This is a genomic window from Variovorax sp. VNK109 (assembly GCF_049445855.1).
Taxonomy (GTDB): domain Bacteria; phylum Pseudomonadota; class Gammaproteobacteria; order Burkholderiales; family Burkholderiaceae_C; genus JAGOCV01.
On record NZ_JBMSDV010000001.1, the window covers coordinates 1344137 to 1455708 of the forward strand.

110 protein-coding genes, 1 tRNA gene and 1 pseudogene (1 of these 112 cut by a window edge) are annotated in these 111572 nt (G+C 65.5%); 62 read left to right on the forward strand and 50 right to left on the reverse strand.

The genetic code is table 11. The features are described 5' to 3' along the window. Positions 1 to 914: the 5' portion of a glucan biosynthesis protein gene (locus tag ACO2Q9_RS06650; protein WP_423309524.1), read on the reverse strand. Its footprint begins 715 nt before the window's first position; 914 of the gene's 1629 nt are visible here — the first part of the coding sequence; its start codon is at positions 912 to 914; its stop codon lies beyond the left edge, outside the window. A 59-nt stretch (positions 915 to 973) separates the two neighbouring features. Here ACO2Q9_RS06650 and ACO2Q9_RS06655 point away from each other — a divergent pair, with 59 nt between their 5' ends. Continuing rightward, positions 974 to 2176: an MFS transporter gene (locus tag ACO2Q9_RS06655; RefSeq protein WP_423309526.1), complete on the forward strand. Its 1203-nt coding sequence runs from the start codon at positions 974 to 976 to the stop codon at positions 2174 to 2176. A 3-nt stretch (positions 2177 to 2179) separates the two neighbouring features. On the opposite strand, the gene ACO2Q9_RS06660 is transcribed toward ACO2Q9_RS06655, so the two are convergent. Further along, entirely contained in the window at positions 2180 to 4138 is a 1959-nt protein-coding gene (locus ACO2Q9_RS06660) for an MFS transporter (RefSeq protein WP_423309528.1), read from the reverse strand. 113 nt (positions 4139 to 4251) lie between these two features. Here ACO2Q9_RS06660 and ACO2Q9_RS06665 point away from each other — a divergent pair, with 113 nt between their 5' ends. After that, on the forward strand, positions 4252 to 4983 hold the full coding sequence (locus ACO2Q9_RS06665) for a helix-turn-helix domain-containing protein (RefSeq protein WP_423309530.1): 732 nt from the start codon (positions 4252 to 4254) through the stop codon (positions 4981 to 4983). Between the two features lie 42 nt (positions 4984 to 5025). On the opposite strand, the gene ACO2Q9_RS06670 is transcribed toward ACO2Q9_RS06665, so the two are convergent. After that, positions 5026 to 5988, reverse strand: a complete 963-nt coding sequence (locus ACO2Q9_RS06670; protein WP_423309532.1) for a LysR family transcriptional regulator — start codon at positions 5986 to 5988, stop codon at positions 5026 to 5028. A 132-nt stretch (positions 5989 to 6120) separates the two neighbouring features. Between ACO2Q9_RS06670 and ACO2Q9_RS06675 the strand changes: the two genes are divergently transcribed. From ACO2Q9_RS06675 to ACO2Q9_RS06725, 11 genes are all read left to right on the forward strand, one after another. Beyond that, on the forward strand, positions 6121 to 7236 hold the full coding sequence (locus ACO2Q9_RS06675; protein WP_423309534.1) for an aryl-sulfate sulfotransferase: 1116 nt from the start codon (positions 6121 to 6123) through the stop codon (positions 7234 to 7236). A gap of 67 nt (positions 7237 to 7303) precedes the next feature. After that, the gene (locus tag ACO2Q9_RS06680) at positions 7304 to 8293 is read left to right on the forward strand and encodes a Bug family tripartite tricarboxylate transporter substrate binding protein (RefSeq protein WP_423309536.1); all 990 of its coding nucleotides are present in this window, start codon (positions 7304 to 7306) and stop codon (positions 8291 to 8293) included. A gap of 81 nt (positions 8294 to 8374) precedes the next feature. Continuing rightward, positions 8375 to 9331 (forward strand): isopenicillin N synthase family dioxygenase, encoded by a 957-nt coding sequence (locus ACO2Q9_RS06685; RefSeq protein ID WP_423309538.1) that lies wholly within the window; start codon positions 8375 to 8377, stop codon positions 9329 to 9331. 106 nt (positions 9332 to 9437) lie between these two features. Continuing rightward, positions 9438 to 10127, forward strand: a complete 690-nt coding sequence (locus ACO2Q9_RS06690; protein ID WP_423309540.1) for a TetR/AcrR family transcriptional regulator — start codon at positions 9438 to 9440, stop codon at positions 10125 to 10127. A 125-nt stretch (positions 10128 to 10252) separates the two neighbouring features. Beyond that, entirely contained in the window at positions 10253 to 11293 is a 1041-nt protein-coding gene (locus ACO2Q9_RS06695) for an NAD-dependent epimerase/dehydratase family protein (protein ID WP_423309543.1), read from the forward strand. Next, a complete protein-coding gene (locus tag ACO2Q9_RS06700; protein ID WP_423309545.1) occupies positions 11293 to 12015 on the forward strand; it encodes a hypothetical protein in 723 nt (240 codons plus the stop codon). The genes ACO2Q9_RS06695 and ACO2Q9_RS06700 overlap by 1 nt, the downstream gene beginning before the upstream one ends. Then, positions 12012 to 12884: a fumarylacetoacetate hydrolase family protein gene (locus ACO2Q9_RS06705; protein WP_423309547.1), complete on the forward strand. Its 873-nt coding sequence runs from the start codon at positions 12012 to 12014 to the stop codon at positions 12882 to 12884. Before ACO2Q9_RS06700 ends, ACO2Q9_RS06705 begins: the two co-directional genes overlap by 4 nt. Further along, complete coding sequence (locus ACO2Q9_RS06710; protein ID WP_423309549.1) at positions 12881 to 13684, forward strand: ABC transporter permease; 804 nt, start codon at positions 12881 to 12883, stop codon at positions 13682 to 13684. The genes ACO2Q9_RS06705 and ACO2Q9_RS06710 overlap by 4 nt, the downstream gene beginning before the upstream one ends. Before the next feature lie 43 nt (positions 13685 to 13727). Beyond that, positions 13728 to 14717, forward strand: coding sequence for an ABC transporter substrate-binding protein (locus ACO2Q9_RS06715; protein WP_423309551.1), 990 nt, complete (start codon positions 13728 to 13730; stop codon positions 14715 to 14717). A gap of 41 nt (positions 14718 to 14758) precedes the next feature. Beyond that, positions 14759 to 15592, forward strand: a complete 834-nt coding sequence (locus tag ACO2Q9_RS06720; RefSeq protein WP_423309964.1) for an ABC transporter ATP-binding protein — start codon at positions 14759 to 14761, stop codon at positions 15590 to 15592. Next, a complete protein-coding gene (locus tag ACO2Q9_RS06725; protein WP_423309553.1) occupies positions 15585 to 17024 on the forward strand; it encodes a mandelate racemase in 1440 nt (479 codons plus the stop codon). The genes ACO2Q9_RS06720 and ACO2Q9_RS06725 overlap by 8 nt, the downstream gene beginning before the upstream one ends. 18 nt (positions 17025 to 17042) lie before the next feature. Here the strand turns inward: ACO2Q9_RS06725 and andR are convergent, their stop codons facing one another. After that, positions 17043 to 18053: an anthranilate 1,2-dioxygenase regulatory protein AndR gene (gene andR, locus ACO2Q9_RS06730; protein ID WP_423309555.1), complete on the reverse strand. Its 1011-nt coding sequence runs from the start codon at positions 18051 to 18053 to the stop codon at positions 17043 to 17045. 181 nt (positions 18054 to 18234) lie between these two features. On the opposite strand from andR, the gene andAc reads away from it, so the two are divergent. The 8 genes from andAc to ACO2Q9_RS06770 are packed head-to-tail and all read left to right on the forward strand — an operon-like array spanning position 18235 to position 25041. Then, complete coding sequence (gene andAc, locus ACO2Q9_RS06735) at positions 18235 to 19527, forward strand: anthranilate 1,2-dioxygenase large subunit AndAc (RefSeq protein ID WP_423309557.1); 1293 nt, start codon at positions 18235 to 18237, stop codon at positions 19525 to 19527. 41 nt (positions 19528 to 19568) lie between these two features. After that, the gene (gene andAd, locus ACO2Q9_RS06740; protein WP_423309966.1) at positions 19569 to 20051 is read left to right on the forward strand and encodes an anthranilate 1,2-dioxygenase small subunit AndAd; all 483 of its coding nucleotides are present in this window, start codon (positions 19569 to 19571) and stop codon (positions 20049 to 20051) included. 12 nt (positions 20052 to 20063) lie between these two features. Continuing rightward, on the forward strand, positions 20064 to 20429 hold the full coding sequence (locus ACO2Q9_RS06745) for a non-heme iron oxygenase ferredoxin subunit (protein WP_423309559.1): 366 nt from the start codon (positions 20064 to 20066) through the stop codon (positions 20427 to 20429). Positions 20430 to 20463: 34 nt separating this feature from the next. Then, positions 20464 to 21657 (forward strand): ABC transporter substrate-binding protein, encoded by a 1194-nt coding sequence (locus tag ACO2Q9_RS06750; RefSeq protein ID WP_423309561.1) that lies wholly within the window; start codon positions 20464 to 20466, stop codon positions 21655 to 21657. Between the two features lie 22 nt (positions 21658 to 21679). Continuing rightward, the gene (locus ACO2Q9_RS06755; RefSeq protein WP_423309563.1) at positions 21680 to 22600 is read left to right on the forward strand and encodes a branched-chain amino acid ABC transporter permease; all 921 of its coding nucleotides are present in this window, start codon (positions 21680 to 21682) and stop codon (positions 22598 to 22600) included. A 4-nt stretch (positions 22601 to 22604) separates the two neighbouring features. Next, positions 22605 to 23576: a branched-chain amino acid ABC transporter permease gene (locus ACO2Q9_RS06760; RefSeq protein ID WP_423309565.1), complete on the forward strand. Its 972-nt coding sequence runs from the start codon at positions 22605 to 22607 to the stop codon at positions 23574 to 23576. Next, on the forward strand, positions 23573 to 24325 hold the full coding sequence (locus ACO2Q9_RS06765) for an ABC transporter ATP-binding protein (protein WP_423309567.1): 753 nt from the start codon (positions 23573 to 23575) through the stop codon (positions 24323 to 24325). Before ACO2Q9_RS06760 ends, ACO2Q9_RS06765 begins: the two co-directional genes overlap by 4 nt. Beyond that, complete coding sequence (locus ACO2Q9_RS06770; RefSeq protein ID WP_423309569.1) at positions 24322 to 25041, forward strand: ABC transporter ATP-binding protein; 720 nt, start codon at positions 24322 to 24324, stop codon at positions 25039 to 25041. Before ACO2Q9_RS06765 ends, ACO2Q9_RS06770 begins: the two co-directional genes overlap by 4 nt. 16 nt (positions 25042 to 25057) lie before the next feature. On the opposite strand, the gene ACO2Q9_RS06775 is transcribed toward ACO2Q9_RS06770, so the two are convergent. Genes ACO2Q9_RS06775 through ACO2Q9_RS06785 form a run of 3 tightly spaced genes read right to left on the reverse strand, consistent with a single transcriptional unit; the run spans position 25058 to position 27504 of the window. Beyond that, a complete protein-coding gene (locus ACO2Q9_RS06775) occupies positions 25058 to 25492 on the reverse strand; it encodes a hypothetical protein (RefSeq protein WP_423309571.1) in 435 nt (144 codons plus the stop codon). Between the two features lie 39 nt (positions 25493 to 25531). Further along, complete coding sequence (locus ACO2Q9_RS06780) at positions 25532 to 26788, reverse strand: FIST signal transduction protein (RefSeq protein WP_423309573.1); 1257 nt, start codon at positions 26786 to 26788, stop codon at positions 25532 to 25534. Continuing rightward, positions 26785 to 27504 (reverse strand): PhaM family polyhydroxyalkanoate granule multifunctional regulatory protein, encoded by a 720-nt coding sequence (locus ACO2Q9_RS06785; protein WP_423309575.1) that lies wholly within the window; start codon positions 27502 to 27504, stop codon positions 26785 to 26787. The genes ACO2Q9_RS06780 and ACO2Q9_RS06785 overlap by 4 nt, the downstream gene beginning before the upstream one ends. Positions 27505 to 27614: 110 nt before the next feature. Between ACO2Q9_RS06785 and ACO2Q9_RS06790 the strand changes: the two genes are divergently transcribed. The 5 genes from ACO2Q9_RS06790 to ACO2Q9_RS06810 all read left to right on the forward strand — a co-directional run bounded on the left by ACO2Q9_RS06790 (position 27615) and on the right by ACO2Q9_RS06810 (position 32204). Next, positions 27615 to 27977 (forward strand): DUF2946 family protein, encoded by a 363-nt coding sequence (locus ACO2Q9_RS06790; RefSeq protein ID WP_423309577.1) that lies wholly within the window; start codon positions 27615 to 27617, stop codon positions 27975 to 27977. A 132-nt stretch (positions 27978 to 28109) separates the two neighbouring features. Beyond that, on the forward strand, positions 28110 to 30275 hold the full coding sequence (locus ACO2Q9_RS06795) for a TonB-dependent siderophore receptor (RefSeq protein ID WP_423309579.1): 2166 nt from the start codon (positions 28110 to 28112) through the stop codon (positions 30273 to 30275). Positions 30276 to 30285: 10 nt separating this feature from the next. Next, positions 30286 to 31113: a DJ-1/PfpI family protein gene (locus ACO2Q9_RS06800; protein WP_423309581.1), complete on the forward strand. Its 828-nt coding sequence runs from the start codon at positions 30286 to 30288 to the stop codon at positions 31111 to 31113. After that, positions 31110 to 31706 carry an SCO family protein gene (locus tag ACO2Q9_RS06805; protein WP_423309583.1) on the forward strand — a complete coding sequence of 199 codons (597 nt, stop codon included), beginning with the start codon at positions 31110 to 31112 and terminating at the stop codon, positions 31704 to 31706. The genes ACO2Q9_RS06800 and ACO2Q9_RS06805 overlap by 4 nt, the downstream gene beginning before the upstream one ends. A 24-nt stretch (positions 31707 to 31730) precedes the next feature. Further along, positions 31731 to 32204, forward strand: a complete 474-nt coding sequence (locus ACO2Q9_RS06810) for a copper chaperone PCu(A)C (RefSeq protein WP_423309585.1) — start codon at positions 31731 to 31733, stop codon at positions 32202 to 32204. A 19-nt stretch (positions 32205 to 32223) separates the two neighbouring features. Here ACO2Q9_RS06810 and ACO2Q9_RS06815 read toward each other — a convergent pair whose 3' ends face one another. From ACO2Q9_RS06815 to ACO2Q9_RS06835, 5 genes are all read right to left on the reverse strand, one after another. Further along, complete coding sequence (locus tag ACO2Q9_RS06815) at positions 32224 to 33639, reverse strand: PepSY-associated TM helix domain-containing protein (protein WP_423309587.1); 1416 nt, start codon at positions 33637 to 33639, stop codon at positions 32224 to 32226. Positions 33640 to 33652: 13 nt separating this feature from the next. Further along, positions 33653 to 35725, reverse strand: coding sequence for a TonB-dependent receptor family protein (locus tag ACO2Q9_RS06820; RefSeq protein WP_423309589.1), 2073 nt, complete (start codon positions 35723 to 35725; stop codon positions 33653 to 33655). Between the two features lie 86 nt (positions 35726 to 35811). Further along, positions 35812 to 36213 (reverse strand): hypothetical protein, encoded by a 402-nt coding sequence (locus tag ACO2Q9_RS06825; RefSeq protein WP_423309590.1) that lies wholly within the window; start codon positions 36211 to 36213, stop codon positions 35812 to 35814. Between the two features lie 38 nt (positions 36214 to 36251). After that, positions 36252 to 37067: an enoyl-CoA hydratase/isomerase family protein gene (locus ACO2Q9_RS06830; RefSeq protein ID WP_423309592.1), complete on the reverse strand. Its 816-nt coding sequence runs from the start codon at positions 37065 to 37067 to the stop codon at positions 36252 to 36254. 69 nt (positions 37068 to 37136) lie between these two features. After that, a complete protein-coding gene (locus tag ACO2Q9_RS06835) occupies positions 37137 to 37988 on the reverse strand; it encodes an amino acid ABC transporter substrate-binding protein (protein ID WP_423309594.1) in 852 nt (283 codons plus the stop codon). 114 nt (positions 37989 to 38102) lie between these two features. On the opposite strand from ACO2Q9_RS06835, the gene ACO2Q9_RS06840 reads away from it, so the two are divergent. The 3 genes from ACO2Q9_RS06840 to ACO2Q9_RS06850 are packed head-to-tail and all read left to right on the forward strand — an operon-like array spanning position 38103 to position 40334. Continuing rightward, a complete protein-coding gene (locus tag ACO2Q9_RS06840; protein WP_423309596.1) occupies positions 38103 to 38516 on the forward strand; it encodes a VOC family protein in 414 nt (137 codons plus the stop codon). Positions 38517 to 38532: 16 nt separating this feature from the next. Beyond that, a complete protein-coding gene (locus ACO2Q9_RS06845; RefSeq protein WP_423309598.1) occupies positions 38533 to 39129 on the forward strand; it encodes a MarC family protein in 597 nt (198 codons plus the stop codon). 29 nt (positions 39130 to 39158) lie between these two features. Continuing rightward, positions 39159 to 40334: a toxin-antitoxin system YwqK family antitoxin gene (locus ACO2Q9_RS06850; protein ID WP_423309600.1), complete on the forward strand. Its 1176-nt coding sequence runs from the start codon at positions 39159 to 39161 to the stop codon at positions 40332 to 40334. Between the two features lie 34 nt (positions 40335 to 40368). Here the strand turns inward: ACO2Q9_RS06850 and ACO2Q9_RS06855 are convergent, their stop codons facing one another. From ACO2Q9_RS06855 to ACO2Q9_RS06870, 4 genes are all read right to left on the reverse strand, one after another. Continuing rightward, a complete protein-coding gene (locus ACO2Q9_RS06855) occupies positions 40369 to 41253 on the reverse strand; it encodes an OmpA family protein (protein WP_423309602.1) in 885 nt (294 codons plus the stop codon). A 32-nt stretch (positions 41254 to 41285) separates the two neighbouring features. Then, the gene (locus ACO2Q9_RS06860; protein ID WP_423309604.1) at positions 41286 to 45293 is read right to left on the reverse strand and encodes a YadA-like family protein; all 4008 of its coding nucleotides are present in this window, start codon (positions 45291 to 45293) and stop codon (positions 41286 to 41288) included. A 214-nt stretch (positions 45294 to 45507) separates the two neighbouring features. Next, positions 45508 to 46398 (reverse strand): TraB/GumN family protein, encoded by an 891-nt coding sequence (locus ACO2Q9_RS06865; protein WP_423309606.1) that lies wholly within the window; start codon positions 46396 to 46398, stop codon positions 45508 to 45510. A gap of 225 nt (positions 46399 to 46623) precedes the next feature. After that, entirely contained in the window at positions 46624 to 47634 is a 1011-nt protein-coding gene (locus ACO2Q9_RS06870) for a fumarylacetoacetate hydrolase family protein (protein ID WP_423309608.1), read from the reverse strand. Between the two features lie 36 nt (positions 47635 to 47670). On the opposite strand from ACO2Q9_RS06870, the gene ACO2Q9_RS06875 reads away from it, so the two are divergent. The 3 genes from ACO2Q9_RS06875 to ACO2Q9_RS06885 all read left to right on the forward strand — a co-directional run bounded on the left by ACO2Q9_RS06875 (position 47671) and on the right by ACO2Q9_RS06885 (position 50001). Then, the gene (locus ACO2Q9_RS06875; RefSeq protein ID WP_423309610.1) at positions 47671 to 48477 is read left to right on the forward strand and encodes an IclR family transcriptional regulator; all 807 of its coding nucleotides are present in this window, start codon (positions 47671 to 47673) and stop codon (positions 48475 to 48477) included. After that, positions 48477 to 49589 carry a DUF3108 domain-containing protein gene (locus ACO2Q9_RS06880; protein ID WP_423309612.1) on the forward strand — a complete coding sequence of 371 codons (1113 nt, stop codon included), beginning with the start codon at positions 48477 to 48479 and terminating at the stop codon, positions 49587 to 49589. The genes ACO2Q9_RS06875 and ACO2Q9_RS06880 overlap by 1 nt, the downstream gene beginning before the upstream one ends. A gap of 130 nt (positions 49590 to 49719) precedes the next feature. Next, positions 49720 to 50001 carry a BTH_I0359 family protein gene (locus tag ACO2Q9_RS06885; protein WP_423309614.1) on the forward strand — a complete coding sequence of 94 codons (282 nt, stop codon included), beginning with the start codon at positions 49720 to 49722 and terminating at the stop codon, positions 49999 to 50001. Here the strand turns inward: ACO2Q9_RS06885 and ACO2Q9_RS06890 are convergent. Continuing rightward, positions 49988 to 51073, reverse strand: coding sequence for an AbrB family transcriptional regulator (locus ACO2Q9_RS06890; protein WP_423309616.1), 1086 nt, complete (start codon positions 51071 to 51073; stop codon positions 49988 to 49990). The genes ACO2Q9_RS06885 and ACO2Q9_RS06890 overlap by 14 nt on opposite strands. A gap of 93 nt (positions 51074 to 51166) precedes the next feature. Between ACO2Q9_RS06890 and ACO2Q9_RS06895 the strand changes: the two genes are divergently transcribed. The 6 genes from ACO2Q9_RS06895 (at position 51167) to ACO2Q9_RS06920 (ending at position 57271) form a co-directional block, all read left to right on the forward strand. Then, positions 51167 to 51628, forward strand: coding sequence for a hypothetical protein (locus tag ACO2Q9_RS06895; RefSeq protein WP_423309618.1), 462 nt, complete (start codon positions 51167 to 51169; stop codon positions 51626 to 51628). A gap of 9 nt (positions 51629 to 51637) precedes the next feature. Next, the gene (locus tag ACO2Q9_RS06900) at positions 51638 to 52468 is read left to right on the forward strand and encodes a ChaN family lipoprotein (protein WP_423309620.1); all 831 of its coding nucleotides are present in this window, start codon (positions 51638 to 51640) and stop codon (positions 52466 to 52468) included. Positions 52469 to 52532: 64 nt separating this feature from the next. Next, the gene (gene cls / locus ACO2Q9_RS06905; RefSeq protein WP_423309622.1) at positions 52533 to 53945 is read left to right on the forward strand and encodes a cardiolipin synthase; all 1413 of its coding nucleotides are present in this window, start codon (positions 52533 to 52535) and stop codon (positions 53943 to 53945) included. A gap of 15 nt (positions 53946 to 53960) precedes the next feature. After that, positions 53961 to 54809 carry a formyltetrahydrofolate deformylase gene (purU, locus tag ACO2Q9_RS06910; RefSeq protein ID WP_423309624.1) on the forward strand — a complete coding sequence of 283 codons (849 nt, stop codon included), beginning with the start codon at positions 53961 to 53963 and terminating at the stop codon, positions 54807 to 54809. A 3-nt stretch (positions 54810 to 54812) separates the two neighbouring features. Beyond that, positions 54813 to 55697, forward strand: coding sequence for a LysR substrate-binding domain-containing protein (locus ACO2Q9_RS06915; protein ID WP_423309626.1), 885 nt, complete (start codon positions 54813 to 54815; stop codon positions 55695 to 55697). Between the two features lie 62 nt (positions 55698 to 55759). Further along, complete coding sequence (locus ACO2Q9_RS06920) at positions 55760 to 57271, forward strand: FAD-linked oxidase C-terminal domain-containing protein (protein ID WP_423309628.1); 1512 nt, start codon at positions 55760 to 55762, stop codon at positions 57269 to 57271. 1 nt (position 57272) lies between these two features. Here ACO2Q9_RS06920 and ACO2Q9_RS06925 read toward each other — a convergent pair whose 3' ends face one another. The 10 genes from ACO2Q9_RS06925 to ACO2Q9_RS06970 form a co-directional block, all read right to left on the reverse strand. Continuing rightward, positions 57273 to 57803, reverse strand: coding sequence for a hypothetical protein (locus tag ACO2Q9_RS06925; RefSeq protein WP_423309630.1), 531 nt, complete (start codon positions 57801 to 57803; stop codon positions 57273 to 57275). Between the two features lie 36 nt (positions 57804 to 57839). Further along, positions 57840 to 58526, reverse strand: coding sequence for an aquaporin Z (gene aqpZ, locus ACO2Q9_RS06930; protein ID WP_423309632.1), 687 nt, complete (start codon positions 58524 to 58526; stop codon positions 57840 to 57842). Between the two features lie 373 nt (positions 58527 to 58899). Beyond that, positions 58900 to 61263 (reverse strand): CHASE2 domain-containing protein, encoded by a 2364-nt coding sequence (locus ACO2Q9_RS06935; RefSeq protein ID WP_423309634.1) that lies wholly within the window; start codon positions 61261 to 61263, stop codon positions 58900 to 58902. Further along, positions 61260 to 61946, reverse strand: a complete 687-nt coding sequence (locus ACO2Q9_RS06940) for a response regulator transcription factor (protein ID WP_423309636.1) — start codon at positions 61944 to 61946, stop codon at positions 61260 to 61262. The genes ACO2Q9_RS06935 and ACO2Q9_RS06940 overlap by 4 nt, the downstream gene beginning before the upstream one ends. Before the next feature lie 126 nt (positions 61947 to 62072). Further along, positions 62073 to 62525, reverse strand: coding sequence for a type IV pilin protein (locus ACO2Q9_RS06945; RefSeq protein ID WP_423309640.1), 453 nt, complete (start codon positions 62523 to 62525; stop codon positions 62073 to 62075). Next, positions 62522 to 64246 (reverse strand): PilC/PilY family type IV pilus protein, encoded by a 1725-nt coding sequence (locus ACO2Q9_RS06950; protein ID WP_423309645.1) that lies wholly within the window; start codon positions 64244 to 64246, stop codon positions 62522 to 62524. Before ACO2Q9_RS06950 ends, ACO2Q9_RS06945 begins: the two co-directional genes overlap by 4 nt. After that, on the reverse strand, positions 64243 to 65157 hold the full coding sequence (locus tag ACO2Q9_RS06955) for a PilW family protein (protein WP_423309649.1): 915 nt from the start codon (positions 65155 to 65157) through the stop codon (positions 64243 to 64245). Before ACO2Q9_RS06955 ends, ACO2Q9_RS06950 begins: the two co-directional genes overlap by 4 nt. Next, complete coding sequence (gene pilV / locus ACO2Q9_RS06960; protein ID WP_423309652.1) at positions 65154 to 65726, reverse strand: type IV pilus modification protein PilV; 573 nt, start codon at positions 65724 to 65726, stop codon at positions 65154 to 65156. The genes ACO2Q9_RS06955 and pilV overlap by 4 nt, the downstream gene beginning before the upstream one ends. Further along, positions 65720 to 66268 carry a GspH/FimT family pseudopilin gene (locus ACO2Q9_RS06965; protein WP_423309656.1) on the reverse strand — a complete coding sequence of 183 codons (549 nt, stop codon included), beginning with the start codon at positions 66266 to 66268 and terminating at the stop codon, positions 65720 to 65722. Before ACO2Q9_RS06965 ends, pilV begins: the two co-directional genes overlap by 7 nt. A gap of 137 nt (positions 66269 to 66405) precedes the next feature. Further along, complete coding sequence (locus tag ACO2Q9_RS06970; protein ID WP_423309659.1) at positions 66406 to 69387, reverse strand: L-glutamate gamma-semialdehyde dehydrogenase; 2982 nt, start codon at positions 69385 to 69387, stop codon at positions 66406 to 66408. Positions 69388 to 69481: 94 nt separating this feature from the next. Between ACO2Q9_RS06970 and ACO2Q9_RS06975 the strand changes: the two genes are divergently transcribed. Together ACO2Q9_RS06975 and ACO2Q9_RS06980 are read left to right on the forward strand one after the other, a co-directional pair. Next, positions 69482 to 69970 (forward strand): Lrp/AsnC ligand binding domain-containing protein, encoded by a 489-nt coding sequence (locus tag ACO2Q9_RS06975; RefSeq protein ID WP_423309661.1) that lies wholly within the window; start codon positions 69482 to 69484, stop codon positions 69968 to 69970. Positions 69971 to 70052: 82 nt separating this feature from the next. After that, entirely contained in the window at positions 70053 to 70622 is a 570-nt protein-coding gene (locus tag ACO2Q9_RS06980; RefSeq protein ID WP_423309665.1) for a DUF3617 family protein, read from the forward strand. 17 nt (positions 70623 to 70639) lie between these two features. Here the strand turns inward: ACO2Q9_RS06980 and ACO2Q9_RS06985 are convergent, their stop codons facing one another. Next, positions 70640 to 71350 (reverse strand): YggS family pyridoxal phosphate-dependent enzyme, encoded by a 711-nt coding sequence (locus ACO2Q9_RS06985; protein ID WP_423309668.1) that lies wholly within the window; start codon positions 71348 to 71350, stop codon positions 70640 to 70642. Between the two features lie 41 nt (positions 71351 to 71391). Here ACO2Q9_RS06985 and ACO2Q9_RS06990 point away from each other — a divergent pair, with 41 nt between their 5' ends. Genes ACO2Q9_RS06990 through ACO2Q9_RS07005 form a run of 4 tightly spaced genes read left to right on the forward strand, consistent with a single transcriptional unit; the run spans position 71392 to position 75177 of the window. Then, the gene (locus ACO2Q9_RS06990; RefSeq protein WP_423309670.1) at positions 71392 to 72435 is read left to right on the forward strand and encodes a type IV pilus twitching motility protein PilT; all 1044 of its coding nucleotides are present in this window, start codon (positions 71392 to 71394) and stop codon (positions 72433 to 72435) included. Between the two features lie 25 nt (positions 72436 to 72460). Further along, positions 72461 to 73099, forward strand: coding sequence for a cyclic nucleotide-binding domain-containing protein (locus tag ACO2Q9_RS06995; protein ID WP_423309672.1), 639 nt, complete (start codon positions 72461 to 72463; stop codon positions 73097 to 73099). 34 nt (positions 73100 to 73133) lie between these two features. After that, a complete protein-coding gene (locus tag ACO2Q9_RS07000; protein ID WP_423309674.1) occupies positions 73134 to 74270 on the forward strand; it encodes a PilT/PilU family type 4a pilus ATPase in 1137 nt (378 codons plus the stop codon). A 7-nt stretch (positions 74271 to 74277) separates the two neighbouring features. Further along, positions 74278 to 75177, forward strand: coding sequence for an NAD(P)-dependent oxidoreductase (locus ACO2Q9_RS07005; protein ID WP_423309676.1), 900 nt, complete (start codon positions 74278 to 74280; stop codon positions 75175 to 75177). Positions 75178 to 75192: 15 nt separating this feature from the next. On the opposite strand, the gene ACO2Q9_RS07010 is transcribed toward ACO2Q9_RS07005, so the two are convergent. The 3 genes from ACO2Q9_RS07010 to ACO2Q9_RS07020 all read right to left on the reverse strand — a co-directional run bounded on the left by ACO2Q9_RS07010 (position 75193) and on the right by ACO2Q9_RS07020 (position 76942). Further along, positions 75193 to 75879: a BON domain-containing protein gene (locus ACO2Q9_RS07010; protein ID WP_423309678.1), complete on the reverse strand. Its 687-nt coding sequence runs from the start codon at positions 75877 to 75879 to the stop codon at positions 75193 to 75195. Continuing rightward, complete coding sequence (locus ACO2Q9_RS07015) at positions 75876 to 76475, reverse strand: phosphoheptose isomerase (protein ID WP_423309680.1); 600 nt, start codon at positions 76473 to 76475, stop codon at positions 75876 to 75878. Before ACO2Q9_RS07015 ends, ACO2Q9_RS07010 begins: the two co-directional genes overlap by 4 nt. 95 nt (positions 76476 to 76570) lie before the next feature. Next, positions 76571 to 76942: a YraN family protein gene (locus tag ACO2Q9_RS07020; protein WP_423309682.1), complete on the reverse strand. Its 372-nt coding sequence runs from the start codon at positions 76940 to 76942 to the stop codon at positions 76571 to 76573. Positions 76943 to 76953: 11 nt separating this feature from the next. Between ACO2Q9_RS07020 and rsmI the strand changes: the two genes are divergently transcribed. Beyond that, on the forward strand, positions 76954 to 77883 hold the full coding sequence (rsmI, locus tag ACO2Q9_RS07025; protein ID WP_423309968.1) for a 16S rRNA (cytidine(1402)-2'-O)-methyltransferase: 930 nt from the start codon (positions 76954 to 76956) through the stop codon (positions 77881 to 77883). Between the two features lie 3 nt (positions 77884 to 77886). Here rsmI and ACO2Q9_RS07030 read toward each other — a convergent pair whose 3' ends face one another. Next, a complete protein-coding gene (locus tag ACO2Q9_RS07030; protein ID WP_423309684.1) occupies positions 77887 to 79158 on the reverse strand; it encodes a Zn-dependent hydrolase in 1272 nt (423 codons plus the stop codon). A gap of 140 nt (positions 79159 to 79298) precedes the next feature. On the opposite strand from ACO2Q9_RS07030, the gene ACO2Q9_RS07035 reads away from it, so the two are divergent. Further along, positions 79299 to 80633, forward strand: a complete 1335-nt coding sequence (locus ACO2Q9_RS07035) for an FAD-dependent oxidoreductase (RefSeq protein WP_423309686.1) — start codon at positions 79299 to 79301, stop codon at positions 80631 to 80633. Between the two features lie 35 nt (positions 80634 to 80668). Here the strand turns inward: ACO2Q9_RS07035 and ACO2Q9_RS07040 are convergent, their stop codons facing one another. Beyond that, positions 80669 to 81436: a helix-turn-helix transcriptional regulator gene (locus ACO2Q9_RS07040; RefSeq protein WP_423309688.1), complete on the reverse strand. Its 768-nt coding sequence runs from the start codon at positions 81434 to 81436 to the stop codon at positions 80669 to 80671. Between the two features lie 133 nt (positions 81437 to 81569). On the opposite strand from ACO2Q9_RS07040, the gene ACO2Q9_RS07045 reads away from it, so the two are divergent. The 3 genes from ACO2Q9_RS07045 to fghA are packed head-to-tail and all read left to right on the forward strand — an operon-like array spanning position 81570 to position 83863. Beyond that, positions 81570 to 81875, forward strand: a complete 306-nt coding sequence (locus tag ACO2Q9_RS07045) for a metal/formaldehyde-sensitive transcriptional repressor (RefSeq protein WP_423309690.1) — start codon at positions 81570 to 81572, stop codon at positions 81873 to 81875. A gap of 26 nt (positions 81876 to 81901) precedes the next feature. Beyond that, positions 81902 to 83011: an S-(hydroxymethyl)glutathione dehydrogenase/class III alcohol dehydrogenase gene (locus ACO2Q9_RS07050; protein WP_423309692.1), complete on the forward strand. Its 1110-nt coding sequence runs from the start codon at positions 81902 to 81904 to the stop codon at positions 83009 to 83011. A gap of 18 nt (positions 83012 to 83029) precedes the next feature. Further along, on the forward strand, positions 83030 to 83863 hold the full coding sequence (fghA, locus tag ACO2Q9_RS07055) for an S-formylglutathione hydrolase (protein WP_423309694.1): 834 nt from the start codon (positions 83030 to 83032) through the stop codon (positions 83861 to 83863). 12 nt (positions 83864 to 83875) lie between these two features. Here the strand turns inward: fghA and ACO2Q9_RS07060 are convergent, their stop codons facing one another. From ACO2Q9_RS07060 to ACO2Q9_RS07095, 8 genes are read right to left on the reverse strand one after another with little or no spacing between them, the layout of a single operon-like run. Next, positions 83876 to 84760 carry an amidohydrolase family protein gene (locus ACO2Q9_RS07060; protein ID WP_423309696.1) on the reverse strand — a complete coding sequence of 295 codons (885 nt, stop codon included), beginning with the start codon at positions 84758 to 84760 and terminating at the stop codon, positions 83876 to 83878. Continuing rightward, positions 84757 to 85671 carry a VOC family protein gene (locus ACO2Q9_RS07065; protein WP_423309698.1) on the reverse strand — a complete coding sequence of 305 codons (915 nt, stop codon included), beginning with the start codon at positions 85669 to 85671 and terminating at the stop codon, positions 84757 to 84759. Before ACO2Q9_RS07065 ends, ACO2Q9_RS07060 begins: the two co-directional genes overlap by 4 nt. Before the next feature lie 11 nt (positions 85672 to 85682). After that, the gene (locus ACO2Q9_RS07070; RefSeq protein ID WP_423309700.1) at positions 85683 to 86585 is read right to left on the reverse strand and encodes a fumarylacetoacetate hydrolase family protein; all 903 of its coding nucleotides are present in this window, start codon (positions 86583 to 86585) and stop codon (positions 85683 to 85685) included. Positions 86586 to 86606: 21 nt separating this feature from the next. Then, positions 86607 to 87002: a RidA family protein gene (locus ACO2Q9_RS07075; RefSeq protein WP_423309702.1), complete on the reverse strand. Its 396-nt coding sequence runs from the start codon at positions 87000 to 87002 to the stop codon at positions 86607 to 86609. Positions 87003 to 87019: 17 nt separating this feature from the next. Further along, entirely contained in the window at positions 87020 to 88075 is a 1056-nt protein-coding gene (locus ACO2Q9_RS07080; RefSeq protein WP_423309704.1) for an Ldh family oxidoreductase, read from the reverse strand. A 2-nt stretch (positions 88076 to 88077) separates the two neighbouring features. Continuing rightward, positions 88078 to 88500: a cupin domain-containing protein gene (locus ACO2Q9_RS07085; RefSeq protein ID WP_423309706.1), complete on the reverse strand. Its 423-nt coding sequence runs from the start codon at positions 88498 to 88500 to the stop codon at positions 88078 to 88080. Between the two features lie 41 nt (positions 88501 to 88541). Next, entirely contained in the window at positions 88542 to 89312 is a 771-nt protein-coding gene (locus tag ACO2Q9_RS07090) for an ABC transporter permease (protein WP_423309708.1), read from the reverse strand. Beyond that, on the reverse strand, positions 89309 to 90121 hold the full coding sequence (locus tag ACO2Q9_RS07095) for an ABC transporter ATP-binding protein (RefSeq protein ID WP_423309710.1): 813 nt from the start codon (positions 90119 to 90121) through the stop codon (positions 89309 to 89311). The genes ACO2Q9_RS07090 and ACO2Q9_RS07095 overlap by 4 nt, the downstream gene beginning before the upstream one ends. A 103-nt stretch (positions 90122 to 90224) precedes the next feature. Here ACO2Q9_RS07095 and ACO2Q9_RS07100 point away from each other — a divergent pair, with 103 nt between their 5' ends. The 4 genes from ACO2Q9_RS07100 (at position 90225) to ACO2Q9_RS07115 (ending at position 94370) form a co-directional block, all read left to right on the forward strand. Beyond that, positions 90225 to 90914, forward strand: a complete 690-nt coding sequence (locus tag ACO2Q9_RS07100; RefSeq protein WP_423309712.1) for a GntR family transcriptional regulator — start codon at positions 90225 to 90227, stop codon at positions 90912 to 90914. Positions 90915 to 90989: 75 nt separating this feature from the next. Next, positions 90990 to 92000 (forward strand): ABC transporter substrate-binding protein, encoded by a 1011-nt coding sequence (locus tag ACO2Q9_RS07105; protein ID WP_423309714.1) that lies wholly within the window; start codon positions 90990 to 90992, stop codon positions 91998 to 92000. A gap of 13 nt (positions 92001 to 92013) precedes the next feature. Further along, positions 92014 to 93642, forward strand: coding sequence for an FAD-dependent monooxygenase (locus ACO2Q9_RS07110; RefSeq protein ID WP_423309716.1), 1629 nt, complete (start codon positions 92014 to 92016; stop codon positions 93640 to 93642). Continuing rightward, positions 93639 to 94370, forward strand: a complete 732-nt coding sequence (locus tag ACO2Q9_RS07115; RefSeq protein WP_423309718.1) for an SDR family NAD(P)-dependent oxidoreductase — start codon at positions 93639 to 93641, stop codon at positions 94368 to 94370. Before ACO2Q9_RS07110 ends, ACO2Q9_RS07115 begins: the two co-directional genes overlap by 4 nt. A 9-nt stretch (positions 94371 to 94379) precedes the next feature. On the opposite strand, the gene ACO2Q9_RS07120 is transcribed toward ACO2Q9_RS07115, so the two are convergent. Next, the gene (locus ACO2Q9_RS07120; RefSeq protein WP_423309720.1) at positions 94380 to 95468 is read right to left on the reverse strand and encodes an MBL fold metallo-hydrolase; all 1089 of its coding nucleotides are present in this window, start codon (positions 95466 to 95468) and stop codon (positions 94380 to 94382) included. Between the two features lie 147 nt (positions 95469 to 95615). Here ACO2Q9_RS07120 and ACO2Q9_RS07125 point away from each other — a divergent pair, with 147 nt between their 5' ends. After that, the gene (locus tag ACO2Q9_RS07125; protein ID WP_423309722.1) at positions 95616 to 96320 is read left to right on the forward strand and encodes an SDR family oxidoreductase; all 705 of its coding nucleotides are present in this window, start codon (positions 95616 to 95618) and stop codon (positions 96318 to 96320) included. A 17-nt stretch (positions 96321 to 96337) separates the two neighbouring features. On the opposite strand, the gene ACO2Q9_RS07130 is transcribed toward ACO2Q9_RS07125, so the two are convergent. Genes ACO2Q9_RS07130 through ACO2Q9_RS07145 form a run of 4 tightly spaced genes read right to left on the reverse strand, consistent with a single transcriptional unit; the run spans position 96338 to position 99994 of the window. Further along, on the reverse strand, positions 96338 to 97015 hold the full coding sequence (locus ACO2Q9_RS07130) for an HAD family hydrolase (protein ID WP_423309724.1): 678 nt from the start codon (positions 97013 to 97015) through the stop codon (positions 96338 to 96340). Further along, positions 97012 to 97794: an ethanolamine ammonia-lyase subunit EutC gene (eutC, locus tag ACO2Q9_RS07135; RefSeq protein WP_423309726.1), complete on the reverse strand. Its 783-nt coding sequence runs from the start codon at positions 97792 to 97794 to the stop codon at positions 97012 to 97014. The genes ACO2Q9_RS07130 and eutC overlap by 4 nt, the downstream gene beginning before the upstream one ends. Continuing rightward, positions 97791 to 99182 (reverse strand): ethanolamine ammonia-lyase subunit EutB, encoded by a 1392-nt coding sequence (locus ACO2Q9_RS07140; protein WP_423309728.1) that lies wholly within the window; start codon positions 99180 to 99182, stop codon positions 97791 to 97793. The genes eutC and ACO2Q9_RS07140 overlap by 4 nt, the downstream gene beginning before the upstream one ends. After that, positions 99179 to 99994, reverse strand: a complete 816-nt coding sequence (locus ACO2Q9_RS07145) for a phosphodiesterase (RefSeq protein WP_423309730.1) — start codon at positions 99992 to 99994, stop codon at positions 99179 to 99181. The genes ACO2Q9_RS07140 and ACO2Q9_RS07145 overlap by 4 nt, the downstream gene beginning before the upstream one ends. A 162-nt stretch (positions 99995 to 100156) precedes the next feature. Between ACO2Q9_RS07145 and ACO2Q9_RS07150 the strand changes: the two genes are divergently transcribed. The 7 genes and pseudogenes from ACO2Q9_RS07150 to ACO2Q9_RS07180 all read left to right on the forward strand — a co-directional run bounded on the left by ACO2Q9_RS07150 (position 100157) and on the right by ACO2Q9_RS07180 (position 107158). Next, positions 100157 to 101458 carry an ABC transporter substrate-binding protein gene (locus ACO2Q9_RS07150; protein WP_423309732.1) on the forward strand — a complete coding sequence of 434 codons (1302 nt, stop codon included), beginning with the start codon at positions 100157 to 100159 and terminating at the stop codon, positions 101456 to 101458. Between the two features lie 7 nt (positions 101459 to 101465). After that, positions 101466 to 102401, forward strand: a complete 936-nt coding sequence (locus ACO2Q9_RS07155) for a carbohydrate ABC transporter permease (RefSeq protein WP_423309734.1) — start codon at positions 101466 to 101468, stop codon at positions 102399 to 102401. A gap of 8 nt (positions 102402 to 102409) precedes the next feature. Beyond that, positions 102410 to 103234, forward strand: a complete 825-nt coding sequence (locus ACO2Q9_RS07160; protein WP_423309738.1) for a carbohydrate ABC transporter permease — start codon at positions 102410 to 102412, stop codon at positions 103232 to 103234. Positions 103235 to 103261: 27 nt separating this feature from the next. Then, entirely contained in the window at positions 103262 to 104341 is a 1080-nt protein-coding gene (locus tag ACO2Q9_RS07165) for an ABC transporter ATP-binding protein (protein WP_423309740.1), read from the forward strand. A 61-nt stretch (positions 104342 to 104402) separates the two neighbouring features. After that, positions 104403 to 105218: a DeoR/GlpR family DNA-binding transcription regulator gene (locus tag ACO2Q9_RS07170; RefSeq protein ID WP_423309741.1), complete on the forward strand. Its 816-nt coding sequence runs from the start codon at positions 104403 to 104405 to the stop codon at positions 105216 to 105218. Between the two features lie 100 nt (positions 105219 to 105318). After that, positions 105319 to 106437 (forward strand): annotated as a pseudogene (locus tag ACO2Q9_RS07175) (PilT/PilU family type 4a pilus ATPase); the annotation flags it as partial. Between the two features lie 214 nt (positions 106438 to 106651). After that, a complete protein-coding gene (locus ACO2Q9_RS07180) occupies positions 106652 to 107158 on the forward strand; it encodes a cyclic nucleotide-binding domain-containing protein (RefSeq protein WP_423309744.1) in 507 nt (168 codons plus the stop codon). Positions 107159 to 107184: 26 nt separating this feature from the next. Here ACO2Q9_RS07180 and ACO2Q9_RS07185 read toward each other — a convergent pair whose 3' ends face one another. The 4 genes from ACO2Q9_RS07185 to ACO2Q9_RS07200 all read right to left on the reverse strand — a co-directional run bounded on the left by ACO2Q9_RS07185 (position 107185) and on the right by ACO2Q9_RS07200 (position 110106). Next, positions 107185 to 107976 (reverse strand): hypothetical protein, encoded by a 792-nt coding sequence (locus tag ACO2Q9_RS07185; RefSeq protein ID WP_423309747.1) that lies wholly within the window; start codon positions 107974 to 107976, stop codon positions 107185 to 107187. A gap of 95 nt (positions 107977 to 108071) precedes the next feature. Beyond that, positions 108072 to 109241: a helix-turn-helix transcriptional regulator gene (locus ACO2Q9_RS07190; protein WP_423309749.1), complete on the reverse strand. Its 1170-nt coding sequence runs from the start codon at positions 109239 to 109241 to the stop codon at positions 108072 to 108074. Between the two features lie 68 nt (positions 109242 to 109309). Then, positions 109310 to 109385, reverse strand: a tRNA-Arg gene (locus ACO2Q9_RS07195). Between the two features lie 46 nt (positions 109386 to 109431). Beyond that, on the reverse strand, positions 109432 to 110106 hold the full coding sequence (locus ACO2Q9_RS07200) for a TetR family transcriptional regulator (protein ID WP_423309752.1): 675 nt from the start codon (positions 110104 to 110106) through the stop codon (positions 109432 to 109434). Positions 110107 to 110332: 226 nt separating this feature from the next. Between ACO2Q9_RS07200 and ACO2Q9_RS07205 the strand changes: the two genes are divergently transcribed. Continuing rightward, positions 110333 to 111565, forward strand: coding sequence for an efflux RND transporter periplasmic adaptor subunit (locus tag ACO2Q9_RS07205; protein WP_423309754.1), 1233 nt, complete (start codon positions 110333 to 110335; stop codon positions 111563 to 111565). Positions 111566 to 111572 lie beyond the last annotated feature (7 nt).

Sequence of the window (111572 nt, forward strand, 5' to 3'; positions counted from 1 at the left end):
GAGTCGTGGATCTCCGGCCGCCAGTCGACGCCGCGGATCTTCACCGTCTCGGAGAACCAGTACATCGAGCTGGCCGGTGCGATGCCGAGCCGCGCAATGTCGCGCCGCAGGAAGAGCGACATCTCCACGTCGGTGACGACCTGCAGCCCGCGCCGCATGGTGAAGCGGAATGCGCCCGTCAGGCTCGGCCCGTCAAGCAGTGCATGGACGACCACGGTGTCGGGCTGCTGCGTGTTGGGCGGCTCGAACCAGAAGTGCGTGAAGTCCGGGAACTCCTCGGGCTTGTCGGCCAGCGCCACGTCGACAGCGATGCCACGCGCGGACAGGCCGTACTGGAACAGCTCGCCGATGGCCCTGAAGTACGACGCACCGAGGAAGGCACACCAGTCGTTCTTCTGCCAGGGCAGTTTCGCCTGGTCGCCGAGCCGGCTCTCCTGGAAGCGGAAGCCCGCGAAGCCCGAGCCTGGCGGCAACTCGTGAGCCGGGCTGTCGGCGGGCATGGTGAAGTAGTCGTCGTCATACACGATCTCGCGCGCGCGCAACGAGGCCCCGCCTTGCGTTGCGGCCTCGATCACGTGCATGCGAACCGGCACACGGAAGAAAGTGCCCAGATGGAAGAAGGTCACGGGGTACACGCCTGCGCCTTCGGAGAACAGCGCGTACTCCGGCTTGAAATTGATCTTGCCGTGCGCTTCGTAGTCGATGCGTTCGAGCACGGCAGCGGGCAGCGGTGGCGGCGGCTGGTAAGGCTTCGCCGCCAGCGCACGGGCGCGCTCGACCAGACCCTGCGCGGAGAAATCCTGCGCGTCACCGAAGGTGAGCCCGGTGGCGGCAAGGGCAGCGGGGGAAAGGCCGAGCGTGCCGAGCGCCGATGCGGCGCCTGCGGCCGCGATGAATTGGCGGCGACGGATCATGCGTTCGAATTCTTGTGAAGGCCTGATCATAGGAAAGTCGCGGACGTTATGCTCGCTTGATGATGAAACAAAAGGACAGCGGTCCTGCAGGCGGCAACTGGGTCCCGCTTGCCGTCACGCTGGCCATCCAGGCGATGGTGTCGATGGCAGCGCTCACCATGCCGGTGATGGCCCCTGTTGCCGCGCCGGCACTGGGCGTTTCGCCCACCTACACCGGTCTCTATCTCGCCATCGTCTATATCGGTGCTGTGCTTGCCAGCCTCGCGGCAGGCAGCGTGGTGAAACGCTTCGGCGCCATCCGAGCGAGCCAGTTCGGCCTGCTGCTGTGCGCCGCAGGACTTGCCTTGTGTGCGGTACCTTCGCTGCCGGTCGTCGCCGTCGGCGCTTTCCTCATCGGCCTGGGCTACGGCCCCATCACGCCGGCGAGCTCGCATCTGCTGGCGCTCACCACACCGGCGCACCGCATGTCGCTGGTGTTCTCGATCAAGCAGACCGGCGTGCCGGTGGGTGGCATGCTGGCCGGGGCGCTGGTGCCGGGTGCGATGCTGCTGATCGGCTGGCAGGGCGCGTTGCTGGCCGTGGCCGTTGCCAATGTGCTGTGCGCGCTGGTCTCCCAACCGCTGCGCGGTCAACTCGACGCAGACCGCCAGCCCGATCAGCCGGTGAAGCTCGGCAACCTGCTGCAGCCGCTGCGCCTCGTTTTCTCGCACCGGGCACTGGCGTTGCTGGCGCTGTGCTCGTTCGTGTTCTCCACGGTGCAGCAGTCGCTCACCGGTTATCTCGTCACCTACCTGCACGAGTCGCTCGCCTACGGGCTCGTGGCCGCGGGCCTCGCACTGTCGGTGTCGCAGATCGGCGGCGTGGCAGGACGCATCGCCTGGGGCTATGTGTCCGATCGCTGGATGAGCGCGCGCCCGACGCTTGCGATGCTGGCCGCGATCATGGCCGTGAGCGGCATCGCAACCGCGCTGCTCACCACGTCGATGCCGACCTTCCTGGTGCTCGCCGTCCTCGTGGTGTTCGGCGCATCGGGCATCGGCTGGAACGGTGTGTACCTCGCCGAAGTGGCGCGCCAGGCACCTCCCGGCATGGCGAGTGTGGCAACCGGCGGCACGCTTGCCGTGACGTTCTTCGGCGTGGTGCTCGGGCCGCCGGTGTTCGGCGCGATCTCCGGTGCGTGGGGCAGCTACCGCGCGGGCTTTGCGGCGCTGGCGGTGCCGACGCTGATCTGCTGCTTCGCGTTGTTGCGCGCGCGGCGATAAGACTTACGCAGCCAGCAAGCCGGATACCCGTTCGCGCAGATCGTTCGGCGATGCATCCGACGCCGGCACGGCGGGGCCGACGTTGAGCCCCACGCGGCTGAACATGCCGCGCCGGAACGGCCGCACCATCGCCACGCGCTGGCCGTTGCGCTCCTCGATGCGGCTGAAGAAAGAGCCCCACAGGTTGGTCAGTGCCATCGGGATCACCGGCACCTCGAGGCCGTCGGCCTTCGCGCGCTCGAGGATCTTCATGATGCCGCCCTTGAACTCCTGCAACTGGCCGTCGCGCGTGATCGCCCCCTCGGGAAAGATCGCGAGGATGTCGCCTTCGCGCAGCACCTGCGCCGCGCGTTCGAACGCGGCTTCGTATACCGCCGGGTCTTCCTTCTGCGGCGCAATGGGAATCGCCTTGGCGAGCCTGAACAGCGGGCCGAGCACGGGCTGTCTGAAGATACGGTGGTCCATGATGAAACGGATCGGCCTCGGGCTCGCGGCCATCAGCAGGATCGCGTCGATGAAGCTCACGTGATTGCACACCAGCACGGCCGCGCCTTCGACGGGAATGTGGTCGTCGCCCTTCACCTGGAAGCGGTAGATGAAGCGCGAGGCGATCCACGCGACGAAGCGCAGCAGGTACTCGGGCACCAGCATGAAGATGTAGAAGGCCACCACCGCGTTGGCCAGGCCGACGATGAGGAACATCTGCGGAATGCTGAAGCCGGCCTTGAGCAGCAGGCCCGCGATGACTGAACTCGCGATCATGAACAGGGCGTTGAGGATGTTGTTGGCCGCGATGATGCGCGCGCGGTGCGTGGGCTGCGCGCGCATCTGGATCAGCGCGTACATCGGCACGCTGTACAGGCCCGCGAACAGGCTGAGCAGCGCGAGGTCGGCCATCACGCGCCAGTGCGCGGGCGATGCGACGAACTGTGCAAGCGTGTAGATGCCGTTTGCTGTGGCGGTGGCCGTGGCCGGTGCAGCGAGGCCGCGCGACGCGAAGTACAGGTCGATCGCGAACACGCTCATGCCGATGGCGCCGAGCGGCACGAGGCCGATCTCCACATGACGGCGCGACAGCGTCTCGCACAGCAGCGAACCGATGCCGATGCCAACCGAGAACACCACCAGCAGCAACGACGCGACCTGCTCGTTGCCGTGCAGCACCTCCTTCGCGAAGCTGGGGAACTGGCTCAGGAACACCGCGCCGAAGAACCACATCCAGCTGATGCCCAGCAGCGAGCGGAACACCACGACGTTCCCGTGCGCGAGCTTGAGGTTGCGCCAGGTTTCGGTGAATGGGTTCCAGTTGATGGTGAGGCCGGGGTCGGTGGCGGGCGATGCAGGAATGAACTCCGACACCACGCGCCCTGCGATCGCGAGTCCGATGCAGGCGAAGCCGACATGGTGCGCGCCGATCTCCGGCACCGCGATGATCAGGCCGCCCGCCACATTGCCCAGCAGGATGGCGACGAAGGTGCCCATCTCCACCATGCCGTTGCCACCGGTGAGCTCGCGCTCATTCAGGTGATGCGGCAGGTAGGCGAACTTCACCGGCCCGAACAGCGTGGAGTGCAGACCCATGAGGAACGTACAGCCCAGCAGGATCGGCACGTTCTGGCCGAAGAAGCCCCACGCGGCCAGCGCCATGATGAGGATTTCCAGCCGCTTCACGAAACGGATCAGCACTTTCTTGTCGTACTTGTCCGCGAGTTGCCCGCTCGTTGCGGAGAACAGCAGGAACGGCAGGATGAACAGCGCGCCGATCGCCAGCCCCGCGAGCGACGGCGGCAGCCACTGCACCTGAAGCTGGTAGGTCACCAGCACGGTGAAAGCGAACTTGAACAGGTTGTCGTTCGCTGCGCCGGAAAACTGCGTCCAGAAGAACGGCGCGAAGCGCCGTTGCTTCAGCAGCGTGAACTGGTTGGGATGCCCGGTGGTGCCATCGCTGTCGTGTGTCGTCATGTCTTGTCCCTCGGTCTGGATTGGCGCACTGTAGTTTCGCCACTTTCTACCGGCATCGTAAATCGATACGATGCAGCCGTGATCTACCCTCAGTATCGGAATCCGAGACTTCCATGAGCACCACCGCCGATCTCGTCACCGCCCTCAAGAAGGAACTGAAGTCCGCGCAGATGACCTACGCCGATCTGGCCGCCGGGCTGAAGATGGCCGAGTCCAGCGTGAAGCGCATGTTCGCCAAGGGCGACATGCCGCTGTCGCGCATCGACGCGATCTGCCGCGTGCTCAAGCTCGACTTCGCCGACCTCGCCCGGCGCGTGGCCGACGCGCAGCCGCTGCTGCGCGAACTCACCCACGAGCAGGAGCGGGCCGTGGTCGCCGACAAGAAGCTGCTGCTGGTCGCCATCTCGGTACTCAGCCAGTGGACGCTGGAGCAGATCACCTCGACCTACCGCCTCTCCGAAGCAGAATGTGTGAAGTACCTCGCGCAACTCGACCGCATCGGCATCATCGAGTTGCGGCCGCTCAACCGCTACCGCCTCAAACTGGCCAAGACCTTCCGCTGGCGTCCGCACGGCCCGGTGATGGAGTTCTTCCGCGAGGAAGTGGTGCTGGACTATTTCCGGGGCGGCTTCGACGGTGAAGGAGAAGGGCTGCTGCTGGTGCACGGCTCGATCAGCCGTTCGCTGGCGCCGGCCTTCCTCGAACGCATCCAGCGCGTCGCGCAGGACTTCGCGCAGCAGCACCAGACCGACCAGAAACTCGCCGAGAAAGACCGCGAGGGCTACACGCTGCTGCTGGGCATGCGCAGCTGGGAGTTCGAAGCGCTGACGGCCTTGCGGCGCTGACCGTGCAGGTCAGCGAACGCCAGGACGTCGCTCGCCACAGCGTCAGTTCGCGAACGCCTGCAACCTCAGCGCGTGCTGCTGTTCGAAGCGCTTGCGGATGTCATTGACCGCCGTGTCCAGGGCCTCGAGGAAAAGCCCGGTCGCCACCGCTGTCGTGTAACCGGTGCGCTGGTACAGGCAGCTGTGCAGTTGCGCGCCCGCGTCCTCCAGCCCGGTCCACACGAGGCGGCCGTCCTCCACGTCCTGTGCCACGTTGTCGGGCACCAGGAAGCCGACCGCATCACCCCGCGCCACCAGCCGCCGCAGCATCGGCACCGAACTCGTCTCGACGAAGGGGCGGCCGGTGCGCTGCAGCCGAGCGTCGATGCGGTCGGCCAGGATGCGCAGTTCCATGTCGGGCGACATGAGCACCAGCGGGTAATCGAGGCAATCACGCATGCGCAGCAGTTTTTTCTTTGCGAGCAACGGGTGCCCCGGCGCCGTGACCACGCCCAGGTGCTGCGGATAGGTGCGCACCTCTTCCACGCCCGGCGACGGCGGACGGCGCAGGCAGAACGCCACGTCGATCTCGCCATTGGCGACCCAGCGCAGCAGGCTTTCGCCATTGCCGGAGCGCACGCTGAAGGTGATACCCGGATGGCTGTCGAGAACGGCTTCGATGACCCGCGGGATCAGGTGCTCGGCCGTCGCATGCGGCACACCCAGGTTGACGTGGCCGCGCCGCAGCGAGCGCAGGTCCTGCACCTGGGAGAGCGCGTTGTCGAAGTCGCGCTGGCTACGGCGCACGGCCGCCACCATGATCTCGCCGGCCGAGGTGAGTTTCATGCCGCGCGGCAACCGGTCGAACAGCGGCATGCCGACGATGGCCTCGAGGTTGAGGATCTGCTGGTTCACCGCCGCTGCCGTGAGGTGCAAGGTCTCGGCCGCCTTGCGTACCGAGCCGCGCCGCGCGACCTCGTCGAAACAGCGGAAGGACTGCGAAATCGCGTGGGATGCGGCTGCCATTCGGCGATTCTAGGTCAGCGTCAGTTTTTTTCTGACGCTCCATAAGAAACAATCAGCTATTCCTGACACTTACCGCCATCTAGAGTTCGCTCCATCAACAGCTTCCGGCAACGGACCCGAAGGAAGGAAATCATGGCTACCACCGTCGACCAAGTCACCCTGCGCCGCCGCGGCACAGGCCTGATCGCGCTCGATCCCGCGGCATCGGCCGGCGGCTACACGCTGATCGCACCGCAGACCGCCGGCGGCAACGTCTACCTCATCGACATCCAGGGCGTCGTGGTGCACCAGTGGAAGATGCCGCTGCGCCCGGGTCGTCACGCGGTCATCCTGCCCAACGGCAACATGGGCTACAACGGCAACCACGCCAACTCGCCCAGCCGCTATCCGGCCTGGTCCATGTGGCACGGCGGCGATTTCTCCGAAGTCACGCCGCAAGGCGACGTGGTCTGGCACTACGAGGACCCGGCGCACCACCACGACGCGCAGTGGCTGCCCAACGGCAATCTGCTGTACGCCGCCTGCGAGCCGGTGCCCGAAGGTTTCGCTGCACGCGTGCCCGGCGGTACGGCGCACGGCCCTGATGAAGTGATGTACGGCGACGTCATCCGCGAAGTCAACCGCCAGGGCGAACTCGTCTGGGAATGGAAGGCCGTCGAGCACCTGGACCCGCAGGACTTCCCCATCCACCCCGGCTTCGGCCGCTACCACTGGCCGCTCGTCAACGGCCTGGGCGTGATGGCCGACGGCACGGTGCTCATGAGCCTGCGCACCACGGCCGGCATCGTCGGCGTGGACAAGACCAGCGGCAAGGTGAAGCTGCATGTGCCGCCGGGCGTGGTGTCGCACCAGCATGCGCCGGTGCCGCTGGCCAACGGCAACATCCTCGCGTTCGACAACGGCAACTTCCGCGAAGGCAGCCACGTCGCGTTCTCACGCGTGGTGGAGATCGATCCGGCCAGCCATGAAGTCGTCTGGTCCTATGCCGACGAGATGGTCAACGCGTTCTACACCGCGTTCATGGGCAACGCCCAGCGCCTGTGGAACGGCAACACGCACATCACCGAATCGGCCACCGGCCGCCTGTTCGAGGTCAATCCCGAAGGCGAAGTGGTGTGGGAGTTCGTGATGCCGTGGTTCGACGAGTACCCCGACGCCGACGCCCGCAAGACCGGGCCCGGCCGCCTCAACAGCGTGTTCCAGACCTGGCGCTACACGGCAGGACAGCTGCCGTGGCTGAAGGCCTGACACCTGAACGCACAGAGACAAACACACCGTCCCCGAAACGTCCCATCATCATCTTCCGAGGTCCATCATGCAAACCATCCGCCGCCTGGCTTCCGTCCTGCTGTTCGCAGCGCCCCTGGCCATCCCGCTTCACGCCATCGCACAGGCCGCGTCGTGGCCCGCGCAACCCCTCATCGCCGTCGTGCCGTTCTCGCCCGGCGGCAGCGTGGACGTGGCCGCACGCATCACGATGCCGCGCCTGGCCGAGAAGCTCAGGCAGGCCGTGGTGGTGGAGAACACCGTCGGTGCGTCCGGCACCATCGCCGCGCAGCGCGTGATCAACGCGAAGGCCGACGGCTACACGATGCTGTTCGCGGTCAGCAGCCCGGTCACGGTGGCACCGCTGGTGTCCCCCAACACCTACAAGTTCGACGGCCTGCGCGACCTCGTGCCCGTTGCCGCCATCGCGTCGGCGCCTTTCGTGCTGGTCGGCCGGCCGACGCTGCAGGCAGCCAACACGGCCGAGCTGGTCAAGCTCATCCGCAGCCAGCCCGGCAAGCTCAACTTCGGCACGGACGGCGTGGGCACCGGCCTGCACGTGACCGCCGAAATGCTCAAGCAGCAAGCCTCGCTCGACATGGTGCATGTACCCTACAAGTCCGGCCCGCAGGTGCTGACCGAACTGGCCGGCGGCCAGATCGACCTGGCCGTGCTGCCGATGGCGCTGGTCCAGGCCTTCGTGCGCGACGGCAAGGTCAAGGCCTATGGCGTCACGTCGGCGCAACGCTGGCCCACACTGCCCGACGTGCCGTCGCTGGCGGAAACGCCGGACTTCAAGGCACTCGACGTGAACGCATGGGTGGGCGTGATGCTGCCCGCGCAGACAGACCGCGCCATCGTCGACCGCCTGGCACAGGCCATCAACGAGCTGGTGGCCGAGCCCGAGACCGTGAAGAGGCTGTCCGATGCGGGCTACAAGCCCATGCAGATGTCGGGCGCACCGTTCGCCGCCTACCTCGCGAAGGAAAAGAAGGATCTGGCTGCCGCCATTACGGCCGCGAAGATCCGCGTCGATTGACCGGACTGACGCACGTCAAGACATGGCGGGATCACGACGCCGGCGTGCACGGAACTTGCTGATGCGTGGACAATGAAAACCATGGACACACCGGATACGCCCGCAGGCATCCCGATCATCGACATCGCAGGTCTGGCCAGTGACACCGCAGGCGACCGCGCTGCGGTCACCCGGCAGATCGGCGCCGCCTGCCGCGGCACCGGCTTCTTCGTCATCACCGGTCACGGCGTGTCTGCGACGCAGATCGACGATGCCTTCGCTGTCGCGCACGAGGTGTTCGCGCTGTCCGCCCACGAAAAGCGCAAGCTCGCCATCGGCATCCATGGCCACAACCGGGGCTACGTGGGACTGGGCGTGGAGCGGCTGGACGAGAAGACCGCGCCCGACCTGAAGGAAGCGTTCAACCTGATCTGGACGGACGAGGTCACACGTCCCGCCAATGTGTGGCCGCCCATCGACGGCTGGCAGGCGCGCGCGCAAGGCTATCTGGACGCGGTACTCGCCGTCGGGCAGCGCCTGCACAAGGCTTTTGCCGCCGACCTGGGACTCGCCGAGGATTTCTTTGCCGACAAGGTGGACAAGCCGCTGGCCACCCTCCGCTTCCTGCGCTATCCCGTGGCGCTGGACCGAACCGTGGACGAGATGCCCGCCGATGGCCAGCCCGGCGCCGGCACGCACACCGACTACGGCAACGTCACCCTGCTCGCCACCGACGGCGTCGCCGGCCTGCAAGTGCGCCGCCGGGACGGCGCATGGCTGGATGCGCCCGCGATCCCCGGCGCCTTCATCTGCAACATCGGCGACTGCCTGATGCGCTGGACCAACGACGTCTACGTGTCCACGCCGCACCGCGTGGTGCAGCCCGCACGCGAGCGGTATTCCATCGCGTTCTTCCTCGACCCGAATCCGGACGCCATGGTGAGCGCCATCCCGACCTGCGTGGCACCCGGCGCCCTGCCGAAGTACCCGCCGATCACCACGGCGGCCTACCTGCAGGAGCGCTTCGCGGCAACCTACAGCACGAAGCAGGCGGCCTGAGCGCCCGCTTGAACGCCCTGCGTCCAGTCGCGCGGGTAACACCTTTTGTGTTGGCAGGGCACGGGTTCTGTGCCACAGTGCGTCTTCTAACAAGATGCTTAGAAGAATGCCTGTCACCATCTCCGCTCCCGCCGCACGCCCCACCGCCAGGAAGACCCCGAAAGCCGCCGCCAAAGCGCCCAAGGTCCGCGACGCCAGCGTCACCAAATCCCGCATCCTCGACTGCGCCATCCAGGAATTCGCCGACCACGGCTACGACGGCGCGCGCATCGAACGCATCGTCAAACAGGCCGACGTGAACGTGAGCCTGGCCTACCAGTATTTCGGCAGCAAGGAGAACCTCTTCATCGCGGTGATGGAACAGGCCTACGACCTGATGCGCGCGAACCACCGCGACTTCGACATCCGCGGGCTCGAACCGATGGAAGCGATGGAGTCACTCGTGCGCTGGACCTTCCAGATCTTCGTGAAGAACCCGCAGCTCATCGGCCTGCTCAACAGCGAAAACGTGCAGCGCGGCAGACACATCGCCAAGTCCACCTACATCCGCGGCCTGTACAACCCGCTGCTGGACACCATCGAGACGGTGCTCAAACGCGGCGCGAAGGAGAAGGTTTTCCGGGACGACGTGAAGGCGGAAGACCTCTTCATCTCGATGAACGGCATGGGCTACTTCTACCTGTCCAACCGTTTCACGCTGGGCGTGATCCTGGGCCGCGACCTGATGAAGCCGTCGGCCATCCGCCACCACGAAGAACACATCGTCCAGGTGCTGCTGGGCTACCTTCGCAGGTAAGCCGCGGGCCTGTTCATGGCTTGCCGCACTGCGGCACAAAGCGGTAAGGGAAATCACCAGTAGCGGCCCGAATACCCATCGATAGACTTCCAACTAATAATTTACTTAGTTGAAGGAGACAACAGATGGACATGAAAGCAATGGTCTCGCTGCCCGACCGCATCGAAGACGAAGAGCACCTCGAGGAGATGCTCGCCGCTCCCACACCGGAACTGGTCCACGATCTCGCACAGGTCGAAGGCGACATCATCGTCCTGGGCATCGCCGGCAAGGTCGGGCCCACGCTGGCGCGCATGGCCAAGCTGGCCGCACCCAACAAGCGCGTGATCGGCGTGGCCCGCTTCTCCGAGCCCGGCCTGGCCGAGCGCATCGAATCGTGGGGCGTCGAGACCATCAAGTGCGACCTGCTGGACGAGCAGGCCGTGTCGCGTCTGCCCAAGGTGGCGAACGTGGTTTACATGGCCGGCAAGAAGTTCGGCACCAACGACGATCCGTCGTTCGCGTGGGCGATGAACTCCTACGTGCCCTCGGTGGTGGCGCGCGAGTTCCGCGAGTCGCGCATCGTGGCGTTCTCCACGCTGTGCGTCTATCCGTTCGCGCCCATCGTCCAGCACGGCTGGGACGAATCGCACCCTGCCGGTCCGCTGGGCGACTACGCCAACTCCTGCGTGGGCCGCGAACGCGCCTTCGAATACGGCTCGCGCAAGTGGGGCACGCCAGGCCGCCTGATCCGGCTGAACTACGCCATCGACATGCGCTACGGCGTGCTGGTGGACATCGCCAACTGGGTTTACAACAACGAACCGGTGCCGATCGCCACCGGCCACGCCAGCGTCATCTGGCAGGGCGACACCAACGCGCAGGTGCTGCGCGCGCTGCGCTACTGCACCAACCCGACATCGCCGCTGAACATCGGCGGCCCCGAGCTGGCCAGCGTGCGCATGGTGGCCGAGGAATTCGGCCGCCGCTTCGGCAAGAAGCCGGTCTATGAGGGCACGGAACAGCCGGACGCATGGGTCAACAACACGCTGCAGGCGCAGCGCCTGTTCGGCTACCCCCGCGTGCCGCTGGCCCGCATGATCGACTGGGTGGCCGACTGGGTGCAGCGCGAGATGCCGCAACACGGCAAGCCCACCCGCTACGAAGTGCGTGCAGGGGCGTTCTGATGAATGCATCGCAGGGCCCGGCGGACGGGATGATGGCCTTCTGGGCCACCATCGCGCCCGAGTTCCAGGCAGCCTATTCGCGCTGGCACAACAACGAGCACATCCCCGAGCGGCTCGGCATCCCCGGCTTCCTGCGCGGGCGCCGCTACCGCTCGGCCACGGACGACAACCGCTTCCTGATGTACTACGACACCGCGAGCCTGGATGTGCTGACGAGCGCTGCGTACCTCGCCGCGCTCAACGCGCCGACCGAGCGTACGAAGGCCGCGCTGCGCTGGTTCGCGCAGCCCACGCGCAGCACGTACAAGCTGGTGGCGCACGCAGGCAGCACGGCGACGAAAGCTGCGCATGTGCTCGCCGTCACCTGCTTCGCACCACCCGAAGGTGAGGTGGACCGCAGCCAGCGGCAACAGCTTCTCGAGCGTCTGCGCAAGGCCTGCAATGCCGACCAGGCCACGGAGCTCCGGCTGGACAGCGCGGGCACCACGGTCAAGACCGGTGAAGCCGCCGTGCACGGCGCGAAGGCCAGCCTCACCGATGGCCTGCTCGTCATGCGCAGCGCCGATCTGCGGCTGATGGACGACGCCAGCGCCTGGGAGCAGGTACGGGCCGCCACGAAGCAATGGGCCGACGACGGTGGCGCGCAGTCCACCGACGGCACCCAGTTCTATTCACTCGAATTCGCGCTCGACAGCGAGCGGCACGAAGGAGCAGCAGCATGAAACTCGTGAGATTCGGCCCGGCCGGCAAGGAACGCCCGGGCATCCTCGACGCGAACGGACAGGTCCGCGACATTTCAAGCCTTGTGCCGGACATCGACGGCAAGGCCCTCTCGCCCGAGTCGCTGCGCGCCATGCGCGCGGTGTCGCTCGATGCCCTGCCGCTGGTGCCACAGGGCGTGCGCCTGGGTTGCCCGGTCGCGCAGGTCGGCAAGATCGTCGGCGTCGGCCTCAACTACAGCGACCACGCGAAGGAATGCGGCGCACCGATCCCGACCACGCCCATCCTCTTCCTCAAGCCGCCGACAGCCATCACCGGCCCCGACGACACCGTCGTACTGCCTGCGGGAAGCGAATGCAGCGACTGGGAAGTCGAGCTCGGCGTCGTCATCGGCACCGAAGCGCGCAACGTCAGCGAGGAAGATGCACTCGCGCACGTGGCTGGCTACTGCGTCGCCAACGACGTGTCCGAACGCCACGACCAGCTGCAGCTCGGCACGCAATGGACCAAGGGCAAGAGCCACGACACCTTCTGCCCCACCGGCCCCTGGCTCGTCACCCCCGACGAAGTGGGCGACGTGCAGGACCTGAAGATGTGGTGCGAAGTGAACGGCAAGCGCGTGCAGGACAGCAGCACCAACCTGATGATCTTCAACGTTGCGCAATGCATCGCCGACATCAGCCGCTACATGACCTTGCTGCCCGGCGACCTGATCATCACCGGCACGCCAGCCGGCGTGGGCCTCGGCCACAAGCCACCGGTCTACCTGCGCGCGGGCGACGTGATGACACTCGGCATCGAGAAGCTGGGCATGCAGCGCCAGGTGGTGACCGAGGCCATCGAAACCCCCAGAGTGACGGCCATCGCATGAAAACCAGACAACCCCTCGCCAGGCGCATCGCGCAATCGCCGGCCATGCGGCCGGTGATCCTGCTGGTCATCGTGCTCGCCCTCTGGGAGATCGCGACACGCCTGTTCAAGGTGCCCACCTACCTCGTGCCTTCGCCGGGCCAGGTGATCGAGCAACTCATCAAGCACTGGCCCAAGCTGCTCTCCGAGAGCGGCGTCACCACCGTCGCCGCGCTCGGCGGCTTCGTGCTGAGCGTGGTCATCGGCGTGCCGATGGCGCTGCTCATCGCGTATTCGAAGACCATCGAGAACTACCTGTACCCGCTGCTGGTGTTCTCGCAAAGCGTGCCCAAGATCGCCGTCGCGCCGCTGTTCGTGGTGTGGTTCGGCTTCGGCATCCTGCCCAAGGTGATCTCGGCCTTCCTGCTCGGATTCTTCCCGGTGGTGGTGGCCATGGTGACCGGCTTCAAGTCGGTCGAGCCCGACATGCTCGATCTCGCACGCTCCGTGAAGGCCGGCCGGCTCAAGACCTTCTGGTTCATCGCCCTGCCCTACAGCATGCCCTATCTCTTCGCGGGGCTGAAGGTGTGCATCACGCTCGTCGTGGTGGGTGCGGTGGTGGGCGAGTTCGTCGGCTCCAACTCGGGCATCGGCTACGTGCTGCAGGTGGCGAATGGCAATTTCGATCTGCCGCTGATGTTCGCTGCGCTGCTGGTGCTGTCGACCATCGGCGTGATCCTGTTCGCCATCGTCGACGTGGCCGAGCACTACCTCATCCCGTGGCATTCGTCGCGGCGGACCAGTTTCCAGGCAACCGCCTGACGCGGCGGAATCAACACAGCGTCATCACCACAAGGAGACAATCATGAGACTACTGACTGCACTGCTCGGCTCCGCCGCGCTCGCCCTTTCTCTGACAGCACCTGCCGTGGGCCAGACCCGCGACAAGGTCACGCTGATGCTCAACTGGTACGTGTACGGCGAACACGCACCCTTCTTCCTCGGCAAGGAAAAAGGTTACTTCGCGCAGGAAGGCATCGACCTGCAGATCCAGGAAGGCCGGGGCTCCGCCGCGACCATCCAGGCCGTGGGCGCAGGCACGGTGGAGTTCGGCTACGCCGACGTCGGTGTGATGATGCGCGCCACCGGCCGCGGTGCACCGGTCAAGGCCGTGGGCGTGATGATCCAGAGCACGCCGGCCGCCGTCATCAGCCCGGCCAGCCGCAACATCAAGACGCCGAAGGACCTGATCGGCAAGACCATCGCCATCACCCCGGGCGACGCGAACACACCGATCTGGCCGCTGTACCTGAGCAAGGTCGGCATCGAGGAAAAGCAGTTCAAGACCGTCTCGGGCGACGCACAGACCAAGCTGAACGCCGTGATCAACGGCCAGGCCGATGCATTGCTCGGCTTCATCACCGAACAGGGCGCACGCCTGCCGGACATCATGAAGCAGCCGGTCAACATCCTGCGCTTCGCCGATGCCGGCCTGACGCTGGTGAGCCTGGGCGTCGTGGCGCACAACGACACGCAGAAGAACAAGCCCGACATGGTCAAGCGCTTCATGCGCGCCGCCACGCGCTCCGCGGAAGAAGCCGAAAAGAACCCGAAGGAAGCGGTCGACGCGATGCTGCGCGCCTTCCCCTCCGCCGGCATGCCCGAGGCACAACTCGAAAGCCTGAAGCTCTCGCAGACGCTGTACCACACGCCGGAGACCAAGGGCATGCGCCCCCTGCGCGTGAGCCGCGTCACCATCGACGCGTCGCTCGACACGCTCGTCAAGTACGGTGGCATGGACCCGGCCACCCGCGGCAAGGCCGAAGACTATTTCACGCTGGAGTTCCTGCCTTGAGCCTTGCCATGCAGCAAATCATGCCCATGACCGACCAGCCGATGAACGCCGGGCAAGCTGCCGGTGCCGATGTCCTGCCCTTGCGCCCGCACGCTGCGGCGCAGGAAACGCACATCCGCATCGCAGGTGCGACCAAGGTCTACCAGACCGCGGACGGGCCGGTGGAGTCGCTCAAGCCCATCACGCTGGACATCGCGCGCGGCGAGTTCGTCGTCGTCGTCGGTCCGAGCGGATGCGGCAAGAGCACGCTGCTCAAGATGGCGGCAGGCCTGCTGTCCATCACCGAGGGCAGCATCTCCATCAGCGGGCGCGAGGTCACCGAACCGGCAGACGACGTGGGCATCGTGTTCCAGAGCCCGGTGCTCCTGCCCTGGCGCAACATCTTCCGCAACATCATGCTGCCGGTGGAGATGCGCGGGCTGGACACGTCGAAATACGAACCCCGCGCACGCCAGCTGATGCAGACCGCCGGCCTCGATGGCTTCGACAGGAAGCTGCCATGGCAGCTCTCGGGCGGCATGCAGCAGCGCGCCGCCATCTGCCGCGCCCTGGTGCACGACCCGTCGATCCTGTTGATGGACGAGCCCTTCGGCGCGCTCGATGCGATGACGCGCGAGCGCATGAACCTCGAGCTGCAACGCATCTGGTATTCGACGGGCAAGACGGTGCTGCTCATCACGCACAGCATCCCGGAAGCGGTGTTCCTCGCCGACCGGGTGGTGGTGATGTCCGAGCGACCCGGTCAGATCGCGGCGATCTACAACGTGGACCTGCCGCGTCCGCGCCCGCTCACGGTGATGGGCACGCCCGAGTTCGCCGCCATGACGCAGACCATCCGCGCCCACTTCTTCGCGCAGGGCAATGTGGATGCCTGAAGCTGGCGGCGCGCCGAAACTCCGCGTGCTGGCGGTGGACGTGTTCGAGCGTCCGTTCCGCCTGCGCATGCCGTTCCGCTTCGGCCTGCACACGCTCACGCAGGCACGGCAGGCGCTGGTGCGCGTGACGATCGAGCTCGAAGGCGGGCGCGTCGCCACCGGCTACTCCGCCGAAGTGCTGCTGCCCAAGTGGTTCGACAAGCGGCCCGAGTTCACGCCCGAGGACAACGAGAACCAGTTGCGCCAGTCGCTGCGCAACGCCGCGCGCGCCTACATGGACGAGCGTGGGAAGACGGCATTCGGCCTGTTCGCCGACACCTACCGCGCGCTGATGGAAGCCGGCGCGGCGGCCGACCTGCCACCCCTTGCCGCGGGCTACGGCGCTGCGCTCCTGGACCGCGCGATCTTCGACGCGATCTGCCGCGAATGGCGCGTCGGCTTCTGGGACGCGATGCGCCACAACCTGCCCGGCATGAAACGGCATGCTGTCGTGGCCGACCTCGACGGCTTCGACGTCCCGCTATTCCTGCGCGAGCTGCAGCCGGTGCGCACGTTACACGCACGGCACACCGTGGGCATGCTCGATCCGCTCGACACGTCGGACACACCAGCGCCCGATGCGCCGCAGGACGGGCTGCCCGTCACGCTGCAGGATGTCATCGACACCTATGGCAACACCTACTTCAAGCTCAAGCTGTGCGGCGAAGCGGACCGCGACATCGCACGGCTCGTGGACATAGCCCGCGTGCTCGACAGGCTGCCGTCGCCCTATGTGGCGACGCTGGACGGCAACGAGCAGTACGCCGACGCGCAGTCGCTCGTCGAGTTCTGCCGCCGCATGGAGGCCACACCCGCGTTGCGGCGACTGCAGGCATCGACGCTCTTCATCGAACAGCCCATAGCCCGCACCAGGGCGATGGACGTTCCCGTCGATGCCATCGCTGCGTTCAAGCCCCTGCTGCTCGACGAGTCCGACGGCACGCTGGAGACCTTCCCGCGCGGCAAGGCGCGTGGCTACCAGGGCGTGTCGTCGAAATCGTGCAAAGGCTTCTACAAGTCCCTCGTCAACCGCGCGCGCTGTGCGCAGTGGAACCTCGAGGCAGGCCGGCCGATGTATTTCATGTCGGCCGAAGACCTGATCATCCAGCCCGGCATCTCGCTGCAGCAGGACCTGGCGCTCGCATCGCTGCTGGGCATCGACCACATCGAGCGCAACGGCCATCACTATGTGGACCGGTTTGCGGCGACGCCGCAAGCTGAAGCACGCGCGCTCGCTGCAGCGCACCCCGATCTCTACAACGCATCGCCGGCACCGGCCCTGAAAATCCATCGGGGCTGCATCGACGTGGATTCGTGCGGGTTGGCTGAAGGCTTCGGCACCGCCGTGGTGCCCGAAACAAACCACGCGGCGGACTTGAGCTGGCAGGCCTGAAGAGGCCGGCTGCGCGTCTCAGTCGCGCAGCCCCAGCGTCGCAGACGGCGCTTCGCCGAACCGCTGCTGGTAGGCCTGCGAGAAACGACCCAGGTGCGCGAAGCCGCAGTCCAGCGCGATGGACGCCACGCGCGTGCCGGGTCTGGCATCGCGAAGCAACGCGTGTGCACGATCCAGCCGAACGTCACGCAGGTGCTGCATCGGACTGATCTCGCGGAAGCGCTTGAATGCGTCGAGCAAGGTGCGGGCGGGCACACCCGCCGCTTCGGCGATGTCGGCCAGGCGCAGCGGCTCTTCCGCATGTGATTCGATGAACGATTCCGCCCGGCGCACACAACCTGCGGCAGGTGCACGGCGCGTCGTATCGGTGTTGCGCAGCAGCGGTGCATCGTCCGTCCACGTCTGGCCTTCGAGCAGCAGCAGCACCAGCAGGCGCTCAAGTTCGGTGGCGATGACGGGGTTGCGCTGCGCGGCATCCACCAGTGTGGTGGACGTGGCCAGCACACGCAACTGATCGATCCACGCCTGCAGCTTCGCATTGCGGAGGTCCAGCGCGGAATCGAAGGTGATGGCACGACCGCAGTGCGCCTCCACCATGCGGCGGTCGAGTCGCACGACGAACTGCTCACAGTCGGGTGACAGGTCGGCCACGAATGCATGGCCGGGCGCGCAGACCATGCCCTGGTGCGTGTCGGCAAGGATGGTGCGGCCGTTGGCCTGCGCCTGTGCGCTGCCGCGCAGGCAGAACATCAGCAGGTGGTAGTCCTCCACGTGGTCGACATCCACACGCATGGCCTCGCCGAAGTCGATGGTGCCAAGACCGATGCCGCCGATGCGCACGAAATCCATGTGCGAGCGCGCACCGGCCTGCGGACGCGCCAGTGGCCGGAGCTCATGGGGCTGCATCACGCGCGAGATGCGTTCACGCGTGTCGTCCAGATCACGCGATTCGAACAACCGGTTCGCGCGCAGCACGCCCGGCTCGAAAACGGGCTGGGCGGAGGGGCGGGTGTGTGGGGCCGGCAGCATGGAAACGAAACCTTTTCCATGATCTTTCGCAAGAAATGCGCCACACGGGTGCCCGAAAGCTTGCAGTTTCCTGCTGGAAATGGACAGCGCTTCTGCCCGCCTGCGATTTCCGGATAGCCGGGCCCACCGGCCACGCGGAACATCGACTCCGACGCTGCCATCCAGCCCAGAAGGATCCACGATGAATCAGGCAATCGACATCAGCGCACTGAAACGGTCCGGCGACGACCCGGAACTCGACCGTTTGGTGCATTTCTCGCACCCGGACGGTTCGCGCGTGCCTTACAAGGTTTTCAGCTCGCAGGACGTGTTCGACCGCGAGCAGGAACGCATCTTCCGCGGTCCGGTGTGGAGCTTCGTGGCGCTGGAAGCGGAAATCCCCAAAGCCGGCGACTACAAGAGCACCTTCGTCGGCGACACGCCCGTCGTGGTGACGCGCACCGAGGACGGCAGCATCGCCGCCTGGGTGAACCGCTGCGCGCACCGTGGCGCCATGGTCTGCCGCAACGCACGCGGCAATGCCAAGAGCCACACCTGCGTGTACCACCAGTGGAGCTTCGACACCAAAGGCAACCTGCAGGGCGTGCCCTTCCGCCGTGGCAAGGACGGCGCGCCCGGCATGCCGGCCGACTTCAACCCCAAGAACCACGGCCTGAAGCAGTTGCGTGCCGAAAGCTACAAAGGCCTCGTCTTCGCCACGTTCAGTGAAGAAACGCCGCCGCTGGAGGACTACATCGGCGAGCAGATGCGCCCGTGGGTCGACCGCGTGATGCACAAGCCCGTCGTGTACCTGGGGTGCACGCGCCAGTACGCACGCAGCAACTGGAAGCTCTATTACGAGAACGTGAAGGACCCGTACCACGCGAGCCTGCTTCACCTGTTCCACACCACGTTCAACATCTTCCGCGTGGGCATGAAGGCGCGCTCGATGCCCGACGCCAAGCACGGCCTGCACAGCATCATCACCTCGACCAAGCCCAAGGAAGAGAAGGAAGACACGGCCGACGCGTACAAGCAGCAGGCCATCCGCTCGATGGACGAGGGTTTCCGGCTGGAAGACGACTCGGTGCTCGGCTTCGTCTCGGAGTACGAGGAAGACTGCACCAACCACATCCAGACGATCTTCCCGCAGCTCGTGCTGCAGCAGATCCACAACACGCTGGTCGCGCGCCAGGTGCTGCCCAAGAAGCCGGGCGAGTTCGAACTCGTCTTCCACTTCTTCGGCTACGAGGACGACACGCCCGAGCTGCGCGCGCTGCGCATCAAGCAGGCCAACCTGGTCGGCCCGGCCGGCTACATCTCGATGGAAGACACCGAGGCCACGGAACTGGTGCAACGTGGGACTGCACGCGACGGCGACGCCGAGTCGTACATGGCGCTGGGCACGGCCGAGACGCCGCGCCAGGACACGATGATCACCGAGAACCTGATCCGCCGCTTCTGGTCGGGTTACCAGAAACTGATGGGGTACTGAGCATGGGCGCCGCACTTCCCGACACCACTGTCGCAACCCCCATGACGTCCCTCGAATCCGTCGTGCTCTGGTGGGAAATCCAGCAGCTGCAGGAACGCTACAGCTTCGTGCTGGACAACAACCGCCTGGAGGAATGGGCGGAGCTGTTCACGCCCGACTGCTTCTACGAGATCGTGCCGAAGGAGAACGCCGACGCGGGCCTGCCCATCGGCCTGATCTACTGCGACAACCAGCGCATGCTGCGCGACCGCGTGCTCTCGCTGCGGCATGCCAACATCTACGAAGAGCATGCGTGCCGGCATCTCACCTCGGGCCTGCAGATCACACGTGTGGACGCCGACACCGTCGAGGCCAGCTCGAACTACGTGATCGTGCAGACGCGCACCAACGGCGAATCCTTCATCTACCAGGCCGGCCGCTACGAAGACCGCATCGTGCGCACGCCCGAAGGCTGGCGTTATGCGAAGCGCCGCGCGATCTACGACACCTCGCGCGTGATCACGCTGCTGGCCACCCCTGTCTGACATTTTCTTGACATGAGCGACACCACCATGCAGGCCGACGCAGCCGCCGCCACCACGGACGCCGACTGGCACGACGTGGGCGAGCCCGACGATTTCCCCGATGGCGGCTCCTGGCCCGTCGTCGCGGGTGGCATGCCGATTGCTGTGTTCCGCCAGGGCGAAGCGCTGCATGCGCTGCACGACCTGTGCACACACGGCAACGCGAAGCTGTCCGATGGCTACATCGAAAACGGCTGCGTCGAATGCCCGTTGCACCAGGGTCTGTTCGACATCACCACCGGCGCGCCCTGCGGTGGACCCGTCGAACACGCCGTGCGCACCTTCCCCGTCGAGATCCGTGCGGGCCGCGTCCATGTGGCCGTCCCCGCGAAATCCTGAACAACCCGTTTTCAACCCGACTTCTGGAGTCACCATGAACAAAGCAACTCTTATCCGCTTCGCCACCCGCGCAGCCGTGGGCACGGCCGCTGCCGCCGCCTTCGCCACGAGCGCCCTGGCTGCGGACCCGGTGAAGGTGGGTCTGGCGCTGGACATCTCCGGCCCGTTCGCCGCCGGCGGCGCCGAAACGCGCGACGCGATCAACCTGGCCATCAAGCTGCTGGACAGCAAGCTCGGCGGCTACCCCGCTGAATTCATCCAGGCCGACACCGCCGGCAACCCTGACCAGGCCAAGCAGATCGTCGACCGGATGATCCAGCAGAACAAGATCGACTTCTTCACCGGCGTCACGCCTTCCAACGTGGCGCTGGCCGTCGGCCCTGCGCTGTTCGCCGCCAAGGTGCCGTTCATCACCAGCAACCCCGGCCCGAGCCAGTACGCCGGTGCGCAGTGCAACCCCTACTTCTTCGGCAACGGCTACCAGAACGACACCTGGGACGAGGCCGCCGGCAAGTGGGCGACCGACCAGGGCATCAAGAGCTCGTTCATCATCGCCCCCAACTACCCCGCAGGCCGCGACCACCTGACCGGCTACAAGCGCACCTACAAGGGGCAGATCGTCGCCGAGGTGTATGGCAAGGTCGGCCAGCTCGACTACGCCGCCGAGATCGCACAGATCCGCGCTGCCAAGCCCGAGGCCGTGTTCTTCTTCCTGCCCGGGGGCATGGGCATCAACTTCATCAAGCAGTTCGTCGCGTCGGGTCTCTCGAAGGACGTGCGCCTGGTCACCAGCCCCGCGTCGGCCGACGAAGACACCATTGCCGCCGTGGGCGAGCCGATGCTGGGCCTGTTCTCCACCTCGCAGTGGTCGCACGACCTGACGAACCCCGCGAACATCAAGTTCGTGACCGAGTTCCGCAAGGCCTACAACCGCTATCCGACGTTCTACGCCGCACAGGCCTACGACGTGATCATGTCCATCGACGCCGCCGTGCGCGACGTGAAGGGCGACGTGAAGAACAAGGACGCCGTGCTCAAGGCGCTGAAGGCCGCCAACTATCAATCCAACCGCGGCCCGTTCAAGTACGGCACCAACAACTTCCCGATCCAGGACTACTACCTGCGCGTGATCGGCAAGGACAACGCCGGCAAGATCACCAACAAGACGCTGGCCACGCCTTTGAAAGGCTACCAGGACGCGTACGTGTCCCAGTGCAAAATGAAGTGACGGTTCGTCGCGCAATCGACGGATGACGTTCACTCTTTTCTTCGAACAGCTGCTCAACGGCATCGGCTACGGCCTGATGCTGTTCCTGCTGGCCGCAGGGCTCACGCTGGTGTTCGGCATCATGGATGTGATGAACCTGGCCCACGGCTCGCTGTTCATGGGCGGGGCCTATGTGGCCGCGCAGGTGCACACGAGCTCGGGCTCGTTCGTCGGTGGCGTGCTCGCGGCGCTGGCGATCGTGGTGCTGGTCGCCGTGCTGCTGGAGGCGCTGCTCGTGCGGCACCTCTACGGCCGCGACCATCTCGCGCAGGTGCTCGCGACCTTCGGCGTCATCCTCATCGCAGACGACGTGGTCAAGATGATCTGGGGCCCGTCGCCGGTCATGGCCTCCGCGCCGGCGGCACTCACGGCCCCGTTCGAAATTTTCCCCGGCCTGCCGTATCCGTCCTACCGCCTCGTGATCCTCGCGGCAGGCGTGCTGGTGGCACTGGGCCTGTACCTGCTGGTCAACCACACGCGTGTGGGCATGCTGGTGCGTGCGGGTGCGTCGAACCGGCCGATGGCGGAGTTGATGGGCGTGCGCGTGGGCCGCATCTTCTCGCTGGTGTTCATGCTCGGCGCGGCGCTTGCGGCACTGGCCGGCGCGCTGATGGGCCCGATCACTGCCGTACAGATCGGCATGGGCGAGGAAATCCTCATCCCCTCCCTGGTGGTGCTGGTGATCGGCGGCATCGGCTCGGTGCGCGGCGCGTTCGTCGCCGCGCTGCTGGTCGGCCTGGTCGACACGCTGGGGCGTGCGTTCGTGCCGATGGCGCTGCGCGGCTTGCTGCCACCCACCGTCGTCTCAGACCTCGGCCCCGTGATCGCGGGCCTGATGACCTACGCATTGATGGCCGGCGTGCTGGCATTCAAACCTGCGGGCCTGTTCCCGGCGCGCGGATGACACGATGAAGAAATCCGGTTCCTGGCTACCCTGGTTCTGCCTCGCGTTGCTGGCGGCGTTCCCGCTGGTCGCACCGCTGATGGGCATGGACTTCTATGTGAACTTCGTGCGCCGCGCGATGATCTTCGCGCTGGCTGCGGCGAGTCTCAACTTCATCCTCGGCTTCGGCGGGATGGTGGCGCTGGGGCACTGCGGCTTCATGGGCGTGGGCGCGTACACGCTCGTCGCGCTGGCTGATGCCGGTGTCGAATCGGCCTGGGCGATGTGGGGCGCGGCGATGATCGTTGCGGCGCTCGTGTCGCTGGCCATCGGCGCCATTGCCCTGCGCACGCGCGGCGTGTACTTCATCATGATCACGCTGGCCTTCGCGCAGATGCTGTACTACATCTGCGTGTCGCTGCGCACCTACGGCGGCGACGACGGCTACAACCTCATGCAACGCCCCGGCTTCGGCCTGGGGCTGGACAGCACGCACGAGCCGACGTTCTACTGGGTGGTGCTGGCGCTCTTCACGGCCGTGATGCTGCTGCTCAACCGCACGACCGTCTCGCGCTTCGGGCATGCGCTCACGGGCATCCGCGACAACGAGACGCGCATGCAGGCCATGGGCTATCCGGTGTTCGGCCTGCGCATCGTGGCGTTCGCGATTGCAGCAGCCGTCGCGGGCCTGGCGGGCGCGTTGCTCGTGTCGCACAACAATTTCGTGAGCCCGGGCGTGATGCACTGGACGCAGTCGGCCACGCTGATCGTGATGGTGGTCATCGGCGGCGTCGGTCGCCGCTGGGGCGGCCCCGTCGGAGCCGGCGTGTGGATCCTGCTGGAAGAAATCGTGAAGCAGTACACCGACTACTGGCATCTGCCGCTGGGCGTGCTGCTGATCGCCATCGTGTTCTTCGCGCCGCGCGGCGTGTCGGCCTTGTTCGACCGCAAACCCGAGGATGAAGCCGGCGCACCGAAAGCGGAGGCCCACGCATGAGCCTCTTCGCGATCGACGGATTCGTCAAGAATTTCGGCGCATTGCGCGCCACCGACAACGTGAGCCTCACGGTGGACGCGGGCGAAATCCACGCGCTGATCGGACCGAACGGCGCGGGCAAGTCCACGCTGGTCAATCTGATCTCCGGCCTGTTCCCGCCGGACGCCGGGCGCATCGTGCTCGACGGCCGCGACCTGACGCCGCTGTCGATGAACCAGCGCGTGCATGCCGGCCTGTCGCGCTGCTTCCAGATCACCAGCATCTTCAAGAACGCCACGGTGATGGACAACCTGCTGCTGGCGGTGCAGGCGCACGCGGGCAGCAGCCTGCGCTTCCTGAAGGTGCGCGACAGTGAAGAGGCCCTGCGCGCGGCAGCTCTCGCGCTCGGCCAGCGCGTCGGCCTCGCGGGGCTCGAGCAACGCATTGCCGGCACGCTGCCGCATGGGGTGCAGCGCAAGCTGGACGTCGCGCTCGCGCTCGCATCCAGGCCCAAGGTGCTGTTGCTGGACGAACCGATGGCCGGCATGGGCCCGGAAGACTCTGCGCAAATGGTGGCGTTGATCCATACGCTGAAGAAGGACATGGCGATCCTGCTGATCGAACACGACATGAAGGCCGTCTTCGAACTGGCCGACCGCATCTCGGTGCTGGTCTATGGCCGCGTGCTCACCAGCGGCACGGCCGACGGGATCCGCGGCAATCCGCAGGTGCAGGCTGTTTATCTCGGCAGTGAAGAGGTTCCGGCATGAGCATCGCACCGCCCCTTCTCGAAGCACAGGGACTCGAAGCCGGCTACGGCGCGAGCCAGGTACTCTTCGGCATCGACCTCGCCATCCGCGCCGGGGAAGTCGTCACGCTGCTCGGCCGCAACGGCATGGGCAAGAGCACGACGATCAAGACGCTGATCGGCGCGCTCACGTTGCGCAAGGGCATCGTCCGTTTCGGCGGGCAGGAAACGCAGCGCCTGAAGGCGGATGCCGTGGCGCGGCTGGGCGTGGCCATCGTGCCCGAAGGCAGACAGTGCTTTCCCAACCTCACTGTGCGCGAACACCTCGTCGCGTTCGCCGACAACCGCAGCGGCCTGCGCGATGCGTGGGACCTGCAGCGCCTTTACAAGCTGTTCCCGCGTCTCAAGGAGCGCGAGAACAACATGGGCAACCAGCTCTCGGGCGGCGAGCAGCAGATGCTGGCCATTGCCCGCGCGCTGTCGACCAATCCGCGCCTGCTGATCCTCGACGAAGCGACGGAAGGCCTCGCCCCCGTCATCCGCGAGGAGATCTGGAACTGCCTGCGCCAACTGCGCGAAGCCGGCCAGACCATCCTGGTGGTGGACAAGTACATCGACCGGCTGCTGGGTCTGGCCGACCGGCACGTGGTGCTGGAGCGCGGCCGTGTGGTGTGGACCGGTGATTCAGCGGCGCTGAATGCGGACCGCTCGGTCTGGCAGAACTACCTGGGCGTCTGAGCCCGAGCCCCATCACTTACTTCGACAGGGTCGTGCACATCGATGCACTGCCGGGCACGCAGCCGTCGGTGCAGACCGCCTCGGATTGCATGTTGATCGCCGCCGCGCCGCCCGGCGTGCGCGAGCAGGTGACCTTGCCACCCATATCGCGGATGCAGCTGCCGGGGCCGCAGGACGCCTTGCCGTAGAAGTCGTGCGCGATGCCGCCGTCACGCGGCGAGCACTTGATTTCGGGGGTGTCGCGATCCTGCATGCAGACGGTGCGCGCAGGCGGGCAGACCGTCTCGCCGCGGATGTTGGTGACGCAACTGCCGGTCTGGGATTGCGTCTGCGCGTTTGCGGGCATCGCACCGGAGAGCGCCAACACCGACGCAGACACCAGCGCAGACACGAAGGCCAGTGTGGTTGCAAGGAAGCCGGCGTTCGGGCGGGCACGAAGCAGTGAATTCATGGGCAGGTCGTCTCTTCCGGGTATTGTTCTTCCGGAAGTCTAAATCGTGAAGACCGTCAGGACACCTGTGTAGCCATAAAGATGGTTACGAGCGATTTCACCGCCCGCGAAAAAGCCGACCAGCGGCACGTCGCCCAGCGCGTGGCGCACGATCTGCAGTTCCGCACCCGGCGCACCGAAATGCGGACCGCCGCGTCCCGCGCAACTGACGTACACCGCGCCCGCGATGCGCCGCGCCGGGTGGGGCGCGGCTTGCGCTTCGGGTGCAGCCAGGGCGGTCGCGGTTTCGAGCGCCTGTTCCTGCGGCTCCAGCTCTTCGCGGATTTCGGCACAGATGCGCATCAGGTCGGCGCGCGCGGCCTGCATGTTGCGCTGGCAGAAGGCCATGCGCATGCCGGGCTCCACCTTGTCGGCAACGGCGATGCCGCGCCGCCCCGGATCCAGCCCGATGATGTGGCGCACGATCACGTCGTCGCCGAAGTTGCCGGTGCGGCCGACGGCACCAGTGCCGTCGCGTTCGTGCAGCAGGCCGACCAGCGTCGCACGCACCGCCGCCAGTGCCTCACGCGGCTCTTCCAGCGACACCTTCAGGTCCTGCAACAACACGTCGAGCGCGGGCTCGCCGTCGAGCTCCGTGATGACATTGCCTTCCGCGGCCGTGACTTCACGCTCCGCAGACACCGGCAGGCAGCCCTGCGTGACGCGCGACACGACGCTCACGCCTTCGCCGAACGCCACACCGGACAGACCCCCATGGAACACGCCGCGCGCCGCGCCCTGCCCCTTGATGTTGCCGTTGCCGCCGATGGCGAACTGCACCGCCTGCGTGCGGCTCGAGGCGAGACCGCCGAAGAGATAGCCGCTGTCGGTGCGCTGCGCCATCTCGTCGATCAGTTCGGCCACGTCGGGCGTGTGCGAGTCGGCATGCACCAGCGCCGTCTGCGCCTCGAAGCCGATGCCCAGCGGTGCGACGCCGGAGAACACGCGGTACTGGTCGGTCGGCAACTCGCACAGCATTACCGCGAGCGCGGGCTCGTCGAAATACTCCGCGTTGTTGGCCGCGACGCCAACGCCCACGGTGCCGGACCAGTCGGTGATCTCGGGCAACTCGGCGCTCAGGTGATCCAGGATGTCCTGCGCTGCCGACGCGTAGTGGTCCGTCACATACAGCAGCGCGAGCGTCGGCGCGCTGGCATAACCCGGCAACGCCATCTGGGCGCGGAGTTGCGCCAGCACCAACGCGGCAGCCATGCGCCATTGCGGGTGCGTTGCATGGCCATGAGGGAAAAGTTTCATGCGCCTGCCTTGCGGGAACGGCTGGTCTTGCCGGTGGTCTTGCGCACGGGTTTCTTGCGCGATGCCGGCCTGCTGCCGGTCTTGACCGGCGAGGTTGCGGCACCCGGAACCGCCACGCCGCTGGCCGCCGCGTTCTGCGCGACTTCCTTCATCGCGCTGGTGGCGATCTGCTGGAACTGCTGGGTCAGCGCGCCCCACCATTGCATCGGGTCGACCACACCTGCACCAGTCCCTTTGGCTGCTGCTTTCGCTGCAGACTGGGTGGCCTGCTTGCGTGCGGGCTTCTTGCGCGCCGGCGCCTTGCCGAAATCGGTGTGGGCCGCAGGTGAAGCCTCCGCCTGCTGCCCCGTCGGCACGACAGGCTTGTGGAACGCGGCGAACGGATCGCTCGCCGGCTTGGCCCTGAACGCCTCGGTCATGTCTTCCATGCTGAAGTTCATGCCCTTGAGCGTGGCCAGGGTCATCTTCTGCACTTCCAGCGCCTGCAGCGTCGCCTTGAGCGCGGTGGAATTCTGGTCGAGCCAGAACTGCACGGCCTTCAGTTCCTCGATGCGCTTGTCCAGCTCTTCCACGCTGATGGTCGGCGCAACCCAACTGGGAACCCCGGGCATGCCCGGAATCTGCGGCATCCCCGGCGCGCCCTTCGCCAGGCTCTGGAGGAAGTCGAAACCGGGCACGAACTTGCCGAATCCGAACGCATCCTTCGCATCACTCATGGCTGCTCCTGGGGTTTGCCGTGCATGAGCGACAGCTTACTCCAGCAATGCATCGTGTGGTCAGCCTGCGCGCCCCGCTGCAGCAGGAAACGATCAAGCATAATTGCCGCATGCATCGTTTGCGCATGTCCCTCGGCCTTGCCCGCCTCGTGCTGGCATGGTTCGCATTGACAGTGGCCGCGGCGATCGCATCCCCCGTCGTTCATCCGCAGCAGATGCAACTGGTCTGCAGCGACGGCGGGAAGGTGAAGCTCGTTGTTGTCGGCGATGACAACGGCGGGAAGGTGAAGATGGGGCACCACGCCCTGGACTGCCCCGCCTGTCTGGCCGTCACGCTGCCGACGCATTACGCGCCTCCCTCGTTCCAGGCATCCGCACCGCAAACGGGCGTGCTGGCACCGTTTGTCGAGGCCCGGCTTGCGCTGCTGGTGGGCGCGCCGCTTCCAGCGCGAGGCCCTCCGAAGTTCCTCTGACATCCGCCATCCCGGATGGAGTCGCCGCCGCTGATGCGGCGGCCTCCTGCTACGCCTGACGTCGGGCGGGCCCGGATGGTTCCAGCCACGGCCACTGCCGTGGACGATCCATTGTCATGAGGAAATTTCCAGATGAATTCTTTTGCCCCCCAACCGCTCAGGGCGGCTTTCGTTGTCGGCGGCCTGATATCCCTGTGCCACGCGGCGCTTGCGCAAACGTCAGCAGCGACGCTGCCGACCGTGACCGTCACAGGCACGCAAGGCGACTATCGCGCACCGGACAGCAGTGCCGCCACACGCACCGAGACGCCGAACCTCGAAACATCCCAGAGTGTGCAGGTGGTGCCCCGTTCCGTGATCGAGGACCAGGGCGCCCTTTCGCTCGTGGAAGCGGTCCGCAACGTGTCAGGGGTCCAGTACGACTTCGGCTTCAACGGCTCGCTGCAGCCACTGCTGATCCTGCGCGGCTTTCCATCGACCTCGATGACGGCGATGAGCTCGATGTCCGGCAGTTCCAGCTATTACCTGGACGGCTCGAAAGTCATGGGCGTGCCCATCAACATGGCGAACGTCCAGTCGGTGGAGGTCGTCAAGGGACCTTCCAGCGTGCTCTACGGCCGCTCGGAGCCGGGTGGCCTGGTCAATGTGGTGTCGCGTCCCATCTCCAGCGTGTCCGAGTTCAGCTTCGAGCAGGCGCTGGGCTCCTACGGCCTGTCCCGCACTGCGGTCGAGGCCTCGGGCTCGCTGAACGCCGACCGCACGCTGCGCGGGCGTGTGGCTGCTTCCTACTACGACACGGATTCGATCCGTGACTACGTGAAGGATCGGCTGGGTGCCTTCAGCGGCAGTCTGGCGTGGATGCCTGACACCCGGACGAACATCACGGCAACACTGGACTACTCGGACAACCGGTATCGCACCGACATGGGCATACCCGCATTCAACGGCAGGCCAGCCGACCTGCCCTGGTCGCGTCAGTTCAACGATTCCCCTTACCTTTCCAGCGCAAAAACGAGCAGTATCAGGCTCGACGCCTCGCACCAGATCAACGACATCTGGCAAGTCAAGGCGCGCCTGCTCTCGCTGCGCAGCGACACCTCGGAAATGGACATCTCCACCTGGCGGACCGACATGGGCATGGGCATGACGCCTGCGCAGACTTGCCCCGGCTCCGGCAATCCGCTGTGCCGCTACTACTTCTACGTGCGCCCGGATGGCGAGTACAAGGTCGATCAGATCAACGTGGACCTGACCGGAAAGTTCAGGACGGGCAGCCTGGGCCACACCTTGCTGGCTGGTTTCGACACCTACCGCACGAAGAAGACGGGTACCACGTATTTCCAGCAGATCGACTCCGCCGATGTTTTCAATCCGTCGCTCGGCGCCACGCCGGCGCTCGACCCGGCGATGGCGATGCCGCAGGACTATGACGACTACAGCCGCTGGACGAGCGTGTACCTGCAGGACCAGGTGTTCCTGGGCAACGGCGTATCGCTCACCGGCGCATTGCGGCATGACCGCACGAGTGCGGTCTACGGTGTTCCCGGCACTGCGCCCAACGAGCAGTCGTTCACCACGCCGCGCCTGGGTGTCGTCTGGAAATTCGCGCCCAACCAGTCTGTCTACGCGCAATACCAGGATTCGCTCGCAGCCAACAACGGCCGCGACACAGTCACCGGCGCGGCGCTGGCGGCCGAGCGCGCGCGTCAGGTGGAAGTCGGCCACAAGATCGAGATGCTGGACGGCAAGCTCAGCTCCACGGTGGCCGTCTTTCAGCTCACCAAGCGCAACCGCGGCGCCTCCGTGCTCGATCCGCTCTCCCCGACCGGCACCAATGTGATCACGATCGGCGAAGCGGTCTCGCGCGGACTGGAATGGGACATCTCCGGACAGATTTCCAATCGCCTGTCGGTGATCGCGTCTTACGCCTACACCGATGCCGAAGTCACACGCGATCCGACGTACCAGGGGATGAAGCTGGCCAACGTCGCCCGCCACACCGCGAGTCTGTGGGCGCGCTACGCCATCGACAGCCAGTGGACGGCGGGCGGCGGTGTATTTGCGCAGAGCCAGCGGCAAGGCGATGCCGGCAACACCTTCCAGTTGCCCGGCTACGCGCGTCTCGACGCGATGCTGGCCTATCGCTTCGGCCTGGGCGGCGGCAAGGCTTCGCTGCAGTTCAACATCGACAACATCCTGGACAGGAAGTACTACACCAGCAGCCACCAGTTCCTGCAGGACTGGATCAAGCTCGGCACGCCGCGCACGGCACGGGTTGCGCTGCGCGTGGACTATTGAGGAGACCTGCATGGACGACGATCGCAGGCATTTCCTCAGGGCCGCCGCTGCGGCACTCGCCGCATCGCCCTGGCTGGGTGCAAACGCCCAGACCGGGGTGGACACACCGCACCCGCACGACATGTCGCAGATGCCGGCATCGTGGACGGGCAAGGAACAGATCGGAATGGTGATGTACCCGGGCATGACGGCACTCGATTTCGTCGGTCCGCAGTACATGTTCGCCAGCCTGCTCGGTGCCACCGTGCATCACGTGGCGGCGGACATGAAGCCGGTGAAATGCGATACGCAAATCTCGTTGCTCCCCACGGCCACTTTCTCGCAGGTCCCGGAAAACCTCGACATCCTCTTCGTGCCAGGCGGAGGCGCCGGGACCATCACTGCCATGCAGGACGCATCGCTTCTGCGCTTTGTCGCAGAACACGGCCGACGGGCCAAATGGGTGACGAGCGTGTGCACGGGTTCACTGGTGCTGGGTGCCGCCGGTCTCCTGACGGGCTATCGCGCGACGTCTCATTGGGTGACGACGCCCTTGCTCGCGGAGGTGGGTGCCATCGCGGACAAGTCGCGCGTGGTTCGTGACCGTAACCGGATCACGGGCGCCGGCGTGAGCGCAGGGCTCGACCTGGGCCTGACCCTGGTCGGCATCCTGCGCGACACGCTCTACGCCGAGACGGTGCAACTGTTGGCCGAGTACGCGCCGCAGCCTCCGTACAACGCAGGCACGCCGCGCACCGCGCCGCCGGAAGCCAAGGCGATGCTGGATGACATGTTCAAGGAGTTCAATCCCATGGCGCGCGCAGCAATCCGGAAATCGCCAGGCGGGGGAGCTTCATGATGAATCGCCGCGCGATGGCTGCCGCCGCCGTGGCAGTGTGCGCTCTCGGCATTGCCGGCTGCGACAAGCCCGGACCCGACGTTCCTTTTCATGGCGTTGATATAACGGGCGCCAACTATGCGAAGGACTTCCGGCTCAAGGACCCGCAGGGCCGCGAGCGGACGCTGGCTGATTTCAGGGGCAAGGCGGTGATGCTCTTCTTCGGTTTCACACAATGCCCGGATGTGTGCCCGACAGCGCTCTTCCGGGCCGCCGAGGTCAAGCGGTTGCTGGGTGCAGATGGCGACCGGCTGCAAGTGCTGTTCGTCACCATCGACCCTGAACGCGACACCCCGAAAGTCCTGAGTGAATACACTGCGGCCTTCGATCCGGAGTTCATCGGCCTGCACGGGACCCTCGAACAGACCGACGAGACAGCCAGGGCATTCAAGGCCTATTACAAAAAGGTGCCGACGGGGACCTCCTACACCATGGATCACTCGGCATTGAGTTACGTCTACGATCCGCAGGGCAACATACGGCTGGCTCTACGGCACAACCTGTCGGCGCAGGAATTTGCCGCCGACCTGCGACAGATCCTCCATCCCTCCTGACCCTCTTCAAAAAGGAACCTTCAAATGAATTCCACCCTCCGCTCCCTCTTCGTCGTCGCCTCCATGCTGGCCAGCGCTGCGCAGGCCCAGGTCAACGTGAAAGATCCGTGGGTCCGCGCGACCGTGCCGCAGCAACAGGCCACCGGTGCGTTCATGCAGATCACGGCGGCCAAAGATACACGCCTCGTGTCCGCCAGTTCGCCTCTCACACCCAATGTGGAAGTCCATGAAATGGCCATGCAGGACAACATCATGCGGATGCGCCAGGTCCCGTCCATCGAACTGCCTGCGGGTAAGCCGGTGGACCTCAAGCCCGGCGGTTATCACGTGATGTTCATGAACCTGAAGGCGCAGGTGAAAGCCGGCGACACCGTGCCCATCACGCTGGTGTTCGAGGACAAGACCGGCCGGCGCGAGACGGTCGAAATCAAGGCGCCGGTGCGGCCGCTCAACAGCAGCGCGGCCCCGGCCGCAACGCACGGCGACCACAAGCACTGACGGCTTCGGACCAGGGCGGTCAGAGACCGAACCGCTCGTGCCATCGGGCCGGCACGAGCGTGTCCACCAGCAACGCGACCAGCATGGACGCACCCAGCAGCGGGTAGAGGATGCCCAGCACGATGGCAACCGCCAGCGCGCCCGCCGCCGCACGATCGGCAGAACGCCGGGGAGGCGCGGCGAGGCGGCCTGCAGGTCGGCGTTTCCACCACATCACCACAGAAGTCACCGACAGGGCGATGATCGAGAGGCAGGCGGCCAGCATCACCAGCCGGTTGAGCCAGCCGAACTGCAGGCCGGTGTGGATGTTGATGCCCCATTCGATGGCACGGCCCGCGACCCCATAGTCGCGATAGCCCACATCGGAGAGCACCGCCCCGGTGTACCGGTTCAGATGGACAACGCGCTGCATCCGGACATCGTCCGGAAATTGCATGGCCGCATACGTGCCCTGCGGCCCCTGCGGCAGGCTGACGGGGGTTGCAGCGCCGAGGCCCAGCCCACCGAAAATCTTCAGGGCCGCATTCAGGCCGATGGACGGCGCCGGAGGCTGTGAAACTTGCGATGCCTGCTGCGGCGAATGATGAAGATGCGGGTCCGCATGCGCATGATGGCCATGAGGCGCAACGGATTGCGGTTGCGGTGCCTGGGAAATCATCCACGGAACGCTGGTCCCGACGGCTGTGAGCGGCGGCGCTGACGCAGGACCCGGCCCGAACAGGTACCTCGGCAGGCCGATGCCGAGTTCACTCGTGATGCGTCCGAACTGCTGCCCCCAGAAGGCGGACCAGGGCATGCCGGTGACAGCGAGGAACAGGATGGCAGCAGCGGCGACGACGCCGGTCACGGCATGCACGTCACGCCACCAGGTCCGCTGTCCGGGTCTTCCCCGCACGCTGTAGACGCCACCCCGCCGACCTCGCGGCCACCACAGGAAGGTGCCGGTAATGACCAGCACGATGGCCCATCCCGCGACGATCTCCACCCAGAGGTTTGCCGCCTGCCCGGCAATCGCCAGCGAGTGAAGGCGCTTGACCACCTCCATCAGCCGCCACTCGTCGGCGAGCGCCCCCAGAACACGCCCCGTTGCGGGGTCGAGGTACACGCCGATCGTGCCCTCCGCAGTCCGGACCCCGACTTCCGCGCTGCGCCCCGGCTGGGGCGGCGGTGTGAACCGCGTCGGCAGACCCGGACGCGAAGCGAGGGCAGCACCGATGAGCGACTCGGCATCGAGCATCGGACCACTTGCAGGACCTGCAAACCACAATTGACGGTACACCACCGATTCGACAGTGTCCTTGTAGAGATAGAGCGCCCCTGTCAGCGCCATCAGCGCGAGGAAGGGCAGGCAGATCAGGCCGGCATAGAAATGCCAGCGCCAGACGCGCCGGTAGAGCGCCGATTCCGTGCGCGATGCAGCGATGGGGGTGGACATGCCCGGACCTTCCTCAGAACTTCAGGCGAGCCCCGACGTAGAGCGAGCGCGGTTCGCCGGAAGTCAGGATCGCTGCGTTGGCGCCGGCCACATCGCGCACGCTGAAGTACGACACGTATTTCCTGTCGCCCGCATTGCGCAGCTCGCCATAGACCTCCCACTGCCTGGTGGTGTAGCCCGCGCGCAGGCCCCACAGCGTGTAGGCGTCGACGGTGTACGTATTGGAGAAGTCCGCGAACCGGCGGCCGACAACGTCGAACGTCGGTCCGAAGAACAGGCCGCTGGCATGACGGTACAGCACTTCGCCCTTGATCGCATAGCGCGGCGCAGCGGGTAGCCGGTTGTCGCCGTAAGTTGCGTCGCCCTGGAACTTGAAGTGATTGAGCGTGAAGTTGACCAGGGGCTCGATGCGGTGGGCTCCAGCATTGTCGAGCGCGAAGCTGGCGCCGACCAGTGCCTCCAAGCCAGCGTGGATGGTCCTGCCGACGTTGGTGGACAGGCTGGTCCCTGGCGCGAGCGGATTGTCCAGCGAGAGGATTTCACCGCTCAGCCGGCCATAGTAAAGGGCGGTGTCCCAATGCACGCGGTGCCGATCGAAGCTGTGCGAGCCGCGCGTGCCGACTTCCAGCACCACGCCGCGCATCGCATCGAGTGTGGCGTTGTTGCCGCGCACGTCGTCCTCGAGCTCATACAGCGTGGGAGCTTCGTAGAGCCGGCTCACATTCGCGAAGAGCTGGCTCGTCGGCGACAGGTCGCGGATGACGCCCACGCGCGGATTGAAGCTGTCGTAGTCTGCTTGAGGATTGCGCACGGCGTTCGTGGCCACCGTGGTGTTGCGTACTTCGCGGCTGCCCGAGACCATTTGCGCGCCATACACGGCGGTCCATTGCGGTGCGAACTTCCAGCGGTCCACCACGAACAGCTCGAGGTTGTCCGCCTTGTTGGACACGGCCGTGTCGATCGACTGCGCTCCACCGGGTACGTAGCTGTAGTTCCCGCCGCTGACCGTGGTGCGGCCATAGTTGAGACCGGTGAGCATGTCATGGTCACCCGACTTGCGCTGGTACCGCAGCGTGGCGCCGGTGTTGCGCTGTGTCGTGTCGATCAGCAGCGAGAAGAACGGGGGCGCGTAGACGATGGGGTGGTAGAGCTTCTGTTCCTCCACGGAAATACCAGCCGTCAGGCTGCTCTCGCCGTCAATCTGCCACACCGTCCTGTTCGCCACACGGGCGGTCTGCACGTTCAGGCGGTAATTGCCGAGGACTGCCGAAGCTTCTGCTGCCCGCGGATTGGCGTCGAACTGGGCGCGTGTGAGCGCGCCTGGCAGTTGCTGCTGGTTGTCGATGCCGGTGACGTAGAAGCGCGTGCCGACCGAATCCGACAGCTGGAAGCCGGCATTGGCGTAGAGGCCCTGACGCTCCTGGTTCTGGTGCTCGCGGAAGCCATCGTAGCGTTTGGCTTCTCCGGTGACGAGCATGTCGAAATTGCCGGCCACCGTGCCGATCGTGAATCGGCCCTGGCGCTGGCCATGGCTGCCACCGTTGACCATGACCTCCCAAGGGGCGCCGTCGCGCGCCGTGGGCGAGATGAAATTGATCGCGCCACCCAGCGTGCTTGCGCCGTAGGTCAAAGCGTTCGCACCGCGCGCGACGACAGCGCGCCGCATCGACAGGGGATCGACATCACGGTTGTGGTTGTTTCCGTCGGCCGCCGTCACGGGCAGTCCGTCGACCAGCAACTTCACGCCGTTGCCGTCGTAATTGGTGGCATCGAGGTTGGAGCCCCGGATGGACAGGAAGGTCGAGTCACCCGTTGACCCGCTGGCCGACCACACACCCGGCGTGTATCGCAGCGCGTCACTGAGGCTGGTGACATTGCGTTGGCGCAGCGCCTCTCCTTCCACCACGGTCACGCCACCTGGCGTGACCGAACGTTCAATCTCGACTTCCTTGCGCGACTGGTCTCCCTCGCGCTCGGCCATGACCTCCACGGCCCGAAGAGTGTGGGTCTGAGTGTCCTGCGCATGGATGACGGCGCAAGGCACGACGGCGAGCGCAGCCACGATGGCGCGCGTGTTTCGTTTCATGTGAATCTCCTGACGGTTCGGCTGGGCATGACATGCCCTTCAGGGCGCGTCGTGCCGGAAAGCACCCCGGAAAGGGGCGCGATGGATCAGCCGTGCACGGGTGGAGCGTGCGCAGGAGGCGTGGGCGACTGAGGGCGGGACGCCGTTGGTGGTGTCGGGGGGGAAAGCCCGGGCAGGCCGGCATCCACCCGCATCGGGTTAGTCGAAACAACGATGAAGGGAAGGGCGTACGCGGCACCGACGCCGCACAGCATGGCGCAACTGGCAAGATGCTCGGGGCTGACGCCGCCTTCTTCGGCGAGCGCGTCACGAACTTCCTGGGGCAAGCTCGCGAGCGCCTGCTTGGCAGACGCAGGCTCACCGCACCACACCTGTCCGACAGCCTTGGGTGCCGACATTGCCATTGCATGCGCAAATGGCATGAATGCTTGCGCAAGCCATGCAAGCATGACCAGCGCGAGACGCAATCTGGCGGAAGCGGTTTTCATCGGGAACCGCGATTGTATGGGGGGCGAATGGCGCGCCCTCAGGAAAATTTCGGCGCGCGCCGCTCACGCAGCGACGACAGGCCTTCGCGTACGTCCGGCCCTGCGAAACCCATGAATTCGAGTGCAAGCGAGGTGTCGAACGCCGGCCCGGCCTGTCGCAGCCAGTTGTTGAGCGAATACTTGGTCCAGCGGATCGCGGTCTGGCTGCCGGAGGCCAGCCGGTCGGCCACCTCGTAGGCCTTGGGCAACAGATCGGCATCGTCCACGGTGAGCGAGACGAGGCCGATGCGCTCGGCCTCTTCGCCCGAGATCGCATCGCACAGCATCAGGTAGTACTTGGCCTTGGCCATGCCGCACAGCAGCGGCCACACGATGGCCGCGTGGTCGCCGGCCGCCACGCCCAGACGGGTGTGCCCGTCGACGATCTTCGCCGTCTTCGAGGCGATGGAAATGTCGGCCAGCAAACCCGCGACGAGCCCCGCGCCGACCGCTGGCCCGTGCATCGCGCTCACGATCGGCTTGTCGCAGTTGATGACGTTGTAGACGAGGTCGCGCGCTTCCTTCCACACACGGGTGCGCACCTCGAAGTCGCGCGACATGTCGTCCACCAGCGCGAGGTCGCCGCCGCCCGAGAAGCCCATGCCTTCGCCGCGCAGCACGGCGCAGCGCACCGAGTTGTCGGCAGAGACGTCGCGCCAGATTTCGCTGAGCTCCCAATGCCCTTCGTGCCCGGACGTGGGCAGCTTGCCGTTCAGCGCGCGCATCTGGATGTCGAGCACTGAGCCGACACCGCCGTGCTCAGGGCCGCGCCGGGTGATGGAGAGGGTCTGGTAGCGGGAGTACTCGGGTTTCATGCCGGGCATGCTAGCGCGGCATGCGCCCCTCGCGCCTCGGCAGAAACACCCGGATCGCGAGCGCCGGTATTACTTCGACTTCGCGATCAGCGTCTTCAGTTCGTCCGACATCGGGATGCCCAGCGGCTTGGCAGGCGGCCGCGCCTGGATGAACCATTTGTCGTACCAGGCCTGGAAGCTTCCGTCCTGCATCGCCTTGGTGATGACGCCATCGACGAGCTTGCGCATGCCCGCGTCGCCCTTGCGCAGGCCGATGGCAATCGGCTCGGACGACAGGCGGTCCGGCAGGATCACATAGTCAGCGGGCGACGAAGTGGCGGCGCGCTGGGTGGCCAGCAACACGCCATCGCGCGCATAGGCAGCGGCCCAGCCGAGTTGCAGCTGGCCGAACGCGGCATCCGCACCCACACCCTTGTTCAGTTGCCACGGCAGTCCGTTCTTCGCGGCGAATTGCGTCACCACATCCGGTGCGGTGGTCGTGCCGATGACGGAGATCGGCTTGCCCTTGATGTCGGCCACTTTCGTGAAACCATCCTTCGCACGCACCATGATCTGCACGGCGTCGACAAAGATCGGCATCGAGAAGTCCGCCTCCTGGCGACGCGCGGCCGTGTCGGTGATGCTGTCGCACAGCATGTCGATCGAGCCCGAGCGCAGCAGGCGCAGGCGCTGGTCAACGGCGACTTCCACGTACTTCACCGGCATCGGTGTCTTGCCGCCGATTTCGGCCTGCAGGCGCTGGACGATGCCGTTGCAGAACTCCATCGCATAGCCGGCGGGCTGGCCCTGCGCGTCCTTGAGCGCGAACGGCGCTGCTGCAGGCCGGTAACCGACCTGGATGACGCCGCGCTGCTTGATGTTGTCGATGGTGGCCTGGGCATGCCCCAGCACAGGCGCCGATGCCACGACAGCGGCCGTCATCAACCTCAACCAGGAACCGGAAACAACCATACCCCGAACCCCTTTAATATTCCGACTCATTGTTACTGAAAGCGACGCCCGGCGCAAACCCCGGAACACACTGGGCAAACTCCCATGAAAAGCCTCTTCCATTTCGCCTTCAACGTCCGCGACCTCGACGTCGCCCGCCGCTTCTATGGTGGGGTCCTCGGCTGCGACGAGGGCCGCAGCACCGACACATGGGTCGACTTCGACTTCTTCGGCCACCAGATCTCGCTGCATCTGGGCGAGCCTTTTCCCACGGCGGACACCGGCAAGGTCGGCAACGTGATGGTGCCCATGCCTCATTTCGGACTGGTGCTCGCGCTGGACGACTGGAAAGGCATGGCGGCACGGCTGACCGAAGCCGGTACCGATTTCGTGCTCGAGCCCCAGGTGCGCTTCGAGGGCGAGCCCGGCGAGCAATGGACGATGTTCTTCCGCGACCCGTTCGGCAATCCGCTGGAGGTCAAGGGCTTCCGTTCGCTCGCGAACCTCTACGCCAGCTGAGGCGGGCACGGCAGCCATGGGCTACACCTTCGTTTCCGCCACCATCCTGCTGCTGCTGATCACCGATCCGCTGGGCAACATCCCGATCTTCGCCAACGCGCTGCGCGGCGTGGCGCCCGAGCGGCGCACCCGCGTCATCCTGCGCGAAGTGCTCATTGCCTTCGTACTGCTGCTCGCCTTCATGTTCGTGGGCGACGGCTTCCTGCGCGTGATGAACCTGTCGGACCTGTCGCTGCAGATCGCGGGCGCGGTGGTGCTGTTCCTCATCGCGCTGCGCATGATCTTTCCGCCCGACAAGGGCGAGGACACGGTACCGCTCACCGAACCGCTGATCGTGCCGCTCGCCATCCCCGCGCTGGCCGGACCATCCGCGCTGGCAACCGTGATGCTGCTGGTCAGCCAGGCTCCTGAAAGGCGCATGGAATGGGTGGCCGCACTCACCGTCACCATGGTCGTCTGCGGCATCGTGCTGGTGCTGGCCGAAAAGATCCGCCGCCTGCTGGGCGACCGGCTGGTGATGGCGTTCGAGCGATTGATGGGCCTGATCCTCGTCGCCATCGCCGTGGAGATGCTGCTGCGCGGCATCCGCACGTTTGCCGGACAACTGCATTGAGGACAACGGCATTGAGAACCGGATTGCACATGACCCATCTCACCCAACTCCCGCGACTGCTTTCCGCCATTGCCATCGCCGCGTGCGCATTGATCGCCAGCGCTCCTGCACACGCCGTGCAGGACTGCGAGATCAACGGCGAATCGGTCAACCCCAACAACGGCAACACCACGCGCGGCAAGACCGGCCTCATGCGCTGCAAGGACCGCGACACCGGCGTGATCCAGCGCGAACAGGAATTGCGGGACGGCAAGGACATCGGCATCGTGCGCTTCTACAAGGACGGCAAGCTCGCCAAGGAGCACAGCGTCAACGAGAAGGGCAACATGGAAGGCCGCGCGCGCGAATTCGCGGCCAACGGCCAGGTGGTGTTCGATGCGACGTATGTGAACAGCAACCGCGTCGGCATTGCGCGCGGCTTCCACGAAAACGGCCAGCCGCGTCGCGTGACCTTCTACTCCGACAAGTCGGACGAACAGGCCTATGCCGAGTTCACCGACCGCGGCGAGCTTTCCAGCCTGCGCTGCGGCGACAAGCCCCTGCTCGCACCGCACGTGGACGACGCGAAGCTCTGCGGATTTTCCGGGCAGCCCTCGCAGGTGGAACTGTTTTCCGGCAAGGGCCAGATCCGTTCGCGTCTGCGTTACCTGGACGGCAAGCGCGTGCGGCTCGAGCAGTTGAACGATGCCGGCAAGCCGACCCTGATCGACGAGGTCGTGGGCAGCACGCGCACCGAAAGGCGCTTCGACACCGACGGCGCGCTGCGCCGCGAAATCAGGCTGCAAGCCGCCGAACGCGGCTTCACGCGCGAAAGCGAAAAGGAATTCTCGGAGAAGGGCACGCTGGTGCGCGAGCAACGCTTTGCCCAGGGCCAGCTGGCCAGCGACGCGCGCTTCTACCTGAACGGCCAGCCGCGTTCGCGCATCGATTACACACGGGACGGCGTCAGCGTGAGAACCGTGAACACCGACTACTACGACACAGGCAAGCTCGCCAGCGAAGGTGCGTACGTTTCGGTGCGTGGCCGTGGCGAACAACCCGTCGGCAGCCACAAGCGTTTCGACGATCAGGGCCGGCTCGCGGCCGAGTCGATCTACGACGACAAGGGCAAGCTCAGCCGGGAACGTGTGTGGGACGAAGCCGGCAAGATCGTCCGGGACGATGAAGTCTTTGAAGACGGATCGCGAAAGGCGTTCTCGCGCTAGTCGCGGGAACGCCTTTCTTCAACCAGGCGCCTGATCAGCGCTTGCCGTGCAGTTCAACGTCGATATCGACGCGGCGGTTCGGAGCCAGGCAGGCGACGAGCTTTTCGCGCGGCTGTTCGGCGCACTGCACCACGGGTTCGGTTTCGCCCTTGCCTTGTGCCGCGATGCGACTCGCAGGCACACCGCGCTCGATCAGGTACTGGCGCACCGTGCGCGCGCGTGATTCGGACAGTTGCTGGTTGTATGCAGCGTCCCCCAGACGGTCGGTGTGACCCGTGACCTGCACGCGATCGGATTCCGGCATGTTTCGGAGTTGGGTGGCAAACCGGTCCAGCTCCACGCGCCCCGCCGGCAGAAGATCGGCCGGGCCCGACCTGTCGAAAGTGAACAGCGCATCGGCGGACAGCTGCGTCACCTGGGCCGTCGTCGCGACAGGCGCTACACGTTCGACAACCCGCTCCACCACGCGCTCGATCACTTTTTCCTGCACAGGTGCCGTCGCCATGTTCAGCTGGCTGGCGCAGTCCGCCGGCAACCAGTGGAAGGTCTGCGCCTTCACGTCCTTGTCGAAGATCGCCTTGTATTGGCAGGTGACGTACTCACTGCCCTTGCCGGTACGAAAGTGGAAGATGTAGTCCCATTCACGCACTTGCCCCAGGCCTTCGCGGAAATGCGGACGGCCCAGCAGGTCGTAAAGCTGGTCCTTGCGCATGCCCGGGGCCACGCTGCGCAGGTTCGTCACATTGGGGAACGTGCCTTCCTTCAACCATGCGTCCTTGCCGATGTCCGGGAAGACGACCTCGCCAGCCCGGCCATCGTCCGTCACGTCCTTGCTGACGACCGATGTGCCACAACCCTGCAGCGCCAGCAACAACACCGCCAGTGCCGTCGCACCCATCCATTTGATCTGTTTGTTCATGATGATTCCTTGTATTGAATGGAGCGGACGACTTACCAGTGGAAGCCCACGCCGGCACTCACACCGACCTTGCCCTTGGTGTTGGCCGAGCCGCTGAACTTGACGACCCAGCGGCCGTTGTCCGACAGCTTGGAAACGCCGATCGCCACAGCCGCCTCGCCCGCATATCCGGCCACGCCAGCGGCAAACATGCTCTTGCCCGGGATGTAGGCTTGCGGCATGCCCGCCATGGCCATGGCACCGGCGGTGCCGGCGTTGGCGTTCTCGTTCACTTGCTCGATGCGGTTGCCCAGGTTCTGGATGCTGTTGTTCACGCTCGACAGGGCGTTGCTGACCGCACCGTTGAGCTGGTTCACGTTAACCGCGTCCGTGCCCGCACTGCCGGCAGCGACGTTGGTGATCTGGCGCTCCGCGCCGGCGCTGCCTACCGACACTTCACCAGCCGATGTCTGCGGCGCTGCGAGTCCTGCTGCGCTGTAGCTCGCCTGCGCACCACGAGTGGCCGCCGAGGCCTGGCCGAGCGCGACGGACGAAGCCGCGGTCGCCGACGCGTTGTTGCCGAGCGCCACGGAATTCGCACCGCTGGCTGACGCGAGGTTGCCGTTGGCCATGGCGTTGTTACCCGACGCCGTCGCGCCAGAACCCGTGGCCAGCGCCTCGGTACCGGTCGCGGAGGGCGCGACATACGACGCCACATTGCCGGTCGTCCAGGTGCTGGCGGCCGTCGAGGTCACCGCGCGCAACTGCGCCACGTTCACGGCATCGCTGTCCTGCGTGCCTGCAGCCACGCCGGTGATCTGGCGATAGACGCCACTTGCCGCATCGCCGACGGCCACCGCACCCTGCGTGCCCGTGGTCGCGTTGATGGCCGCAATCTGTGCACCGGATGCGCCTGACGGGACATACCCCGGAGCGCCGGCCGCCGTCGAAGCCACCGAGCCTTCGCCCAACGCCACGCCGCCAGCAGCAGACGCCGTTGCGCCGGAGCCCACGGCAACGCTCGAGGCGCCAGAAGCCGAAGCACCGACACCGCTGGCGACAGCGTTCAGACCTGTCGCGCCATCGTTGGCATAGTTGGCACCGCTCGTGCCCCCATCGTTCACGCTGTAGTAGCGCGTGGTGTTCGCCGCCACGGTTGACGAGAGATTCTCGATAGCCTGGTTTGTCGCGTAAAGCTGCGAGCCATTGACGGCATCGGTACTCGTCGCGCTCAGCTGGCCCGCCGCGACGTTCTGGATCTGACGCTCCGAACCCGCGCTACCGACACTGACCACACCGGCGGGGGCTGCGCCGGCAAAGGTGTAGGCCGTGCCCTGGATGGTCGTACCTGCGGTCGCCACGGCGGCTGTCGTCGTCGAACCCGCGCCGAGCGCCACGCTGTTGTCCGTCGTTGCTGTCGCGTTGTGCCCGACGGCCACCGACGCCGCGCCGGCTGAACTTGCACCGGCACCCACTGCGACTGAATTCAGACCGGTTGCGCCGTCGTTCGCGTAGTTCGCCTGCGTCGTTCCTCCATCGTTCACGCCGTAGTAGTGCGTCGCATTGGCCGTCACACTGGTCGTCAGGTTCTCGATGGCCTGGTTCGTCGCATACAGCTGCGAACCGTTGATGGCATCTGTGCTCGTCGCGCTGATGCGGCCAGCGGCGACGTTGGTGATCTGGCGTTCGTTACCCACTGAACCCACGCTCACCACGCTCTGCGGGTTGTTACCCGCGAAACTGTAGGTGGTCCCGTTGATCGTCACGTCGGAAGTCGGATTCGCTGCAGCAGTATTGCTGCCATAACCCAGCGCGACATCGTTCTCGTTGTTGGCAGAAGAGAAGCCGCCGATCGCAATGGCACCGTCAGCGCCGGATTGCGAGAAGAAGCCCATGCTGATGGACGCGACGCCAGTGGAGTTGGACCACGTGCCCAGTCCTATGGAGTGGGCCCCAGTCGCACGGGCGCTCGGGCCGACTGCGGTTCCACCATAAGCGGCAAGCGTGTCATAGCCGATCGCAATACCATACATGTCGGTCACTTCGGCGCGCAATCCGACTGCAACACCGTTGGCGAAAGCGTCCGCCCAGGCTCCTACGGAAACGCCACCGCCGCTGGCTGTCGCACCTGCACCGGCGGCAACTGCGTTGATCGCCGTTGCGCCATCATTGTTGTAGTTGGCTTGCGTGGTTCCATCGTCGGTCACGCTGTAGTAATGCGTTGCGGTGGCCGTCACGCTGGTCGACAGCTCATCGATCGCCTGATTCGTCGCGTAGAGCTGCGAACCGTTGATGGCATCCGTGCTCGTCGCACTGATGCGGCCAGCCGCCACGTTGATGATCTGGCGCTCATTGCCCACCGAACCCACGCTCACAACGCTCGCCGGGTTCGTACCCGCAAAGCTGTATGCGTTTCCGTTGATCGTCGTACCGGACGTCGGGTTAGCCGCAGCGGTCACGCTGCCCGATCCGAGTGCCACGGCGTTTTCATGCGAGGCCGACGCCTGGCGCCCGATGGCGAGCGCCCCCTCTGCGGTTGCAGACGCGTCGGTGCCATACGCTGCGGAATCCAGACTCGTTGCGGTTGCGCCCACGCCGACAGCCAGGGAATTCTCACCATCTGCACTCGACAGAAAGCCCAATGCAGTACTCGCATTGCCACTGGCAGAGGCCAGCCTGCCAAGCGCAGACGCACTGTCCGCCGTCGCTTCCGCGTTGTAGCCGACAGCGGTGGCATGACCCGCCGTAGCCCGTGTCGACGCCCCGACCGCAGTCGCTGCGTTCGTCGTGGCGCGTGCGTCAAAGCCCAAAGCTGAAGCGCTGTCCCCTGTCGCGTAGCTGGTTTCGCCGACCGCCAGCGCCCCGCCTCCGATACCGCTGCCGGCGATGGCCGTCGCGCCAACAGCCAGGGAATGGCCCGTACCTGCAGTCGTTGCAGTGGTCGTGTAAGCACCAGTCACGCTCGTGCGGATCGGATAGTCCACACCCGCCAATTCCTCGACGGCCTGATTCGTCGCGTAGAGCTGCGAGCCGTTGATGGCGTCCGTGCTCGTCGCACTGATGCGCCCTGCGGCGACGTTGGTGATCTGGCGTTCCGTCCCGACTGCGCCGACACTGACCACGCCACCCGCCGAAGGCACACCACCGGCGAAGGTATAAGTTGTGCCATTGATCATAGTGCTCGACGTCGGGTTGGATGCCGCAACCGTGGAATTGTTGCCCAGAACCACGGCACCATCCAGCAGTGCGGCAACGCTCACGCTGTTGCCGAGCACGAACGCGTTGTTGGCGTCAATGGTGTTGTCGTTGCCGAATGCGTAGGACCCCGCACCATTGACGGTATTCGGATCACCGAACGCACCAGAGCTTGCACCATTGACGATGTTGCCGGTACCGATGCTGATGGACGACACGCCATTGGCCTGCGCCCCGCTGCCGATGGCGATCGTGTCGCGCGTTCCGCCTGCGACAGCGCCCACACCGACAGCAATGGACGTGTTGGCCGATGCGGTCGAAGCGAAGCCGAGGGCTGTGGCCCCGCCGCCCGAGGCATTGGCGAAGCTGCCGATTGCGGTGGCATTCCCGTTGGAGGAAGAAGCAGCGCGCCCGATGGCGACGGATTGGTCACCAGATGCAGAAACCTGATAACCCAACGCGTATGAAAATTCTCCAGTCGCCTGAGCACCAAGGCCTGCGGCAAACGCGCCTGCTCCGGTGGCCTGCGCGAGGAAGCCGAATGCGCTCGATTGAAGGCCAGTCGCCGACGCATTGACTCCCATGGCAATGGTGTAGTCGTCGCTGGCAACGGCGCCGCTGCCGATTGCAATAGCCTCGAAACCTGCCGCTGATGCGTTGGCGCCTGTGACGCTGTTCACCAGCACGCCACCGATTGCGATTTCGGCAAGCGCCGGCGCAGAAGCACCGACCATGAGCGCCGTCAGCACGAGACTTGCTGCTAACGCGTTGCGGCTGTTCCGCTTGCCGCGCGCGCCGGAAATTTCCGATGCAGCCACCCAACTGCCCAACGCTTCGTTCCAGATCGTCTTATAAGTTCTGTTCATTCTTCACTCCAGTATTGAATTTCATTCGTGAACCGGAGCTCAATGCACATGAGCTCTAGTTTTTTGCACCGCTGTTCGGATAAGTTCAGGCGCTGGAGTGGACTCTAGAAATCAGAAGTGAATCTGGATATCGAGTTAACAATGGTTGACGATTGGATGAACGTTTCTTGACACTTAGTTCACGAAGCAAGCTTTCTGCGCGAATCTAAAGGCGTCACTGCTGGATGTCCCGGAGGGCATAGCCGCGCCTGACAAGCTCGCTCAGCAGTGCGCCATTTCCCACGACGCCAGACGCGGGCAGCGCAACCAGCGGGACACTGGTGCCTTCCATGGAGCGCTCGATGATGTCGACGAGCCGTTGGCTGCGCGCCGCGAGCCAGACACGCGAATGGAAAACGGCATATGCGGCATGCCGGGCTCCACCCTCTGCCTCCATGGCATTGGCCTGGTCAACAGGGACATGGTTTCCCCGTGCCCAGCCTTCATCCACGAGCAACTGAAGCTTGCGGCGCTCCTGTCCGCTTGCGATGCTTGCGACTGCCTGGTCCAGCAGCTGCATCTGCGCTTCGGCGCTCATGCCGTCCAGCAGGCGCAACTGCGTCTGGGCGCCCTCCAGCTCGAGGATGGGCAACTTCGCGCCCTGTGCGTAGCCAATGAGGTAGAGCTGCGTGTTCTGCCCGACGTCATAGCCGTTGGCAGCGGCGAACTGCTGGCGCAACACCAGCGCAGCGAGCCATGGCTTCAGTCCCAGATATGAAGCAGGACTGGTCCTGATCGAGGCGGCGGCCGTCTGTAGCTGCGCCCAGGTTTGCGGTGACACGAGCTTGTCCAGCGACACACCAGTGGGCAGGGTGCCAGACGCTGCTGCGGCTTGTGCAAGGGCCTTCGAGTTGCCGGGGTCCACATCCAGGAGCAATGCCGTGCTTTGCGCCAGCGCCTGCATCAGCGGCAGGTTGAGCGGGAAGTATTCGCGCCGGCTGACCGTCGCACCGCCATAGACGAAGAGCTTGCGTCCACCTCGACTCGCCTCCACGAGAAAGCCGCGACGTCCTGTGGAATGGATCTGGTCGCGCAAGGCCTTCCCGTCATCGGAGGATTGGGGCATTGCCTGGGGCGGAGTCACTGGCGCGGGGGTTTGCGCAAACACCGGCATCAGCGCAAAGGAGGAAAGCACCGCCAGCATGACAGCGCGCCTCCATGGGGCAAGGAGAGGCATCAGTAGATTCTTCATGGCGAAATGAAGAACCAGTGTCGGCCCGCGCCTTCAGGCCAACAAGCCCGCGCTTACCGTCAAATGCAAAGAATAGTTAAATCCAGCTGGATTTATGGACTACCCGGCGCGCGAAACAATCTCCTGATCGATCGCGCCAAAGATGCTCTGCCCATCCTTGCCCTTCATCTCGATACGGATGGTGTCGCCGAACTTCATGAACTCGGTGGAAGGCTTGCCGTCGAGGATGGTTTCGATGGCGCGCTTCTCGGCGATGCAGCTGTAGCCCTTGGCCCACTCCTGCTTGCCGTTCTTCTCGATAGCGCGGTTGCTCACCGTGCCCGAGCCGACGATGCTGCCGGCGCGCACGTTGCGCGTCTTGCAGATGTGGGCGATGAGCTGGCCGAAGTGGAAGGTCATGTCCGGTCCTGCTTCGCACATGCCGACGGTGCGCCCGTTCCACATGCTCTGCAGCGTGAGGTGCAGACGACCCTTGTCCCACGCATCGCCAAGTTCATCGAGCGTGACGGCCACGGGACTGAACGCCGTGGCCGGCTTGCTCTGGAAGAAGCCGAAGCCCTTGGCGAGTTCGTCGGGAATGAGGTTGCGCAAGCTGACGTCGTTGGCGAGCATCACGAGGCGGATGCCATCGAGCGCCTGATCGGGCGTGCTGCCCATGGCCACGTCGCCGGTGACAACGGCGATCTCGGCCTCGAAGTCGATGCCGAAAGCCTCACTCGGGCAGATGACGTCGTCGTTCGCGCCGATGAAGTCGTCACTGCCGCCCTGGTACATCAGCGGGTCGGTGTAGAAGGTGGCTGGCACTTCCGAGTTGCGCGCCTTGCGCACGAGTTCGACGTGGTTGATGTAAGCCGAGCCGTCGGCCCATTGGTAGGCGCGCGGCAGCGGCGCCATGCACAGCGCCGGGTCGAACGGAAAAGCGTGACGCGCCTTGCCGCTGTTGAGCGTCTCGTACAGGTCCTGCAGTTGCGGCGAGAGGAAGTTCCAGTCGTCCAGCACCTGCTGCAGGCGCGTGGCGATGCCGGTCGCATAATGGGCAGTGCTCAAGTCGCGCGAGACCACGACGAGCTGGCCGTCGCGCGATCCATCCTTGTAGGTTGCAAGTTTCATGGAAGCATTGTCACGAAAGAGACGGGATTCTAATCAATGGCAACAGACAAGACGCGTGCGGGCATCCAGTCGGTAGAGGTCGGCTTCGCCTTGCTGGACGTGCTGGCACATGCGCCCGGTCCGCTGATGCTGCGCGATCTTGCCGCCGCCAGCATGAGTGCGGCCAAGGCGCACCGCTACCTCGTGAGCTTCCAGCGCCTGGGACTCGTCGCGCAGGACGACGCGACGCGCTATGACCTCGGCCCCGCTGCACTGAAGCTTGGCCTCGCATCGCTCTCGCGGCTGGATGGCGTGAAGCTCGCACGCTCGCGCGTGGGTGAACTGATGGAGTCGATCGGCCACACCGTGGCGCTCGCCGTGTGGGGAAACCGCGGCCCGACGATCGTGCACTGGGAAGAATCACCGGAGTCGGTGACGGTGAACCTGCGCCTGGGCGACGTGATGCCGCTGCTCTCTTCCGCCACGGGCCGCTGCTTTGCGGCGCACGTGTCACAGGACGCCATAGCGCCCATGCTCCAGGAAGAGCTGGCCCGTGCGCGCAAGATCGGCCGCACGGATGTGCCGGCAACCCTGGCGGACGTGCGCAAGCTGCTCGTCGAAGTCCGCGAGCGCGGCGCAGCCCGCGTTGTCAACACGCTGCTGCCAGGCATCGCAGGCTTTTGCGCACCGGTGTTCGATTCGGACGGGCACATGGCGCTGGGCATCGTGGTGATGGGGTCGACGGCCGGGTTCGATACGGAATGGAATGGTGCGGTGGACAAGCCCTTGCGCGCTGCCGCTGCCCGGTTGTCTGCCGATCTCGGCTATGCAGCAGACGCTGCAGGCACGGGCCTCATGCGCTGATGCAGCAGGCCACCGCCATGTCGCAGACGACGACGCGAGCAGCCCCCTGGCGGCCGCTCGCCATTCTCACGGCAGGCGTGGTGTTGCTCCATCTGGTGCTCCTGCAGTCCGCGCCGCTCTCACTGAGATTCGAGGAGCCGGAGGTCACGCGGACCTTCATCACGCGAACCGTCGTGTTCCAGCCGCCCGCGCCGAAGGTCACAGAGCCGGTTCGCACTGCGGCTCCAGCGCCGGCTCCAAGACCTGCGCCGCCGCAGCGACCCCTGCGGGAGCCGACGCCCGTAGCATCCGCAGCAGCAGCGCCTGTCACGCCCCCTGCGACGATTGCGCAAGGCGCAGACAGCAGCACGCAGGCAGCGTCTCCCGTGCCCGCACTCCCAATGGAACCACCTGCGAAAACGGAGCCGGCCCCGCCCACCGTCATCGCCCCGCCGGCAGCGCCGGACACGCAACCGGCCAGCACTGCGGCCTATGCCATTCCCGGCTCCACGCGACTGCAGTACGTGGTGACCGGCCAGCAAGGCACGCAGCCGCTGCAGGGCGTGCAAGCCGAATTCCTCTGGCTGCAGGACGGCCAGCAGTACCAGGCGAAACTCGATTTCCGCTTCCTGTTCCGATCGCTGCGCAGCCAGACCAGCACCGGCCGCATCACGCCGGACGGGCTGTCACCCGAACGCTTCACCGACAAGCGCCGCACCGAAGTCGCGACGCACTTCCAGCGTGACAAGGGCAAGATCTCGTTCAGCGCAAACACGACGGAAGTACCCTTGCTCTCCGGCGCGCAGGACCGGCTGAGCCTGTTCCTGCAACTCGCCTCGCTCATCGCGGGCAATCCGGCCGCCTACCCGGCAGGCACGGTGCTGAACATCCAGACTGCCGGGCCGCGCGACGCAGACACCTGGGCCCTGGTGGTGGGCGAACCGGAGACCCTGAAACTGCCCATCGGCGAGACGGTCGCCATGAAGATCGTGCGCACACCGCGCCGGGACTACGACCAGAAGGTGGAAGTCTGGCTTGCACCATCTCTGGGCTATCTGCCCGTGCGCGTGCGCCTGACAGAAGCTGACGGCGACATGGCCGACCAGCAACTGCGTGCGACAAGTTCTCCCTGACCTGTAGGAGCGGACCGGATTCTGCGGATTTCTACGGGATTTCCCGTCACTCTTGAACTTGGCCTACTCGTTGCTATCTGAGCAGGGTGGATATTTCATCCGGAATACCCACATCCGAGAAGGACTTTCAATGCAAATGCTCTACGACTCCGAATCCTTTGTGGTGGTGCACATGCTGCCTGACGAGGATGCTGAGGGCACGCCCGAGGCCGTGACGCCCATGCTGGTGCGGCACGGCTTCGAGATCGTCGACAAGCGCTCGGGCAAGGAGGTCTACCTCGACGGCTCGTGGGCGGAACTGTTCCAGCAGCAGATTGCCGCCTGGCAACTGAACACGCCCACGCAGGAAGAGGTGGAGGACACGCTGGAAGGCTACGCCGAACTCGCGCAGAACCCGGTCATCCTTCACTGAGTTTCTTCGAAGCGTCCCGCTTGTAGAGGTAGCCGTACAGCGGCTCCACGAGCACCAGCACGGCCACCAGGCGACAGACCTGGAAGGCCGTGACCACCGGCACCCCGAGCTGGAGCACCTTGGCCGTGATGGCCATTTCAGCGATGCCGCCCGGGGCGGTGCCCAGCAGCATCGTCGCTGCATGCAAGTGTGTCCCCAGTGACAGCAACCATCCGAACCCCGCGCTCACGACAATCAGCGTGACCGTCCCCACGGCCACCGAGGCCAGCCAGCGCGGGGCCGTGTGCATGAACTCGCGCGTGAAGCGCACACCCAGGCTCACGCCGATGACGAGCTGCGCCGCGTTCGACATCCACTGCGGGATGGCCGACAACGTGACGTCGGACATGGTGATGACCATCGCCACCAGCAACGAGCCCATGAACCAGGGATTGGCACGGCCGAGGCGATCCATCAGCAGGGCGCCGCAACCCGTGGCGAGCGCCAGCAAGACGAGGCCGCCCGGTTGCACTTCACGGATGGAAGGTGGCAATGCATCGAGGCCATGCAGCCCGCTGAATTGCAGACCGAAGGGAATGAGCACCGTCACGATCAACACGCGCAGGCTGTGGCCCGCTGCGACGAGATCGGTACGCCCGCCTTCCCGCTCGGCCAGCAGTGTCATCTCCGATGCGCCACCGATGGCGCCGCCGAACCAGGTAGTCGCGCGCATGGCCTGCGGGGACACATTCGACAGGTAAGGCGCATGCGCGCGATAGAGCCATTGCCCGAACGCCCAGCCCAGGAACAATGCCCAGACGATACCCAGCAGGATGGCCCACCAGAGACCCACGACGAGCGCCGTCACTTGCGGCGTGAAATAAAGTCCCAACGCCGCCCCGATGGTCCATTGCCCCGTGTTGCGCAGCGGCGCCCAGCTTTCGGTGGGCGCTCCCGACATCGACGCGACGGACACGGCCAGCAGCGGGCCGATCGTCCACGGCAAGGGCGTCTCGAGATAGACGCAGAGCAAGGCAGCCACGAGCGCCAGGGCAAGCGTGCCGAGCACGCGCAGGACGGAATCCGGTTTCATACAGCAGCCACATCTTAGATTGCGACCGTCTCCTACACGTCATCGCACGGCCGATTTCCATAATCGGATGGAGATCCAAAACGGGAGATGCCCATGAAGATTCCACGCCTGAATACCCTGGCGGTGCCCCTGCTGATCGCTGCGGCACTCCTGCCGGTTGCCGCGCCCTCTTTCGCGCAAGGCGCAGCGCCTGCAGTCAACCCCGCCAAGCCTGCCGTGCCGCCCAGTGCGCAAACCATCCGCGCGCAATTGCCGGGCGAATGGGCCGGCTCCGCCACCGCGCGTTCGGGTGAACTGCGCGACACCGACCTCACCTACCGCGCCGACGGTACGTTCAATGGTGAAACCGCGCCGAAAGACGACAAGGTGCTGACCTATTCCGGCACCTGGAAACTCGACGGCAACCGCCTCACGCACAACTACACGCAGATTTCCGGCCAGTTGCCCGAGCGCTTGCGCCTGGCGACGGTGGAAGTCGCCGCCATCGACAAGACCTCGCTGACGTTCCGCTCGCCACAATCGGGCAAGGAATGGGTGTTCGTGCGCACGGAATAACATGCGGTCATGAAGACCGTACCTGCTGTCTCGAAGTACCTTTTTGCCGCTGCCCTCGCCTTGGTTGTCGTGTCTGGCTGCGCCACACAGAGCCCTGCGCACGAAACGCCGGCGGACAAGCAGGCTGCCGCCATCCGCAGCCTGCTTCCTGCCGACGCGCTGCTGCTGGGTGAGCAGCACGACGCGGCGGAACACCATGAACTGGAGCGCGCCGTTGTCGCGCGCCTGGCGAACGACGGCAAACTCGCCGTGCTGGCACTGGAGATGTCCGAGCATGGCAACAGCACGGCCGGCTTGCCGGTCACCGCGGACGAAAGTGCCGTGAAAGCGCGATTGCGCTGGGACGACAAGGCGTGGCCATGGGCTGCTTACGGCCCGGCGATCATGGCCGCCGTGCGCAAGGATGTGCCGGTGGTCGGTGCCAACCTGCCACGCGAGCGCATGCGGGACGCCATGGCCGAGACCGCGCTCGACGTTCAACTCTCCGGCCCAGCGCTCAAGGCGCAGCAGCAGGCGGTGCGCGAGGGCCACTGCAACCTGCTGCCCGAATCGCAGATCACACCGATGACGCGCATCCAGATCGCACGCGACCGCATGATGGCGCGCACGATCGCGCTGACCGTGCAGCCCGATCGCACGGTGGTGCTGATCACCGGCGCAGCGCATGCCGACAAGGCGCTGGGCGTGCCTCAACACCTCCCGGTCGAGCTGAAGGTGAAGTCCGTGAAGATGCAGGCTGGCGCGACAGCCGTTGGCGGCCGTGACCCGGCGGTTTATGACACCGTCTGGCAGACCGCTGCGTTGCCGGCGCGCGACTATTGCAAGGACGTGAAGCGCTGACGCACACCCACAAGCGCCAACAAGCCGGGACGCCGGGCCCACGTGCGACGACAATGACCCCGTCATGAGCTTCTCCTGGGGATTTGTCCTTTCCATTGCATGGGCCGCCTATCTGGTGGTGCTGGCCGTCTGGATCGTGCTGCAGAAGCGCTCGCCGCTGTCGACGCTGAGCTGGCTGCTGTCGATGGGCGCGTTGCCGTACGTCGGCTTCTTCATCTACTACATCTTCGGCCCGCAGAAGATCGAACGGCGTCGCCTGAACCGCAAGCAGAGCCAGCTCGCGCTCGAAAGCCATCGCCGCTACTGGGTGGACCGCGTCGCCTCCGATCACCTGGCGCCTGCCAAGCAGCAGATGGCGCGCCTGATCTACAACACCACCGGCTACCCGCCATCGCTGGCGACGAACTACAGGACGCTGTCGGGCGGCCGCGCGACGTTTGCGGAAATCTTCGCCGCCATCGGTGAGGCCAGGCGCTTCGTCCACCTCGAGTACTACATCTACGAACGCGATGCGACCGGCCTTGCGCTGCGCGACCTGCTCGTCCTGAAAGCGCGGGAAGGCGTCCATGTGCGGCTGCTGGTGGATGCGCTGGGTTCGCCTGACGTCAATCGCCGCTTCATGGCCCCGCTGCTCGATGCGGGCGGCGAACTGCAGTTCTTCCACGCCACGTCGTTCCGGCGGATCAGGCCCGTGCTGAACATGCGCACCCACCGCAAGATCGTCGTGTGCGACGGCGAGGTCGGCTTCACCGGAGGCGTGAACATCACCGACGAAGGTGATCTGGCCCGCAGGCCCGACGCGTACCACGACCTGCACCTGCGCATCGACGGCCCGGCCGTTTACTGGCTGCAGCAGATGTTCCTGGAGGACTGGCACTACACCTGCGGAGAAATCGCCGACGAAACGCCGCCGCCCGACCTGCAGAAGGGCCACCATCTGGTGCACATCATCCCTTCGGGCCCGGACAACATCCATGCGCCGCTGCTGCGCGCGATGATGGCCGCGATCAACGAATCGACGCAGCGCATCTGGCTCACGACGCCCTATTTCGTGCCGGACGAACCCGCACTGTTCGCGCTGATCTCGGCCGCGCTGCGTGGTGTGGACGTCCGCATCCTGGTGCCGCACCGCAGCGACAACCTCGTCGTGACGCTGGCTGCGCGCTCGTGGTTCGGCGAACTGCTGCGCGCCGGTGCGCGCATCTGGGAATACGGCCCGCGCATGCTGCACGCCAAGACGCTGCTGGTGGACGAGGACTACAGCTTCGTCGGCACCGCCAACTTCGACAACCGCAGCTTCCGGCTGAACTTCGAGCTGGCCGTGCTGAGCTACGACGCGAGCGCCGCACAGGAACTGGCCCACCAGTTCGAGAACGACATGCTGGACGCCGAAGAGGTGCGCATCGGCCCGGTGCGCCGCCCGATGCACCAGCGCCTGCCGGAAGCCCTTGCCCGGCTGGCCGCGCCCTTGCTCTGAGACAATACCCGGGCTATGAACAACGCGTACATCCTGACCCTGTCCTGTCCCGACCGCCCGGGTATCGTGCATGCCGTTTCCGGCTTCCTGCTCGAACGCGGCGGCAACATCGAAGAGGCGGCGCAGTACAACGACCACGACACGGGCCTGTTCTTCATGCGCGTGCAGTTCGCCTGCGACCAGCTCACGCATGAGGATCTGCGCACCCAGCTGGGCATCTTTGCGCAGGCGTTCGGCATGAACTGGCGCCTGCACGCCACCACGCAGCCGATGAAGACAGTCATCATGGTCAGCAAGGAAGGCCATTGCCTGAACGACCTGCTGTTCCGCTGGAAGAGCGGCCTGCTGCCGCTGGACATCCGGGCCATCGTGAGCAACCACCGCGAGTTCTATCAACTCGCCGCGAGCTACAACGTTCCTTTCCACCACATCCCGGTGACGGCGGCCACCAAGGCGCAGGCCGAGATGAAGCAATACGAGATCGTCCAGGCCGAGGGGGCAGAGCTCGTGGTACTGGCGCGCTACATGCAGATCCTGTCGGACGACCTCTGCCGCAAGCTCGAAGGCCGCGCGATCAACATCCACCACAGCTTCCTGCCGAGCTTCAAGGGGGCCAAGCCCTACTACCAGGCGCACGACCGCGGCGTGAAGCTGATCGGCGCAACGGCCCATTACGTGACGGCCGACCTGGACGAAGGCCCGATCATCGAGCAGGATGTGGCACGCGCCGACCACAGCAAGACGGTGGAAGACCTCACGGCCATGGGTCGAGACACCGAAAGCCAGGTGCTGGCCCGCGCGGTGAAGTGGCACAGCGAGCACCGCGTGCTGCTCAACGGCCACAAGACGGTCATCTTCAAGTAAGCCATGGCCACGGCCGGCACCGGACAGCGCATCCCCCCGGTCCAGTGCCTGCTCACGTTCGAGGCGCTCGCGCGGCTGCGCAGCGTGACGCAGGCGGCCGAGGAACTGTGCGTCACACCGAGCGCGGTCAGCCACCGCGTGCGGCAGCTCGAGCAGATCCTGGGCACCAAGCTGTTCGGCCGCGCCGATTTCTCGCTCACCACCGAAGGCATCGAGTACCTGGCGCATGTGCGCGAAGGGCTGGCGATCCTCTCGCGCTTTCCGGGCAGCGACATGTCGCCGGGCAAGCGCAAGCTGCGACTGGCCGTCACGCCGACCTTCGCGCGCTCCATCCTGATCCCGCGGCTGCGGCAGTTCCGCGAGGCGTATCCGGAGATCGACCTGACGCTGCAGGTCAGCATCCCGCTGCTGGACGTCGTGGCGGAAGATGCTGACCTGGTCATCCGCTTCGGCACCGGCCGCTATGCCGACATGGAGCACCTGTGCATCATGAAGGACGAGGTGACCGTGCTGGGCTCGCCCACTTACCTGCGCGAGAACGGCCCCTTCGATTCGGTGGAAGATTTGCTGGGTGCCCAGCTGCTGCGTTCACCGCTGGAACCATGGCGCACCTGGTTCGCCGCGCACGGACTCGACTGGCCGGAGCCGGCGGACGGCTCATCGTTCAACGACGTCGGGCTCATCTGCGACGCTGCAGCGCAGGGACTGGGCCTGGGACTTGTTCGCCTGAAACTCGGCCAGCCCTGGATCGAAAACGGCTCGCTGGTCCGCCTGTCCGACCGCAACGTGCCGAGCCCGCACGCGCACTACCTGTGCTGGCGCACGGGCGCCATGGATCGCTGGGAATGCGCCGCCTTCGCCGAGTGGCTGAAGAAATCGGTGAGCTGAGTTTCAGCAAACGCTGAAAAATTCTTCACCCCACCGGTTGTCGACCGGACTACAGTGGGGGCATGAACGCTCCCGTGGAACAGGGCGTGGTCATTGCCACGTCGCAGACCGACCGCGCCAGCCGCCAGAAGCAGGTGGTGCAGGCCCTCCTCGCGCACCTGCCGGCGCATGCGCTGCTCTGGACAGCGGAGGACACCACGCCGTATGAATGCGACGGCCTGACCGCCTACCGCGCCCGGCCGCTCGTTGTGGCGTTGCCCGAAACATACGAGCAGGTCCAGGCCGTCCTGAAGACCTGCCATGCGCTGGCCGTGCCGGTGGTGGCGCGTGGCGCCGGCACCGGCCTGTCTGGCGGGGCCATGCCGCACAGCGAGGGCGTGACGCTGTCCCTCGCCAAGTTCAACCGCATCCTGCGCGTCGACCCTGCGAGCCGGACCGCGAAAGTGCAATGCGGCGTGCGCAATCTCGCCATCAGCGAGGCTGCCGCACCGCATGGGCTGTACTACGCCCCCGACCCATCAAGCCAGATTGCCTGCACGATCGGCGGCAACGTGGCAGAGAATTCCGGCGGCGTGCATTGCCTCAAGTACGGTCTCACCGTGCACAACGTGCTCAAGGTCAGTGGCTTCACGATGCAAGGCGACCCCGTGGAGTTCGGCAGCGAGGCATTGGACGTCTCGGGCTACGACCTGCTGAGCATCCTCATCGGCAGCGAAGGCATGCTCGCCGTGGCGACCGAAGTCACCGTGCGGCTGGTGCCACGCCCGCAACTGGCGCGTTGCATCATGGCGAGCTTCGACGATGTCCGCAAGGCCGGCGACGCGGTAGCCCGGGTGATCGCCGCCGGCATCATTCCCGCGGGCCTCGAGATGATGGACAAGCCCATGACCGCCGCCGTGGAAGACTTCGTGCGCGCGGGTTACGACTTGTCGGCCGAGGCCATCCTGCTCTGCGAGAGCGACGGAACGCCCGAGGAAGTGGAAGAGGAAATCGGCCGCATGAGCGAAGTGCTGCGCACGGCGGGCGCAACCGCGATTGCGGTGAGCCGCGACGAGGCAGAGCGGCTGCGCTTCTGGAGTGGCCGAAAGAATGCGTTCCCCGCGTCGGGCCGCATCAGCCCCGACTACATGTGCATGGATTCGACCATCCCGCGCCGTCGGCTTGCCGACATCCTCCTGGCCATTCAGGAGATGGAGAAGAAATACCAACTGCGTTGCGCCAACGTTTTCCACGCGGGCGATGGCAATCTGCACCCGCTGATCCTCTTCGACGCGAACGACGCAGACCAGTTGCATCGCTGCGAACAGTTTGGCGCTGACATCCTGGAGACAAGCGTTGCCATGGGCGGTACGGTCACAGGCGAGCACGGCGTTGGCGTTGAAAAGCTCAACAGCATGTGCGTGCAGTTCACAGAAGGGGAACGCGAACAGTTGTTCGGCGTGAAGCGCGCTTTTGACCCCGCCGGGCTGCTCAACCCCGGCAAGGTCATCCCGACACTGCAGCGATGTGCCGAGTACGGGAAGATGGTGATCCGCGGCGGCCAGTTGCCGCACGCGGACCTGCCACGGTTCTGAATCAGGCGTACTCGACCACTCCGTTGCTCATGTGCACGGACTCCGCGTCGGGGCTTATGCGCGTGCGCAGGATTGGCCGCACGAGCGTGATGGAGCGCGCCTGTACCTGAACGCGTTCATATGCCGGGTGCAGCACGTTCACCATCACCACATGCTGGTTTCCGGGTTCGGTGGTGGGAATCCAGAGGCTCAGGAGGCATTCCTTCGCCATGCGCAAGCACAACTGGCGCGGAGGCCGGCTCGCCAGATCCACCAGCCACGCATCCTCGACGCTGGCCGTGGCATGGATGCCAGGCTCCTGCGGCAAAAGAATGGTTTCGCGCAGCAGCTCCGTCCTGGGGCGTGGTGCCCACAGCAGTTCCTCGGAGTGCATGGCCGCGAGTTCGGAAGATTCGCAGGCATAGACCATCTGGCGGTCGGCAGCCTGCATGACCGCCTTGAAGCCTGATTCGCCGCGCGCGTCATGCGCCTGCCGGGCAAGTTTGTCGATGGACAGCTCGCGCGGCACCAGCCGGTAGACCTTGAGATACATGAAACCTCCCTATGGAAAGCGATGATCGGGATCGCGTCAGTTGCGGTCGCCGACGGTGCGGTGGATCAAGGCGCCGAGGAGGGCACCCGCCAGCGGAGCGACCCAGAACAGCCACAACTGCTGCACAGCCCAACCGCCCGCGAAGAGCGCTACGCCGGTGCTGCGCGCCGGGTTCACGGACGTGTTGGTCACGGGGATGCTGATCAGATGGATCAGCGCCAGACCGAAGCCGATGGCAATGGGCGCGAAGCCTGCGGGCGCAGAACGGCTGGTCGCGCCGAGGATGATGAAGAGGAACATGGCGGTCATGATCACTTCTGTCACCAGCGCCGCTTGCATGGAGTAGCCGCCAGGCGAATGCTCACCGAATCCGTTGGACGCGAAACCGGCCGTCACGTCGAAGCCGGCCTTGCCGCTGGCGACGACATACAGGACGGCGCCAGCAATCACGGCACCGGCAACTTGCGCGACGACATAAGGCAGGAGCTCACGACCGGGGAAGCGCCCTGCCGCCCACAGACCCACGCTGACCGCCGGATTCAGGTGACAGCCGGAGATGTGTCCGATGGCATAGGCCATGGTCAGCACGGTAAGACCGAATGCCAGCGACACGCCATGCAACCCGATGCCCAGTTGAGGAAAGGCTGCGGCCAACACGGCACTGCCGCAGCCGCCCAGCACAAGCCAGAAAGTTCCGATCAGTTCCGCTGCGTATTTCTTCATTTGCTTTCCTCCAGGATTGAGTTGGGTGCCGGTCGTGCAAACGAACGCTGACCACACAGGAGGCGGACTCTAAAAGTCAACAGCAAGCACGGATAGTGAATTGACAATTTCCAACATTTGAATTTTCAATGTTTGACAATTCGACGCGTTGAAAAAAAGGCCTGCACGAAGCAGGCCCAACACGCAAAGCTCAAAGGGGGGAATGGTGCGAACCGTTCTGAGGGAACGGCGAGCGAGCTTGCGCGGCTGCGCCACCATTGGAGAAAAGCAGCAGCAATGAAAGTTTCGTTGACCACTTGGGAAGAGGCAAGGCGATTTGCCATCAACATTGCAAAGAATGTTTAAATCAAGATCCCTTGCATGAATTTCCTTCTCAAGCCCTCCCGGGATCGGACAAGTCATCCGGCAAAGGCTGATCGGGAAGCGGGATGCGGAGACGGAACTCCGTTCCCCGCCCGACCTGGCTCGACACATCCACCTGTCCCTTGTGCTGCGTGACCACCGCTTTCACGAAAGTGAGGCCGAGACCGGCACCATCCGCCTGTGACCGGCCAGCGGATGTGAGCCGTCTGAACCGCTGGAACAGCAGCGGAATCTCGTGCGGCTCGATGCCGACTCCCTGATCCCTCACGCTGATCGCCACCCACCCGCCTTCACAGCGGAGCGAGCAGTGCACGACCGAGCTGGTGGCGCTGTACTTGATGGCGTTGGAGAGAAGGTTGACGATGACGCGCGTGAACAGCGACCGCTCCACAGGGCAGTAGACCGGTTCATCCGGGAGATCGGTCTCGATCCGGATCTGCGCCGCAGTCGACTGGACCCACAGCTGGTCCGCAGCATCGAGCACCAGATCGGAAAGGTTCGCCAGCTCGAAGATGTAGATGCCGGATTCCGCCTTTGCAAGGTGCAGGAAATCCTCGGCCAGTTTGAGCGACTGCCGGGCCAGCCCTTCGATGCGGTCGAGCACTTCCGGAACCTCGTCCAGGCTCTTCAGCCGGCCCCGTCGCAGCTCGATGAGCGTGAGAATGGACGACTGCGGCGCGCGGATGTCGTGCGAGATGAAACGCAGCGCTTCGTCCCGCCGCCTCTGGACTTCCCGCACGCTGGCAATGTCGACCATCGAGACGATCCAGCCCAGCAGTTCACCGTCGGGGCCGGTGCGCGGGACGCCTTTGACCAGCAGGTCATCGTCCTGCGAATCCTCCCTCGTTTCGAGTGCGAAGGCCCTCGTGTCGTGCATCGAGTCGAGTCGCGGGAGATCGCGACGGATGGACTGTGCCTGCCGCGCCAGCAACTCGTCGATGGCAAGGCCGTGCAGCATGGCTGGCTGGGCGACACCATAGCGGCTGGCCGCTGCCAGGTTGGCCAGCGTCACGCTGCCGCGGGCATCGGTGACGAATATGGTGTCCGGCACGCTGTTCAGGCTTCCCCGCACGAAGTGATGCAGGGAGCGGAATTGCTGCGCCGCCATCTGCAGGGACTGGATGCGCTGATCCAGCTGGTCACCCTCCGTCTTCGGGGTTTTCGGCCCGAGCGTGAACGCATCCTTGCGCACACGCTGGAATTCCTCGGAAAGATACTGCATCGCCAGTTCGAGGCGGCTCCAGCTCCAGACGGGATAAGCCAGCGCCACACTGAACATGCCGGCCATGGGGGCAAAAGCGATGCCCAGCGGGCGGTGCAGCGCGACAGCAACCACGGGGATTGCCATGAGCAGCCCGAGGATCGCGGGTAGCGCCAGCCGGACACTGAAACGCCGCAGGACCAGCAGGGCCAGAAGCCCCGGCACGGTGTTGAAGATTGCATTCTCGAACGCCGTCGCACGCCGCAGATGGACACCATTCTTCAGTGCATCCACGAGATTGGCCGAAATCTCCGCGCCCGCCATCCCCGCGTGCGCTCCGGACACCGGCGTCGGAAACGAATCACGCATTCCGGCAGCGGTCGCGCCGATCACGATGATTTTTCCCTGCACGTCCTGGGCGTCGAAACGCCCGGCAAGGACATTGGCATACGAGAGCGTCCTGAAATGCCCCGGCGGCCCCGCAAAGGGGATCTGGATCCAGTAGTCACGAAGCCAGTCTTTCGATGCTTCAAGGCCGTTTTGCGCATGTGCCGGAGGTGCGCGGAGACCGGGCAGCCCCCGCTCGGGCGAGGGGGCCTTGCCGGCCACGCGCAACAATGCGAGCGCCAGGTGATCCCACTGGTGCGCCTGCACACCCTCGCGCAGGAAGGTACTGCGCAGCATGCCGTCACTGTCGAGTTCGTAGTGGACATGGCCGATGGCCGCCGCAGCCTGCGAGAACTCCGGCAGCGGCAATGACGGAACGGGGTCGCCGCCCGACGGCACGTACATGGTGACGGGCAGCACCACATTTCCCGCATGGGCCATCGCCTGTGCGAGCACGGCATCGGATGCCTCGCCCGACTGCGCGCGTTCGGAGAGCAGGAGGTCGATGCCGATGGCCGCGGGCATGGCCGCCGACAGTCGGTTGAGCAGCCGGGCGTGCACGTCGCGCGGCCACGGCCACTGCCCGACACTGGCCAGGCTTTCGTCGTCGATGGCCACGATGACGATGTCCGGATCCGGGGTGCGTCCGTTGTGCTGCAGCGCCCAGTCCGACACGACGTTGTCCAAGCGCGTGAAGCCCCCCATGCTCCCGGCCCAGCCCGCCAGCATGGCAAGCAGCAGAACGGCCACTGCCGGCGCCCATCGCCAGAACGCAGGCGCCTTCATGCGCCGAGCCACTCGAGCCGGTAGCCGTGGCTGTAGACAGCCAGCAGGCGAAAGCCGTTCTCCGGCCGCAGGTTGAGGCGGCTGCGGACGCGCGAGATGTGCGTGTCCAGCGACCGCGAGCTGACGTCGGCGTCCGCGCCCCAGACAGCCTGGAGCAGATAACCGCGCGTCAGCAGCCGGCCCGGGTTGGAGAACAGGTTGTAGGCGAGCAGGAACTCCTTCAGCTTGAGTTCGACTGGCTCACCGTTGTGCCGGACCCGCGCCGTTTGGAGGTCCAGCCGGTAGCCGCCCAGTTCCACGGTCTTGCGCAAGGCGTGCGGATAGGTCCGCCGCAACAGTGCATTCATCCGCGCCAGCAGTTCGGCGACACGCACCGGTTTGGCCATGTAGTCGTCCGCGCCAGCCGACAACGCAGCCACGACATCCTGCTCCTGCGTGTGGTCGGTCACGAAGAGCACAGGCACGCGATGGTCGAGATTCGCTCGGACCCACTTCACGACTTCGAAGCCCGTGGCGCCGGGCACGCCCCAGTCAAGGACGAGAAGGTCGTAGCTTTCCCTGCCCAGCGCGTCGAGGATGTCCAGACCGCTTTCGAAAGGGTGGCAATCATGGCCCAGCGCCTGGACGATGGCACGAATCAACTCGAGCTGGGAGTTGTCGTCCTCCAGTACAGCGATGCGCATGACGTCCCTCGTCTAGTTGGTATTCCCGGTTCCTGATCGCGAATGTCAAGACCTGCAAGGCAATTCTTGACGGGAGACCTTGTCATTGAAAGCGATTTGACAATTCTTGACTGTGCGCGCCCTCGCTCAGTGCCAGCAGCGATGGGCAGTGGATCCTGCAGCGCCCTGCGCGCCCTTGCTGTCCAGCGTGAGCGTGCCGCACGGGTCGTCCGTCATGACACCCACAGGTGTTGCCGCAAGCACGTAGTTCGCCATATCGGCGGACTGGAGTGACACGCGATAGCTCGGCGCGCCATTGGCCGGTACGGTCCGCAAGGCCTCGGGAATCTCGATCGCCGTGCCGGAGGCGGCGTCGGAACGACGGTCGAAGCGGTCGTGGGTGGCGTGGAATTGCTGCATGAACTGCGCCGCCTGCAGCAGCGCCACGCGCGCCTGCGCGCGATGCGCACGCCGGACGTGATCGCGGTATGAAGGAATCGATACGGCTGCAAGGATCGCCATGAGACCGAGGACGATCAACAACTCCAGAAGCGAGAAGCCCCGTGGCTTCACGCGAAGGTGCAAACCCTGGCGGTTCATTGCGGGAAATTCACGATCTGCCGCCAGCTGCGCCCCGGCCGGAATTCGCCCGGGTCCACGAGCACCGTGCGGCCCGATGGGGTCTTCAACTGCGACTTTCCGTGCGCATTGACGGCAGGGCCCTCGCCGGCGCGAACACGCACCCCGGCGACTGTTGCGTCGAATGCATCCACCATGCCATCGCCATTGGTGTCGAACAGCGGTTCTTGTGTCATGCCACCCGTCAACGGGTCCAGCTGCAACTCGATCGATTCGAGACTGTCGGGCGTGGACAGCCGGAACCGTACGACGCCGCGAACGAAACCGGGGCCTCGCGTATCGGACACGCCCGGCGGCAACGGCAATCGCCAGCCCCGATGCTTCTTCCAGTCGATCTTCTGCGCGACCACCGTCTCGAATCCGGAGCCCGGCAAAGGCGCGAGCGTGTGTGTCGCCAGTTGACCGCGCTCGACAGGCGCCACTTCGGCGGCCGACGCATTCGCGGCCGCCCCCAGCCGGCTGCGATCCCAGATGCCATACAGCGCCTGCTGCTGCGCAATGCCGGCCGTTGCGGCGCCCGGGGACATGCCCGGTGGCAGGGCCGTGCCGCCGATCACCAGGAAGCCACCCTGCGGATGTGGCGCGACCTCTGGCGGGGCGACAAAGGCTTGCGGCACGCCTTCGTCATCCACGGCGGTGAACAACGGCTTGCCTTCGAGCGCTACGTGCCATTGCGATGGCGTGACGGAAGACAGATCGAATCGCCACAGATGCCCGAGCAGATCACCGGCGTAGATGGCGACGATGTGCCCTTCCGCATTCCGGACTGCACGGATGCCCGTGAGCCCATTGGCGGGGCCTGGATGTGCATCGATCTGCCGCATCAGCAGGCCGGTTGCGAGGTCGAGGATGTACAGCCGCGCGATACCACCAGCGCCGCCCATGCCGTTGCCGAACAGCACTGCCTGCCGGCCATTGCGCATGAGGCCGGTCTCGACGTTCACGATGGCTGCGCCGAGCGCTTCGTCGCTCGTTGCGTCGAAGTCCCACGGCATGGGCTGCTCGCGATCCACCGCTTCGACACGGCGTGCCGAAACGGTGGCGCTCCTCGACGACGTGGCACCGGCCGACACGGTGTGCGCTTGCGGTCTGTGCAGCACGGCCCGGGAGCGCAGCAGGATCTGCGGATTCCTGGAGCCGTCCGGACTGCCCGGCCATGCATCCGGCTTCTGGTGCTGCACGACCGATTGCAACCAGACTTGCGCCCCGGCAACCCATCCCCGCGCCGTCACCTGATGAAACGGCGACGCGCTGTTTCCCGTTGAGGAGTCGCTGCCGGGCAAGGCGATTTCCTCGACGAGGCACTGCGCCCCGGCCTGCGCCGATGCGCCGGCATTCGCGTCCGGCGGGTTGGAAAGATCCGGCGCGACGTCGAGCGCCATTGAAGTCGGCGCCTGCCAGTTCACCAGCGACGCCCATCGGCGAGGCTCGACGTCTCCTGCGCCGGAGGCAGGCAGCACGGGGACCATCGCTTCACCCCGTTCGTCCACACGCCCGATCTTCGATTCGCAATGGGCCAGCGCGGTCTCCGCCGCCTGGAATGCCAGATGCTGGAGCCGCTGGTTGTTGCCGAAAGTGCCCGCCACCAGCGACGTACGGAAGACGGCCAGTGCGCTGACAGCCATGACCGCCATCAGGATCAGCGCGACTGGCAGCACCACGCCACGCGAAAGCGTCCTCATGTGTCGCCGCTCCGGTTGCGCAAATGCACGGTGGCAGACATGGCGCGACGAAGACGGCGATCGGCCGCATCGGCTGGCATGACGGTCTTGCCATCGCATCCGGTGTGCGCCACCGCCTCTGCCGCCAGGCCTTTCGGACTGCGCATGACCAGGCAGATGCGCACGCGCACCACGCGGGACCAGCGCAGCGGATCGTCGGCGTAGAGCGTGTCGATCTCCGCTGCCGTGAGGTCGCGCACCGCATCACCTGCCGGCATGCGGCGGCCCAGCTTGTCGGTGACCGGATCGGCCACACCCCACGTCATCACCAGGCTTTCGACGTTGTCCACCAACGGCTGGGACGAAAATCCGGCGCCGCTGCTGGCTGCGCAGTAGAGCGCGGGGTTGCCGGTCGCGGGCTGCGTGCGGATGAAGAACCTGTTCTCGGCCAGGGTGTATTGGCCCAGCGCCGACTCCGCGAAACCCAGCTGGTTGCCAAGGCAGTTGGTGGGGCGGCCTGCCGTTCCGGGGTAGGTATCGAAAACATCCGCTTCGTAGAGGATGCTCACCGCAGCATGGCCGGCGCCGCCTGGCGCGGCGCACGCGAGCGCGTCCACCGCATCGGCCGTGACGGACACGAACCCGTGATCACAGCCGCGCAACGGCACGCCGTCGTAATGCCTCAGGGCGTCTCCACCGCGCACCTGCTGGCGCGGCGGGCTGTAGCCTGCCATCCGCAGTTGCGATGTGAGGATGTTCAGCGCCGTCTGGCCATCGTCTCCGAGTCGCGCGAGCTCGTCGCCTGTGCGGATCACGCCACCCGTTCCGGCCGTGGACATCATCACCGCGCCGAGCACGACGAGTCCGATCGCCATCGCGACCAGCACTTCCACCATGGAGCGGCCGGCCTGCTGCGAGGACGGGGGCGTCACAACGACACCCTCATCGCCAGGCACTGCCATCCGCCCGTGCCCGCCGCAGAACCGGCCTGCTCCCTGCACGCATCGCTGCCCGACGATGTCTCATCGGCGGAAGACAATGCGGGCACGGACGGCTGCACCCAGCCCAGCCCCAGCAGCACGACGCCGGGCTGATCGACCTGCCGCGAGGAAGACATGCGCATGCCAGGCAGCGCGGCAGCGAGCGCCGCGGAGGCCCACGCCGCGCGGTCCTGCATGGCGATTTGCAAGGGCGTGCAGATTGCCATGCCAGCACAGGCCGGAGCCGCACCGGCGTCCCCCGGATCGTCGGCGGACCACTGGAAGTCGTAGCCGCCGGCCTCGACGCCGGTCCGGTTCGCACGCATGCGCTCGCTCCAGTCCATCGCCAGCAGGGATGCCGTCGCGCGGTACTGCGCAACCCGCGTGTTCTGCAAGGCGCGCGCATGCAAGCCAGCCAGCGGCAGCACCGCGAGCGAAAGCAGGAGCATCGCGACGAGCACTTCGAGCAGGCTGCTGCCCCGCTGGGCCCGGCGGCACACCGGCGGGTTCCCGGTCAGCATGCCCCCGCCTGCGTGATGCGCCACGCGCTGGTACTGGCGACGCACAGGCGCCGCTCCAGCGACGCGCTGATGCCGGGAGGCACCGCAAAACGGAAGCTGTTCTGGGCACCGGCCACACCACCCGTCGGCAGGAAGGTCAGCACATAGAGGGTGCTGCCGGCGGCCAGGATGCCGCCGCTGCGCTCCAGTGCGGCCTGCACATGCAGCACGCTGTCACCCGCATCGATCACGCCACGCTGCTCGTGATCCGTGAACACCAGCCAGCCGCGTGACCAGTCGCGCATGGCCACGTCCGTCTCGCAGCTCACGCCGTCCACACTCAGGCAGACGGAGACCGGCGCGCCGTGCTTGAGCGCCTCGGTCCGTGCCAGCTTGAAGCTGTTGGTGAGCTGGCTCGTGTGCGCCTGCATCGATCGCACCGCCATGAAATCGCGGTATTGCGGAATGCCGATCGCCGTCAGGATGGAGACGATCGCCGTCACCACCCCGGCCTCCACCAGCGTATAGCCAGAATGCCTGCTTCCTGCGTGCCTGTTTTTCATGGCGGCGCAGTCTAGGCATGCGGTTCGCGGGCGTCGTGCCGCTTAAGGTTTTTTGACGATGCGGGACATGCTGTTTGACATTCCGGGGACGAGCGGCGCGAAACTACCGACGCAAGGCGTTCTTGCCTTGAATCGTTTCACGCAAGCAGCACGGCATTCCCGCCCGCCGCTGCGGTGTTCACCGTCAACGTGCGTTCCGCGCAGAAACGGTACAGGTAGTGCGGCCCGCCCGCCTTCGGCCCTGTTCCGGACAGGCCTTCGCCGCCGAACGGCTGCACGCCCACCACCGCACCGATGATGTTCCGGTTCACGTAGACATTGCCCACGCGGGCACGCGCGGCAAGTGCTTCCGCCCTGCTGTCGATGCGTGTCTGCAGGCCGAGCGTGAGCCCGAAGCCGAGGGCATTGATCCCGTCGATGACATCCTGCGGATTGCCGCGCCAGCGCACGATGTGCAGCACCGGGCCGAAAATCTCCTGCTTCAGGTCGGCGATCTGCTTCACCTCGAAAGCATGCGGGCCGATCAGGTTGCGGACGTGCGCATCTTGCGGAGACGATGCCGGCACCGTGACCGCCTCCACGCGCAGGCGATCGATCTGTCGCTGGATGCCGTCGAATGCCTCCCGGTCGATCACCGGGCCGACATCGGTCGCGATGTCGGCCGCGTTTCCCGCGCGGAGCTCGCACGCAGCGCCCGCCACCATCGCGATCACCGCGTCGGCCACGCTCTCGTGCACGCACAGCAGACGCAATGCCGAACAGCGTTGTCCCGCGGAACGGAACGCGCTTTGCGTCACCGCGTCGGCCACCTGCTCGGGCAGCGCAGTCGAATCGACCACCATCGCATTGATGCCGCCCGTCTCGGCAATCAGCGGGATGATCGGGCCGTCCTTGTCCGCCAATGCGCGCTGGATGGCCTTGGCAACTTGCGTGGAGCCCGTGAAGACGACGCCTGCAATGTGCGGCGCAGACACCAGTGCGGCGCCGACGGTTTCGCCCGTGCCGTTGAGCAGTTGCAGCACGTCTTGCGGCACGCCCGCAGCGTGCAACAGTTCGACTGCTTTCAGCGCGACGCCAGGCGTCTGCTCTGCTGGCTTGGCCAGCACGGTGTTGCCCGTGGCCAGCGCGGCGGCCACCTGGCCGGCAAAGATCGCCAATGGAAAATTCCACGGGCTGATGCAGACCCACGGACCGCGTGCCTGCAAGCGCAGTTCGTTGCGCTCACCGGTCGGCCCCGGCAACGTGACCGGCGCCATGATGCGTTCGGCTTCATCGGCGTAGTAACGCAGGAAGTCGATCGCCTCGCGCACTTCGGCCACGGCATCGCCCCATGTCTTGAACGCCTCCTTCACGAGCAGCGCGCAGAAGTCCGGCATCTGCGCCTGCAACGCATCGCCGGCGAGTCGGAGGATCCGTGCGCGCTGCCGCACCGGCGTGGAAGACCAGGCCGCAAACGCGGCCACGCTGGCCTCGACCGCCGCGTCCACGGATGCGGTGTCCGCTTCCGGCACGACGGCAACCTGTGCCCGCGCCAGCGCGGCTTCCATCGAATGCACGTCGGTGTCCACGCTGAAATCCATGCCGGCGCTGTTGCGCCGTGCGCCAGGTCCGAACAGATCCACCGGCAGCGGCAGGCCCGACTCCGGTGCGAGATGCAGGGGTGACGCCAGCAACTCGGCCACCGGCATCGACGGGTCGGCCAGCCGATGTACGAAAGACGAGTTCGCCCCGTTCTCCAGCAGTCGGCGGACCAGGTACGCCAGCAGGTCGCGATGCTCGCCCACGGGGGCGTACACGCGGCACTGCACCTGCGGGTTCTTCATGACTTCGCGGTAGATGCCCTCGCCCATGCCATGCAGGCGCTGCAGCTCGAACGCGCAGGCGCCGCTGGCGGGGTTGCGCGCCGACGCCATCTGCAGGATGGCTGCGATCGTGCCTGCGTTGTGCGTGGCGAACTGCGGATACAGCACATCGCTCGCGGCCAGCATCGCGCGCGCGCAGGCCAGATAGCTGGCGTCCGTGTGATGTTTGTGCGTGAACACCGGATAAGCGGCCAGGCCCATCTCCTGCGCACGCTTGATCTCCGTGTCCCAGTAAGCGCCCTTCACCAGCCGGCACATCAGGCGTATCCGGTGACGCCGCGCAAGCGAAGCGACATGTTCGACAAGTTCGAGCGCGCGCGTCTGGTAGGCCTGCATCGCAAGCCCGAATCCCTGCCATTGCGGATGCTGCTGCGCGATGCGCGAGACCAGCGCGTCGAACACGTCGAGCGAAATTTCCAGCCTGTCGACCTCTTCCGCATCGATGGTGAGGTTGATGTCTGCCTGCGCTGCCAGAGTGCAGAGTTGCCACACGCGCGGAACGAGTTCGTCCATCACACGGTCGTGCTGCGTGTGGTCGTAGCGCGGATGCAGCGCGCTCAGCTTGATGGAGATGCCGTCCCTGTCCTGCGGGCCACGGCTTGCGCCGCCCCCGGATTGCGCCGCGATGCGTTCGATCGCATGCCGGTAGCTGGCAAAGCAGCGGTCCGCGTCCTTCGCCGTGCGAGCGCCTTCGCCGAGCATGTCGTATGAATGGCGCAGGTTCGGTTGGCCGCGCCGGGCAGCATCGGCTGTGCGCAGCGCTTCGTCGATGTCCTGGCCGAGCACGAACTGGCGGCCCAGCAACTGCACCGCGCGCAGCGTCGCGGCCAGCACCGTGCGCGAGCCCAGCCTCTTCACGAGGCCTGGCTCATCGCCGTCCGACGGAAGAAACTTCTTCGACAGCGCAATGGCGCTGGCCGACAGCCCGGCCAGCACGCCGTGCGCCGCACCATCTTCCGGGCCGGCGAAGTCCGCACGGCCCAGCTGGTCGGCCGTCAGGGCAATGGCGGTTTCCGCATCCGGCACACGCAGCAGGGCTTCGGCCAGTCGCATGAGCGCGAGGCCTTCGGCGCTGGAGATCGGGTATTCACGCAGCAGGCTTTCCATGGCCCAGAACGGCGGCGGGTTGTCGCGGACAGCCTCGACCCACGGCCGCGCCTGCGCGGCGGCAGATGGCCAGTCCAGCGCGCCGTCCAGCGACGCAATGCAGCGGGACACGATGTCCGGCTCGGGCCTGTACGGATTGGGGAGGCGCATGGATTTTCCTGAGTTTTGGCGAATTCATGGATATTCATTGCTTTTTCGATGAATTAATCACCAAAATTCACTCAGTAAATAGCCATTGATTCAGATGAACGAATCCATTGCCGAACTCGACCGGATCGACCTCCGCATCCTTTCCGTGCTGCAGCAGGATGGGCGCATCGCCAATCTCAAGCTGGCCGAGACCGTGGCGCTGTCGCCGACAGCCGTGCTCGCGCGCGTCCAGCGGCTCACGCGGGACGGCTACATCCTCGGGTACGAAGCGCGGCTCAACCCGCTCAAGCTGGGCGCCGGCATGATGGTTTTCGTCGAAGTGCTGCTCGACCGCACCACGCCCAATGTGTTCGACGCCTTCAAGGCTGCGGTGCAGGTGCGCCCCGAAATCATGGAATGCCACATGGTGGCCGGCGGCTTCGACTACCTGCTCAAGACGCGCATGGCCGACATGGCCGCCTACCGTGCTTTCGCAGGCACGGTGCTCTGGCAACTGCCCGGCGTGCGCGAGACGCGAACCTACGCCGTCATGGAGGAAGTGAAAAACTCCACGCATTTGCATCTGGATTCGCACCTGATGTGACATTCACTCACCAGCCGCATGCGCCGGCGCACGAACTGCCAGCACAATCGGCGCTGTTTTTTTCTTCCTCAAGGAGCATGGAATGCAACACCGGATGATTCTTCGCGCGGCTGCCCTCGGCGCTGTCTTCATGGCACTGCAGCCTGCTTACGCGCAGAGCGTCAAGCCCGGTCTCTGGGAGACCTCCAGCAAGATGAAGTCGGGCAGCGGCCAGATGGAGCAGGCGATGGCGCAGGCGCAGAAGCAGATGGCTTCCATGCCCCCCGAGCAGCGCAAGATGATGGAAGAAATGATGGCCAAGCAGGGCGTGTCGATGGGCGCTGCGGGCGCGCCCGGCACCACCACGGCCAAGTACTGCATCAGCCGTGAAATGGCTGAGACCAACGCGCTGCCGGCACAGCAGGACGGCAACTGCAAGTCCACCTATTCGCCGCGCGTGGGCAACACCATGAAGATCGGTTTCACCTGCACCAACCCGGCATCCAGCGGCGAAGGCACCATCACCTTCACGAGTGCCGAGGCCTACACGACGAAGATGACGATGAACACCACCGCAGGCGGCAAGCCGGAGACGATCAACCTCGACGCCTCGAGCAAGTGGCTGTCGGCCGACTGCGGTGCGCTGCGCCCGCTGGCACCGCCGAAGAAGTAAGGCCGCGAAAGAAACAATCAGTGCGCGGGGTAGCTCCGCGCACCGAAGATCGCCGAGCCCACGCGCACCATCGTGCTGCCCTCCAGGATGGCGGCCTCCATGTCGCCGCTCATGCCCAGCGACAGCGTGTCCCAGTGGCCCGAACCGGACATCGGCGCGAGCGCGCCGATGTCATCGAACAGCGCGCGCATGCGCCGGTGCACCATGCGCTGGGCGTCGATGTCTTCCACCGGATCGGGGATGGCCATGAGCCCGCGCAGGCGCAGTCGTGGCATCTGTACAACGGCCAGCGCCAGTGTTACCACTTCCTGCGGCGGCACGCCGGACTTGCTGGCGCCACCGTCGATGTTCACCTGCACGCAGACATCGAGCGGCGGCAGGTCCGCGGGTCGCTGGTCAGCCAGCCGCTCGGCAATCTTCAGCCGGTCGATGGTGTGCACCCAGTCGAAGTTCTCCGCCACGAGGCGCGACTTGTTGCTCTGGATGGGACCGATCATGTGCCACTGCGCACCCAAATCGCGGAGGAGCGTGATTTTTTCCACGCCCTCCTGGATGTAGTTCTCACCGAAAGCCTTCTGTCCTGCTGTAAAAGCTTGCCTGACAACTTCGGCATCGAAGGTCTTCGACACGGCCAGCAGCTTCACGTCTTCCGCGTTGCGCCCGGCCGCCTGACAGGCGGAATCAATGCGCTGGCGAACGCGCTGGAGGTTGTTGCCAATCGTCGTCATAATAGGTTACAAGCGTATCAAACCCATCCCTGAGGGACTCCGTGGACATCACCCAACTGCTGGCGTTCAGCGTCAAGAACAAGGCTTCCGACTTGCACCTCTCGGCGGGTCTTCCGCCCATGATCCGCGTGCACGGCGACGTGCGCCGCATCAACGTCGATGCGCTGGATCACAAGGCGGTCCACGGCATGGTGTACGACATCATGAACGACACGCAGCGCAAGCAGTACGAAGAGTTCCTGGAAGTCGACTTCTCGTTCGAAATCGAAGGCCTGGCGCGCTTCCGCGTGAACGCGTTCAACCAGAACCGTGGTGCGGGCGCCGTGTTCCGGACGATTCCTTCCAAGATCCTCACGCTCGAGCAACTGAACGCGCCGAAAATCTTCGCCGACCTCGCGCTCAAGCCGCGCGGGATGGTGCTGGTGACCGGCCCGACGGGCTCGGGCAAGTCCACCACGCTCGCCGCGATGGTGAACTACCTCAACGAAACCGAATACGGCCACATCCTCACCGTGGAAGACCCGATCGAATTCGTGCACGAGTCCAAGAAGTGCCTGGTCAACCAGCGTGAAGTCGGCCCGATGACGCTGTCGTTCGCAGCCGCGCTGAAGTCCGCGCTGCGTGAAGACCCGGACTGTATTCTGGTCGGCGAAATGCGCGACTTGGAAACCATCCGCCTGGCGATGACCGCCGCTGAAACGGGCCACCTGGTGTTCGGCACGCTGCACACGTCGTCCGCCGCCAAGACGATCGACCGGATCATCGACGTGTTCCCGGCCGAGGAAAAGGAAATGGTCCGCGCGATGTTGTCCGAATCGCTGCAGGCCGTGATCTCGCAGACGCTGTGCAAGACCAAGGACGGCCAGGGCCGCGTGGCGGCGCACGAGATCATGATCGGCACCTCGGCCATCCGCAACCTGATCCGCGAAGCCAAGGTGGCACAGATGTATTCGGCCATCCAGACCGGCAACAGCGTGGGCATGCAGACGCTGGACCAGAACCTGACCGACCTGGTCAAGCGCAACGTCATCAGCGCGGCCGAAGCGCGCGGCAAGGCCAAGATTCCCGAAAATTTCCCGGGCTGAGAGACACAGTCCGACTGGAGCCAACATGAAAAGCGTCTTCGGAATGCTGAAGAAGTCATCCTCGCCGCAGCGCCCGTCGCTCGAGGATGCGCAGGACTCGCAACTGTTCACCTCCGCCTTCGCGGAGCTCGGCGTGGACGGCTCGATGCTCATCCCCTGGGAGCTGCGCGCCGGCGAGATCGACGGCAAGCGGATCAACTCCTCGCGCGGCGTGAAGCTGCTGCAACAGCTGTGGAGCAAGGACAAATACATGGGCGCGCTGGACGAGAAAGCCGTCCTGCGCCTGGAGAAGTTCTTCGACTTCGCGATCGTGCCCGCCAACCGCGACATCATCGTGCAGGACGAATACGGCAACTTCATGGTGGTGCTGCTGACCGGCAACATCGCCGTGGACCGCCTGCAGCCCTGGGGCGAACAGTTGCGCCTGACCGAAGCCAAGCCCGGCGACATCCTGGGCGAGATGTCGCTGCTGGACAGCGGCCTGCGCTTTTCGGCCTGCACCACGCTGAGCGAATCCGAGATCGCCGTGCTGAGCGCCGAAGGCCTGGACCAGATGATGACCGAAGAGCCGCAACTGGCCGCAAGCCTGATTGCGTTGCTGGGCCGCAAACTGTCGCTGCGCCTGCGCGTGGTGAGCGCGCGGTTGAGCGACCGCCAGAGCTGAAGCCACAAAGAGCAGTACGACGGGGGTAGCATTCATGGAACGCGATCAGGCCAGTAAATTCATCAACGACCTGCTGAAGCTGATGATCAGCCGCAACGGCAGCGACCTGTTCATCACGGGCGACTTCCCGCCGGCGATGAAGGTGGACGGCAAGATCACCAAGGTGTCGGCGCAGCCCCTGGGCGCGGCGCACACGCTGGCGCTCACGCGCTCCATCATGAGCGACAAGCAGATGGCGGAGTTCGAGCGCACCAAGGAGTGCAACTTCGCGATCTCGCCCGCCGGTGTCGGCCGCTTCCGCGTCAATGCGTTCGTGCAGCAGGGCAAGGTCGGCATGGTGATGCGGGTGATCCCGCAGACGCTGCCCACCATCGACGGCCTGGGCGTGCCGCAGGTGCTCAAGGACATCACGATGTCCAAGCGCGGGCTGTGCATCCTGGTCGGCGCGACGGGTTCGGGCAAGTCCACCACGCTGGCGGCCATGGTCGACTGGCGCAACGAGCAGTCGTACGGCCACATCATCACCATCGAGGACCCGGTCGAATTCGTTCATCCGCACAAGAACTGCGTGGTGACGCAGCGCGAAGTGGGCCTGGATACCGACAGCTGGGAAGCCGCACTCAAGAACACGCTGCGCCAGGCGCCCGACGTGATCCTGATGGGCGAAATCCGCGACCGCGAAACCATGGAACACGCCATCGCCTTCGCGGAAACGGGTCACCTCTGCATGTGCACGTTGCACGCCAACAGCGCCAACCAGGCGCTGGACCGCGTGGTGAACTTCTTCCCCGAAGAACGCCACCAGCAATTGCTGATGGACCTGTCGCTCAACCTGCGCGCCATGATTTCCCAGCGCCTCGTGCCCAAGCAGGACGGCAAGGGCCGCCAGGCCGCGGTGGAGATCATGCTCAACACGCCGCTGATTTCCGACCTGATCTTCAAGGGCGAGATTTCCGAGATCAAGGAAATCATGAAGAAGAGCCGCAACCTGGGCATGCAGACCTTCGACCAGGCGCTGTTCGACGCCTACGAGAACAACCTCATCACCTACGAAGACGCGTTGCGCAACGCCGACTCGGTGAACGACCTTCGCCTGCAGATCAAGCTCAACAGCCAGCGTGCCAAGTCGCAGGACCTGTCCACCGGCACGGAACATCTCGCGATCGTCTGAGGCATCGATGTCGATCAACGTCCGCAACTACGAATCCACTCCCTCACGCAAGGTCGCCTTCGTCGGCCTGGGCGTCATGGGCTACCCCATGGCCGGCCATCTGGCCCGCGCCGGTCACCAGGTCACCGTCTACAACCGCACCGCGTCCAAGGCAGAGACCTGGGCGAAGGAATTCGGCGGCAAGCACGCGGCAACGCCCAGGCTGGCCGCGCAGGAGGCAGACATCGTCTTCTGCTGCGTCGGCAATGACGATGACCTGCGCGGCGTGACGCTCGGCGCCGACGGTGCCTTCGCGGGCATGAAGGCCGGCGCGATCTTCGTGGACCACACCACGGCTTCGGCCGACGTGGCCCGCGAACTTCATGCAGCCGCGAAGAAGGCGGGCTTCGAGTTCGTCGACGCGCCCGTCTCCGGCGGCCAGGCCGGTGCGCAGAACGGCATGCTGACGGTGATGTGCGGCGGCGACCAGGCTGCCTTCGACGCCGCGCGCCCCGTCGGCATGGCGTTCTCGAAGGCGTTCACGCTGATGGGCGAAAGCGGCGCGGGTCAGCTCACCAAGATGGTCAACCAGATCTGCATCGCAGGCCTGGTGCAGGGCCTGTCGGAAGCCATTGCATTCGGCATGCGTGCGGGCCTGGACATGCCGCAGGTGCTCGACGTGATCGGCAAGGGCGCGGCCCAGAGCTGGCAGATGGACAACCGCGGCAAGACGATGGCCGAAGGCAAGTTCGACTTCGGCTTCGCGGTGGACTGGATGCGCAAGGACCTGGGTCTCGTGCTCGACGAAGCCAAGCGCAACGGTGCCCGGCTCCCCGTCACCGCGCTGGTGGACCAGTTCTACGCCGATGTGCAGCAGGCCGGCGGCAATCGCTTCGACACTTCCAGCCTGATCACGCGGCTGAAGTAAGCGCTTCAGCGACGGTCAGTTCGTGCGCGGCGACGGCGACGTCGTACCGCTTGCGGGCGGCGTGGTCTGGATGCGCTGCAGCTCTTCCGGGCTGATGATCTCGAGCACGCGCACCACGCGCTGCACGCCGGCGACGCCGCGCGTGATTTCGGTGGCGCGGTCCGCCTCGCGCTGCGTCACGCGCCCCATCAGGTAGGTCGTGCCACGCTCGGTCGTGACCTTCACCGAATTCGCGAAAATGTCCTTCGAGTCGACCAGCGACGCCTTCACCTTGCCGGTGACAAGGGCGTCGGACGAGCGCTGCGTGAGCGTCGAATTGCCCATCACGCCGAGTTCGTTGACGACCGCGTTCACGTTCTCGACGCGGCTCACCACCTGCTCCACCAGTTGCTTGTCCTGCGCGGACGGCACTTCACCGGTCAGCAGGACCTGGCGGTTGTAGCTGGTCACGTTCACGTGGACACGGTCACCCAGGTTCTCGCGGATGCGTGAGCCGGCGCGCAGCTCGATGCCTTCGTCCTCCAGCTGGATGCCCGAGGTACGGCGGTCCGTCGCCACCATCGCACCGCCGACGGCAGCGCCGCCGATCAGCACGGGGGCGCAGGCGCCCAGCATGAACGAGAGGGCCGTGCCTGCGAGCACGGCGGTGCCCAGGCGGATGAAGCGCGAGGGCAGGCGCGAAGCGTTGGTCTGGATGTTCATGCGGATGTTTCCTGTTCTCCAAGTAATTGGTTGTCGACGCCGTCGCACAGGCAGTGCAGGACGAGCAGGTGGACTTCATGGATGCGCGGCGCACGGTCGTGTGGCACGCAGATGTGCACGTCGGTCTCGCGCAGCAGGCGACCCGCCTGGCCACCGCCATGGCCTGTGAGTGCCACGACAGTCATGTCACGTTCGTGCGCGGCTTCGACCGCCGCCACGATGTTCGCCGGATTGCCGTCGTCGGTGAGGACGAGCAGCACGTCACCGGCCTGCCCGAGCGCGCGGACCTGCCGGGAAAATGCAGCGGCGAATTCGTAATCACTCGCGATGCCGGAGAGCACCGCCGTGTCGGCCGACAGCGCCACGGCTCCCAGCTCGGGCCGCTCACGCTCCAGGCGGCCGACGAAGGCCGCAGCGAAATACTGGGCCTCCGCTGCCGATGCGCCGTTGCCGCACGCCAGCACCTTGCCACCACTTGTCACGCAAGCCAGCATGGCCTGCACCGCCGATGAAATGGATTTGCTGAGCACGGGGCCGGCCTGGTATTTCAGGTCGGCGCTGTCGATGAAATGCTGTTGGATGCGTTGCTCGAGCATGGCCGAAGATGATAACCCCGCATCGTGAAACCGGATGTAGGCCGGGGTCACAAAAGCTAACGCCGCAGAAGCCAACGCGCGGCGGGTGCCTCCGGCTACGCCGCGTCGAATGCCGCCTTGAGCCAGACCAGTTCGTCCTCCACCAGAACCACGTCGAAGCGGCACGGCGGCATCTCGCGCAGCTTCATGAGGTAATGGCGCGCCGCGAAGATGATGCGCCGCTGCTTGACGCCGCCGACACTCGCGCCCGCGCCGCCGTGCGCCTTGGTCGAACGCGCCCGGACTTCGACGAACACGAGCGTGCCATCCCTGTCCTGCATGACGAGGTCGATTTCACCGCCGCCGCGTCCCGGCGTCCGATAATTGCGCTCGACCAGCTTCATGCCGGCTTGGCGAAGATGTGCCAGCGCGACGGACTCCGCCGCATCGCCGACCTGCTTGGTATTTGTTCCTGCCGGGAGTCCCATTGACCGCCACCCTGAATGCATCGTTCTCGAATGCCCTTGCCACCGCCCGGGAGGCAGCAGGGCACCAGCATTATCCGCAGGGCGCGCTCTACGTCGTGGCGACGCCGATCGGCAACCTGGCCGACATCACGCTGCGCGCGCTGCACGTGCTGGCCATCGCCGACACGATTGCCTGTGAAGACACGCGGCACACGCAGACTTTGCTGCGCGCCTATGGCATCGAGAAGTCGTCGCATCAACTGCTGGCCGTGCACCAGCACAACGAAGCCGAGGCCTCCGGCCGCGTGCTGGAAAAGCTGCACGCAGGCGAGCGCGTGGCCTATGTCAGCGATGCCGGCACACCCGCCGTCAGCGACCCCGGCGCGCGCCTCGCACACGCGGTCACGGCGGGAGGGCTTCGTGTGCTGCCACTTCCCGGCGCGAGCAGCATCACCACGGCGCTCAGCGCGGCGGGCCTCGTGCATGACAGTGGTCATTTCGTCTTTGAAGGATTCCTCAGCACCCGCAGTGCCGAGCGCGACGCGGCGGTTCGGAAGATCGCGGCCGAGCCACGGGCCGTCGTGCTGCTGGAAGCGCCGCACCGCATCGAGGCGCTCGCCACTGCACTCGTCGCGCTCGGAACGCGGGAGATCACGCTGGCGCGCGAACTCACCAAACAGTTCGAATCCATCCACACCCTGCCTGCCTCGGATGTGCCAGCCTGGCTGCAGGAAGACACGCAACGCACACGTGGCGAGTTCGTGGTCGTCGTGCATGCCGCTGCGGCCGTCACGGAGCCCGGCGACGATGCCGGCGCGCGCGCGCTGAAGCTGTTGCTGGACGAGGGCGTGCCGCTCAAGTCAGCCGTGAAGATCGCCGCGCAATGGACCGGCGGCTCACGCAACACCCTCTACGATCTTGCACTCTCGCTGCGCAAGGACGCCGTCCGCGACACGGACTGACGCTCATCCCCGTGCAATGCCTGCGCGCTCCAGCAGGGCGTGCAGCAACACGTTGCAACCCGCCTCCACATCGGCGGGCTTCGCGTCCTCCACCTCGTTGTGGCTGATGCCATCCTTGCAGGGAATGAAGATCATCCCCGTCGGGGCAAGGCGAGCCGTGTACACCGCGTCGTGCCCGGCTCCGGAGATCATCCGCCGGTTCGGATACCCGAGCGCCTGCGCTGCCCGCTCCACCGCATCCACACAGTCCGCATGGAAGGGCTGCGCGGGATAGCTCGAGACGGATTCGAGACGGATCGCCAGTCCTGTGCTGGCAGACAGCTGCGCGGCCGTTGCACGCATGTCGTCGGCCATGGCGTCCAGCAGCGCGTCGGTGTGGTTGCGCAGGTCGATGGAAAATTTCACCTGCCCCGGGATCACGTTGCGGCTGTTCGGGAACACCTGCACCATGCCGACGGTGCCGCGCCCGTGCGGCGGATGTCGGTGCGCAATTGCCACCACTTCCTGGATCAGCGCAGCGGCCACCTGCATGGCATCCTTGCGGATGCCCATCGGCGTCGGACCTGCATGCGCCTCCATGCCTGTGACGGTGCAGTCGAACCAGCGCACGCCCAGCGTCCCGAGCACCACACCGATGGTGGTGTCTTCCTGCTCCAGCACCGGGCCCTGTTCGATGTGCGCCTCGAAGTACGCGCCCATGGGGTGCTGCCCGGGTTCCTCATCGCCGACATAGCCAATGGCCTGCAACGCCTCGCGCACGCTGATGCCTTCGGTGTCACGCGCGGCGTAGGCCTGCTCCAGCGGGATCGCGCCCGCGAACACACCGGATCCCATCATCACCGGCACGAAGCGCGAACCCTCCTCGTTGGTCCAGGCCACCACTTCGATCGGCGCTTCGGTTTCGATGCCGAGTTCGTTGAGCGTGCGCACCACCTCCAGCCCGGCCAGCACGCCGTAGTTCCCGTCGAACTTGCCGCCGGTGGGCTGCGTGTCGATGTGACTGCCGGTGGCCACAGGCGGCAGCGCGGGGTTGCGTCCCGGCCGGCGCATGAAGACGTTGCCGATCCTGTCGATCGTCACGCGCATGCCTGCTGCACGGGCCCACGCGATCACGAGGTCACGCCCCTGCCGGTCCAGGTCGGACAACGCGAGCCGGCAGACGCCGCCCTTGGGCGTGGCACCGATCTCCGCAAGATCCATCAGGCTGTGCCAGAGACGGCTGCCATCGATCCGCAGGGACAGGTCTTCGGACAGGCTGGAAACGATCGGACGCATGGATGACCTCCTCTCCGGTGCGGGACCGGTCAGCACGAGTGTCCGGTGACGGCCATCGCCGGACCATAGCCCGTTCGGGCCATGGCGGACAGCCGTGCGCATTCCTAGACTGGGCTGAACTGCATTCGAAGGAACAAGTCATGCGCGTGATCGTGGTGGGCGCCGGCATCGCCGGCCTGGGAGCGGCGTACCGCCTGCGGGAAGAAGGCCACGAAGTCGTCCTCATCGAGAAGGACGAAGAAGCCGGAGGACGCTGCCGCGCGGTTCAATGGCACGGCATCTGGGCCGTGACGGGCGCATTCGCTTTCCTCGGCGCAGAAACCAACCTCATCGAGCAGGCCACCAAGCTCGGCATCTACGAGCCGGGCCTGCTGGCCGACCTCACCGCCGCCCATCGCTGGAACGTGCTGGTCAAGCGGGGCAAGGCCGTCGACTTCGGCGCATTCGACATGACCAGCGCCGCGAAACATCCATCCATCCCCCTGGGTGAGAAGGCACGCCTGCTGGCCACGCTTCCCGTGCTGGCCCGCCAGATGATGGCCAGCGACCCGCACGACCTCACCAGCGCGCTGGCGCTGGACGACGTGAATGCCTGCGAGTATTTCCGCCGCTACTCGCCCACCTTCGTCGACTACTTCCTCGAGCCCTGCATGGGCATGTTCTGCGGCTATGGGGAGGACGATTTCTCCCTCGGCTGGGCCGCCTGGAGTTCGTCCGGCCGTCTTTCGTGGGCCGGCAACAGCATGTGGAGCTTCAAGGAACGCGGCGCCGGCCACCTGACCTGGTCGCTGCAGGAACACTTCGCGCAGGACGAGGGCTGCGACCTGCGCACCGGCTGGACGGTGGATGCCGTGCATCACGACACGAACGGTGTGCGCGTGCGGGCGCACCGCGGCGACAGCGCCGAACTCATCGCCGGCGATGCCGTGGTGATGGCCGTGCCCGGCAACCACGTCAGCAGGCTCATGCCCGGACTGGACGCACGCCGACGGGACTTCTTCGACCGCATCGACTACGCGGGCCACCACATCGTCTACTACCTGCTGGACCGCCCCAAAGGCGAACTGCTCGACACCTATGTGCTGCCCGCGGCCGATGGCTTCCGGCGCACCGGCAACCTGCGCTTCACCGACCTGGGGAACGGAAGAACCTTCGCCCATTCGCAATGGAAGGACTGGGGTTGCCGCCAGCACGCGCACGCGAGCGACGAGGAGTTGCTGGCGATCTCCTGGAGCGACGTGGAAGACGCCGTGCCGCAGGTGCGCGGCACCCGCGTGATCGACAGCTTCATCTCCAAGCAGCCGCATGCCATCTGCAAGCGACCGAAGGGCTTCATCCGCGGCCTGAAGGATTTCAGGTCGCTCGGCGCCTTGCCGCGCGTGGCATTCTGTGGCGACTACCTCACCAACAGCACCGTGGGACAGTCGCACTGGTCGGGATTGCAGGCGGCGGAGGAACTGATGGCGGGTGGTTGACGGGACGTGACGGCGGGTAAGCAGGGCACGCGCCCTCAGGCCCGACGCATGATCGCACTGAGCATGGCCCGGTTGCGAGCGCCGGTCTTCTGGAAGATGGCCTTGAGATGGTTCTTCACCGTCCAGGGACTCGTGCCGGTCAGGCGCGCGATCTCCTTGTTGGCATGGCCACGGATGGCCAGCGTCATGACTTCGTGCTCGCGCGGCGTCAGCGCCTCTGCGACGGTCGGGACTTGGCTGGCCCGCTCGAGCGCCCGGACGCGACGTTCAGCGGACATCACACGATAGGCCAGCCCCAGCACGGGAACCAGCGTCCGCGCGAGATCGCGCTCACCCGTCGTGAAGTCATGTTCGGCCTCGTCACGCACGAGGCTGAACGCCCCGGCCACCTCGCCCTGCGACTGCAGCGCCAGCGTGATCACATGACGGGCGCCGGACGGCTTCAGCATCGTTTCGAAGTACGGCGCGTGGACCAGTTCGCGACCCGGCACCAGATCGGACAGCCGGGCCACGCCCCCGTCTGCACGCACCCGCCCCGAATCGAGCCAGCCAGCGATCGGATCGCGTTGCCGCTCGTACCGGCAGTAGTGCGGCTTGCACCAGTCCGGCCAATTGACGAACTGGACCTGCGCCGGATCGGTGCGGGTGTCATCCGCATCCCTGCACCGCTCGACGAGAACCGCGCGGCGCGCGCCCAGCAGTTCGCCAAGCGAAGAGGTCGCGGCCTGCGCGAACCGGGTCGCGTCGCCAGCGAACTGCAGCGGCGCCAGCACGGCATCGATCATCCTGGAAGAAATCTGCATTGCGGTCTCCGTCTGGAAGGTGCGGCCCATGGCAAAAGTATGGCGATCGCAGCAAGGAAGATGCCACGCACCCGCGCAGACCCGATCGCCGTTCCCGCGTGGCTATACTACCCCCCAGTATTTGAACGACCCCATGCCGCATTCACTCGAAGAGAAACAGCGCGTCATCAAACGGCTGCGCCGCATCAAGGGCCAGACCGAGGCGCTGGAGCGCGCGGTCGAACAAGGGACCGACTGCGGCGCGCTGCTGCAGCAGCTGGCTGCCTTGCGCGGCGCCTCGACCGGCCTGATGGCCGAAGTGCTGGAGAGTCACCTGCGCGAAACCTTCGGGCCGCAGGCTTCGCCGGGCAAGGCCACTGCAAAAGCGACCCGCAGGCCCGTGGACACACAGGCCGAGATCGACCAGCTGATGCGCATCGTGCGTTCGTACCTGAAGTAAACCCCCGAAATTTCCAAGGAGCATCCATGAAATCACGTGCCGCCGTCGCATTCAAGGCCGGAGAGCCGCTGCAGATCGTCGAGATCGACGTCGAGCCGCCGCGCAAGGGCGAAGTGCTGGTGAAGATCACCCACACCGGCGTCTGCCACACCGATGCGTTCACGCTCTCGGGCGACGACCCCGAGGGCCTGTTCCCCGCCGTGCTCGGCCATGAAGGCGCAGGCATCGTGGTGGAGGTGGGCGAAGGCGTGACGAGCGTGAAGCCCGGCGACCATGTGATCCCGCTGTACACCGCCGAGTGTGGCGAGTGCCTGTTCTGCAAATCGGGCAAGACCAATCTGTGCGTCTCCGTGCGCGCCACGCAGGGCAAGGGCGTCATGCCCGACGGCACGACGCGCTTCTCGTACAACGGCCAGCCTGTCTACCACTACATGGGCTGCTCCACGTTCAGCGAGTACACGGTGGTGGCCGAAGTCTCGCTCGCGAAGATCAACCCCGAAGCGAACCCCGAGCAGGTCTGCCTGCTCGGCTGCGGCGTGACCACGGGCCTGGGCGCGGTGAAGAACACCGCCAAGGTTCAGCCCGGCGACACGGTGGCGGTGTTCGGCCTGGGCGGCATCGGCCTTGCGGTGATCCAGGGCGCGAAGCACGCCAAGGCCGGCCGGATCATCGCCATCGACACCAACCCTTCGAAGTTCGAACTCGCACGTACCTTCGGCGCGACGGACTGCATCAACCCCAAGGACCACGAAAAGCCGATCCAGCAGGTCATTGTCGACATGACGACCTGGGGCGTGGATCATTCGTTCGAATGCATCGGCAACGTGAATGTGATGCGCGCTGCGCTCGAATGCGCGCATCGCGGCTGGGGCCAGTCGGTCATCATCGGTGTGGCGGGTGCAGGCCAGGAAATCTCCACGCGGCCGTTCCAGCTGGTGACCGGCCGCAAGTGGCTGGGTACGGCCTTCGGCGGCGTGAAGGGCCGCTCCCAACTCCCCGGCATGGTGGAGGACGCCATGAAAGGCGACATCCAGCTCGCGCCCTTCGTCACCCACACCCGCGCGCTGGACGGCATCAACGAAGCCTTCGACCTGATGCACGAAGGCAAGTCGATCCGCACCGTGGTGCACTACTGATCGCGAAAGGACGGGACGATGGAACGCGTCGAACAGCACGCCAGTTTCGGCGGCCGGCAGGAGGTGTGGAAGCATGCGTCCACCACGCTGGGCTGCGACATGAAGTTCGGGCTCTACCTGCCGCCGAAGGCCGTCGCGGGCGAGCCGTGCCCGGTGCTCTACTGGCTGTCGGGCCTGACCTGCACCGAGCAGAACTTCATCACCAAGGCCGGCGCGCAGCAGTTCGCCGCACGGCATGAATTGATCGTCGTCGCGCCCGACACGAGTCCGCGCGGCGACGGCATCGCCAACGATGCGGCCTACGACCTCGGCCAGGGCGCGGGCTTCTATCTCAACGCCACGCAGGCGCCGTGGGCACCGCACTTCCGCATGGAAGACTATGTGGTCGATGAATTGCCGGCGGTGGTGGAGAGCCACGTGGCCACCACCGGCCGGCGCGGCATCTCCGGCCACTCGATGGGCGGGCACGGCGCACTGACGCTCGCGCTGCGCCACCCGGGCCGCTATGCCAGCGTGTCGGCGTTCTCGCCGATCGTCGCGCCGACGCAGGTGCCGTGGGGGCAGAAGGCCTTCACCGCTTACCTCGGCGAAGACCGTTCGCAATGGGCACAGCACGACGCGGTGACACTCATTGCGGGCGCGAAGGAACGCCTGCCGCTGCTGGTGGACCAGGGCGATGCCGATGAATTCCTCGCAGGGCAGTTGAAGCCCGAACTGCTGAAGAACGCGTGCGACGCAGCGGGCCATCCGCTCACGCTGCGCATGCAGCCCGGTTACGACCACAGCTACTACTTCATCGCGAGTTTCATCGGCGAGCACATCGCGCATCACGCGAAGGCACTGCGCGACTGAAGCCGGCGGACTTCAGCGCACGCCCGACGGGTCATCAATGCCCATCGGGAACGGCCAGTCGGAGCCGAAGACCACCTTGTCTTCACCCATCACCTCGCGCGCGAGCCGCAACGCGCCGGGGTGGTGCGCGATGCAGTCCGCCCAGAAGCGTCGTGCGGCCTGCAGCGGACGTTCCTGTTCGAGATCGACGCCCGGCCGGCTCGTGGTGAAGCCCTGCTCCATGCGCCCGCACAGCATCGGAAACACGCCGCCCGCATGCGCGAGGCAGAAGCGGATGCCGGGGTAGCGAGACGGAATGCCCGCCATCACCAGATGCGCGGCGGCGACACCCGTCTCGTACGGGTTACCCACCAGGTTCTCGAGATAGAAAGGCGCGAGGCGCGCATCGCCACACGCCCCGGGGTGCATGAAGACGAAGGACTTGCGCGCCTCGAGCCATTGCCAGAGCGGCTGGTAATGCGCTTCCGAGTACACGATATCCGGATGTCCGCCAGCCGCCAGTGCGATCCCTTCGAAGCGCGCATCGAATGATTCGAGCAAGGGCTCGATCAGCCCCGGATGCTCCAGCGGCAGGTAATACAGCGCGCCGAGGCGGCCGTTGCTCGCGCTGGCGATCGCCAGCAGCTCTTCATTGAGGTAGTTCACCCACGCCAGGGAATCGCTGGGCGGCAGATCCTGCCGGTATGTGGGCGGCGGCACCGAGATCAGTGCACGCTGCACACCCCGCGTGTCCATCCAGTCGATGAGCTTTTGCGGCTGGAACAGGCTCCTGATGCCGACGCGGTGCCCGTCGATCACCATCGCCTGCTCCTCGGGCAGCCACCGCACGCCGGGAATGCCGGTCAGCCGCTCCGCGTTCACGGGGATGAGATGCGTGTGGACGTCGAGTTCGATCATCGCGCTTCGTGGTTGGCGTTCATTTCCTTGCCCCAGAACTCCGGGGCCCAGTTCGGCCAGATGTAGGGCAGGTCGTTCCAGTCCTTGGACACCCAGTTCTCGCTGATCTTGTCCATGTCCGCGTAGTACTCGATCCAGCTGCCCCACGGGTCCCGCGCGTAGTAGAACAGGTTGGACGCCAGCGCGTGCCGGCCCACGCCGAAGCCTTCGGTGAAGCCTGCCTTGTGCATCTGCAGAGCCCCGAAGCCGATGTCATCGATCGAGTCCACCTGGAAGCTGCCGTGCTGAAAGCCCCGGTGCGTGCTGTTGATCAGGCCGAAGCAGTGGTGATCACGCACGCCCTGCCCGCCCGCCATGAACGACACCTTGCCCGCCGCGCGGTCGCTGGTGCGCAGGCCCAGCGCGTCGGCGTAGAACTTCTCGGTCTTCTCCCAGTCCTGCGTGAACATCAGCATGTGGCCCAGGCGGTTGGGCTTCACTTCGCGGCGCAGCTCCTGCCAGCGGTGGCGGTCCACGCGGGGCGTGACCAGCTGGGGTTCCAGCGACGGTTCGGGGCGGGGCTCCACGGGCACGAGGTTGACCCAGGTGCCCCACGGGTCCTGGAACCACAGGCCGTCGCGCACTTCGCCGAACGGCGGGGTGACGGGCGGTGTGCCGAGCTTCTTCAGGTGTTCGCCGAACGCAGGCAGGTCTTTGGCGAGGATGCCGAAGGAGAGGTGGTGCAGGCGTTTCTGCGAGCCGCCTTTGAGCACGACCATTTCTGCGGGGCCGGCTTCGAGGCTGCGCAGTTGCAGCGCGCCGCCTTCGTGCGTGGCCGCAAGCCCGAACGCGGTGTAGAAGCGCTCGGCCACTTCGACCTCGGGGACCTCCAGGCCGTAGCCGGCCAGGTGCTGTACGCGTAGCGTTTCCATGGTTTTCCTTTTCAGAGCGGCTGGTAGCCGGCGAGGTCGGTCTTGCGCATGCGGTTGCGCAGTTCGCCCAGACCCGTTGCGCGTGCGATGAGTTCGTCGCCCTCCTTCAGGAAGACGGGCGGTGTGCGCGCGTTGCCGATACCGCTGGGCGTACCGGTGAGCAGGATGTCGCCGGCGTTGAGCGTCATGCCGAACGAGAGTTCCGACACGAGCTCATCGACGGGGAACGCCATCTGCGACGCACTCGCCTGCTGCATCAGCGTCCCGTTGAGCTCGAATTCGATGGTCGTCTTCTGCAGGTCGAGGTCGTCGCGCAGCACGATCCACGGGCCGAGGGGCATGGTGCCGTCGATGCTCTTGCCCTTGAGCCACTGGCCGCCGTGGCGGCGCTGCAGATCGCGTTGCGACACGTCGTTGGCCAGGCAATAGCCGAAGACATGCGACAGGGCCTTGTCGCGCGGGATACTGCGACCACCCTTGCCGATGATCAGCACGATCTCGGCCTCGTAGTCCCATTTGGCGGAGACCGCTGCGTCGAACGCGATGTCATCGCACGGGCCGATGACCACGCCCGGCGCCTTGGTGAAGAAGGTCGGCGCATCAGGCTTGGGCACGTCCTGGCCTTCGCGCTTGCCTTCGCTTTCGTAGAAGTGGTCCCAGTAGTTCCAGCCGGTGCACAGCACGTCGCGCGTGAAGCGCTGGATGGGCGCCAGGACCTTCGCGTCCGCAAGCGACACGCGCTCGGCGTTCGACGCATTCTCGAGTGCGCGCAGCGCCGTGACGGCAACATCACCCGCCTGGATGATGCTGACGACGTCGCCGAGTTCGCGCGGCGCGAGCACGGCGGTCCCCGCGTCGCCGAAGATGCAGGCGACGCGCTTGTCGCCGCCCGCCAGGACAGTTCCGAGTTTCATCGGTGTCATCGGTGGGTGCCTTCAGTCCGGGAGCACGGCGATCGCGCTGATCTCGATCAGGTACTCGGGCGAGACCATCTTGGAGACTTCGACCATCGTCGAGGCAGGCAACGGCGCCTCGAAGTATTCGGCGCGCACCTTGTGGATCACGCTGAAGTGCTCGATGTTGCGCACGTACACGTCCACGCGGCAGATGTCCTTGAGCGTGCCGCCCGCGGCTTCGACGGCCGCCTTCAGGTTGTCGCAGACCTGGCGGGTCTGCAGCTCCACGTTGCCGATGCCGGTGATGCTGCCGTCCTTCGCACGGGCCGTCATGCCCGAGATGAACAGCATGCGCCCCTTGGCCTCGATCATGGTGGCTTGCGAGAAGTGGCCGTTCGGCGTGGCCAGCAGCGGGGAGGTGATCTGTTGTTTCATGGTCTCTTGTCTTTCTTTCAGAGGGTCTGGATGCGGCTCGCGATGCCTGCGTCCTTCGCGAGCGTGTTGAGTTGTTCCGGCAGGTTGGCCGGCAAGGGACACTGCGTGCCGCAAGCTTCGCGGCGCGCGCGCTCGAGATCGCCCGGCGCGTAGATGCGCGATGTTCCCGGCGCCGCCTTCGAATCGCGCACGCCCTGCGCGAACGCGGCGACGCCAGCGTCGATGCCCTGCCCGCCGCCCACCTTCGATGCGTCGATGGCGATGAACGTGTGCGAGCAGTTGTACGGCTGATCGAGGTTCGAGTACAGCGGCCGCACCGCAGCACCGACACCGCCGCCCGACAATGCACCGCAGAGCAGGTCGATGGCAACGGCGAGGCCGAAGCCCTTGGGCCCGGCAGCCGGCAGCAGCATGCCGTCGATGGCGGCCTGCGCGTCGGTGGTCGGTTGCCCGTCGGCATCGGTCGCCCAGCCTTCGGGGATCGGCTGGCCTTGTGAGGCGGCCACGCGGATCTTGCCCATGGCCGACGCGCTCATCGCCATGTCCACCACGAGCGGCTTGTCTTCATGCGCTGGAAAGGCGATCGACAGCGGGTTGTTGCCCACCACACGTTCGGCACCACCCGGCGCAGGCATCAGCGGCCTGGTGTTCGACAGCGCGAAGCCGATCATGCCGGCACGCGTGAACCGGCGTGTCCAGTAGGCGGCCGCGCCGAAGTGGAAGCCGTCGCGCACCGTGACGACCGACACACCGTGTTCACGCGCACGCGCGATGGCCAGAGAGACAGCCTGTTGTGACGACACCTGGCCCAGCGTGTTCGCGGCCGACATGACGACGAGTCCGCCGTGGTCTTCGACGATGACGGGTTTCGCGGTCAGCGACACACTGCCCGTCTTCACACGCTCCACGTACATCGGCAGCAGCATCACGCCATGCGACGCCACTCCCTCCATATCCGCCGTCACCAGCGAATCGGCCAGCAGCGCGGCGTCGGCTTCGGGTGCGCCGAGTGAAGTGAACAGTTCGGTGACCAGCGCGAGCAGCGCACCGGTTTCGACTTTGACCTGGGCCATGCTCAGTGCGCGTCGCGCTCGTCGGTGTACCAGTCGGGCATCTGCGGGTAGTGCGGGCCGTCGTAGATCTCCACGACCACCGTTTCCTCATGCGCCAGCGTGGGTCCGTGCACGTTGCCCTTGGGGTTGCAGTAGAACGAACCGGGCAGCAGCGTCACGCCGGTGCTGGTGTACTCGTACTTGCCGCTCAGGCAGAACATGAACTGGTTCGATGCATGGCTGTGCGGCTTGGGAATGCTTGCGCCTTTTGCGAAGCGGATCAGCGCGATGGACGCGCCCGTGGCTTCGTCGCGCCAGAGCATTTTCTCGGCCACGCCCTTGAGCGACTTCTCGCGCCATTCGACCTGGCCGGTGTGGATGAGGATTTCTTCGAGCGACGGAGCGCCGGGCAGTTTGGCCAGCGTTTCTGCAGCGGTTTGTGACATTGACGACTTCCTTTGGATGAGGTTTCGGTTCGGGCGCGGTTTCAGTGCGCCGGGGGCGGGGGCGGCAGCCAGCCCGCGATGAGTTTTTCGAACAGGACCACCATCACGTACACCAGCATGCCCAGCACCGAGAGTGCGAACAGCGCGGCGAACGCGAGCGGCGTGTTGATCTGCGACGTGGCGCTCAGCAGCAGGAAGCCAAGGCCTTCACTGGAGCCGACGAATTCGCCGATCACCGCGCCGATGACGGCGAGCGTGATGGCGACCTTGGCGCCGGTGATGACGAACGGCAGCGCCGCCGGGAACTGGATCATCGAGAACACCTGCCAGCGCGAGGTGCGCAGGCTGCGAGCCAGCTCCAGCAGTTCCTTGGGTGTGGACTGCAGTCCGGCGGCCGTGTCCACGATGATCGGGAAGAACGCCACCAGCCAGGCAATGGCCAGCTTCGACTCCATGCCCGTGCCGAGCCACACGAGCAGGATGGGTGCGAGCGCCACCTTGGGTACCGACTGCAGCGCCACCAGCAACGGGTAGAACGTGAGGTTCACCCAGCGGAAGCTGGAGACGGCCACCGCGATGGGAATGCCCAGCACCAGCGCCAGGATGAATCCGTACATCGTCGCCTTGAAGGTGATCCAGCCTTCGGTGACCAGCGCATGCCAGTGCTTGACGACTGCGGCGGCCACTTCATAAGGCGTCGGCAGGACAGCGGAAGGCATCTTCCACGCCATGCAGACAAGTTGCCAGAGCCCCAGCGTGATCAGCACGCCGAGGATGGGATAGAGGGTCTTCTCGATTGAATCGCGGTTCATGCTGCCACCTTGGGCGATGCCTGTTCGTGGCCGATGCCGACAATGCCCAGCGCCTCACTGGCCTGGCGCTCGATGGTGGAGAAGGCCGGCGTGAAGCGCAGGCCCTGGTTGCGCACGGGGCCGAAGCCCGTCTCGATCTGCAGCGCAACGCGCGCTGGTCGGCGGCTGAAGACCAGCACCTTGTCGGCGAGGTAGACCGCTTCGGAAATCGAGTGCGTCACGAACAGCACCGATGCGCGGGTTTCGTTGCGGATGGTGAGCAACAGGTCGTTCATCTCGATGCGCGTGAGTTCGTCGAGTGCGCCGAAGGGCTCGTCCATCAGCAGCAGCTTCGGTTCATGGATGAGCGCGCGGCACAGCGACACGCGCTGCTGCATGCCGCCGGAGAGTTGATGCGGGCGCGCTTTCTCGAAGCCCGCGAGGCCGGTGATTTCGAGCAGCTGGTGAGCACGCGCCTTCGCCTTGGCATCGTTGCGATGCAGCACCTCCATCGGGAAGAGCACGTTGTCCAGCACGTTGCGCCAGGGCATGAGGCCCGGCGCCTGGAACACGAAGCCGTAGTCGCCGTAGGGGCCGGTCACTTCGCGCCCCGCCACGATGACGTTGCCCGACGTGCGCGGGATCAGCCCGGCCACGATGCGCAGCAGCGTCGTCTTGCCGCAGCCGCTGGGCCCGAGCAGCGAAACGAATTCGCCTTCCTCGAAGGTGAAGCTGGCGTCGTCCAGCGCCACCAGATCCTGCTTCGCTCCCTTGCCGAGGTCTCTGGCGGGGAACACCTTGCGGGCGTTCTCAATGATCCCGAATGCCATGAAAAGTCCTGTTGTGCGAAAGGCACCATGCCGTTCGTCGTTGACATATCATGTGAAATATCATGAAATATGTCAACAGCATCGAACAAGGAGGATGCGATCCATGGCGACCGGACCTGAAAAACCACGAAGCAAGGCACGTGCCACGGCGGCACCGGGCGTGCCGTTGTCGCAGCAGGCCTACGAGATCATCAAGACCAAGATCCTCTCGCTGGAACTCAAGCCCGGCTCGTTCATGAATGAAGCCGAGTTCTGCGACATCACCGGCATCGGGCGCATGCCGGTGCACCAGGCCATCCATCGCCTGCAGGCCGAGGGCCTGATCGAAGTCATCCCGCGCAAGGGGATCATCGTGCGCTCCGATTCACTGCACGACATCCTCGCGTTGCTCGAAGCACGGCTGGCCATGGAGCCCAACATCGCGGCACTCGCGGCCCAGCGCATCACCAAGGAGCAGGTGAACGAGCTGCGCTCGCTGCTGCAGAAGTCCAAGGCCATGCATAGCCAGCAGCAGCGCGAGTCGTTCCGCATGATCGACCGCGCGTTCCACACCATCGTGTCCGACGCGTGCGGCAACAAGATCCTGACCGACGCGCAGCGCCCGCTGCAGGAGCGCTCCGACACGATCTGGCACCTGTCCATCATGCCGGACGAGGACCTGGACGTGACGCAACGCGAGCACGAGGCGATCCTCAAGGCGATCCTCAATCACGACGCGACGGCGGCACACAAGGCCATGGAAACCCATCTGCTGTCGCTGCAGAAACGCATCCTCAAGGCATCGCGCAAGTAAACACAGAAAGCCCAGGAGACACCCCCAACCCAGCCCGGCGTCCGCAAGGCGCCACCACCCTCGAAAGGTTCCCTCATGAAAGCCCTTCTCAAACGCCTCGCCACGGTCACCCTGGTCGCCGGCGCGCTCGCATCCGCTTCCACTGCCTTTGCGCAGACCGACGTGAAGTTCGTGCTCGACTTCATTCCGCTCGGCCGTCACGCCCCCTGGTACGTCGCCCTGGACAAGGGCTACTTCAAGGAGGAGAAGCTCAACGTCACCATCCTGCCTTCCAAGGGCACGGCCGATGCCGTGCGCTTCGTCGAGTCGGGCCTCGCGGAATTCGGCTTCATCGACGTCCCCAGCCTCGTGGCCGCCGGCAGTGCGGGCAGCTCGGTGCGCATCGTCGCCACCAGCTACCAGAAGCCGCCGTACTGCGTGTTCACGCTGACCACCGGCGCGAACGTGACGACGCCCAAGCAGCTCGTCGGCCTGGAACTCGGCTCGAGCACGGCCTCGTTCATGCCCAAGATCTGGTCCGCCTTCATGCGCATGAACCAGCTCGACGCGTCGACGCTGAAGATCGTGAACATCGACGGTGCCGCGCGCGTGCCGATGCTGGTGGCCGGCAAGGTGCAGGCCATCGACAACTTCCTGATGAGCGAGCCGGGCATCCGCCGCGCCGCGACCGGCGGCGCGCAGCCGCAATGCCTGCTGCTCGGTGACTACGGCCTCGACCTGTACTCCAACAGCATCGGTGTGAAAGAGGACTACCTCAAGGCCAACCCCGAACTCGTGAAGGGCTTCGTGAAGGCTGCCATGCGTGGCTGGAAGGATGCGATGGCCAACCCCGAAGAAGCCGCGGCCATCCAGGTGAAGTACCTCAAGGCGCTCGACCAGGGCGTCATCGTGGAAGAACTCAAGCTGCTGCGCCGCCTGGCCGTCACGCCGGATGTCACCGAGAAGGGCTACGGCACGATCTCGAAGGACAAGATGAAGCGCACCGTCGACTTCATCAACAACAACGTCGAGGTGCCCGGCACCAAGCTCACGGCCGAAGGCATCTACGTCGAAGGCTTCCTGCCCAACCCGCCCATCAAGCCCTGAGACCTGCCGAGACATGAACAGTCCCAACCCCGGGAAGCTGCCAGTGGCGATCGTCGGGGCCGGGCCGGTGGGCCTGACCACCGCGCTCGGCCTCGCGTACTACGGCATTCCGTGCGTGCTGTACGAAGACGATCCGAAGCTCTCGCTGGACACCAAGGCCGGAACGATCCTCAGCCGCACGCTCGAGATCTTCCGTCGCTATGGCGTCGCCGACGAGGTGCTCGCGCAGGCGCTGCGTGTCGACGAGATCGGCGAGATCGACAAGCGCACGCAGAAGTCCACCTATCCCGTCCTGCTGGACGCGCTGTCGGACGAGACGCGCTATCCGTTCGTCATCAACCTGCCCCAGCATGATCTGGAGCCGATCCTGGCCGAGCGGCTGGCGCGCACCGGTCTCGTCACGATCCGCATGAAGCACAGGCTGACGCGCTACGAGCCATCGGGCGACGGCGTCGACCTGTGGCTGGACACGCCCGAAGGCGAAGTGCGCGAGCGTTGCTCGTTCCTGCTGGGCTGCGATGGCGGCCGCAGCACGGTACGCGAACAGATGGGCGTGCCCGTCGAAGGCATGTCGTTGCCGGTCAAGTACGGCCTGGTCGACCTCGCGGTGGACCTGGACGTCGAGAACCCCCGCGACTATCCGTATCTCGCTTACTTCGCCGACCCGGTGGAGTGGATGATCCTGGTCCGCCACCCGCATTGCTGGCGCTTCCTCTATCCGCTGCCCGAGGGGGTGGACGAGCCTGCCGAGAACGAGTTGCGCGACAAGGCCATGTCTTTCATCGGCCATGTCGACAACGTGAAGGTGATCAACCGCGTGAGCTACCGCGTGCATCACCGCGTGGCCACCGGATGGCAGCAGGACCGCGTGATCCTGCTGGGCGACGCGGCCCATCTCATCACGCCGATGTGGGCGCTGGGCCTGAACACCGGCGCACTCGATGCGTCCAACCTGCCTTGGCGTCTCGCATGGTATCTGCGCGGCTGGGGCAACGCCGCGCTGATCGACGGCTACGAGCGCGAGCAGCATCCGCTGGCGGTACACGGCTCCGGTGAAATGGCCGAGGCTGCCCGCATGTCGATGAGCCAGCGCTCGGACGCGGCCTTCGCCATGTCCGACAACAACTGGTCCAACGCCGCCACGCGCACCATGCTCGGCGTGCGGCTGGACGTGCACGGCAAAAGCGACTGGTCGATGGTCGTGCGCAGCACGCGACCTGCTGCGCGCGATGGCGACCGCCTGCCCGACTTCCTGGTGCACACGCCCGCCGGTTCCCAGCAACGCATCCACGACGTGTGCAGCGGCCGCTTCACCGCGCTGTACTTCTGCGATGCGCGGCGCCGCCCGGTCGTGCCGCCGCAATCGTCGCCGGCGCTGCGCCACCATGTCGTCTCGCGCTACGACGCGCCGCACGACAGCGGCCTGCGCGACCGCAGCCTGCTCGATCCGGGCGACGCCATGCGCAAACGCATGGGCTTCGAAGGGCCGACACTCGTGCTCGTGCGGCCCGACGAGTACATCGCGTACATCGTGCCGATGGACGGCACGCCAGACCAGGCCGCGAGGCTGTATGAATCGATCACCGGCATGCCGCCGCCGACGCTGGCTGCCGTGAAGGCAGGCGAGGAGCAGATGGCATGAACGTCACCTATGACTTCACGGGTTGCACGGTGCTGGTTGTGGGCGGTGCGTCCGGCATTGGCCGCGCCACCGTGCTGGCCTGCCTGGACGCCGGCGCCACCGTGATGGCGATGGACATCGACAAGGCCGGACTCGCCAGCCTGCAGGGCGAGCGGCTGATCCGCGCCGAGGTGGACATCGCCGATGCGAAGGCGGTGGACGCCGCCGTGGCCTCGCTCGTCGTGCAGACCGGGCGCATCGACGCGGCCGTGCTCACCAGCGCCATCCAGAAGCGCACGCCGATCGACGAACTCTCCGACGCCGAATGGCAGCGGCACCTCGATGTGAACCTCACCGGCGTCTTCCACCTGATGCGTGCGCTCTTTCCCGTGATGAAGCGCCAGCACAAGGGTTCGATCGTCGCATTCACTTCAGGCCTCGCGTCCAACGGCTGGCCCGGCGCCGCCGCCTATGCAGCGACGAAGGCGGGCATCATCGGCCTCGTGAAATCGGCGGCACTGGAACTGCGGACCTTCGGCGTGCGTGTGAACGCGCTCTCGCCCGGACTGGTGGCCACACCGGTGTTCCTCGCCTCGGCGAGCGCTGAAGAGCTGGCGATGTACGAACGCTCGCTCGGCGTTTCGAAGGCCGAGGAAGTCGTGCCGACGCTGATGCACCTGATCGGCGACGGCTCGGAAAGCATCTCGGGCAATGTGGTCGAGCGGCGGCTGATTCCGCGCGTGAGCTGATCCCCAGGGCTAGCGAAGGTCTTTCCACCAGCGCTGGTTCTGGCGGGCCGCGCCCACGGTCAGCACTTCGCCGATGACGGGCGTCGCGAGATCGACGCCCTCCTTCTCGGCGATGGCGGCGACGCGGTCCATCGGCTCGCGCCACGGATGGAACGCCAGGTCGAAGGTGCTGTTGTGCACGAGGTAGAGCGTCTTCGCGCCGACGTCCCTGAACGCCTGCACGGTCTCCTCCGGCATCATGTGTACCGACGGCCAGTAGGCGTCGTACGCGCCGTTTTCCATCAGTGCGATGTCGAAGGGGCCGAGCTTCTTCCCGATCTCCTTGAAGCCGGGGAAGTAGGCCGAGTCACCGCTGAAGTAGATGCGCTGGTTGCCGCTCGTGAAGGCCCACGACGCCCACAGGGTGCTGTTGCGGTCCCACAGTGTGCGGCCCGAGAAATGGTGCGCCGGGGCGGCCGTTGCCTTGACGTCGCCCACCTGCACGTCCTGCCACCAGTCGAACTCCTGGATCTTCGCCGGGTCGATGCCGAAGCGCCGCAACCGCTCGCCCACGCCGAGCGGCACCAGGTAGCGTTGCACGCGGTCTTTCAACGCCTCGATGGTGAACACGTCGAGGTGGTCGTAGTGGTCGTGCGACAGCACGAGCGCTTCGATCGGCGGCACATCGGCCAGCGCAAGCGGCGGCTGGTGGAAGCGCTTCGGCCCGGCGAAGGAGAACGGCGAGGTGCGTTCGCCGAACACGGGATCGATCAGCCACCATTTGCCGCGCAGCTTCATCAGGTGCGACGAATGGCCGAGTCGGATGATGTGGTTGGCGTCGTCGGGCAACGCGTCGAGCGCCGCCCGGTCGAGCTTGCGCAGCGGGATCGCGTCCTTGGGCACCGTGCCTTCCTTGCTGCCGAACAGGAATCGCGACCAGATGTCCCACGAGCCTTTCGAGGGCTTCTCGTGCGGATTCGCCTCGTTCACGAACACCCCGCCCTTGGCGTCGAAGTGCTGCGAATTGCTCACGCGCGGATCGCCCGGCTCCATGATGGGCGACTGGCAGGCAGCGAGCGCGCCACAGGCGACGAAGGCTTTGAATCGGCGATAGGTCATGGCGGGCGCTTTCCGGCTGGTGTTCGTGGTGTGTAACCGCAGCCGGATGGTAGTCGGATTGGCGATTTCCGGCACGCGGCGCCGGCTTCAGCGGGCGCGTAGGATGCCGCTCCATTGCAATCCGATTCGGCAAAGGGGTTTCGTTTCATGAGCGGAAAGAAAGTGGCCATCATCACGGCAGGCGGCAGCGGCATGGGGGCAGCGTGCGCCCGCAGGCTTGCTGCGGACGGGTTCGACATCGCCATCCTGTCGTCATCCGGCAAGGGCGAGGCGCTCGCCAGGGAGCTCGGGGGCCTGGGCGTCACCGGCTCCAACCAGTCCGACGACGACCTGCGCCGGCTCGTCGACCTCACCGTCGAACGCTTCGGCCGCATCGACGTACTGGTCAACAGCGCTGGGCACGGGCCGCGCGCACCCATCCTCGACATCACCGATGCCGACTGGCACCGCGGCATGGACGTCTACCTGCTCAACGTCGTGCGGCCCACGCGCCTGGTCACGCCGCACATGCAGAAGAACGGCGGTGGTGCCATCGTGAACATCTCCACCGCCTGGGCCTTCGAGCCCGTCGCGCAGTTCCCGACGTCGGCCGTGTTCCGTGCGGGGCTCGCGTCGTTCACCAAGCTCTTCACCGACGCCTACGCCGCCGACAACATCCGGATGAACAACGTGCTGCCCGGCTGGATCGACAGCCTGCCTCAGACTGATGCGCGCCGGGACACCGTGCCCATGAAGCGCTACGGCAAGAGCGAAGAGATCGCAGCGACCGTGGCTTTCCTCGCCTCGGAAGGCGCGGGCTACATCACGGGACAGAACATCCGTGTGGACGGCGGGTTGATGCGGTCGGTGTGAGCGCCCGGCCCACGCTCTCAGAGCAGTTGCACCACACCCCAGCCATGCTGCTGCGCATGGTCGCGCAGTTTCGCGTCCGGATTGGTGGCCATCGGAAGGCCTACTGCCTGGAGCAATGGCAAATCGTTGATGGAATCGCTGTAGAACCACGCAGTGTCCAGCAGCGAGTCTGGCCATCCACGTGACGCCAGCCAGGCACGCAGCCGCACGAGCTTGCCCTCGCGCATGTTGGGTATGCCCTGCAAACGGCCCGTGAAACGACCGTCCTCCTGCTCGAGTTCGGTCGCGAGCAGGTGTTCGAACCCGAGTTCAGTGGCGGAACGCTCGGCGATCACGCGATTGCTGGCCGTTGTCAGAACCAGCGTGTGCCCCTGTGCGCGGTGATGCTCGACGCGCGCGCGCGCAGCCGGGGGCAATCGGTGGCGGATCACTTCGGCCAGGAAGCGGTCCTGCCAGGGCGCCCATTCGGCAGGCGTCCGACCGGCCAGCAACGACGCATAGAAGGCACTGAACGTCTGCACGCTGACCAGGCCCTTGCGGTAGTCCTGGCCGAGGCGATCGTTTTCCGGGGCAACGGCCGGATCGACCAGTTTGTGATGCACCGCAAAGCGACACCAGAGATCGTCACCGTCCCCATCCAGGAGCGTGTGATCGAGATCGAACAGGGCCAGTGTGACGGGATGGGGATGACTCATGAAGCCAGTGTTTCGACGCTGCTGTTGTCCTTGAGCCCGACACCGGTGAGCCCGATGCGCAGCGACTGCCGCACGAGCCAAGCGAGGCGTGCGCCCGCAGCTTCGGGCGACAAACCGTCGGGCCGGATGTTGCTCACGCAGTTGCGCTCTGCATCGGTGCGCCCCACACGCGGCTGGAAGGTGAGATAGGCCCCCAGGCTGTCGGCCGAACTCAGGCCCGGGCGTTCCCCCAGCAGGATGAGCGCGAGCCTGGCGTTCAGTGCCGCGCCCACTTCGTCGGCCAGCGCCACGCGCGCCTGTGTGGCGACCACGATCGGCGCCCAGGTCAGCGGCGCTCCTGCTGCAGGCCCGCCGAGCGCCGCCTTGAGCGAGCGCAGCGCAGTCGCCGCATGCGATTGCACGGCGAGCGCGGAGAGCCCGTCGCCGATCACCACCGCGAGGTCGACGCCACCGCCGTCCCCGGCCTGCGCCACGCCACGCAACGCGTCACGGTCCTCAGCCCGCAACTTGCGCCCCCAGTCGGGGCGGCGAAGGTAGTCCTGTCGTGTAGTCGCCTGGCTCTGCACGACGACGGGCGCCCAGCCGTCCTGCGTGAGCTCCTGCATGAGCGCTGCCGTATCGAGCGGCACATGCACGGCATCGCGCGCACGCGCATGCGCGGAGGAGAACTGCAGCAGCTCGTGCGTCGGCAGGCTCGTGCCGCTGCGGCCCAGCGCAATGCGCGCGGGTGTATGGCGTCGCAAGGCGGACCACGGATCCTGCGCAACTTCCTTTGTCATGGCATCCCCAGCAGCGGGCTGAATCCGCGGGCAAGCGCCGGCGTCTGCTCCACCGGCAGCAACGCGCCGTGCGCATCGACCAGACCCTGCTTCTGCAGCCACGCATCGAACTCGGGCGCGCGCTTCTTGCCCAGCAACTGCCGCACGAACAGCGCATCGTGGAACGACGTGCTCTGGTAGTTGAGCATCACGTCGTCCGCGCCGGGCACGCCCATCATGAAGTTGAGCCCGGCGCTGGCCAGCAGCACGAGCAGGTTGTCCATGTCGTCCTGGTCGGCCTCGGCGTGGTTGGTGTAGCAGATGTCGCAACCCATCGGCAGGCCCAGCAGCTTGCCGCAGAAATGGTCTTCGAGGCCCGCGCGGATGATCTGCTTGCCGTCGTACAGGTACTCAGGCCCGATGAAACCGACCACCGTGTTCACCAGCAGCGGCTGGTAGCGACGCGCCACCGCATAGGCGCGCGCCTCCAGCGTCTGCTGGTCCACGCCATGGTTCGCCCCGGCGGAGAGCGCACTGCCCTGCCCCGTCTCGAAATACATGAGGTTGTTGCCCACCGTGCCGCGCGCGAGCGACTGCGCAGCGGCATGCGCTTCGTCCAGCAAACCCAGATGGATGCCGAAACTGCGGTTGGCACCTTCGGTGCCCGCGATGCTCTGGAACACCAGGTCCACCGGCGCGCCCTGCTCGATGGCCTGCATCGTGTTGGTGACGTGGGTGAGCACGCAACTCTGCGTGGGTACGTCGTGCCGATGCACGATCTCGTCGAACAGGTGCAGCAGACGCACCAGTTCGGGCACGCTGTCACTCACCGGGTTCACGCCGATGCAGGCGTCGCCCGCGCCGTACATCAGCCCGTCCACGATGCTCGCAAGAATGCCCGCCGGACTGTCGGCCGGGTGGTTGGGCTGCAGCCGCACTGCCAGATGCCCGGGCAAGCCCAGCGTGTTGCGGAAACGGCTCACCACCTGACAGCGGCTGGCGACGAGGATCAGGTCCTGGTTGCGCATGAGCTTGCTCACCGCCGCCACCATTTCGGGCGTCAGCCCCGGCGCCAGCGCCTGCAACGCGACAGAGTCCGCCGCATCTGACAGCAACCAGTCGCGCAGGCCGCCGACGGTGAGGTGCGAAACAGACGCGAAGGCCGCTGCATCGTGCCCGTCGATGATCAGCCGCGTGACCTCGTCGTCCTCGTACGGAACGACCGTTTCCGAAAGGAAATGCCTTAGCGGCAAGGCGGCCAGCGCCTCGCGCGCGGCGATGCGTTGCTGCTGGCTGGTGGCGGCAAGACCTGCCAGCTCGTCGCCCGATCGCGCTGGCGACGCGCAAGCCAGCAGCGCCTTCAGATCCTGGAAATGGTGCAGCTCGAGGCCGGCCTGCGCACGTATCACAGCGGTAGTCCTTCTCCGAAGTCTCCGGTATAGCTCAAGTGCGTGCACAGGCCAAGTGCCGGCGTCCATCGATGCAGCGAAATCTTCGGAGGTTCCAGCCGCGCCCGCAGCGGTGCACCCGGCCGCAAGTCAAGCTGGATCTGGTGCGCAATCGACGGTGCGACGTGCAGCGGTACGCCGGCGAATGTCATCTGTACCGGGCGATGCAGATGGCCGCACAACACACCCTGGACATGCCCGTGCGCCCGGATCAACGCCGCCAGCGGTTCCACGCCTTCCATCAGACTGCAGGCATCCATCACTTCGATGCCGGTCGGCAATGGCGGGTGATGCATGAACAGCAGGACGGGTTCGCCCCGGCAGGTCCCGAGAACCCCGGCCAGCCAGTCGAGCCGGGCAGCGTCGAGCGCGCCGTGCGAACTGCGCGGCACAACCGTGTCCAGCGCAATCAGATGCAGGCCCTCGTGCTGCACGTGGTAGCAGCATGCACCGTCCGGTGCATCGGGTCCGACGGGCATGCACGCTCCGAGGGCGTGCCGCGCCACGATGGGGGCATCGTGGTTGCCCGGCACGGCGTACACAGGCATGGAAAGCGGCGCGAGTTCGGCCGCAATGGCCTCGTACTCCTGCGCATTGCCACGTTCGCCCAGATCACCGGTGTAGAGCACGACATCGGGGAGCGGGTCCAGCCCCCGCACGTGCGCCACCGCTTGCCGCAGTGCGAGCCGCGTGTCGATTCGACCGCCCAGGAAGTCCGCACCCGTGCCCAGATGGCCATCGGAAAGTTGGGCAATCAGTAACGACTTCGGCATACATCCTCAGTTTATCTTCAATTCAACAAACTTCCACAGAAAAATGTGGAACAGAAATTGCAAATGTGGATTTCATGTGTTTGTCACATTGGGATTGCAGCATGTGGCGTGCCTGCTTTCCTGCAGCCATTTCCATCAACCCTCGTCACTTGGAGCCATGAAATGACCAGTTCCGCTTCCGCACCCACTCCGCGCCGCCAATTCCTGAAACAGGGCGCCTCTGTTTCCGCCGCCGCCATGCTCGGCGGCATGCCGCTGTTCGCTTCGGGCCAGCAGCAAGTCAAGCTCGCCTTCATGTACCCGGTGGGCGTGTCGGGCGACATCAACCGTCTGGTCAGTGCCATGATCGCCGGCTTCAACGCCGCACACGGCAACATCCAGGTCGAGGCGATCTACGCCGGCAGCTACGACAACACCGAACAGAAGGTCATGACCGCACTGGGTGTCGGCGACCCGCCGGCCAGCTGGCTGCCGATCAATTCCATGCTCACCACGTTCCTGGGCATGGACGCCCTGGAAGATGTGACCGCACTGGCCAAAGCCGACGACATCTTCCAGGACTTCCTGCCCGGCTTCCTGGGCACCTGCATGTCGGACAACAAGCTTTACGGTCTGCCGTTCCAGTGCAGCACGCCGGTGCTGTACTACAACAAGGCCGCGTTCGAAAAAGCGGGCGCGAAACCGCCCACCAACTGGACCGAACTCGAAGCGGCGGCCAAGGCATTGACGGTGCGCCAGGGCGACACCGTCTCGCAATGGGGGCTGACCATCGGCGGCGGCTGGCATGACTGGATCTTCGAGAGCTTCGTGCGCCAGAACGGCCTGGTCTTCTGGAACAAGGAAAAGGTGATGTTCGACGCGCCGGAAAGCCTCAACGCCCTGGAGTTCTGGGTGCGCATGGCGCAGGCCAAGTACATGCCGGCAGCATCGACGTGGGAGAGTTCCGCCAACGACTTCATGGCCGGCCGCACGGCGATGCTCTATCACTCCACCGGTTCGATGACCAACATCCTCAAGTCCTCGTCCTTCCCGGTGGGCGTGGTGCCGATGCCCAAGGGCAAGCAACTGGGTTCCACCATGGGTGGCGGCCCGATCCTCATCGCCAAGAAGCAACCCGACGCGCACAAGCGCGCCGCGTGGACCTTCGCCCGCTGGATGACCAATACCGCCAACCAGGCGCAATGGTGCGTGGACACCGGCTACCTGGCCGCACGCAAATCGTCGTGGGAAACGCCGGTGCTCAAGGCGCACGTGGCCAAGGTGCCCGAGTCGCGTGCCGCATTCGTCACGGCGGAGGTGGCAGGCGCCTTCCTGCAGGTACCCGGCTATCACAAGGTCCGCTCGTTCCTGCAAAGCGCCATCGATCGTTCGCTGAGCGGCGAGATCAAGCCCGACGCCGCGTTGAAGGACGCCACCGCCAAGGCCAACCTCGAAATCCAGCGACTCTCCCGTCGCCGCACCTGACAACACGATGACCACGACGCTGGCTCCAACCGGGGCCGCCATCTCCACGATGGCGGTGCGCAGCCAGCGGCGTCGCGAATCCCTCACCGCCCTGGTGATGCTCGCGCCGTCGCTGGTGTTCCTGGCCGCATTCACCTACTGGCCGATCGTCCGTTCGATGGCGTACGGCTTCTTCGATGTGCAACTCGGCTCGACAGACATCTTCTTCATCGGCTGGGACAACTACCGGCGCCTGTGGCTCGACGAACTGTTCTGGAAATCGCTGCGCAACACCGTGGTCTACATGGTGGTCACCGTACCGGCCTCCATAGGGCTCGCCCTGCTCCTGGCCGTGGCACTGGATCGCAAGTTGCGCGGAACGGCCCTGTACCGTTCGACCTTCTTCTATCCGGTGATGGTGCCTTCGGTCGCCGCCGGCATGGTGTGGGTATTCCTGTACGCGCCGGGCTACGGGCCCATCAACGGGCTGATGGAATGGCTCGGCCTGCCCAAGCTGGAATGGCTGTACGACGCGAGGTGGGCGCTCCCGGCCATCATCTTCATGAGCATCTGGAAGTACGCCGGGTATTTCATGCTCATCCTGCTGGCCGCGTTGCAACTGGTGCCGCGTGACCTCTACGAAGCCGCCCGCCTCGACGGTGTGTCCGGATTCCGGCAGCTCGTGCACATCACCGTGCCCCTCATCTCGCCGACGCTTTACTTCGTCGTCGTGATCGGCGTGCTGCACTCCTACCAGATCTTCGACTATGTGTTCGTGATGACGCAGGGCGGCCCGGCCGATGCCACCAACGTGCTCACGTTCTACATCTACCAGAACGCCTTCCAGTTCCAGGACATCGGCACCGCCTCGGCGATCGCCACCATCCTGCTGCTGGTCGTCGGCGCACTGATCGGCATCGTGGCGCTGACGCTGGGCCGTCGCGTGCATTACCTGGGACGATGAACATGCTGATGAAAAAGCTTTTCGGGCGTTCGCGCTGGATGCAGTGGTTGCTGCTGCCCACAGTCGTGCTGTGGCTCTGCCCGCTGGCCTGGATGCTGCTGACCTCGTTCAAGACGCGCGCCGAGATCTTCGATCCGGCCGCCGGGCTGCTGCCGCAGGCCCTGCAATGGAGCAACTATCCCGCGGCTATGGCGGTGGCGCCGTTCGGCACCTATCTGCTGAACTCGCTGCTTGTCACGGGCGGCATCCTGCTCGCGCAGATGACCACCATCACGCTCGCGGCGTATGCGTTTGCACGCCTGCGGTTCCCCGGGCGCGACTTTCTGTTCGGACTGTTCCTGCTGCAGATCATGTTCCCGATCTACGCGACCTTCCTGACCAACTTCATCACGGTGCGCGAGATGGGCCTGCTCAACAGCCTGTGGGCGTTGATGGTGCCCTTCATCGCGAGCGGCTACGGCACGTTCATGCTGCGCCAGGCCTTCCGCCAGGTGCCGAACGACCTCGCCGACGCGGCGCGCCTGGACGGCTGCGGGCACTGGGCCACGCTGTGGCACGTGTACCTGCCGCTGGTCAAGCCCACGCTGATCGCCTTCGGGATGATCTCCGTGGTCACGCACTGGAATGACTACATGTGGCCGCTGCTCGTCACCAACAGCGAAGGTGTGCGCACGCTGCCGATTGGTCTCGGACTGCTTGCCAAGGCCGACAGCGGCGCCGACTGGCCGCGGCTCATGGCCGCCACCATGGTGGTGATCTCGCCACTGCTCCTGTTCTTCGTGATCTTCCAGCGCCGCTTCGTCGACAGCTTCATGCACGCCGGCCTGAAATAACCCTCTCATCCACACCGCACACACATCATGGCTGCCATTTCACTTCAGGGCATCTGCAAACGCTACCGCGACCACACGGCCGTCCACCACCTCGACCTCGAGGTGCAAGCAGGCGAGTTCATGGTTCTCGTCGGACCCTCGGGTTGCGGCAAATCCACGACGCTGCGCATGATCGCCGGGCTGGAAGACATCAGCGAGGGCAAGCTCGTCATCGGCGGCAAGGACGTCACGCACGCCGAGCCGCATGAGCGTGACATCGCGATGGTGTTCCAGTCGTACGCGCTCTACCCGCACATGACCGTGTACATGAACATGGCGTTCGGCCTGTTGCGCACGAGCAGGCTCTCGCGCCCCGAGATCGATGCGCGTGTGCAGGACGCGGCACAGCGCCTGCGGATCACCGAATTGCTCCAGCGCCGACCCAACGAACTCTCGGGCGGACAACGCCAGCGCGTGGCGATCGGCCGCGCGCTCGTGCGCAAGCCCAAGGTCTTCCTGTTCGACGAACCGCTGTCGAACCTCGATGCGAAGCTGCGCACGCACATGCGCGGTGAGCTCGAACGCCTGCATGACGAACTGGGCATCACCATCGTCTACGTCACGCACGACCAGGTCGAGGCGATGACGCTGGGCACCCGCATCGCCGTCATGGACGGTGGAAGGCTGCAACAGGTGGGCGCGCCGATGGACATCTACCGCGCGCCGGCAACCCGCTTCGTCGCATCGTTCATCGGCTCTCCGGAGATGAATTTCCTGCCGGTGCCGCAGGATGACGGCGCGGGCCGCGCCTGGCTCGGCGACCGGTACGGCGTGGACGCCCTGCGCCCCGGCACCGTGCTGGGCTTGCGGCCGGAAGAAGTCGGCCTGGCGGCCAACGATGCAGTCGCAGCGGCATCACCGCTGCGCTGGAGCGGCGTGGTCCAGCGCGTCGAACGGCTGGGCGCCGAAGCCTACGCCCAGATCCGGGTCGGGGACGTCGGCGTCCTCGTGCGCGCAGCCCCCGACGTCGCCCTTGAAACCGGCCAATCCACCGTACTGACGGCAGACATCGCGCGGCTGCGGGTTTTCGACAGCCAGAGCGGATTGGCCCTCGCGGAACGCGCATGAGGCCAGGCAGGGCCGTTGCAGGGAGAATATGGACCGGAGAGAGCCCCGAGGAGACAGCTTCATGAGCCTTACACCGGTGCTGAGCGCACGGCAGGAACGCATCGTCGAGATCCTGCGCACCACACCGTCCATCACGATCATCGAACTTGCGCAGCGGCTCGCCGTTTCCGGTGAAACCGTCCGTCGCGACTTGCAGGTGCTCGCGGACGATGGCATCGTCCAGAAATTCCATGGCGGCGTCAGCCTGCATCGCGACGTGCAGGAATCGCCCTTCCAGCTACGCCTGCGCAGCAACGTGGCGGCCAAACGCCGGCTCGCGCAGCAGGTCCTCGGCCTTCTGCCAGATGGCGCGAGCCTGGTGCTGGACAACAGCAGCACCGCCTGCTTCGTTGCCGAGGCGCTGGCCGAGCGCCGCGGCCTCACCATCGCCACCCCCTCCCTGGAAGTGGCGCGCGCGCTCGCCCAGAGCGGCGACCGTCACACCGTGCTCCTCCCCGGTGGCACATTGCGCAGCAGCGACATGACACTGGCGGGCGCCAACGCCCTGCGCTTTGCCACGCAGCTGCACCCCGACTTCTTCGTGCTTTCCGTTGCGGCCCTGAGCGCCAAGGGCGGTTGTCTCGACTTCGACCCCTTCGAAGTCGAATTCAAGCAGACCGTCATCCCCCAGGCTGCTACGGTGATCGTCGTCGCCGACTCCAGCAAATTCGGCACCCCCGGCCTCATCACCAGCCTGACGTGGGACCAGGTGCAGGTGCTGGTGGTCGACCAGGCGTTGCCGCCGGACCTGGTGCAGGCCACCCGGGGTCTGAAAGTGATCCAGTCCGCCCCCGGCGTAGAAGCCGTCACTGCTGCGTCGCCTCACGCACTCTCCTGAACGTCGCTCCAACAATTTGTGGAACATCCGCATCGCCTCCGATACGATGCCGGCTTGGGGTAGGGACAACAGATCCGGTCACGGCAACTGAGGGGAAGCCATGGAACAGCAGGAAAGACAACAGATCCAGGCCATCGTGCACAAGATGCTCGCGGCCATGGTCCAGATGAAGGGGTCGGACCTGTTCCTCACGGCCGGCTTCCCGCCCGCGATCAAGCTCAACGGCAAGCTCACCAAGCTCAACGAGACCGTGCTGAACGCGGACCAGACGGCCAAGATGGCGCGCGCCATCGCCTCCGAAAAGCAGTGGCAGGGCTACCTGGACACCAAGGGCCAGAACTTCGCGATTTCGCTGGAAGGTGTGGGGCGATTCCGCATCAACATCTTCTCGCAGCAACAGCGATGCGGCATGGTGATCCGCGTCATCACCACCGAGATTCCCGACTTCGACAAGATGAACCTGCCGCCGATCCTCAAGTCGATCGTGCTGGAAAAGCGCGGACTGATCCTGCTGGTCGGTGGCACGGGGTCCGGCAAGTCGACCACGCTGGCAGCGATGCTGGGCGTGCGCAACCGCGAAACCAACGGCCACATCATCACGATCGAAGACCCGGTGGAGTATGTGCACCCGCACGGCAACTGCATCGTGACGCACCGCGAAGTGGGCATCGACACCGTGGGCTGGTTCGACGCGCTGAAAGACACGCTGCGCCAGGCGCCCGATGTGATCCTGATCGGCGAAATCCGCGATCACGAAACGATGGAGTACGCGCTCAACTTCGCCGAGACGGGCCACTTGTGCATGGCCACGCTGCACGCGAACAGCGCCAACCAGGCCATCGACCGCATCGTCAACTTCTTCCCGATCGAGAAGCACGAGCAGGTGCGCAACGACATCGCGCTCAACATGCGCGCGATCATTTCGCAGCGGCTGGTGCGCAATATGTCGGGCGGGCGCGCGGCGGCGGTGGAGATCCTGCTGAGCACCTCGACATCGCGCGATGCCATCGCCAAGGGCGAAATCGGCCAGCTCAAGGACATCATGAAGAAGTCGGTCGAGCTGGGCATGAAGACCTTCGACCAGTGCCTGTACGAACTCTACGACGCGGGCGACATTTCGCTGCAGGAAGCGCAGGTCAACTCGGACGCCAAGAGCGAGCTGATGCTGCGCCTGAAGCTCAACAGCAAACGCTTCATCCGCGAAGAACTGCCCGGCGGCGATGCCGCAACCAGCGGGCTGTCGCTGCAGATCGACAAGGAACCCGAGGAAGAGGAATCGACCGGGCCGCTGGTCGTCAACATCAAGCGACCGGAGCCTGCGTCCGCCCCAGCGCCTGTTCCAGCGCCTGCCCCCGCAGTCAAACCGCCGCCGATGGAACTGTCGCTGGAAGAAATGCCGGCCCCGCCGCCCAAGGCCTGAACGCGGAGCACGCATGAACGAGTTCGACGCCATCGACGACTATTTCGCGACCCACGCCAGGCAACTGACCGAAGACCCGTCCGCCCGGTTCGACGCCTTGCGCAACTGCTCCTTCTTCCAGCCCGTCGCCGACGAGTGGCTGCGGCACATCTCCGACATGGCGCAGATCAGGACCTTCCACTCCGACGTCCGCATCACCTCGCAGGACGACGACATGAAGGCGTTCTATGTGATCCTGTACGGCGCGGCCGAAGCGTTCCGCAACGGCAAACTCGTCGGCACCATCGAAACCGGCGACTGCTTCGGCGAAGGCATCTTCTTCACCGACGGCACCGTCGCCACGTCCGCCACCGTCATCGCCGACGACAAGATCATCGTCGCCGAGTTCAGCAAGACCGTGATCGAAGCCCTGCGGTCCGACACCGATGCCATGGTCAGCATGGACAAGGCTTTGCTGCTGGCGCTGTTCAAGAAGTTGAAGGGCGCGAATCAGAAGATTGAAAGGCTGATGCTGGTCTAGACGTGAGTTGTCGTTGATGCGGCGAATCAGAGCTTCGGCCCCGCCCCCTTGCCCAGACGTGACTTGACGGCTGCCTCCCGCATGCCCTCTACCCACTGCTGCGCCTTGGCCTGTGTCGATGCCCACGCGCCGTAGTCCGTGATGCGCACCGTGAGGCTGCGGACAGGCTCACCCACCAGCGTGGCACTTGCAGCAACACCACACTGAGAAAGGTCCGCAGGCGCATTGCCCTTGGCCTGCTGGCGCTTCAGCAGACCTACGATGTCGCTGGCCTCGCCTTGACCAATGGACGTGGTCTTCGGTGTTGTACGCCAACACATGGGTTTGCCAGGTTCGCCCCAGACCATGTTCAGGTCGGCATAGTTCTTTCCGGTCGCCACGGGCGTGCCGTATTTCTGCCCGAGCTGCGAGCTCAGCTGAGCCTGTGTGGGAGGCGATGCAACGACCACCGACCGCGTGAAACCGACCACGCGCGATTCGCTCGGCGCGGGTGCGAAGTAGAGCCGGAAGTTCTCCGCTTCCTTGCCGTCATACATCACCACGATCTCGTACAGGAACGCCGGCGTGTTCAGCTGCTGCACACCATCGCTGTAGCTGTAGGTCATGGTGCGCTTCTGCACCCGTCCGCCACTGCGATGGGCCTGGATTGCGGCTATGGCCTCGACTTCCGTCATACCGGGCTTCACGCCGGCTGCGTCGAACGCTGGCTGGGCATGAACGGTCGACATCGCGGCACAGACAACAAGCGCGGCCATCAGCCCGCACATGCGGGCAGCCCGGCGGCGCGGGGCAGACAACACCAAGGCGATCGTGGACAACGGTGACTCCTTTGCAGATGGAACTGCATGCACGATAGGCCCTGCGGCCACAGGTCGCACCTCCCAGTTGGGAGGGAGGAGCGAAAAGTGCAGGATCAATGCCCACGCAGAGGCGAGTCGGTCAAGCGCGTGAGCTGACCGACGAGTTCAGCCTGGCGATGCGTACCTGTCTTGCCGAAAACCAGTTTGAGCCGTGTGCGCGCAGTGCCGTACGTCAAGCCAAGCTGCTCTGCGGATTCGCGCAGCGTCAGGCCATCCATCAGGCAGCTGGCAAGACGCACTTCCGCCAGTGTCAGGCCATATCGACGCTGCAGCACCTGCGTGCGCGATGGTTGTACACCGGAGGTGTCATCCAGTACCAGCATCACGCACTGGCGGAACGAATCAGCGGAAGCGAGCGGGAGCCGCAGGCCCACCGCATGCACGCGCATCGGAGGCTGGCGCCCGTCACTGCGCTGGAGATCAAGCGACTCCCTTGACTGCCCGTCAAAGCCTTCGCGCGCATGACCGCGCAACAGCGCAGCAAAGGCCGCCCGGTCGTGATCGAGTGCCGCCTCGACCCGACAGTCGCGATACGTGAGGCCATCGTGTCTTGCCAGAACCTCCATCGCCGCACGGTTGCCATGCACCAGACGTCCGTCCGCATCCACAATGAGCATGCCGCCGCGCAACCGGTCAAGCGATTCCGCAAGCAGATCGCGCCGCAGACTCGTTTCACCAAACCGCTCGCGCAAACGCAATGCGCGAGCGAAATGGCCAGTCAACCCCTCGAACTGCCGCACTTCGCCTGAACTGAAGCTCGGCAGGTCCCGAGCACGTAGCAACGTGACATTGGCAATGCCACGCCGGTCGGTCGTGAGCGTATTGCCCAAGCTGTGGCGCAAGCCCTGCGGATACAGCCACTCGTTGTAGTAAGCAGAACGGTAGAGAACGCCAGGGTCGCGCGTGTAGTCGTCCAGTCGCTCGTTGGTGCGCACTACACCCGGTCGATGCAGCGCCAGCGAATGTGCGGTCCACGGGTTGTCCGGTGCGAAATAAAGCTCGTCGAACCGATCCATCCAACCCGGGTCGATCCCGGATAAATGGCCGCGCGTGAGGCGCCGCGTGTCAAAATCCAGAACATAGAAAGTCTCCGCCTCGCTGCGAAAGCACGTCCTGAGATGTGACATGACTACGGGCCACTGCTGCGGATCCAGCGCCGCATCGTAAATGGCATCCGTGAGAGCGTCGGCCACGCGGGCCCGGGAAATAGCATTTCGGGTCATTGCCACACCACCGTATCAGACGATCGTACGGAGTCGCATATAAGCCGTAAAGTTCAGGCCGGGAAATCTGGTGCGGCTGGCGGGGATCGAACCCACGACCCTTGGCTTCGGAGGCCAATACTCTATCCACTGAGCTACAGCCGCGTGGCCCGGCAGGTGTGGCGCCTGGGGGCAAGTCCGGCATTATCCCCTATCGGCGTGCGGCCCGGAGGGGAATGACTTTGGCGGTGACAGGACGGACGTCTTCGCCACTGTCTGCGAGGCCCAGACCGGCGAGGTAGGTGTCGAGCGCGCGCTTGCTGGTGACGACCAGATCGAATGCGCCGGGCGAGAGCAGCCAGTTCTGGATGAGCCCGTCGATCATGGCGTGCAGGCCGTGGGCGGCGATGGCGTGGGGCACGGGCAGTTTCACGCCGCGCTGGCGGGCGGCCACGCGCAGGCCGTCCTGCAGGTGGGCGACGCATTCGTCGCGCGCGGACAGGTGCCGCTCTTTCACGGCTTCCATTTCGTCGACGTATTCGACCTTGTTCATGGCGATGTCGAACACGCGGCGTGCCTGCGGGTCTTCGATGACCTTGAGCAGCGCGTCGGTCATGGAGCTGCGGATCTTGACGAGCGGGTCGTCCGATTCGTCCAGCCGTTGCAGCGACTCTTCCATGGGCAGCGTGACGCGCTCCATCATGGCGTTGAAGAGGTCGGCCTTGTCCTTGAAGTGCCAGTAGATGGCGCCGCGCGTGAGGCCAGCGGCCTGGGCGATGTCGTTGAGCGTGGTCCGCGATACGCCGCGCTGCTGGAACAGGTGCTCCGCCGCGTCCAGCAAGGCATGGCGGGTGGCGAGGGCTTCCTCTTTAGTGCGGCGGACCACGGGCTGTCTCCTGACAAAATCTTGTTACGAACGGGGAAAATCTTGCAGTGGTCCCGGTGTAAAACCCGGGTTTCTGTAAGCCCAAGCCGTAACTATACATTCACAAATGTATGTAAACTACGCCGCTTGCCGAAAACCCCAACCCCTTTGCAGTTGATGCCCGCCGTGCGGGCTCCTGCTGTTGGGCATCAGTATCAATAACAACGCCTGTCCCGGAAGGAACCGCATGCCTGCCTTGCGTCTTGTCTCCCCTGTTGCTTTCTCGTCCCGAAACCTCGTCTCCGTTCCCCTGCTTCTTGCGATCGCCCTGCTCCTGTCGGCCTGCGGCAAGAAAGACGCCCCGCAGGGCGGCGCTCCCGGTGGCGGCATGCCGCCCGCCGAAGTGGGCGTGGTGACCGTGACCCCGGGAGAAGTGGGCCTCATCACCGAGCTGCCGGGCCGGCTCGAAGCGTCGCGCGTGGCGCAGGTCCGGGCCCGCGCCGCCGGCATCCTGCAGGAACGCCTGTTCCGCGAAGGCAGCGACGTGAAGGCGGGCCAGCCGCTGTTCCGCATCGATTCCGCGCCGTACGCCGCGCAGACCGAATCGGCCAAGGCGTCGCAGGCCCGCGCAGAAGCGAATCTGCAGCAAGCCACGGCCCTTGCCGAGCGCTACAAGCCGCTGGTCGAAGCCAATGCGGTGAGCAAGCAGGAATACGCCAACGCGGTCGCCGCGCAGAAGCAGGCCGAGGCTGATGTGGCCGTGGCCAAGGCAGCCGTGACGACGGCCGGCATCAACCTCGGTTACGCCTCCGTGACTTCGCCGATCTCCGGCCGCATCGGCCGCGCGCTGGTGACCGAAGGCGCGCTGGTCGGCCAGGGCGAAGCCACGCAGCTTGCCGTGGTGCAGCAGATCGACCCGATGTACGTGAACTTCACGCAGTCCGCGGCAGACGTGATGAAGCTGCGCCGCGCGATGGAAACCGGCCAGTTCAAGCGCGCCAGCGGTCAGGACGCCGCCAGCGTGCGCATCGTGCTGGAAGACGGCACCGAATACGCGCGCCCCGGCAAGCTGCTGTTCTCCGACCTCACGGTAGACAGCACCACGGGCCAGGTCACGCTGCGCGCCGAAGTGCCCAACCCCGGCGGCACGCTGCTGCCCGGCCTGTATGTGCGCGTGCGCCTCGAACAGGCGCAGGCCACCAACGCCATCACGCTGCCCCAGCAGGCCGTGACGCGCACCGCCAACGCCGACACGGTGATGGTGGTCGGCCCCGACGGCAAGGTGAGCCCCCGCACCATCAAGATCGGTTCGGCCAAGGGCAACCAGTGGGTGGTGCTCGATGGCCTGAAGGCCGGTGAGCAGGTCATGGTGGACGGCTTCCAGAAGCTGCAGGGTGGCGCGCCGGTGAAGCCGGTGCCATGGAAACCTGCCGCCAAATCAGAAGAAACCTCTGCTGCCCCGGCACCGGCCAAGCAGTAAGGAGTCC

Coding starts and splice junctions, on each gene's coding strand:
- ACO2Q9_RS06655 (WP_423309526.1), top strand. CDS start 974: ATGATGAAACAAAAGGACAGCGGTCCTGCAGGCGGCAACTGGGTCCCG.
- ACO2Q9_RS06660 (WP_423309528.1), bottom strand. CDS start 4,138: ATGACGACACACGACAGCGATGGCACCACCGGGCATCCCAACCAGTTC.
- ACO2Q9_RS06665 (WP_423309530.1), top strand. CDS start 4,252: ATGAGCACCACCGCCGATCTCGTCACCGCCCTCAAGAAGGAACTGAAG.
- ACO2Q9_RS06670 (WP_423309532.1), bottom strand. CDS start 5,988: ATGGCAGCCGCATCCCACGCGATTTCGCAGTCCTTCCGCTGTTTCGAC.
- ACO2Q9_RS06675 (WP_423309534.1), top strand. CDS start 6,121: ATGGCTACCACCGTCGACCAAGTCACCCTGCGCCGCCGCGGCACAGGC.
- ACO2Q9_RS06680 (WP_423309536.1), top strand. CDS start 7,304: ATGCAAACCATCCGCCGCCTGGCTTCCGTCCTGCTGTTCGCAGCGCCC.
- ACO2Q9_RS06685 (WP_423309538.1), top strand. CDS start 8,375: ATGGACACACCGGATACGCCCGCAGGCATCCCGATCATCGACATCGCA.
- ACO2Q9_RS06690 (WP_423309540.1), top strand. CDS start 9,438: ATGCCTGTCACCATCTCCGCTCCCGCCGCACGCCCCACCGCCAGGAAG.
- ACO2Q9_RS06695 (WP_423309543.1), top strand. CDS start 10,253: ATGGACATGAAAGCAATGGTCTCGCTGCCCGACCGCATCGAAGACGAA.
- ACO2Q9_RS06700 (WP_423309545.1), top strand. CDS start 11,293: ATGAATGCATCGCAGGGCCCGGCGGACGGGATGATGGCCTTCTGGGCC.
- ACO2Q9_RS06705 (WP_423309547.1), top strand. CDS start 12,012: ATGAAACTCGTGAGATTCGGCCCGGCCGGCAAGGAACGCCCGGGCATC.
- ACO2Q9_RS06710 (WP_423309549.1), top strand. CDS start 12,881: ATGAAAACCAGACAACCCCTCGCCAGGCGCATCGCGCAATCGCCGGCC.
- ACO2Q9_RS06715 (WP_423309551.1), top strand. CDS start 13,728: ATGAGACTACTGACTGCACTGCTCGGCTCCGCCGCGCTCGCCCTTTCT.
- ACO2Q9_RS06720 (WP_423309964.1), top strand. CDS start 14,759: ATGAACGCCGGGCAAGCTGCCGGTGCCGATGTCCTGCCCTTGCGCCCG.
- ACO2Q9_RS06725 (WP_423309553.1), top strand. CDS start 15,585: ATGCCTGAAGCTGGCGGCGCGCCGAAACTCCGCGTGCTGGCGGTGGAC.
- andR (WP_423309555.1), bottom strand. CDS start 18,053: ATGCTGCCGGCCCCACACACCCGCCCCTCCGCCCAGCCCGTTTTCGAG.
- andAc (WP_423309557.1), top strand. CDS start 18,235: ATGAATCAGGCAATCGACATCAGCGCACTGAAACGGTCCGGCGACGAC.
- andAd (WP_423309966.1), top strand. CDS start 19,569: ATGACGTCCCTCGAATCCGTCGTGCTCTGGTGGGAAATCCAGCAGCTG.
- ACO2Q9_RS06745 (WP_423309559.1), top strand. CDS start 20,064: ATGAGCGACACCACCATGCAGGCCGACGCAGCCGCCGCCACCACGGAC.
- ACO2Q9_RS06750 (WP_423309561.1), top strand. CDS start 20,464: ATGAACAAAGCAACTCTTATCCGCTTCGCCACCCGCGCAGCCGTGGGC.
- ACO2Q9_RS06755 (WP_423309563.1), top strand. CDS start 21,680: ATGACGTTCACTCTTTTCTTCGAACAGCTGCTCAACGGCATCGGCTAC.
- ACO2Q9_RS06760 (WP_423309565.1), top strand. CDS start 22,605: ATGAAGAAATCCGGTTCCTGGCTACCCTGGTTCTGCCTCGCGTTGCTG.
- ACO2Q9_RS06765 (WP_423309567.1), top strand. CDS start 23,573: ATGAGCCTCTTCGCGATCGACGGATTCGTCAAGAATTTCGGCGCATTG.
- ACO2Q9_RS06770 (WP_423309569.1), top strand. CDS start 24,322: ATGAGCATCGCACCGCCCCTTCTCGAAGCACAGGGACTCGAAGCCGGC.
- ACO2Q9_RS06775 (WP_423309571.1), bottom strand. CDS start 25,492: ATGAATTCACTGCTTCGTGCCCGCCCGAACGCCGGCTTCCTTGCAACC.
- ACO2Q9_RS06780 (WP_423309573.1), bottom strand. CDS start 26,788: ATGAAACTTTTCCCTCATGGCCATGCAACGCACCCGCAATGGCGCATG.
- ACO2Q9_RS06785 (WP_423309575.1), bottom strand. CDS start 27,504: ATGAGTGATGCGAAGGATGCGTTCGGATTCGGCAAGTTCGTGCCCGGT.
- ACO2Q9_RS06790 (WP_423309577.1), top strand. CDS start 27,615: ATGCATCGTTTGCGCATGTCCCTCGGCCTTGCCCGCCTCGTGCTGGCA.
- ACO2Q9_RS06795 (WP_423309579.1), top strand. CDS start 28,110: ATGAATTCTTTTGCCCCCCAACCGCTCAGGGCGGCTTTCGTTGTCGGC.
- ACO2Q9_RS06800 (WP_423309581.1), top strand. CDS start 30,286: ATGGACGACGATCGCAGGCATTTCCTCAGGGCCGCCGCTGCGGCACTC.
- ACO2Q9_RS06805 (WP_423309583.1), top strand. CDS start 31,110: ATGATGAATCGCCGCGCGATGGCTGCCGCCGCCGTGGCAGTGTGCGCT.
- ACO2Q9_RS06810 (WP_423309585.1), top strand. CDS start 31,731: ATGAATTCCACCCTCCGCTCCCTCTTCGTCGTCGCCTCCATGCTGGCC.
- ACO2Q9_RS06815 (WP_423309587.1), bottom strand. CDS start 33,639: ATGTCCACCCCCATCGCTGCATCGCGCACGGAATCGGCGCTCTACCGG.
- ACO2Q9_RS06820 (WP_423309589.1), bottom strand. CDS start 35,725: ATGAAACGAAACACGCGCGCCATCGTGGCTGCGCTCGCCGTCGTGCCT.
- ACO2Q9_RS06825 (WP_423309590.1), bottom strand. CDS start 36,213: ATGAAAACCGCTTCCGCCAGATTGCGTCTCGCGCTGGTCATGCTTGCA.
- ACO2Q9_RS06830 (WP_423309592.1), bottom strand. CDS start 37,067: ATGAAACCCGAGTACTCCCGCTACCAGACCCTCTCCATCACCCGGCGC.
- ACO2Q9_RS06835 (WP_423309594.1), bottom strand. CDS start 37,988: ATGACGGCCGCTGTCGTGGCATCGGCGCCTGTGCTGGGGCATGCCCAG.
- ACO2Q9_RS06840 (WP_423309596.1), top strand. CDS start 38,103: ATGAAAAGCCTCTTCCATTTCGCCTTCAACGTCCGCGACCTCGACGTC.
- ACO2Q9_RS06845 (WP_423309598.1), top strand. CDS start 38,533: ATGGGCTACACCTTCGTTTCCGCCACCATCCTGCTGCTGCTGATCACC.
- ACO2Q9_RS06850 (WP_423309600.1), top strand. CDS start 39,159: ATGACCCATCTCACCCAACTCCCGCGACTGCTTTCCGCCATTGCCATC.
- ACO2Q9_RS06855 (WP_423309602.1), bottom strand. CDS start 41,253: ATGAACAAACAGATCAAATGGATGGGTGCGACGGCACTGGCGGTGTTG.
- ACO2Q9_RS06860 (WP_423309604.1), bottom strand. CDS start 45,293: ATGAACAGAACTTATAAGACGATCTGGAACGAAGCGTTGGGCAGTTGG.
- ACO2Q9_RS06865 (WP_423309606.1), bottom strand. CDS start 46,398: ATGCCCCAATCCTCCGATGACGGGAAGGCCTTGCGCGACCAGATCCAT.
- ACO2Q9_RS06870 (WP_423309608.1), bottom strand. CDS start 47,634: ATGAAACTTGCAACCTACAAGGATGGATCGCGCGACGGCCAGCTCGTC.
- ACO2Q9_RS06875 (WP_423309610.1), top strand. CDS start 47,671: ATGGCAACAGACAAGACGCGTGCGGGCATCCAGTCGGTAGAGGTCGGC.
- ACO2Q9_RS06880 (WP_423309612.1), top strand. CDS start 48,477: ATGCAGCAGGCCACCGCCATGTCGCAGACGACGACGCGAGCAGCCCCC.
- ACO2Q9_RS06885 (WP_423309614.1), top strand. CDS start 49,720: ATGCAAATGCTCTACGACTCCGAATCCTTTGTGGTGGTGCACATGCTG.
- ACO2Q9_RS06890 (WP_423309616.1), bottom strand. CDS start 51,073: ATGAAACCGGATTCCGTCCTGCGCGTGCTCGGCACGCTTGCCCTGGCG.
- ACO2Q9_RS06895 (WP_423309618.1), top strand. CDS start 51,167: ATGAAGATTCCACGCCTGAATACCCTGGCGGTGCCCCTGCTGATCGCT.
- ACO2Q9_RS06900 (WP_423309620.1), top strand. CDS start 51,638: ATGAAGACCGTACCTGCTGTCTCGAAGTACCTTTTTGCCGCTGCCCTC.
- cls (WP_423309622.1), top strand. CDS start 52,533: ATGAGCTTCTCCTGGGGATTTGTCCTTTCCATTGCATGGGCCGCCTAT.
- purU (WP_423309624.1), top strand. CDS start 53,961: ATGAACAACGCGTACATCCTGACCCTGTCCTGTCCCGACCGCCCGGGT.
- ACO2Q9_RS06915 (WP_423309626.1), top strand. CDS start 54,813: ATGGCCACGGCCGGCACCGGACAGCGCATCCCCCCGGTCCAGTGCCTG.
- ACO2Q9_RS06920 (WP_423309628.1), top strand. CDS start 55,760: ATGAACGCTCCCGTGGAACAGGGCGTGGTCATTGCCACGTCGCAGACC.
- ACO2Q9_RS06925 (WP_423309630.1), bottom strand. CDS start 57,803: ATGTATCTCAAGGTCTACCGGCTGGTGCCGCGCGAGCTGTCCATCGAC.
- aqpZ (WP_423309632.1), bottom strand. CDS start 58,526: ATGAAGAAATACGCAGCGGAACTGATCGGAACTTTCTGGCTTGTGCTG.
- ACO2Q9_RS06935 (WP_423309634.1), bottom strand. CDS start 61,263: ATGAAGGCGCCTGCGTTCTGGCGATGGGCGCCGGCAGTGGCCGTTCTG.
- ACO2Q9_RS06940 (WP_423309636.1), bottom strand. CDS start 61,946: ATGCGCATCGCTGTACTGGAGGACGACAACTCCCAGCTCGAGTTGATT.
- ACO2Q9_RS06945 (WP_423309640.1), bottom strand. CDS start 62,525: ATGAACCGCCAGGGTTTGCACCTTCGCGTGAAGCCACGGGGCTTCTCG.
- ACO2Q9_RS06950 (WP_423309645.1), bottom strand. CDS start 64,246: ATGAGGACGCTTTCGCGTGGCGTGGTGCTGCCAGTCGCGCTGATCCTG.
- pilV (WP_423309652.1), bottom strand. CDS start 65,726: ATGCTGACCGGGAACCCGCCGGTGTGCCGCCGGGCCCAGCGGGGCAGC.
- ACO2Q9_RS06965 (WP_423309656.1), bottom strand. CDS start 66,268: ATGAAAAACAGGCACGCAGGAAGCAGGCATTCTGGCTATACGCTGGTG.
- ACO2Q9_RS06970 (WP_423309659.1), bottom strand. CDS start 69,387: ATGCGCCTCCCCAATCCGTACAGGCCCGAGCCGGACATCGTGTCCCGC.
- ACO2Q9_RS06975 (WP_423309661.1), top strand. CDS start 69,482: ATGAACGAATCCATTGCCGAACTCGACCGGATCGACCTCCGCATCCTT.
- ACO2Q9_RS06980 (WP_423309665.1), top strand. CDS start 70,053: ATGCAACACCGGATGATTCTTCGCGCGGCTGCCCTCGGCGCTGTCTTC.
- ACO2Q9_RS06985 (WP_423309668.1), bottom strand. CDS start 71,350: ATGACGACGATTGGCAACAACCTCCAGCGCGTTCGCCAGCGCATTGAT.
- ACO2Q9_RS06995 (WP_423309672.1), top strand. CDS start 72,461: ATGAAAAGCGTCTTCGGAATGCTGAAGAAGTCATCCTCGCCGCAGCGC.
- ACO2Q9_RS07000 (WP_423309674.1), top strand. CDS start 73,134: ATGGAACGCGATCAGGCCAGTAAATTCATCAACGACCTGCTGAAGCTG.
- ACO2Q9_RS07005 (WP_423309676.1), top strand. CDS start 74,278: ATGTCGATCAACGTCCGCAACTACGAATCCACTCCCTCACGCAAGGTC.
- ACO2Q9_RS07010 (WP_423309678.1), bottom strand. CDS start 75,879: ATGAACATCCAGACCAACGCTTCGCGCCTGCCCTCGCGCTTCATCCGC.
- ACO2Q9_RS07015 (WP_423309680.1), bottom strand. CDS start 76,475: ATGCTCGAGCAACGCATCCAACAGCATTTCATCGACAGCGCCGACCTG.
- ACO2Q9_RS07020 (WP_423309682.1), bottom strand. CDS start 76,942: ATGGGACTCCCGGCAGGAACAAATACCAAGCAGGTCGGCGATGCGGCG.
- ACO2Q9_RS07030 (WP_423309684.1), bottom strand. CDS start 79,158: ATGCGTCCGATCGTTTCCAGCCTGTCCGAAGACCTGTCCCTGCGGATC.
- ACO2Q9_RS07035 (WP_423309686.1), top strand. CDS start 79,299: ATGCGCGTGATCGTGGTGGGCGCCGGCATCGCCGGCCTGGGAGCGGCG.
- ACO2Q9_RS07040 (WP_423309688.1), bottom strand. CDS start 81,436: ATGCAGATTTCTTCCAGGATGATCGATGCCGTGCTGGCGCCGCTGCAG.
- ACO2Q9_RS07045 (WP_423309690.1), top strand. CDS start 81,570: ATGCCGCATTCACTCGAAGAGAAACAGCGCGTCATCAAACGGCTGCGC.
- ACO2Q9_RS07050 (WP_423309692.1), top strand. CDS start 81,902: ATGAAATCACGTGCCGCCGTCGCATTCAAGGCCGGAGAGCCGCTGCAG.
- fghA (WP_423309694.1), top strand. CDS start 83,030: ATGGAACGCGTCGAACAGCACGCCAGTTTCGGCGGCCGGCAGGAGGTG.
- ACO2Q9_RS07060 (WP_423309696.1), bottom strand. CDS start 84,760: ATGATCGAACTCGACGTCCACACGCATCTCATCCCCGTGAACGCGGAG.
- ACO2Q9_RS07065 (WP_423309698.1), bottom strand. CDS start 85,671: ATGGAAACGCTACGCGTACAGCACCTGGCCGGCTACGGCCTGGAGGTC.
- ACO2Q9_RS07070 (WP_423309700.1), bottom strand. CDS start 86,585: ATGAAACTCGGAACTGTCCTGGCGGGCGGCGACAAGCGCGTCGCCTGC.
- ACO2Q9_RS07075 (WP_423309702.1), bottom strand. CDS start 87,002: ATGAAACAACAGATCACCTCCCCGCTGCTGGCCACGCCGAACGGCCAC.
- ACO2Q9_RS07080 (WP_423309704.1), bottom strand. CDS start 88,075: ATGGCCCAGGTCAAAGTCGAAACCGGTGCGCTGCTCGCGCTGGTCACC.
- ACO2Q9_RS07085 (WP_423309706.1), bottom strand. CDS start 88,500: ATGTCACAAACCGCTGCAGAAACGCTGGCCAAACTGCCCGGCGCTCCG.
- ACO2Q9_RS07090 (WP_423309708.1), bottom strand. CDS start 89,312: ATGAACCGCGATTCAATCGAGAAGACCCTCTATCCCATCCTCGGCGTG.
- ACO2Q9_RS07095 (WP_423309710.1), bottom strand. CDS start 90,121: ATGGCATTCGGGATCATTGAGAACGCCCGCAAGGTGTTCCCCGCCAGA.
- ACO2Q9_RS07100 (WP_423309712.1), top strand. CDS start 90,225: ATGGCGACCGGACCTGAAAAACCACGAAGCAAGGCACGTGCCACGGCG.
- ACO2Q9_RS07105 (WP_423309714.1), top strand. CDS start 90,990: ATGAAAGCCCTTCTCAAACGCCTCGCCACGGTCACCCTGGTCGCCGGC.
- ACO2Q9_RS07110 (WP_423309716.1), top strand. CDS start 92,014: ATGAACAGTCCCAACCCCGGGAAGCTGCCAGTGGCGATCGTCGGGGCC.
- ACO2Q9_RS07115 (WP_423309718.1), top strand. CDS start 93,639: ATGAACGTCACCTATGACTTCACGGGTTGCACGGTGCTGGTTGTGGGC.
- ACO2Q9_RS07120 (WP_423309720.1), bottom strand. CDS start 95,468: ATGACCTATCGCCGATTCAAAGCCTTCGTCGCCTGTGGCGCGCTCGCT.
- ACO2Q9_RS07125 (WP_423309722.1), top strand. CDS start 95,616: ATGAGCGGAAAGAAAGTGGCCATCATCACGGCAGGCGGCAGCGGCATG.
- ACO2Q9_RS07130 (WP_423309724.1), bottom strand. CDS start 97,015: ATGAGTCATCCCCATCCCGTCACACTGGCCCTGTTCGATCTCGATCAC.
- eutC (WP_423309726.1), bottom strand. CDS start 97,794: ATGACAAAGGAAGTTGCGCAGGATCCGTGGTCCGCCTTGCGACGCCAT.
- ACO2Q9_RS07145 (WP_423309730.1), bottom strand. CDS start 99,994: ATGCCGAAGTCGTTACTGATTGCCCAACTTTCCGATGGCCATCTGGGC.
- ACO2Q9_RS07150 (WP_423309732.1), top strand. CDS start 100,157: ATGACCAGTTCCGCTTCCGCACCCACTCCGCGCCGCCAATTCCTGAAA.
- ACO2Q9_RS07155 (WP_423309734.1), top strand. CDS start 101,466: ATGACCACGACGCTGGCTCCAACCGGGGCCGCCATCTCCACGATGGCG.
- ACO2Q9_RS07160 (WP_423309738.1), top strand. CDS start 102,410: ATGAAAAAGCTTTTCGGGCGTTCGCGCTGGATGCAGTGGTTGCTGCTG.
- ACO2Q9_RS07165 (WP_423309740.1), top strand. CDS start 103,262: ATGGCTGCCATTTCACTTCAGGGCATCTGCAAACGCTACCGCGACCAC.
- ACO2Q9_RS07170 (WP_423309741.1), top strand. CDS start 104,403: ATGAGCCTTACACCGGTGCTGAGCGCACGGCAGGAACGCATCGTCGAG.
- ACO2Q9_RS07180 (WP_423309744.1), top strand. CDS start 106,652: ATGAACGAGTTCGACGCCATCGACGACTATTTCGCGACCCACGCCAGG.
- ACO2Q9_RS07190 (WP_423309749.1), bottom strand. CDS start 109,241: ATGACCCGAAATGCTATTTCCCGGGCCCGCGTGGCCGACGCTCTCACG.
- ACO2Q9_RS07205 (WP_423309754.1), top strand. CDS start 110,333: ATGCCTGCCTTGCGTCTTGTCTCCCCTGTTGCTTTCTCGTCCCGAAAC.